Origin of the sequence: Bacillus sp. FSL W8-0629 (genome assembly GCF_038593225.1) — a bacterium.
GTDB classification, from domain to species: domain Bacteria; phylum Bacillota; class Bacilli; order Bacillales; family Bacillaceae; genus Bacillus; species Bacillus altitudinis.
Window position 1 is genome coordinate 2,956,295 of sequence record NZ_CP151975.1, and the last position, 115,343, is coordinate 3,071,637.

At 41.9% G+C, this 115,343-nt stretch carries 117 protein-coding genes, 1 pseudogene and 2 riboswitches (2 of these 120 running past the window's edge); of the genes and pseudogenes, 27 read left to right on the plus strand and 91 right to left on the minus strand.

Translation table 11 applies throughout. The features are described 5' to 3' along the window. Nucleotides 1-57, plus strand: a pseudogene (locus NSQ17_RS15435) (NifU family protein); it begins 243 nt to the left of the window's first position. 232 nt (nucleotides 58-289) lie between these two features. Here the strand turns inward: NSQ17_RS15435 and NSQ17_RS15440 are convergent. The 6 genes from NSQ17_RS15440 to yutH all read right to left on the minus strand — a co-directional run bounded on the left by NSQ17_RS15440 (nucleotide 290) and on the right by yutH (nucleotide 7,960). After that, nucleotides 290-2,260: a S9 family peptidase gene (locus NSQ17_RS15440; protein WP_342467572.1), complete on the minus strand. Its 1,971-nt coding sequence runs from the start codon at nucleotides 2,258-2,260 to the stop codon at nucleotides 290-292. A gap of 102 nt (nucleotides 2,261-2,362) precedes the next feature. After that, nucleotides 2,363-3,295, minus strand: a complete 933-nt coding sequence (gene thrB / locus NSQ17_RS15445; protein WP_047945360.1) for a homoserine kinase — start codon at nucleotides 3,293-3,295, stop codon at nucleotides 2,363-2,365. Further along, a complete protein-coding gene (gene thrC / locus NSQ17_RS15450) occupies nucleotides 3,292-4,353 on the minus strand; it encodes a threonine synthase (protein WP_048002236.1) in 1,062 nt (353 codons plus the stop codon). The genes thrB and thrC overlap by 4 nt, the downstream gene beginning before the upstream one ends. Next, the gene (locus NSQ17_RS15455; RefSeq protein ID WP_342467573.1) at nucleotides 4,353-5,654 is read right to left on the minus strand and encodes a homoserine dehydrogenase; all 1,302 of its coding nucleotides are present in this window, start codon (nucleotides 5,652-5,654) and stop codon (nucleotides 4,353-4,355) included. Before NSQ17_RS15455 ends, thrC begins: the two co-directional genes overlap by 1 nt. A 222-nt stretch (nucleotides 5,655-5,876) precedes the next feature. Beyond that, complete coding sequence (locus NSQ17_RS15460) at nucleotides 5,877-6,845, minus strand: D-glycerate dehydrogenase (protein ID WP_017367983.1); 969 nt, start codon at nucleotides 6,843-6,845, stop codon at nucleotides 5,877-5,879. A gap of 74 nt (nucleotides 6,846-6,919) precedes the next feature. Beyond that, complete coding sequence (gene yutH / locus NSQ17_RS15465; RefSeq protein ID WP_035389301.1) at nucleotides 6,920-7,960, minus strand: spore coat putative kinase YutH; 1,041 nt, start codon at nucleotides 7,958-7,960, stop codon at nucleotides 6,920-6,922. 113 nt (nucleotides 7,961-8,073) lie between these two features. On the opposite strand from yutH, the gene NSQ17_RS15470 reads away from it, so the two are divergent. Further along, a complete protein-coding gene (locus NSQ17_RS15470; protein ID WP_024719755.1) occupies nucleotides 8,074-8,574 on the plus strand; it encodes a phosphatidylglycerophosphatase A in 501 nt (166 codons plus the stop codon). Between the two features lie 42 nt (nucleotides 8,575-8,616). Here NSQ17_RS15470 and NSQ17_RS15475 read toward each other — a convergent pair whose 3' ends face one another. The 3 genes from NSQ17_RS15475 to NSQ17_RS15485 are packed head-to-tail and all read right to left on the minus strand — an operon-like array spanning nucleotide 8,617 to nucleotide 10,138. After that, nucleotides 8,617-9,387: a TIGR01457 family HAD-type hydrolase gene (locus tag NSQ17_RS15475; protein ID WP_072368431.1), complete on the minus strand. Its 771-nt coding sequence runs from the start codon at nucleotides 9,385-9,387 to the stop codon at nucleotides 8,617-8,619. 21 nt (nucleotides 9,388-9,408) lie between these two features. Beyond that, nucleotides 9,409-9,843: a DUF86 domain-containing protein gene (locus tag NSQ17_RS15480; RefSeq protein ID WP_017367989.1), complete on the minus strand. Its 435-nt coding sequence runs from the start codon at nucleotides 9,841-9,843 to the stop codon at nucleotides 9,409-9,411. 19 nt (nucleotides 9,844-9,862) lie between these two features. Continuing rightward, complete coding sequence (locus tag NSQ17_RS15485) at nucleotides 9,863-10,138, minus strand: YutD-like domain-containing protein (protein WP_008346837.1); 276 nt, start codon at nucleotides 10,136-10,138, stop codon at nucleotides 9,863-9,865. 120 nt (nucleotides 10,139-10,258) lie between these two features. On the opposite strand from NSQ17_RS15485, the gene NSQ17_RS15490 reads away from it, so the two are divergent. Next, entirely contained in the window at nucleotides 10,259-10,894 is a 636-nt protein-coding gene (locus NSQ17_RS15490; RefSeq protein WP_007500413.1) for a YhcN/YlaJ family sporulation lipoprotein, read from the plus strand. A 39-nt stretch (nucleotides 10,895-10,933) separates the two neighbouring features. On the opposite strand, the gene lipA is transcribed toward NSQ17_RS15490, so the two are convergent. Continuing rightward, a complete protein-coding gene (lipA, locus tag NSQ17_RS15495) occupies nucleotides 10,934-11,830 on the minus strand; it encodes a lipoyl synthase (protein ID WP_008360456.1) in 897 nt (298 codons plus the stop codon). A gap of 323 nt (nucleotides 11,831-12,153) precedes the next feature. Here lipA and NSQ17_RS15500 point away from each other — a divergent pair, with 323 nt between their 5' ends. Beyond that, nucleotides 12,154-13,098: a M23 family metallopeptidase gene (locus tag NSQ17_RS15500; protein WP_226650614.1), complete on the plus strand. Its 945-nt coding sequence runs from the start codon at nucleotides 12,154-12,156 to the stop codon at nucleotides 13,096-13,098. Between the two features lie 81 nt (nucleotides 13,099-13,179). On the opposite strand, the gene NSQ17_RS15505 is transcribed toward NSQ17_RS15500, so the two are convergent. Further along, complete coding sequence (locus NSQ17_RS15505; RefSeq protein ID WP_008346846.1) at nucleotides 13,180-13,410, minus strand: hypothetical protein; 231 nt, start codon at nucleotides 13,408-13,410, stop codon at nucleotides 13,180-13,182. A gap of 223 nt (nucleotides 13,411-13,633) precedes the next feature. Between NSQ17_RS15505 and NSQ17_RS15510 the strand changes: the two genes are divergently transcribed. Further along, nucleotides 13,634-14,098, plus strand: a complete 465-nt coding sequence (locus NSQ17_RS15510) for a DUF2691 family protein (RefSeq protein WP_342467574.1) — start codon at nucleotides 13,634-13,636, stop codon at nucleotides 14,096-14,098. Nucleotides 14,099-14,175: 77 nt separating this feature from the next. Here NSQ17_RS15510 and yunB read toward each other — a convergent pair whose 3' ends face one another. The 4 genes from yunB to NSQ17_RS15530 all read right to left on the minus strand — a co-directional run bounded on the left by yunB (nucleotide 14,176) and on the right by NSQ17_RS15530 (nucleotide 17,677). After that, nucleotides 14,176-14,946: a sporulation protein YunB gene (yunB, locus tag NSQ17_RS15515; RefSeq protein WP_007500406.1), complete on the minus strand. Its 771-nt coding sequence runs from the start codon at nucleotides 14,944-14,946 to the stop codon at nucleotides 14,176-14,178. A gap of 69 nt (nucleotides 14,947-15,015) precedes the next feature. Continuing rightward, nucleotides 15,016-15,321 carry a DUF1805 domain-containing protein gene (locus NSQ17_RS15520; protein WP_007500404.1) on the minus strand — a complete coding sequence of 102 codons (306 nt, stop codon included), beginning with the start codon at nucleotides 15,319-15,321 and terminating at the stop codon, nucleotides 15,016-15,018. Between the two features lie 67 nt (nucleotides 15,322-15,388). Beyond that, complete coding sequence (locus NSQ17_RS15525; protein ID WP_056702661.1) at nucleotides 15,389-16,762, minus strand: bifunctional UDP-sugar hydrolase/5'-nucleotidase; 1,374 nt, start codon at nucleotides 16,760-16,762, stop codon at nucleotides 15,389-15,391. A 63-nt stretch (nucleotides 16,763-16,825) separates the two neighbouring features. Beyond that, on the minus strand, nucleotides 16,826-17,677 hold the full coding sequence (locus NSQ17_RS15530) for a DUF72 domain-containing protein (protein WP_335352259.1): 852 nt from the start codon (nucleotides 17,675-17,677) through the stop codon (nucleotides 16,826-16,828). Between the two features lie 317 nt (nucleotides 17,678-17,994). Here NSQ17_RS15530 and NSQ17_RS15535 point away from each other — a divergent pair, with 317 nt between their 5' ends. Both NSQ17_RS15535 and NSQ17_RS15540 read left to right on the plus strand, forming a co-directional pair. Continuing rightward, entirely contained in the window at nucleotides 17,995-19,167 is a 1,173-nt protein-coding gene (locus NSQ17_RS15535; protein WP_342467575.1) for a helix-turn-helix domain-containing protein, read from the plus strand. A gap of 64 nt (nucleotides 19,168-19,231) precedes the next feature. Beyond that, complete coding sequence (locus tag NSQ17_RS15540) at nucleotides 19,232-20,389, plus strand: oxalate decarboxylase family bicupin (RefSeq protein ID WP_342467576.1); 1,158 nt, start codon at nucleotides 19,232-19,234, stop codon at nucleotides 20,387-20,389. Between the two features lie 48 nt (nucleotides 20,390-20,437). Here the strand turns inward: NSQ17_RS15540 and NSQ17_RS15545 are convergent, their stop codons facing one another. Together NSQ17_RS15545 and NSQ17_RS15550 are read right to left on the minus strand one after the other, a co-directional pair. Continuing rightward, the gene (locus NSQ17_RS15545) at nucleotides 20,438-21,631 is read right to left on the minus strand and encodes a tetracycline resistance MFS efflux pump (protein ID WP_008346860.1); all 1,194 of its coding nucleotides are present in this window, start codon (nucleotides 21,629-21,631) and stop codon (nucleotides 20,438-20,440) included. 163 nt (nucleotides 21,632-21,794) lie between these two features. After that, nucleotides 21,795-23,030: an alanine--glyoxylate aminotransferase family protein gene (locus NSQ17_RS15550; RefSeq protein WP_326378148.1), complete on the minus strand. Its 1,236-nt coding sequence runs from the start codon at nucleotides 23,028-23,030 to the stop codon at nucleotides 21,795-21,797. 173 nt (nucleotides 23,031-23,203) lie between these two features. On the opposite strand from NSQ17_RS15550, the gene NSQ17_RS15555 reads away from it, so the two are divergent. Further along, nucleotides 23,204-24,082 (plus strand): endonuclease, encoded by an 879-nt coding sequence (locus tag NSQ17_RS15555; RefSeq protein WP_017367997.1) that lies wholly within the window; start codon nucleotides 23,204-23,206, stop codon nucleotides 24,080-24,082. A 120-nt stretch (nucleotides 24,083-24,202) separates the two neighbouring features. On the opposite strand, the gene NSQ17_RS15560 is transcribed toward NSQ17_RS15555, so the two are convergent. From NSQ17_RS15560 to NSQ17_RS15605, 10 genes are all read right to left on the minus strand, one after another. Beyond that, a complete protein-coding gene (locus tag NSQ17_RS15560; protein WP_249116284.1) occupies nucleotides 24,203-24,661 on the minus strand; it encodes a hypothetical protein in 459 nt (152 codons plus the stop codon). Between the two features lie 126 nt (nucleotides 24,662-24,787). Continuing rightward, nucleotides 24,788-25,507: an IucA/IucC family C-terminal-domain containing protein gene (locus NSQ17_RS15565; protein ID WP_173408254.1), complete on the minus strand. Its 720-nt coding sequence runs from the start codon at nucleotides 25,505-25,507 to the stop codon at nucleotides 24,788-24,790. 21 nt (nucleotides 25,508-25,528) lie between these two features. Continuing rightward, nucleotides 25,529-26,566: an iron ABC transporter permease gene (locus tag NSQ17_RS15570; RefSeq protein ID WP_039168968.1), complete on the minus strand. Its 1,038-nt coding sequence runs from the start codon at nucleotides 26,564-26,566 to the stop codon at nucleotides 25,529-25,531. Further along, nucleotides 26,559-27,575 carry an iron ABC transporter permease gene (locus NSQ17_RS15575; RefSeq protein WP_178897294.1) on the minus strand — a complete coding sequence of 339 codons (1,017 nt, stop codon included), beginning with the start codon at nucleotides 27,573-27,575 and terminating at the stop codon, nucleotides 26,559-26,561. Before NSQ17_RS15575 ends, NSQ17_RS15570 begins: the two co-directional genes overlap by 8 nt. 70 nt (nucleotides 27,576-27,645) lie before the next feature. After that, on the minus strand, nucleotides 27,646-28,599 hold the full coding sequence (locus NSQ17_RS15580) for an iron-siderophore ABC transporter substrate-binding protein (RefSeq protein ID WP_007500381.1): 954 nt from the start codon (nucleotides 28,597-28,599) through the stop codon (nucleotides 27,646-27,648). 139 nt (nucleotides 28,600-28,738) lie between these two features. Further along, entirely contained in the window at nucleotides 28,739-29,641 is a 903-nt protein-coding gene (locus NSQ17_RS15585; protein ID WP_342467577.1) for an alpha/beta fold hydrolase, read from the minus strand. 70 nt (nucleotides 29,642-29,711) lie between these two features. Next, nucleotides 29,712-30,623 carry an alpha/beta hydrolase gene (locus NSQ17_RS15590; protein ID WP_327862256.1) on the minus strand — a complete coding sequence of 304 codons (912 nt, stop codon included), beginning with the start codon at nucleotides 30,621-30,623 and terminating at the stop codon, nucleotides 29,712-29,714. 291 nt (nucleotides 30,624-30,914) lie between these two features. Further along, complete coding sequence (psiE, locus tag NSQ17_RS15595; protein ID WP_073412652.1) at nucleotides 30,915-31,343, minus strand: phosphate-starvation-inducible protein PsiE; 429 nt, start codon at nucleotides 31,341-31,343, stop codon at nucleotides 30,915-30,917. Nucleotides 31,344-31,380: 37 nt separating this feature from the next. Next, a complete protein-coding gene (locus NSQ17_RS15600) occupies nucleotides 31,381-32,688 on the minus strand; it encodes a HAMP domain-containing sensor histidine kinase (RefSeq protein ID WP_342467578.1) in 1,308 nt (435 codons plus the stop codon). Further along, complete coding sequence (locus NSQ17_RS15605) at nucleotides 32,675-33,370, minus strand: response regulator transcription factor (RefSeq protein ID WP_024719771.1); 696 nt, start codon at nucleotides 33,368-33,370, stop codon at nucleotides 32,675-32,677. Before NSQ17_RS15605 ends, NSQ17_RS15600 begins: the two co-directional genes overlap by 14 nt. 237 nt (nucleotides 33,371-33,607) lie before the next feature. On the opposite strand from NSQ17_RS15605, the gene NSQ17_RS15610 reads away from it, so the two are divergent. Continuing rightward, nucleotides 33,608-34,813 (plus strand): DUF418 domain-containing protein, encoded by a 1,206-nt coding sequence (locus NSQ17_RS15610; protein WP_342467579.1) that lies wholly within the window; start codon nucleotides 33,608-33,610, stop codon nucleotides 34,811-34,813. A 78-nt stretch (nucleotides 34,814-34,891) separates the two neighbouring features. Here the strand turns inward: NSQ17_RS15610 and NSQ17_RS15615 are convergent, their stop codons facing one another. Further along, on the minus strand, nucleotides 34,892-35,830 hold the full coding sequence (locus tag NSQ17_RS15615; protein ID WP_342467580.1) for a WYL domain-containing protein: 939 nt from the start codon (nucleotides 35,828-35,830) through the stop codon (nucleotides 34,892-34,894). 83 nt (nucleotides 35,831-35,913) lie between these two features. On the opposite strand from NSQ17_RS15615, the gene NSQ17_RS15620 reads away from it, so the two are divergent. Continuing rightward, the gene (locus NSQ17_RS15620; RefSeq protein ID WP_342467581.1) at nucleotides 35,914-36,558 is read left to right on the plus strand and encodes an NAD(P)H-dependent oxidoreductase; all 645 of its coding nucleotides are present in this window, start codon (nucleotides 35,914-35,916) and stop codon (nucleotides 36,556-36,558) included. A gap of 78 nt (nucleotides 36,559-36,636) precedes the next feature. Here NSQ17_RS15620 and NSQ17_RS15625 read toward each other — a convergent pair whose 3' ends face one another. The 23 genes from NSQ17_RS15625 to NSQ17_RS15735 form a co-directional block, all read right to left on the minus strand. Beyond that, entirely contained in the window at nucleotides 36,637-38,493 is a 1,857-nt protein-coding gene (locus tag NSQ17_RS15625) for an alpha/beta fold hydrolase (RefSeq protein ID WP_342467582.1), read from the minus strand. Nucleotides 38,494-38,552: 59 nt separating this feature from the next. Next, complete coding sequence (locus tag NSQ17_RS15630; RefSeq protein ID WP_046526624.1) at nucleotides 38,553-39,119, minus strand: TetR/AcrR family transcriptional regulator; 567 nt, start codon at nucleotides 39,117-39,119, stop codon at nucleotides 38,553-38,555. 276 nt (nucleotides 39,120-39,395) lie between these two features. After that, nucleotides 39,396-39,704 carry a hypothetical protein gene (locus NSQ17_RS15635; protein ID WP_073412669.1) on the minus strand — a complete coding sequence of 103 codons (309 nt, stop codon included), beginning with the start codon at nucleotides 39,702-39,704 and terminating at the stop codon, nucleotides 39,396-39,398. A gap of 165 nt (nucleotides 39,705-39,869) precedes the next feature. Further along, on the minus strand, nucleotides 39,870-40,472 hold the full coding sequence (locus tag NSQ17_RS15640) for a hypothetical protein (protein ID WP_096881824.1): 603 nt from the start codon (nucleotides 40,470-40,472) through the stop codon (nucleotides 39,870-39,872). 397 nt (nucleotides 40,473-40,869) lie between these two features. Beyond that, a complete protein-coding gene (gene sufB / locus NSQ17_RS15645) occupies nucleotides 40,870-42,267 on the minus strand; it encodes a Fe-S cluster assembly protein SufB (RefSeq protein ID WP_007500362.1) in 1,398 nt (465 codons plus the stop codon). Between the two features lie 17 nt (nucleotides 42,268-42,284). After that, complete coding sequence (gene sufU / locus NSQ17_RS15650) at nucleotides 42,285-42,731, minus strand: Fe-S cluster assembly sulfur transfer protein SufU (protein WP_008347017.1); 447 nt, start codon at nucleotides 42,729-42,731, stop codon at nucleotides 42,285-42,287. After that, nucleotides 42,721-43,941 (minus strand): cysteine desulfurase, encoded by a 1,221-nt coding sequence (locus NSQ17_RS15655; protein WP_008347019.1) that lies wholly within the window; start codon nucleotides 43,939-43,941, stop codon nucleotides 42,721-42,723. Before NSQ17_RS15655 ends, sufU begins: the two co-directional genes overlap by 11 nt. Further along, a complete protein-coding gene (sufD, locus tag NSQ17_RS15660; protein ID WP_342467583.1) occupies nucleotides 43,941-45,254 on the minus strand; it encodes a Fe-S cluster assembly protein SufD in 1,314 nt (437 codons plus the stop codon). The genes NSQ17_RS15655 and sufD overlap by 1 nt, the downstream gene beginning before the upstream one ends. An 18-nt stretch (nucleotides 45,255-45,272) precedes the next feature. Beyond that, nucleotides 45,273-46,058 carry a Fe-S cluster assembly ATPase SufC gene (sufC, locus tag NSQ17_RS15665; RefSeq protein WP_007500355.1) on the minus strand — a complete coding sequence of 262 codons (786 nt, stop codon included), beginning with the start codon at nucleotides 46,056-46,058 and terminating at the stop codon, nucleotides 45,273-45,275. A gap of 211 nt (nucleotides 46,059-46,269) precedes the next feature. After that, a complete protein-coding gene (locus tag NSQ17_RS15670; RefSeq protein WP_162835676.1) occupies nucleotides 46,270-46,407 on the minus strand; it encodes a hypothetical protein in 138 nt (45 codons plus the stop codon). A gap of 215 nt (nucleotides 46,408-46,622) precedes the next feature. Next, entirely contained in the window at nucleotides 46,623-46,991 is a 369-nt protein-coding gene (locus NSQ17_RS15675) for a carboxymuconolactone decarboxylase family protein (RefSeq protein WP_024719777.1), read from the minus strand. Nucleotides 46,992-47,300: 309 nt separating this feature from the next. Continuing rightward, nucleotides 47,301-48,122 carry a methionine ABC transporter substrate-binding lipoprotein MetQ gene (gene metQ, locus NSQ17_RS15680; protein WP_342467584.1) on the minus strand — a complete coding sequence of 274 codons (822 nt, stop codon included), beginning with the start codon at nucleotides 48,120-48,122 and terminating at the stop codon, nucleotides 47,301-47,303. Between the two features lie 14 nt (nucleotides 48,123-48,136). Continuing rightward, nucleotides 48,137-48,805 carry a methionine ABC transporter permease gene (locus tag NSQ17_RS15685; protein ID WP_017368014.1) on the minus strand — a complete coding sequence of 223 codons (669 nt, stop codon included), beginning with the start codon at nucleotides 48,803-48,805 and terminating at the stop codon, nucleotides 48,137-48,139. Further along, on the minus strand, nucleotides 48,798-49,823 hold the full coding sequence (locus tag NSQ17_RS15690; RefSeq protein ID WP_024719778.1) for a methionine ABC transporter ATP-binding protein: 1,026 nt from the start codon (nucleotides 49,821-49,823) through the stop codon (nucleotides 48,798-48,800). Before NSQ17_RS15690 ends, NSQ17_RS15685 begins: the two co-directional genes overlap by 8 nt. Before the next feature lie 155 nt (nucleotides 49,824-49,978). Beyond that, nucleotides 49,979-50,087: riboswitch (SAM riboswitch) on the minus strand. Between the two features lie 102 nt (nucleotides 50,088-50,189). Continuing rightward, nucleotides 50,190-50,531 carry an SCP2 sterol-binding domain-containing protein gene (locus NSQ17_RS15695; protein WP_008347033.1) on the minus strand — a complete coding sequence of 114 codons (342 nt, stop codon included), beginning with the start codon at nucleotides 50,529-50,531 and terminating at the stop codon, nucleotides 50,190-50,192. 120 nt (nucleotides 50,532-50,651) lie between these two features. After that, complete coding sequence (locus tag NSQ17_RS15700) at nucleotides 50,652-50,954, minus strand: thioredoxin family protein (protein ID WP_007500346.1); 303 nt, start codon at nucleotides 50,952-50,954, stop codon at nucleotides 50,652-50,654. An 11-nt stretch (nucleotides 50,955-50,965) separates the two neighbouring features. Then, entirely contained in the window at nucleotides 50,966-51,310 is a 345-nt protein-coding gene (locus NSQ17_RS15705; protein ID WP_008347035.1) for a toprim domain-containing protein, read from the minus strand. 127 nt (nucleotides 51,311-51,437) lie between these two features. Further along, nucleotides 51,438-51,674 (minus strand): YusG family protein, encoded by a 237-nt coding sequence (locus NSQ17_RS15710; protein WP_008347037.1) that lies wholly within the window; start codon nucleotides 51,672-51,674, stop codon nucleotides 51,438-51,440. Nucleotides 51,675-51,718: 44 nt separating this feature from the next. After that, entirely contained in the window at nucleotides 51,719-52,102 is a 384-nt protein-coding gene (gene gcvH / locus NSQ17_RS15715) for a glycine cleavage system protein GcvH (RefSeq protein WP_008347039.1), read from the minus strand. A gap of 66 nt (nucleotides 52,103-52,168) precedes the next feature. Next, nucleotides 52,169-52,525, minus strand: a complete 357-nt coding sequence (locus tag NSQ17_RS15720; protein WP_008356673.1) for an arsenate reductase family protein — start codon at nucleotides 52,523-52,525, stop codon at nucleotides 52,169-52,171. Between the two features lie 110 nt (nucleotides 52,526-52,635). Then, nucleotides 52,636-54,417, minus strand: coding sequence for an acyl-CoA dehydrogenase family protein (locus NSQ17_RS15725; protein ID WP_046344434.1), 1,782 nt, complete (start codon nucleotides 54,415-54,417; stop codon nucleotides 52,636-52,638). A 14-nt stretch (nucleotides 54,418-54,431) separates the two neighbouring features. Then, nucleotides 54,432-55,607, minus strand: a complete 1,176-nt coding sequence (locus NSQ17_RS15730) for an acetyl-CoA C-acetyltransferase (protein WP_098680603.1) — start codon at nucleotides 55,605-55,607, stop codon at nucleotides 54,432-54,434. Between the two features lie 12 nt (nucleotides 55,608-55,619). After that, nucleotides 55,620-58,007 (minus strand): 3-hydroxyacyl-CoA dehydrogenase NAD-binding domain-containing protein, encoded by a 2,388-nt coding sequence (locus NSQ17_RS15735; RefSeq protein ID WP_342467585.1) that lies wholly within the window; start codon nucleotides 58,005-58,007, stop codon nucleotides 55,620-55,622. Nucleotides 58,008-58,206: 199 nt separating this feature from the next. Here NSQ17_RS15735 and NSQ17_RS15740 point away from each other — a divergent pair, with 199 nt between their 5' ends. Genes NSQ17_RS15740 through NSQ17_RS15750 form a run of 3 tightly spaced genes read left to right on the plus strand, consistent with a single transcriptional unit; the run spans nucleotide 58,207 to nucleotide 58,966 of the window. After that, complete coding sequence (locus NSQ17_RS15740) at nucleotides 58,207-58,344, plus strand: YuzL family protein (protein WP_008347049.1); 138 nt, start codon at nucleotides 58,207-58,209, stop codon at nucleotides 58,342-58,344. Nucleotides 58,345-58,354: 10 nt separating this feature from the next. Continuing rightward, the gene (locus tag NSQ17_RS15745) at nucleotides 58,355-58,606 is read left to right on the plus strand and encodes a hypothetical protein (RefSeq protein ID WP_060698253.1); all 252 of its coding nucleotides are present in this window, start codon (nucleotides 58,355-58,357) and stop codon (nucleotides 58,604-58,606) included. Between the two features lie 12 nt (nucleotides 58,607-58,618). Beyond that, nucleotides 58,619-58,966, plus strand: a complete 348-nt coding sequence (locus NSQ17_RS15750; RefSeq protein ID WP_007500333.1) for a spore coat protein — start codon at nucleotides 58,619-58,621, stop codon at nucleotides 58,964-58,966. A gap of 232 nt (nucleotides 58,967-59,198) precedes the next feature. Here the strand turns inward: NSQ17_RS15750 and NSQ17_RS15755 are convergent, their stop codons facing one another. The 3 genes from NSQ17_RS15755 to NSQ17_RS15765 all read right to left on the minus strand — a co-directional run bounded on the left by NSQ17_RS15755 (nucleotide 59,199) and on the right by NSQ17_RS15765 (nucleotide 60,945). Next, complete coding sequence (locus tag NSQ17_RS15755; RefSeq protein WP_017359282.1) at nucleotides 59,199-59,450, minus strand: YusU family protein; 252 nt, start codon at nucleotides 59,448-59,450, stop codon at nucleotides 59,199-59,201. A 72-nt stretch (nucleotides 59,451-59,522) separates the two neighbouring features. Next, entirely contained in the window at nucleotides 59,523-60,353 is an 831-nt protein-coding gene (locus tag NSQ17_RS15760) for an ABC transporter ATP-binding protein (protein WP_008347057.1), read from the minus strand. 145 nt (nucleotides 60,354-60,498) lie between these two features. Beyond that, nucleotides 60,499-60,945: a YusW family protein gene (locus NSQ17_RS15765; RefSeq protein WP_208755855.1), complete on the minus strand. Its 447-nt coding sequence runs from the start codon at nucleotides 60,943-60,945 to the stop codon at nucleotides 60,499-60,501. A 113-nt stretch (nucleotides 60,946-61,058) separates the two neighbouring features. Between NSQ17_RS15765 and NSQ17_RS15770 the strand changes: the two genes are divergently transcribed. Beyond that, on the plus strand, nucleotides 61,059-61,901 hold the full coding sequence (locus NSQ17_RS15770) for an oxidoreductase (protein ID WP_144665985.1): 843 nt from the start codon (nucleotides 61,059-61,061) through the stop codon (nucleotides 61,899-61,901). Between the two features lie 244 nt (nucleotides 61,902-62,145). Here the strand turns inward: NSQ17_RS15770 and NSQ17_RS15775 are convergent, their stop codons facing one another. Continuing rightward, the gene (locus NSQ17_RS15775; RefSeq protein ID WP_046344439.1) at nucleotides 62,146-63,516 is read right to left on the minus strand and encodes a trypsin-like peptidase domain-containing protein; all 1,371 of its coding nucleotides are present in this window, start codon (nucleotides 63,514-63,516) and stop codon (nucleotides 62,146-62,148) included. 337 nt (nucleotides 63,517-63,853) lie between these two features. On the opposite strand from NSQ17_RS15775, the gene NSQ17_RS15780 reads away from it, so the two are divergent. After that, entirely contained in the window at nucleotides 63,854-64,528 is a 675-nt protein-coding gene (locus NSQ17_RS15780) for a response regulator transcription factor (protein WP_342467586.1), read from the plus strand. Further along, entirely contained in the window at nucleotides 64,525-65,856 is a 1,332-nt protein-coding gene (locus NSQ17_RS15785) for a HAMP domain-containing sensor histidine kinase (RefSeq protein WP_017359277.1), read from the plus strand. Before NSQ17_RS15780 ends, NSQ17_RS15785 begins: the two co-directional genes overlap by 4 nt. Before the next feature lie 20 nt (nucleotides 65,857-65,876). On the opposite strand, the gene spxO is transcribed toward NSQ17_RS15785, so the two are convergent. After that, nucleotides 65,877-66,041: an anti-adapter protein SpxO gene (gene spxO, locus NSQ17_RS15790; protein ID WP_096881830.1), complete on the minus strand. Its 165-nt coding sequence runs from the start codon at nucleotides 66,039-66,041 to the stop codon at nucleotides 65,877-65,879. A gap of 192 nt (nucleotides 66,042-66,233) precedes the next feature. Between spxO and NSQ17_RS15795 the strand changes: the two genes are divergently transcribed. Then, nucleotides 66,234-67,112: a TetR/AcrR family transcriptional regulator gene (locus NSQ17_RS15795; RefSeq protein WP_017359276.1), complete on the plus strand. Its 879-nt coding sequence runs from the start codon at nucleotides 66,234-66,236 to the stop codon at nucleotides 67,110-67,112. A 112-nt stretch (nucleotides 67,113-67,224) separates the two neighbouring features. Here the strand turns inward: NSQ17_RS15795 and fumC are convergent, their stop codons facing one another. Together fumC and NSQ17_RS15805 are read right to left on the minus strand one after the other, a co-directional pair. Further along, nucleotides 67,225-68,619 carry a class II fumarate hydratase gene (fumC, locus tag NSQ17_RS15800; protein ID WP_008347076.1) on the minus strand — a complete coding sequence of 465 codons (1,395 nt, stop codon included), beginning with the start codon at nucleotides 68,617-68,619 and terminating at the stop codon, nucleotides 67,225-67,227. A gap of 87 nt (nucleotides 68,620-68,706) precedes the next feature. Then, entirely contained in the window at nucleotides 68,707-68,874 is a 168-nt protein-coding gene (locus tag NSQ17_RS15805) for a YvzF family protein (RefSeq protein WP_017359274.1), read from the minus strand. Between the two features lie 113 nt (nucleotides 68,875-68,987). Here NSQ17_RS15805 and NSQ17_RS15810 point away from each other — a divergent pair, with 113 nt between their 5' ends. From NSQ17_RS15810 to NSQ17_RS15825, 4 genes are read left to right on the plus strand one after another with little or no spacing between them, the layout of a single operon-like run. Next, nucleotides 68,988-70,412 (plus strand): spore germination protein, encoded by a 1,425-nt coding sequence (locus NSQ17_RS15810; protein WP_342467587.1) that lies wholly within the window; start codon nucleotides 68,988-68,990, stop codon nucleotides 70,410-70,412. Beyond that, complete coding sequence (locus tag NSQ17_RS15815; protein WP_096881832.1) at nucleotides 70,399-71,493, plus strand: endospore germination permease; 1,095 nt, start codon at nucleotides 70,399-70,401, stop codon at nucleotides 71,491-71,493. Before NSQ17_RS15810 ends, NSQ17_RS15815 begins: the two co-directional genes overlap by 14 nt. Next, the gene (locus NSQ17_RS15820; RefSeq protein ID WP_135009696.1) at nucleotides 71,490-72,611 is read left to right on the plus strand and encodes a Ger(x)C family spore germination protein; all 1,122 of its coding nucleotides are present in this window, start codon (nucleotides 71,490-71,492) and stop codon (nucleotides 72,609-72,611) included. The genes NSQ17_RS15815 and NSQ17_RS15820 overlap by 4 nt, the downstream gene beginning before the upstream one ends. Nucleotides 72,612-72,648: 37 nt before the next feature. Next, a complete protein-coding gene (locus tag NSQ17_RS15825; RefSeq protein ID WP_007500307.1) occupies nucleotides 72,649-73,017 on the plus strand; it encodes a hypothetical protein in 369 nt (122 codons plus the stop codon). Nucleotides 73,018-73,059: 42 nt separating this feature from the next. Here NSQ17_RS15825 and NSQ17_RS15830 read toward each other — a convergent pair whose 3' ends face one another. The 7 genes from NSQ17_RS15830 to NSQ17_RS15860 all read right to left on the minus strand — a co-directional run bounded on the left by NSQ17_RS15830 (nucleotide 73,060) and on the right by NSQ17_RS15860 (nucleotide 78,534). Beyond that, nucleotides 73,060-73,695 carry a response regulator transcription factor gene (locus NSQ17_RS15830; protein WP_007500305.1) on the minus strand — a complete coding sequence of 212 codons (636 nt, stop codon included), beginning with the start codon at nucleotides 73,693-73,695 and terminating at the stop codon, nucleotides 73,060-73,062. After that, nucleotides 73,692-74,756 carry a two-component system sensor histidine kinase LiaS gene (gene liaS, locus NSQ17_RS15835; protein WP_342467588.1) on the minus strand — a complete coding sequence of 355 codons (1,065 nt, stop codon included), beginning with the start codon at nucleotides 74,754-74,756 and terminating at the stop codon, nucleotides 73,692-73,694. Before liaS ends, NSQ17_RS15830 begins: the two co-directional genes overlap by 4 nt. Beyond that, nucleotides 74,753-75,517, minus strand: coding sequence for a cell wall-active antibiotics response protein LiaF (gene liaF, locus NSQ17_RS15840; RefSeq protein WP_034647740.1), 765 nt, complete (start codon nucleotides 75,515-75,517; stop codon nucleotides 74,753-74,755). Before liaF ends, liaS begins: the two co-directional genes overlap by 4 nt. A 30-nt stretch (nucleotides 75,518-75,547) precedes the next feature. Continuing rightward, complete coding sequence (locus NSQ17_RS15845; RefSeq protein WP_017359270.1) at nucleotides 75,548-76,417, minus strand: DUF4097 domain-containing protein; 870 nt, start codon at nucleotides 76,415-76,417, stop codon at nucleotides 75,548-75,550. A 111-nt stretch (nucleotides 76,418-76,528) separates the two neighbouring features. Further along, nucleotides 76,529-77,194, minus strand: a complete 666-nt coding sequence (locus tag NSQ17_RS15850; RefSeq protein WP_039168185.1) for a PspA/IM30 family protein — start codon at nucleotides 77,192-77,194, stop codon at nucleotides 76,529-76,531. 15 nt (nucleotides 77,195-77,209) lie between these two features. Next, nucleotides 77,210-77,605: a hypothetical protein gene (locus tag NSQ17_RS15855; protein WP_024719792.1), complete on the minus strand. Its 396-nt coding sequence runs from the start codon at nucleotides 77,603-77,605 to the stop codon at nucleotides 77,210-77,212. A gap of 362 nt (nucleotides 77,606-77,967) precedes the next feature. Next, nucleotides 77,968-78,534, minus strand: coding sequence for a cob(I)yrinic acid a,c-diamide adenosyltransferase (locus NSQ17_RS15860; RefSeq protein ID WP_024719793.1), 567 nt, complete (start codon nucleotides 78,532-78,534; stop codon nucleotides 77,968-77,970). A gap of 189 nt (nucleotides 78,535-78,723) precedes the next feature. Between NSQ17_RS15860 and NSQ17_RS15865 the strand changes: the two genes are divergently transcribed. Further along, complete coding sequence (locus NSQ17_RS15865; RefSeq protein ID WP_017368030.1) at nucleotides 78,724-79,470, plus strand: 3-oxoacyl-ACP reductase family protein; 747 nt, start codon at nucleotides 78,724-78,726, stop codon at nucleotides 79,468-79,470. A 233-nt stretch (nucleotides 79,471-79,703) separates the two neighbouring features. Here NSQ17_RS15865 and pdxA read toward each other — a convergent pair whose 3' ends face one another. The 20 genes from pdxA to NSQ17_RS15965 form a co-directional block, all read right to left on the minus strand. Then, nucleotides 79,704-80,708 (minus strand): 4-hydroxythreonine-4-phosphate dehydrogenase PdxA, encoded by a 1,005-nt coding sequence (gene pdxA / locus NSQ17_RS15870; RefSeq protein WP_019743886.1) that lies wholly within the window; start codon nucleotides 80,706-80,708, stop codon nucleotides 79,704-79,706. Next, complete coding sequence (locus NSQ17_RS15875) at nucleotides 80,684-82,030, minus strand: four-carbon acid sugar kinase family protein (RefSeq protein ID WP_342467589.1); 1,347 nt, start codon at nucleotides 82,028-82,030, stop codon at nucleotides 80,684-80,686. The genes pdxA and NSQ17_RS15875 overlap by 25 nt, the downstream gene beginning before the upstream one ends. 25 nt (nucleotides 82,031-82,055) lie before the next feature. Then, nucleotides 82,056-83,840, minus strand: coding sequence for a PrpR N-terminal domain-containing protein (locus NSQ17_RS15880; RefSeq protein ID WP_342467590.1), 1,785 nt, complete (start codon nucleotides 83,838-83,840; stop codon nucleotides 82,056-82,058). Nucleotides 83,841-83,987: 147 nt separating this feature from the next. Next, the gene (locus NSQ17_RS15885) at nucleotides 83,988-85,163 is read right to left on the minus strand and encodes an exo-alpha-sialidase (RefSeq protein ID WP_342468110.1); all 1,176 of its coding nucleotides are present in this window, start codon (nucleotides 85,161-85,163) and stop codon (nucleotides 83,988-83,990) included. After that, a complete protein-coding gene (locus NSQ17_RS15890) occupies nucleotides 85,163-86,566 on the minus strand; it encodes a sodium:solute symporter family protein (RefSeq protein WP_144679190.1) in 1,404 nt (467 codons plus the stop codon). Before NSQ17_RS15890 ends, NSQ17_RS15885 begins: the two co-directional genes overlap by 1 nt. 71 nt (nucleotides 86,567-86,637) lie before the next feature. Continuing rightward, nucleotides 86,638-87,810, minus strand: coding sequence for an iron-containing alcohol dehydrogenase (locus NSQ17_RS15895; protein ID WP_058336913.1), 1,173 nt, complete (start codon nucleotides 87,808-87,810; stop codon nucleotides 86,638-86,640). Between the two features lie 4 nt (nucleotides 87,811-87,814). Next, nucleotides 87,815-88,717, minus strand: coding sequence for a 4-hydroxy-tetrahydrodipicolinate synthase (gene dapA / locus NSQ17_RS15900; protein WP_082181658.1), 903 nt, complete (start codon nucleotides 88,715-88,717; stop codon nucleotides 87,815-87,817). A 179-nt stretch (nucleotides 88,718-88,896) separates the two neighbouring features. After that, nucleotides 88,897-90,183: a heme ABC transporter ATP-binding protein gene (locus NSQ17_RS15905; protein WP_342467591.1), complete on the minus strand. Its 1,287-nt coding sequence runs from the start codon at nucleotides 90,181-90,183 to the stop codon at nucleotides 88,897-88,899. Continuing rightward, nucleotides 90,180-91,238: an iron ABC transporter permease gene (locus NSQ17_RS15910; protein ID WP_193803837.1), complete on the minus strand. Its 1,059-nt coding sequence runs from the start codon at nucleotides 91,236-91,238 to the stop codon at nucleotides 90,180-90,182. The genes NSQ17_RS15905 and NSQ17_RS15910 overlap by 4 nt, the downstream gene beginning before the upstream one ends. Then, nucleotides 91,204-92,154 (minus strand): ABC transporter substrate-binding protein, encoded by a 951-nt coding sequence (locus NSQ17_RS15915; RefSeq protein WP_342467592.1) that lies wholly within the window; start codon nucleotides 92,152-92,154, stop codon nucleotides 91,204-91,206. The genes NSQ17_RS15910 and NSQ17_RS15915 overlap by 35 nt, the downstream gene beginning before the upstream one ends. Nucleotides 92,155-92,325: 171 nt before the next feature. Next, nucleotides 92,326-93,717: a glycoside hydrolase family 28 protein gene (locus tag NSQ17_RS15920; protein ID WP_342467593.1), complete on the minus strand. Its 1,392-nt coding sequence runs from the start codon at nucleotides 93,715-93,717 to the stop codon at nucleotides 92,326-92,328. Nucleotides 93,718-93,737: 20 nt separating this feature from the next. Then, nucleotides 93,738-95,231, minus strand: coding sequence for an altronate dehydratase family protein (locus NSQ17_RS15925; RefSeq protein WP_008347107.1), 1,494 nt, complete (start codon nucleotides 95,229-95,231; stop codon nucleotides 93,738-93,740). Then, nucleotides 95,228-96,679, minus strand: a complete 1,452-nt coding sequence (locus NSQ17_RS15930) for a tagaturonate reductase (protein WP_342467594.1) — start codon at nucleotides 96,677-96,679, stop codon at nucleotides 95,228-95,230. Before NSQ17_RS15930 ends, NSQ17_RS15925 begins: the two co-directional genes overlap by 4 nt. Nucleotides 96,680-96,737: 58 nt before the next feature. Beyond that, nucleotides 96,738-97,748, minus strand: a complete 1,011-nt coding sequence (locus tag NSQ17_RS15935; RefSeq protein WP_017359253.1) for a LacI family DNA-binding transcriptional regulator — start codon at nucleotides 97,746-97,748, stop codon at nucleotides 96,738-96,740. Between the two features lie 67 nt (nucleotides 97,749-97,815). Continuing rightward, on the minus strand, nucleotides 97,816-99,252 hold the full coding sequence (gene uxaC, locus NSQ17_RS15940) for a glucuronate isomerase (RefSeq protein ID WP_342467595.1): 1,437 nt from the start codon (nucleotides 99,250-99,252) through the stop codon (nucleotides 97,816-97,818). A 136-nt stretch (nucleotides 99,253-99,388) separates the two neighbouring features. Then, nucleotides 99,389-101,143, minus strand: a complete 1,755-nt coding sequence (locus NSQ17_RS15945; protein WP_024719802.1) for a HAMP domain-containing sensor histidine kinase — start codon at nucleotides 101,141-101,143, stop codon at nucleotides 99,389-99,391. A 3-nt stretch (nucleotides 101,144-101,146) separates the two neighbouring features. Then, nucleotides 101,147-101,869: a response regulator transcription factor gene (locus NSQ17_RS15950; RefSeq protein WP_017359250.1), complete on the minus strand. Its 723-nt coding sequence runs from the start codon at nucleotides 101,867-101,869 to the stop codon at nucleotides 101,147-101,149. A 179-nt stretch (nucleotides 101,870-102,048) separates the two neighbouring features. Continuing rightward, nucleotides 102,049-102,864, minus strand: coding sequence for an ABC transporter ATP-binding protein (locus NSQ17_RS15955; protein WP_017368048.1), 816 nt, complete (start codon nucleotides 102,862-102,864; stop codon nucleotides 102,049-102,051). A gap of 21 nt (nucleotides 102,865-102,885) precedes the next feature. Next, nucleotides 102,886-103,908: an iron ABC transporter permease gene (locus tag NSQ17_RS15960; protein ID WP_206115737.1), complete on the minus strand. Its 1,023-nt coding sequence runs from the start codon at nucleotides 103,906-103,908 to the stop codon at nucleotides 102,886-102,888. After that, nucleotides 103,909-104,961 carry an iron ABC transporter permease gene (locus tag NSQ17_RS15965; protein WP_008347113.1) on the minus strand — a complete coding sequence of 351 codons (1,053 nt, stop codon included), beginning with the start codon at nucleotides 104,959-104,961 and terminating at the stop codon, nucleotides 103,909-103,911. It abuts the gene before it with no gap. A 259-nt stretch (nucleotides 104,962-105,220) separates the two neighbouring features. Between NSQ17_RS15965 and NSQ17_RS15970 the strand changes: the two genes are divergently transcribed. Continuing rightward, nucleotides 105,221-106,159 (plus strand): iron-hydroxamate ABC transporter substrate-binding protein, encoded by a 939-nt coding sequence (locus NSQ17_RS15970; RefSeq protein WP_047945408.1) that lies wholly within the window; start codon nucleotides 105,221-105,223, stop codon nucleotides 106,157-106,159. A gap of 37 nt (nucleotides 106,160-106,196) precedes the next feature. Here the strand turns inward: NSQ17_RS15970 and NSQ17_RS15975 are convergent, their stop codons facing one another. From NSQ17_RS15975 to NSQ17_RS15985, 3 genes are all read right to left on the minus strand, one after another. Next, entirely contained in the window at nucleotides 106,197-107,606 is a 1,410-nt protein-coding gene (locus NSQ17_RS15975) for an amino acid permease (RefSeq protein WP_342467596.1), read from the minus strand. A 192-nt stretch (nucleotides 107,607-107,798) separates the two neighbouring features. Beyond that, a riboswitch (Lysine riboswitch) is annotated at nucleotides 107,799-107,977 on the minus strand. A 122-nt stretch (nucleotides 107,978-108,099) separates the two neighbouring features. Continuing rightward, nucleotides 108,100-108,243, minus strand: coding sequence for a small acid-soluble spore protein SspJ (gene sspJ, locus NSQ17_RS15980; RefSeq protein WP_008347117.1), 144 nt, complete (start codon nucleotides 108,241-108,243; stop codon nucleotides 108,100-108,102). A gap of 82 nt (nucleotides 108,244-108,325) precedes the next feature. After that, on the minus strand, nucleotides 108,326-108,754 hold the full coding sequence (locus NSQ17_RS15985) for a MarR family transcriptional regulator (protein ID WP_007500254.1): 429 nt from the start codon (nucleotides 108,752-108,754) through the stop codon (nucleotides 108,326-108,328). Nucleotides 108,755-108,924: 170 nt separating this feature from the next. Between NSQ17_RS15985 and NSQ17_RS15990 the strand changes: the two genes are divergently transcribed. The 4 genes from NSQ17_RS15990 to modB all read left to right on the plus strand — a co-directional run bounded on the left by NSQ17_RS15990 (nucleotide 108,925) and on the right by modB (nucleotide 112,947). Next, nucleotides 108,925-109,416, plus strand: coding sequence for a metal-dependent hydrolase (locus NSQ17_RS15990; protein ID WP_039168236.1), 492 nt, complete (start codon nucleotides 108,925-108,927; stop codon nucleotides 109,414-109,416). A gap of 123 nt (nucleotides 109,417-109,539) precedes the next feature. Then, entirely contained in the window at nucleotides 109,540-111,390 is a 1,851-nt protein-coding gene (locus tag NSQ17_RS15995; protein ID WP_058336922.1) for an LTA synthase family protein, read from the plus strand. A 115-nt stretch (nucleotides 111,391-111,505) separates the two neighbouring features. After that, complete coding sequence (gene modA / locus NSQ17_RS16000) at nucleotides 111,506-112,282, plus strand: molybdate ABC transporter substrate-binding protein (protein ID WP_135009686.1); 777 nt, start codon at nucleotides 111,506-111,508, stop codon at nucleotides 112,280-112,282. Continuing rightward, on the plus strand, nucleotides 112,282-112,947 hold the full coding sequence (gene modB / locus NSQ17_RS16005) for a molybdate ABC transporter permease subunit (protein ID WP_041507764.1): 666 nt from the start codon (nucleotides 112,282-112,284) through the stop codon (nucleotides 112,945-112,947). Before modA ends, modB begins: the two co-directional genes overlap by 1 nt. A gap of 203 nt (nucleotides 112,948-113,150) precedes the next feature. Here modB and NSQ17_RS16010 read toward each other — a convergent pair whose 3' ends face one another. From NSQ17_RS16010 to NSQ17_RS16020, 3 genes are all read right to left on the minus strand, one after another. Then, nucleotides 113,151-113,996: an aldo/keto reductase gene (locus NSQ17_RS16010; RefSeq protein ID WP_024719811.1), complete on the minus strand. Its 846-nt coding sequence runs from the start codon at nucleotides 113,994-113,996 to the stop codon at nucleotides 113,151-113,153. 68 nt (nucleotides 113,997-114,064) lie between these two features. Beyond that, complete coding sequence (locus NSQ17_RS16015; RefSeq protein ID WP_045034590.1) at nucleotides 114,065-114,934, minus strand: ROK family protein; 870 nt, start codon at nucleotides 114,932-114,934, stop codon at nucleotides 114,065-114,067. 63 nt (nucleotides 114,935-114,997) lie between these two features. Then, a protein-coding gene (locus NSQ17_RS16020; protein WP_058336924.1) for a Na+/H+ antiporter crosses the window boundary here: on the minus strand, nucleotides 114,998-115,343 show its 3' end. Its footprint extends 1,670 nt past the window's final position; only the last 346 of its 2,016 coding nucleotides appear in the window; its start codon lies beyond the right edge, outside the window; it ends in the stop codon at nucleotides 114,998-115,000.

The window sequence follows — 115,343 nt, forward strand, 5'->3', positions numbered from 1 at the left end:
GAGCGCGCATTATTAGAAGAAGTACCTGGCGTTGTAGAAGTTGAACAGGTTTTCTAATTCATATATGACATGAAAACGGCCCTTACTGGGCCGTTTTTTAATTGTTGACAAAGGGCTAATTTTAGCCCTTTGTCTTGTTTTCAGTGTGATAGAAAACCTTTGCAGTCTAGGAAGGACGAGTACTGGCGCGGAGCGAATTTGACATTCGTGAGCACCGGAACGCAGGACTGACACCGAATGCGAGGGTTTGTCTACACGCTGAAACGACCCAATCAGGGCCGTTTTTTAATTAGGATAACTTCTCTCTAAACCATTCTTGAATAAAGGTCAGTCTTTGAATACGCTGCCCAGGGTGGCCGCTTCTCGATAAATCATGAGAAGCCTTCGGGAATTTGACTAATCTCGTGTCTTTTCCAAGCTCCTTTAATGCCACAAAAAGCTGTTCTCCTTGATCGACTGGACAGCGGTAGTCTTCATCACTGTGCAGGATGAGAAGCGGTGTCTTCACCTGTTTTACATACTTTAGCGGCGAACGATCCCATAGCTTATCAACAGAGTCATAAATATCCCCATCAATCTGCCATTTTGTAAAGAAATAACCGATATCACTGATGCCATAAAAGCTAATCCAGTTCGAAATGGAACGCTGTGTAACAGCTGCACGGAAACGGTCTGTCTGTCCGACAATCCAGTTGGTCATAAAACCGCCATAGCTGCCGCCTGTTACGCCAAGCCTTGTTTCATCAAGGAAGTCATAAGCTTCGAGCACATGATCAACAGCCAGCATGACATCCTCATAATCAACGTCACCATAGCTGCCTCTTACACGGTCCGTAAACATCTGTCCGTACCCATGACTGCCATGAGGATTGATGTACACAATCGCATACCCTTCAGCGGCGAGCATTTGAAATTCATGAAAATACGTATGACCGTACATCGCATGCGGCCCGCCATGAATTTCTAAGATTAGTGGATATGTCTTCCCCTCTTCCATCTGAGCAGGCTTCATCAACCAGCCATGTACAACGTCTCCTTCTTTTGACTGGAAAGAAATTGGTTCAGGTTCGGATATGACATGTTCCTTTAGAAAGTCATCATGCTCAAACGTGATTTGCTTGAGCGAGGATTCCCCTAAAGTCAGCTCATACAGCTCACTAGGCGAGACAGGTGAAAGACGGCTGATCAGCATTTTTGATTCGTCTGGATGAAGACTGAAATTCGTCACATGTTCTGCCTCTAAACGAACGGGATAGGCTAAGCCTTCAATAGAGAAATAATAAATTCCGGTACTCCCTTGATCAGAAACAAGCGCATAAAACCCCTGACTATCCTTTGTCCATTGTGGAAGCTGATTGGCCTCACCCATAGCACTATCCCCTGCCATACAGTTTCCTACATACATATCGAGCATTTCTGACAATTGAACGGTCTTTTTCTCCTTCAGGTCATGCAGCCACAATGACAGGAAGGTCGCATTTTCAAATTCACGTTCGTGTCCAATGTACAAAAGGCTTTCTCCATTTGGAGAAAATGATACAGTCGTGTAAGCGCCTGTTGATTGGGTGATTTTCTTGGATGTACCGTCCTCTAAGGAAAGGAGACAGATATCACTTATGTAAAACGTCTGAGGATTTGACTGAATATACGCAAGCCACTTCCCGCAAGGAGAGATGACATGATTCACATGATGATGCGGCTCACTCGTAAGCATCTCTACCTCGCCGGAACGGACATCGATTTTTACAATTTGCGTCAGACGCCCGTCTAAAAAGCCTCTGCCATCTGCTTTATAAGTCAAATCATCATATACGGCCGGAGCAAAGTCATCACGCTCTTCTTTTTTTTCATCATGAACAGATTCTTCTTGTTTTAATGAGACCGCTGCATAAATGAACGCTCCATCCGGTGAAAATACAGGTTGAGAGACGCCGTAAGGAATATTCGTTAAGGTACGAATTCCGCCGCCATCGCTCTGAATGAGTGCGAGCTGAGGGACTTCCTTTGGCTTCTGCAAAATAAACGCAAGCTGCTTTCCGTCTTTTGACCATGCTGGTTGATGATGCTTTCCATCATCAAATGTCCATTGAGACAGCTCCCCTGTCTCTTCATCTCGAACCCATAAATGAATATTGTAATCATCCTTTTTTTCATTCACCGATACTTTTGTAAAAACAGCCTTTTTTCCATCTGGTGAATAAACTGGATGAGAAACAGACACGATTTGTGTTAAATCCTCTGCTGCTATCAATTTCTTCATCAATTGATCTCCTCCTTTTATGTATCAAAAATAGTTCGCTTCTCTAAATAATAATCCCTGCTTTTGTTATGAAAAACAAGGATAAAAAAAGAACGTGCGTCTTCACAGCACGTTCTTCATTTGATTCACAGAATGATGCTCGACGACGACACCTTCTACCGGCACCGTCAGTACATCCACTTCACAATGCGGGAAATTTTGGGCAAGCTGCTTTTTCAGCGCTTCTCCCTTCCCTTTTTCCACTAAGGTCAAAATAGTCGGCCCAGCACCGCTTAATGCCGTTCCATACGCGCCTTTTAATGAAGCAACGTGCTCCACCTTGGACAGCTCTGGGACAAGCATCGTGCGGTATGGCTGATGAAATAAATCTTTATTCATCATTTCCCCTACAAGCGGCCAGTTCTGCGTCATTAAGGCGGCGACAAGGACGTTACTCACTGCACTCGCGTTCACGGCCTGTTTATAGGAAAAATCCTCTGGCAGGACATCACGGGCATCCTTTGTGAGCACTTCATAAAAAGGAATTACGACGACGACATCTACATCCACATGCTGTACTTTAACGGCATGTGTCTTGTCTTCTTCATGAAGACCGATGAGTAAACCACCGAATAAAGAGGCACCCGCATTATCTGGATGACCTTCTACCTCACTTGCAAAAAAGAGCTTCTGATCATCGGTCATCTTTAATTCAAGCAACTGATTGGCGAGCTCAATAGCGGCGACAATAGCAGCAGCGCTGCTGCCCAGCCCCCTTGCTAATGGAATATCACTCCACACTTTGACATGAACAGGCGGGAGTGTTTTTCCAAAGTCATCTGCGACCTTTTTAGCTGTTTGGTAGATCAGGTTATCGGTGCCTGATGGAATACCAGACACGACATCTGTTTCTGCTTCAAACAGCCAGCTATCATGGTCATAGACCGATAGCTTTAAATAGCGGCTGAGCGCCATTCCGACTGAGTCAAAGCCTGGTCCTAAGTTGGCAGTGCTTCCCGGTACTGTGATTGAAAAAAGCATGGAGGCGTTACTCATACGCGTGCGGCCTTTTCTAAATGTTCCAGAATTTGATCTTCATCTGCATCCAGTGTGACCGGTTTGATATGTGAAATATCAATCGCCGTATTCGGATCTTTTAATCCGTTTCCTGTTAGTACAGCGACGACTTTACTGCCTGGCTTAATTTCTCCAGATTTCACTTGTTTGAGTACACCTGCAATTGATGCACAAGAGCCTGGCTCTGCAAACACACCTTCTTCACGTGCGATCAATTGATAGGCATGAAGAATTTCTTCATCTGTCACTTCATCAATTTTCCCGTTTGATTCATCTGCCGCTGCTACAGCTTGCTTCCAGCTTGCAGGGTTTCCGATGCGAATGGCTGTTGCGACTGTTTCTGGCTGCTCAATGACTTCATTTCTAACGATGGCTGCAGCTCCTTCTGCTTCAAAACCACGCATGACTGGCAGTCCCGTGCCTTTTTTCTCATGATATTCTTTGAAGCCTTTCCAGTACGCTGTAATATTCCCCGCATTTCCAACAGGAATCGCCAGTACGTCCGGTGCGGAGCCTAGCTGCTCACAGATTTCAAATGCCGCTGTTTTTTGTCCTTCAATTCGGTATGGATTGACGGAGTTAACAAGTGCAATCGGAGCTTTTTCACAGATGCTGCGGACAATTTTCAGCGCATCATCAAAGTTGCCGTCAATGGCAATAATCTCTGCTCCGTACATGACAGCCTGCGCCAGCTTACCGAAGGCGATTTTTCCATCTGGAATGATGACAATACATTTCATATCAGCGCGCGCCGCATAAGCTGCTGCTGCCGCAGACGTATTCCCTGTCGATGCACACATGATCGTATCATTGCCTTCTTCTTTTGCCTTTGCGACGGCCATGACCATCCCGCGATCCTTAAAAGAACCTGTAGGGTTGACGCCTTCTGTTTTCACATGAAGTTCAATCCCAAGCTTTTCAGATAGCTTTGCGAGATGAATCAGCGGTGTGTTTCCTTCATTTAATGTTAGTTTAGGTGTGTGTTCGTTTACTGGTAAGAATTCTTGAAATTCTTCAATGAGTCCATTCCACTTCATCAGCTTAAACCGTTCCCTTCTACTCGGTACGTGCTCTTCACTTGAACCACCACGTCGAGATCGTTTAATGTTTGCAGGATATTTGAGAAATCTTCTTCTGATGTTTGATGTGTAATAATCACAATTTCAGCAAGCTCATCATGCCCTTTGACAGGAAGCTGAAGGATCTTTTCAAAGCTGATGCCTCTTTCAGAAAAAATCGATGTAATGCGGGAGAAAGCTCCGACTTGATCTCTCACATGTATTCTTAAAAATTGCTGAGCAAATACTTCGGATGATGATTTGATTTTCTTCTCAAATTGCGGTGCAATAAATCCACTGCCATTCACACCAAGACGCATGTTTTTCATAACAGCGACTAAATCAGAGACTACAGCTGTTGCTGTTGGCAGGCTGCCTGCTCCAGGTCCGTAAAACATCGTTTCTCCGACAGCACTTCCGTAAACATAGACAGCATTAAATTCATTGTTGACGGAAGATAACGGGTGATGATCAGGAAGTAAAGTTGGCTGTACGCTGACCTCCACTTTCTCTCCATCCCTTTGAGCAATTCCGATCAGCTTCATTGTGTAGCCAAAACGTTTACTGAAATTAATGTCCTCATCCGAGATGTCCGAGATGCCTTTCACTTTCACATCCTCTAAGTCTACATTCATGGAAAAGCCGAGTCTTGCCAGGATGGCCATCTTTCTTGCCGCATCTAGCCCTTCTACGTCCGCCGTCGGATCTGCTTCTGCAAAGCCAAGATTCTGTGCTTCTTTTAATACATCTTCATACGCACTTTTATCGACATTCATTTTTGTTAAAATAAAGTTCGTTGTCCCGTTCACGATTCCCATCATTTTTGTGATGCGGTCAGAGGCTAAACCTTCCTCTAGTGTACGCAAAATCGGAATCCCACCTGCGACACTCGCTTCATAGTAAAGGTCACAGCCGTTTTCTTTTGCTACATGTAAAAGCTCTGTGCCATATAGCGCCATTAAATCCTTATTGGCTGTAATGACATGCTTCTTCTCATTTAGTGCATCTATTAAATATTGTTTTGTCTCTTCAATGCCGCCCATCACTTCAATAATGACGTCGATCTCTGGATCTCGAATCACATCGTATACTTCAGTTGTGAAGACCTCTCTTGCCACATCCACATCTCTTTTTTTATCGGGATTGCTCACAAGCACTTTTTGTATTATTACCGGACAGCCGATCTGGTGCATTAATTTATCCTGATGATCTTGAATAATCTTAACGACACCGCTCCCCACTGTTCCTAATCCTAGTAGTCCAACTCGAATTGCCTTCACCTGAAATTCCACCTTTCTCCGTAAATGTCCTCTCTAAAAAGACATTTGTTAACCTAACACAGACATTCAATGTACACACATTATAAAGGGGTATCCTCATTTTGACAAGGTAATAAAATAAGAGAATATGAGAATGAAACCGCTTAACAGCTATTTATATCAAGATTCTATATTTTCAAAATATTTTTGTGAGAAAAGCTCCCGAAGCCGGGAAGCTTGAGATTACGCCTGAACTGGCGTTTTGGCTTGCTGATCTTGCAGGACAAGCGCAATATTTTCAGCACATAAATGCATCATGTTTTTTCTCGTTTCAACACTTGCACTTCCGATATGAGGAAGCACTGTCACATTTGGTAATGTCGTTAACGGGTGATCTGGGCTGACTGGCTCCTTGCTAAATACATCCAGACCTGCTCCTGCAATTTTTCCTGTCGTGACAGCATCATATAAAGCATCTTCGTCTACCGTCTGCCCTCTGGAAACGTTGATGAAGTAAGCCGTGTTCTTCATCTGCTCAAATGCTTTCTTATTAAACATTTCTTTCGTTTCAGGCGTTAAAGGCGTCAAACAAACGATGAAATCAGACTGCGTAAGCAGCTCATCAAATGCGGCATAGGTCACACCTAGTTGCGCTTCTGCTTCTGGCTTTCTTGAACGATTATGATAAAGAACATTCATATCAAAACCTTTTGCCCGCTTGGCCAGTGCGGTTCCAATACTGCCCATTCCGACAATCCCTAACGTTTTATGATGAACATCAGCACCAGCTAGAAGAAGCGGCCCCCAGCCTGTCCAGTTCCCATCCTTAATCCAATCACTCGCTTCGACAATTCGTCTTGCTGACGCCATCAAAAGCGCAAAGGCTAAATCAGCCGTCGATTCTGTTAAGACGTCCGGTGTATGACATACCGTGATCCCGTGCTTTTTAGCTGCCTTTAGATCAATATTGTCATAGCCGACCGCGAGATTCGCGACCACTTTTAGATTTGGAGCATTTGATAAAAGTGCCTCATCTACTTGATCTGACAGCATCGTGAGCAGCCCATCTGCTTGAGCCGCTTGTTTTTCTAACTCTTCTCTTGGACACGGCTCATCCTCGCTCGTCCACATATCAATATGAGCGACTTCTTTTAATGGTGTAAGTGTTGTTTCATCAAGCTTTCTTGTGATATAAACATAAGGTTTCGTCAAGAAGAACACTCCTTTGGTTGATTTCTTTAAGCATAACGAAAAACGCCTCAAGAGAAAAGAGACGTTTCGTCTGTTCACTGAAACTTCAAATCAGCGGATTGATGAATCCATCCAACAGGAGGAATGAGATGCCCACCGCTGCGCATGGCACTCAATTCTTGAAACACCTTGAGAAAATATTCGTAGCGGTTCGCATCATTTAAAACGTAATCTAATCGTTCTTCATAATAAGATTTTTCATTTTCTCCTGACATATAATAACCTTCGACAATTTCAAAATAATGAAGCGGAAACAGAAGACGGCTGTACAGCAGTCGCTTTGAAAATGATGAAAGAGGCGTAACCTGCTCATATTGCTGCAAAAAGGAAAATCCCTCTTCAATTAAATCCTCCTTATGCTGGACAAAGGTTTCTCTTAAATATTCCGCGATATCTCTTGTTGGATGGTCAAATACCCAGTCAACAGGTAAACGAAGCGGCTGCTCATGTGGCCAGGTCATACGTGAAAAGCGCTGATGACAAACAGTTCCTGAATCACATTCTTTTGGTTCATCATCAAGCTCTGTATCCACTAAATATTGAATGGCATTTTCCGTTAATCCGAGATAATACGGAAAGGATTCAATGAATTTCTTTTCAAATCGTTCAAGTGGTTTTTGATGCATTTGCTGCATCCAAAAGCCTTCCAGCTGGTCTAACCGTTTTGCCCATAATTCCTTCCAAGCTCCGACACGTTTTGTTTCAGACACCTCATAAGGAAATCCTCTCCCCCTGACATGAAAGGCCGCCAGCTCTGATGCGTGCTGAAATGAGCGGCTTGTAACACGCGGTGCTGCCTTTAATAGAGCGTACAGTTCTTTTCCATGGGTAAAAGTCGGTTTCTCTTCGTTTGTTAATTCAAACACGGCAACGTATGGGTCACCGTCATTCAGTAAATACTGACTGATATGATAAAGCTCTGTGAGTTCTTCTTCTCGCAAATGAGACACGGGAACAATGATGAAGAGAGCTTTCGCCGTTTGAAAGCTCTGATAACTGCCATATGGCATAAATTGACGCACATCAATACCAAATGTGTGATAAATGGTTTCTTTCATGATTTCACCTGCGTTCATAAAATCAGTCTCTTATCATATCGTAGTCGCAGGTTGAGGGATTTATGAATACTATTTACTATCCGAAGCTATTTCACACGTTGTGGACAAATTACGAGGATTGGGTGAGGAACATGCCGCATCATCATGAGATGAACGAAGTAGAAAAAACAGCAAGACGCCGTTTACAAGAACGAGGCGTAACCATTCAAGATATAGCAGACCTTGTCTTCTTTTTACAGGAAAAATATCATCCTGGCTTAGACATGACAGAGTGCATCCACAATGTGGAACGTGTCATCGCAAAACGTGAAGTCCAAAATGCCATCTTAACAGGCGTTGAACTAGATGTTCTCGCTGAGCAAAAAAAGCTGACAGAACCGCTGCAATCCATTCTTGAAACAGATGAAAGTTTATATGGTGTGGATGAAATTTTATCCTTTGCCATCGTTAATATTTATGGCTCCATCGGCTTTACGAATTACGGATATATCGACAAAGAAAAACCAGGGATTCTTGGAAAACTCAACGATAAATCCTCAGGCGAATGCCACACCTTTTTAGATGACATTGTCGGTGCTATTGCTGCGGCAGCATCAAGCAGACTTGCACATAGTGCGAGAAATGCAGAATAAAACACAAAAGAGGACGTGCGTCTGACGCTTGTCCTCTTTTCATTAAGATAATCGTTCAATCCACTCAGATAATGAATCAATGACATAGGTTGGCTGTTTGTCATATTTCTGAAGCAGCTCTTTTGTCGTGACGCCTGTATGGACAAGCAGTGTATCCATCCCTGCATTCATCCCTGCCATAATATCGGTATCATAGTTATCGCCCACCATGAGCGTCTCTGACACATCTGTCCCGAGCACCCGCATGGCCTGTTCCATAATGATAGACTCTGGCTTCCCGATAAATGTTGGCTCCACTGTTGTCGTAACCGTCAGCACAGATGTTAACGATCCATTTCCAGGTAACAGCCCTCTTTCTGTCGGAATGGCAATATCTCCATTTGTTGAAACAAATTGTGCACCTTGACGGATCGCAATGGCTCCTACCGCTAGTTTTTCATATGTAATACTGCGGTCTATTCCAACGACAACGAAATCAGCGTCTTCTTGACCAAACGACAGTCCTTTTTCTTCGATGGCCTGCTGAATGCCTTCTTCTCCGATCACATACACCGAGGCATCTTTCTTTTGTTCTGCGATATAGTTTGCCGTCGCCATACTGGTTGTAAAGACTTGTTCTTCCGTTGCTGGAATATCGAATGAAACCAGTTTTTCTGCTACTTGCTTCGGCGTGCGTGAAGAGTTATTCGTGACAAACAAATAAGGGATGTTCAACTCATTTAACTTGTGAACAAATTGCCCCGCCTCTTCGATCTTTTCTGTTCCTTTATACATCGTCCCGTCTAAATCAATTAAATAGCCTTTGTATTTCATGCTGCATACAACTCCAATGGTTTATTTAAACGCTGATACTGGTCCAAGCTCCTGCTCCAAGTAAGTGCGAATTCGATTCGGGAAGACTTGCAGCGCCTGTTCTACCTCACTGATGACCTGCAACAAATCGTGATGAACCACTTCTTGGTATTGCTGAACAAGTGTTTTACGGCACGAGACCAGTTTTTTCAGGTGAGTGCCTTCTTCTGTTGGTACAACTTTTTCGTCCACAAGAATATCCATGATGTCGTCATAGCTTCCTGGGTCCCGCATGATAAAGCCGTCAATCATATCATTTCCTGTATCAAGAATACATTCGACGAGCAAATGAACAATTCGTTCCAGCGCTTTTTTTTCTAAAGGGCTTGACCATGTTTGATGACTGCGCATCAAATTATATTGCTCCTCAAAAAAACGTAATGTCTCTTCAATCTTCTTTCTGTCTACGAAATACATCATGACGCTCCCCTTTGCGTTATTTTCTAATCCGCTTTAAGACAAAATAGGCACAGCCAAAATTACAGTATTCATAAATGTATTCATCGAGTGTACTGATTTTTGTATCGAATGTGGCCTTTTGGTTTTGGTCATCAAAGAACCCCTTCAGCCTAAGCTGGTTATAGCCCCAATCCCCCACAATATAATCATACTTATTTAAAATATCTGAGTACCTTGCTTTAAACGCTTCCTCATCAAAGCCGTCTTTGATTTCTCTGACAAGATCAAAGGTAGCATTCTGAATGACGATCATCTTCTCACCTCTTTTTAAACGATCCACCTTTAATGATAATTCATTGGAACAACTCCATCAATTGCTAAAGCATGTTTTTTCCGATTTAGCCGAAGCTAAAGAAAAAAGGAGGTCACATTTATGATGAAACAACTGACAGCCACTATTCTCCTATGCATGCTTTTAGGCGGGTGCGGCTTTCAATCCGGCATGAACCGGCAAGTGGATGAAGATTCTTCCAGTAAGACAATTCGCCTGTCTGATCGTCATGAAGGAAATAATTCCAACATGCCAGAAGCAGATACGAATCGAGCAGGCTATGTTCGTTATCAGCGCCAGCAAGTAACCGATCAGAAGGAAAGAACCCCTGCTTTAAATCGTGAGCATCTTGCCCACGTGATTACAAGTTTAGCCATTCAGCTGCCAAATATAAAGGATGCAGCAACACTTGTCACAGACGAGGATGCCCTCATTGTGTATCGAACAGGCAACAAAAACCGAGATGAATCAGCCGATCAAGTGAAAAAAACAGCGGTTTCTGTTCTCCCTCGTTATTATCATGTGTACGTCTCTGATAACCCAGAGCACTTTCAATCCATTGCCAATTTTTCACGTCTTCAAACCAACTCACGTGATTTTGATCAAATTTTAACGAAAACGATTCAACAAATGAAATACTCTCCTCAAGGCGGAGATATTTCAACGAAAGAAGATGCCAATGGCATGACGAATTCCGATCGGACCATGAGACGAAACGCACCTTACGGCCAAAATTAATACGAGAAAAAACGCCAGAGAGCTCTGGCGTTTTCTTTGTTATGCTTGCGCTTGACGCTTCTTAGACGCTTCGTTTACTTGTTCGTCTGCATGATAAGAAGAACGGACAAGCGGTCCAGCTTCACAGTGGCTAAAGCCTTTTGACATGGCAATTTCCTTCAGCTCTGCAAACTCATCTGGATGGTAGTATTTTTGCACTTTCAAATGCTTTTTCGAAGGTTGTAAATACTGACCAATTGCCATGATGTCGACGTTATTAGCAAGAAGATCATCCATAACTTCAATGATTTCTTCCTTCGTTTCACCGAGCCCAATCATAATGCTTGATTTCGTTGGAATGTCAGGCTGCATTTCTTTTGCACGACGCAAGAATTCCAATGAACGATCGTATGTAGCCCGTGCACGAACTCTTGGTGTTAACCTGCGTACTGTTTCAATATTGTGATTTAAAATATCAGGGCGTGTATCCATTAACGTTTTCAAATTATCATAATTGCCACCCATGTCTGAAGGGAGAACTTCAATTGTTGTGAATGGACTTTTTCTTCTAATGGCACGAACAGTTTCAGCAAATACGCCTGCTCCGCCATCTTTTTGGTCATCCCTTGCAACCGCTGTTATAACAGCGTGCTTTAAATTCATCAAAGCCACTGAATCTGCCACGCGTTCTGGCTCTTGCAAGTCTAACTCAGTAGGAAGTCCGGTTTTCACCGCACAGAAACGGCATGCGCGCGTACAAACAGATCCGAGGATCATAAATGTAGCAGTTCTTCTCACTGCCCAGCATTCGTGAATATTCGGACATTTCGCTTCCTCACAAACGGTATGCAGGTTGTTTTCCCGCATCATTTTTTTCAAACCGGTATAGTTTTCATTCGTATTCAGCTTAATTTTAAGCCAGTCCGGTTTTCTTACGTGCTCTTCCTTCTTTGCCAATTCCATCATCTCCATATGAATTCGTTAAAGGTGCATATACAATCATCTTCCTGCTATATACGATGGATGCAGCTGTTGCCGCAAAAAATTGAATCTTCGGCCTAAGGCCTTTTCTTTAGACACTTTAACATAGTACAGATTGAACAACAAGGGAATGAGCTGCAAAAATACCCAAAAGACTCCTAAAATAACAGAAGAAAATTACTAACATTTTCTTCTTATGAAATAACGTGATCAAACCACACTAAACGGTAGAAGGTATGTTCGAAGAAAGGAGATGGACGTTTGTGAAAGTGGTTTTAGCGATCATCATCGCTCTTTCAATGATTCCCGCATCAGTCCATGCACAAGGGGCAAACAAACAGCCCGATGAATTAAAACAGCGAATGGCACTGTATGAAAAGATCGCCATCACCACACAGGTCCCGTGGTATGTACTTGCTGCGGTTGATCAGTATGAACACAATATACGCAAAAGCAGAAGAGATTTACCAAAACAAACAGGTGTGATTGGCATCTACATTCCCCGGGAAATGTGGATGGGACCAGAAAATCCCAATAAGCAGGATACCTCTCCATTAAGCATTAAAGTGTTTGACGGTATTGGACTTGATGGTAATGGGGATGGAAAAGCGGAAATCGATAACGATGAAGATGTCCTGTTCACGTTTGCTCAATACTTGCTCCATTACGGCAGCAGCATCGATCAATTAAAAATTGCGCTGTGGGATTATTACGGACGTGATCAAACCGTTGGAATCATTTCATCTTTTATGAAGCTCTATAAGCATTACGGCCATCTTGACCTTGGAAAGCATGCGTTTCCTCTTCCGGTTGGCGCTGACTACAGCTACAGGAGTACATGGGGTGATGCGAGAGGCTTTGGAGGCAGAAGAATTCATGAGGGCACTGATCTGTTTGCTCATTACGGTCTTCCTGTTCGTGCGACATCGTACGGCGTAATTGAAATGAAAGGCTGGAACCGCTTTGGCGGTTGGCGGATCGGCATTCGAGATATTCATAATCATTATCATTATTTTGCCCACTTAAATGGCTTTGCAAAAGGACTCAAAGCTGGGCAGATTGTAGAACCTGGTCAAGTCATCGGATCAGTCGGAAGCTCCGGTTACGGTCCACCTGGCACAGCAGGAAAATTCCCGCCACACCTTCATTACGGCATGTATAAAGACAATGGACGAACTGAATGGTCGTTTGATCCTTACCCTCATTTAAGGGCATGGGAAAGAGCCGAGCGGAAACGTCGATAAATAAAAGGAGAAGTTTAGCGATACCGCTTGCTTCTCCTTTTGATATGTATCAACATTTCCCCGGTCATCACTTGTCTACAGTTACTGCTTATGCTTCTCTTTCAATCCTAAAACTAAAAAAAGAATACCCATGATGAAAAAAAGGAGATACACAACTGTTACTTCGAGTGGAATCATGTCAAACATCCCTCTAAATAAGTCGACACTCAAACTGTCACTCCCAGCTAATAATATCGATGCTGACATATACTTAGCACTAAATACAATGGCAAATACTAAAAAACAAAACCCGCTTACATGAATTTTCTTCATATCAATCAAATCCTCCTCTCACCTTCATAACAGACGATCGTGAAAAACAGCCTTCAGGATAGCTACACTATTCAGAAAAGGAAAACAATGAACATTTATCATGGCACGTGATCCGTATGGAATCAAGTGGTTAATTAGGATAAGATGAACAGATCACATAAAAAAAAGTCTAAGCATCACAGCCAATGAAAGATTACTTCACAAAGAGTTAGGAGGTTGTTTTTTGAAAAGAGGAATGACTTTTACCATTCCAAATGAATACGGAGTCTTCCTTGGAGAAGTGCTAAAACCGATCGACATCACCAAATTCAGCTGGCGAATCGATACCGAAGACTCGAATATACTAGTTGATGGCCAAAAAGATGAAGAACTTTTTCCTGAAGGTAAAACAGAAATGGACGGTATAGAACTCAAACACCTCATTGAAAACAAGACGCATTATATGATTTTCGCCGATTTACAAGCATATCCAAAAGGGACATTGTCTCATATTAAGACCTATGAAGAATTTATTGAAAGCCAATGCGAGCTTGTTCTTTTAGTGGCCGATTGCTCCTATGTCACGATCTATTGCAAAAATAAGGGAACACTCGAATGGCTATACAAGAATGCAGTTGAATGTGGATTTGAAGACGTGACCTATATCACCGATGAAAATGATGCAAGGACAAGACTGTCTGTTTCGTAACAACAAAACGTTCATCACAAAAACACTATATGCAATCACAGTGTATGAAAAAACAGCCCAATCCGTCCATTGGGCTGTTATTCTTTCTTCTCCTTTTTTTCTGGCAGAACAATCGATGGAGCGCCTGAATTTGTTCCGCTGCCATTATAATAATCTGGGACATCTCCTTGAACGGCTTGAATGGAGACAGGCACGGAGTTTTTGACGACGATGGTTTCTGAGGCGAATGGGATGATGACTCTCACCTTCACCTCAATGAGTACACTAATATCAATCAAGGCATTGTTGATGCCATAAGGCTTAATGTTTTTTTCAACGTCCGTATGCGGGTCACCAATGACACTGAATCGTACAGGCACTTTTGGTCCTAGGTTGGCGATAAGTGCATTTCCGGACGCTTGCCCAAGCGGAATGTTATATATAATGCCGTCATGTCCATCTGTTTGATCCTTTAATGCTTCTTTTGCCTCTTTTTGAAAATTCCCCTTTTCAATGTCCTCTAGATTTTTTTGAAGGTGACGTGACAGGTCAGCCATTGCTTTCGATGTTGCTTGCGCATTGAAGTCGATAGTTGTCACTTTTCCGTTCTCACTTGTATTCATCACAACCATATCCTTCATATTCTCCTGATCATCTGCAAAATCCTGAACAGAATATTGGATGAGATGATTGGCGATTCGTTCTGTTTCTAGTTCAGCAATGTGAATCAACGTTGGTTTAATGGAACGATTGATGAAGAATAGGCTAATGACAGTTGAGAGCACAAAAAATAATATGGCAAGCAGCATGACATAACGAAATGGCAGAGGGCCCTTTTTATAGGGGCGATAACGGCGGTTCAATCTCAATAAAAAATCCCCCCTTCTCCATTACAAGTGTATGCAGACAGGCGGGGGGATAGGAATCATCTGTTCATTTTATTTCACCATTTTTAATAATGCATCTCTTCCAATTGTGCCAGCATGAATGCCGAGCGACTCAGCGGCATATGTCACAGATTCTAAAGGTGCATCCAGCAATTGCTCGATGGTTCTTACACCGACTGCTCTTCCTGCGATGATTCCTCTATCTGCAAGCTTTTCATTTAGGAGCCCGACATCAAGTGCACCGCACATAATATAACCATGCTCATTTGTCACTGCCATGAAATTGGTCTTTGGCAGTTTGACGGTGACGGCTGTAAAGGAATGGCCATCAATTGTAATAGGTGTTAAATTCACCATATCCCTTCACTCCCTTCAACACAATCTATGTGAAGGGAGGGCAAGTGTTGTTAGGCTGGAGCGGATTTCACTTTGCGTCCTTCAATCGCCAGCTCAGGACATCACGTAAAAATTCCGGCATGAAATATTCAATGTGTTCATGGTCACGTATATGGGGAAAAAGAGAACCAAGTGTATACATATCTACTGTGCCAACTGTATAGGACACGTCCTCTTGGATCAGCTCGCCGTTTACATAGACCTCTTTTACTCGTTTGGCTTCGCCCTCTTCTAATGAATAAGTCAAACCGCTGTATAGCATTTTCCCCATCAGTTCGCCTCTAAAGCCAAAGCCTTTGATGCGTAGCTGTTCCATTTTTTCTTCACAGCCACGAGACACTGTTTCGACCAATTGCTTCCCAGTAAGTGTCACCCTGATTGGATTAATGGGATGCGGGCATATCCGGTGAATGTCTTCTCTTGTGACGATGCCAGCCTCTAATGAATCAAGCACCATCCCAGCATTCATCATGCCGATATCTGCCTCGCACCATTCTTTAATGGCATCTGTTAAAAGTTGCGGAAGCTGAGAGTCATCAAACCACTTTGTTTCGAGCTTTGATTTAATGGATGTCACTTTTTCCTGCATGAGTGACTTCGCTCGTCTTTCTGCTTTCTGTAAAGTCGTGATCGCTTCATCGGATTCACTGATCAGCTGGTCCACTGATTGCACCGTCGCTTTTTTCTCGATGAGCTCGCTACTCGCTGTGTCAATGGTCAGCTCGACACAGCCAATATAATGCCCATACTTTTCAGCACATGCAAGAAGAACGCCATTATCCATCTCGCCCTGTTCTAAAAGATGATGCGTATGTGAGCCTAAGATGATGTCGATTTCCGGGAAGTCATGGGCTACCTCTCGATCATGGATGATGCCTAGATGGGAAAGAAGAACAATGACATCGGCTTGTCCTTTCACTTCTTGTAGCATCTCCCGTATGCTCTCAAATGGGTCTGTAATGTCCCAGCCCAGCTTTTCATAGACAGGTGTATACGCAATGGTCACCCCTAAGACGGCGATCTTCAGTCCATTTTTCAACGTGATCACTTCATAAGGCTTTGCCCACGATGGTCTTTTGCCTTTTTCAAATAAATTAGATAAAATCACCGGGAATTGCGCGTCTTTGTACAATTGGTCGAGCTGCTCATGAGGCAACGTAATGCCTTCATTATTACCAATTGTGACTCCATCATAGCCAAGCTGATTGAGAAGTTTGACATTCACTTTTCCATAATCCGCTTCTGATACAAGGTTTACTCGATCCATATGATCGCCAATATCAAATAAGAGCATCTGATCGTGAACTTGACGCTTTTCTTCAATATAAGCTGCGATTTTTGGCCAGTTTTCAAAGTGGCTGTGCAAGTCGTTTGTATGATATAACCATAGCTTCTGCAGCATGTTGATCTCTCCCTCAAGTTGTCACTGAACCGTCTCGTTCAAATTGAAAGCCACAGCTCTCGTTTAACTAAATAAATCTAACTGCTTCGGGGATAAGCTTGAATACGTCAAATCCAGCAAATCAATCATTTGCTGGCCATTCGCTGCCGCATCTCCGCCTGAGTTATTATTAAATACGACATATACATCTTTCGATTGTTGATGCAGGATGTCGAGGTTCTTTTTCCATTCCTTTAGTTCAGCTTCATTATATAAATATAAGTAACGAACTTCACGCCAGTTCTCATGATCTGCCGGGTGAAGCCAGCCTTGTTTATTTCTTCCGTGGAAACGGACCAATGTTTTGTCACGGTGTGTGGCTTTTATGACTGGCGGTATAGACCCTTCTCCGACTTGCGGTTCATCACAGACGGAATGAATCCACCCTTCTTTCTCCATAAAAGATAAGGTTTGTTCATAAAACTCGTCTGAAAACCAAGTTCGGTTTCGGAATTCGAGTGCACAAGGAATCTCCCCCATCTTCTCCTTACACCATCTTAAATAGTGGACGTGCTCCTTTTTGCAATCAAACCATGGTGGAAATTGAAACAGAACCATCGCCAGTTTCCCTGCTCGAATGAGAGGAGTCAGTGAAAGAATAAAGGCGTCAAACATTTCTTCCTTTGAAGCAAACGGGATCTCGCCTCTTTGATGCCCGGTCATTCCTTGATATGCTTTCACAACAAATTGAAAGGCGTCTGGCGTATCTTTTATCCATTTTTCATGGTTCCGCTCAGGCTGAACAGCATAAAAGCTTGCATCCAGTTCCACAATGGGAAACGTTGATGCGTAGTGAAACAGCTTTTGAGAGCTGCCAATTCTCGGCGGGTACAGACTGTCATGATCTCCCCAGCCAGTTAATCCGATATAAATCATCTATCTCACCTCTTGCCACTTGCTTGTCTAAACGGATTTTCCCATTGAAAGTCTTTGTTTCTTGGGATACCCATCTTTCTGAAAGAAATTCTTCTGTCTACAACATATCATATTTACCCATTTTTCTGAATGAAGATGACTGATGTGAGGTGATTTTGCCCTGCCATCTTTTTTGTGATATTACATCACAACTTTCTATCTAAATTGAATGGAGCTGATAACATAAAATTGATATCAGAGACTTTGACAGCGATTGTCCATTTTTTTATTCATCTTCACCAAAGGCTTCAGCTCTAAAAAAAGGAGAATGAGTGGATATGAACATTGTCGATCATCATGTTGAAGCATTGCAAAAAGTGGCCCAAAGAATTCATCAGCCTGTCTATTTGATCAATCAGTATGGACGTATTCTTTTCACCTCACCCCAAGGTATGACAAATCCAGATTGGATACAAATGCTCCGCTTGTTTCACAGTACGCAGCAGCATTATTTTTCTATGGTTCATTCAAAAGAAAGCGTTTCTGTTTTTCCTATCTATATAAACGAACAAGCTTATGATTATTTAGTCGTTCCAGCCTTCATTCATCCTCAAGACGACATGGGGCTGCATTTGATAATTGAACAAGCTGTACATGCCATGTCCATTTCACGCATCAAACAACATGCCAGCAAGCAATCGACAGAGCGAGCCAAAAATGAATGGTTTCGCAAATGGATGGAGGGGACGATTTCCTCAGAGCAAGATGTTGCCTGTCTGGCACGCATGTTTGGATTAAACACAACGATTCCCTATTTATGTATCGTCTCTCAACTTGATCAGAACAGTCATTTCAGTTGTTTCCTTAAGCAGCAAACCCTTGTAGATGATGTGTTTGCTTTACTTGAAAGCACCCTTTCGCACTGTCCATATCCCGCCTTTCTTTTTGTCAAAGGTGATATCGGCATCTTCCTTATAGAAGAGACTGGCGGCTGGCTGGCAATGAACAAATCGATCTGCTCTTTTTTAAAACAAATGCAGATCCTTATTAAACAGCATGTGAATACCACCATTTCCTTTGGTGTAAGCTTAAGCGGTTATCTTATCACCGATCTGCCAAAAGGATTCAGTGAAGCTGCCCATGCTCTGCAATCAGGCCAGCTCTCATTACGAGCTGAATATATTCAGTTCTATCAAGCAAAAGATGTGTCAGATTTACTGAAGCTCATCCCACCAAAAGATTTAACAACATTCTATGAGCGGTATCTCCACCCATTATATGAACAATCACAAGTCGATCCAAACCTTCTCCACACCTTATCTGTTTATGTCGAAACACATTGCCATATTTCAGAAACAGCCAAACGTTTATCTGTTCATCGCAACACCGTGATATATCGACTGGAGAAATGTGAAGAACTGCTCCAGATCAGCCTAAAAGATCCTGATGCAACATTGCGCTTGCGATTAGCTTTGCGGATTCAAAAGCACCTTTCATCCGGTTCCAATTGAATCTTTTTTTCTTACGCCTCATATATTTTGGAGGAGAAATGTGAATGACAAGGAGTGGTGTCAAATGGATGAGAAGATTCGTCACATCCCGCAACCGATTCGAGACGATGGGGCCGGCGCAACCGATTTAGGCCCGCGAGACGTTCTGCGCGATATGGAGAACCCAGATATGTTCGTTCCCCCTAAAACGGATGCGGGGACGATTCCTAATTTAAAATTTTCATATTCTGATACACATATGCACTTGAATCATGGCGGCTGGTCGAGGGAAATTACCGAGCGAGAGCTGCCTGTTTCAACAACGATTGCTGGTGTAAACATGCGGCTTACGCGCGGAGGTGTTCGTGAGCTTCATTGGCATAAGCAGGCGGAATGGGCATATATGATTTTAGGCAAAGCCCGGATCACATCTGTAGATGCAGAAGGACGGAATATGATCGCTGATGTAGAAGAAGGAGACTTGTGGTATTTCCCGCCCGGTATTCCGCACTCCATTCAAGGTCTTGAGGATGGCTGTGAGTTTCTCCTTGTGTTTGATGACGGTGCTTTTTCTGAATTTGATACGTTTACCATCACAGACTGGTTTGCTCATACACCAAAAGACATTCTTTCTGCTAATTTCGGCGTGCCAATCAAGCTGTTTGACCGCATTCCACATAAACAACGCTATATGTTTCAAGGCTCTTCACCGGCATCCATTGAAAGCCAAACAGTCTCTGATCCATACGGCGGCATCAAACCGCCATTTACCCACCAGCTCCTTCGTCAAAAACCAATCGTGACCTCTGGGGGAACCGTGCGAATCGTCGACTCACGCAATTTTCCAGTATCTAAAACCATTGCTGCTGCACTTGTGGAGGTAAAACCTGGCGGGATGAGAGAAATGCACTGGCACCCGAATAATGATGAGTGGCAATACTATTTAACCGGTACAGCCAAAATGACGGTTTTTGGAGCAGGCGGGACAGCTCGCACCTTTAATTACAGAGCAGGTGATGTTGGTTATGTTCCTTTCGGGATGGGGCATTACATACAAAATATTGGGCAAACGAGCCTTTGGTTTCTAGAAATGTTTAAAAGCGATCGATTTGCTGATATTTCATTGAACCAATGGATGGCCTTAACCCCTCCTCAATTAGTGAAGGAGCATTTGCATGTGGACGATGCATTGATTCATGCGCTGCATAAAGAAAAATCACCAGTCGTGAAGTATGAGCAATGACGAAAAAAACCGATCCATTTGTGCTGATCGGTTTTTTCTATGCTGTCTTTACGATACGGCATGGGAATGTTGCTGCGCTTTTTTCGCCCATAAAATAGAAGCAATGAAACTCATACAAAGCACCAGCGTTCCAAACATAAATGGCAGCTCAATATTCACATCAAATAAAATACCCGCAAGACTTGGCCCGACGATATTCGCAAGGCTCATAAAGGAGGTATTGAGGCCGCCTGCTACCCCCTGCTGATTCCCTGCCATTTTAGATAGTAATGTATTGAGGGCTGGACGAACAAACGAGGTGGCCGATAAAAACAAAATGGAACCCGTAAAAATTAGCCAAAAGGAAGGGGCAAAGCGGCAGGCGATCAGCATAAACGCCGCAGCTAAAAGGGCATACCGGACGACACGCATTTCGCCAAATCGTTTCACAAAGGTATTTACTAAAGCACCTTGAACGATGACACCCGCAAGTCCAGCTACCGTAATGACAAATGCAATATCCTTCGGTGTAAAGCCATGTTTTTGGTCCACATATAAGCCAAAAATCGATTCAAAATGAATGATTCCGAAATTCAAAACAAAGGCCAAGATAAACAAAAAACCATATGGTGTTTTTAAAGCCTGAATCATCTGCGTAAAAGGATTGAAATGAAGCTCTTTATTCAATCGTGCTTCTTCCTGCTTTTCCTTTGTTAAAGTTTCAGGTAAGAACAAGAAAGACAACAGCGTCGACAGAGCTGCAAAGGAACCAGCGATGAGGAAAGGAAAAGCAATCCCAAACTCAACCAAATAGCCGCCTACGCCTGGTCCAATGACAAAGCCTAACGTCATTGCTGCACTAAATAGCCCCATTCCTTTCCCTCGATCCTTCTCACTTGTGATATCAGCGATGTATGCAAACATGGCGGGCATGAGTAAAGCTCCGGCAGCACCACCAAAAAACCGAGACACAAACAGCATCCAAAGCTGATCCGCAAATGCAAAAATAAACTGGGCAATCGTAAAGCCGGCAATCCCGGCAATAATCAATTTTCTGCGTCCAAATCGATCAGTCAGCGCTCCAGCGACGGGTGATAAAGCAAATTGTGTGAGGCCAGTTGCAGCAACGAGGAAACCAAGTGTTTTCCCAGTTGCGCCAAAGGCTTCAATATAACTTGGCATGACAGGAACGATCAGACCAAATCCAAGCATGGCAATAAAAATATTGAGCATTAAAATGTACAATCTGCCCATTTTTTTCATATTAAAACCTCTTTCTTCAAAATAAATGAAAATGATGACAAAAATGATAAGAACTTCTTCAGTATAGCGATATCGCTCTCTATAAGTCTAGTTTTTCAAAAAACAGCGTTTTTTCCCAAATAAAAAATACCCGCTGGTGGCGAGTATTTTGAGAATCCCTTTTTTATTCAGCTTGTTCATAGATGGAAAGAGCCGCCTGTAACCCGGCACCACAATTGATGGCTGCGCCGTATTTCATCAAGATGGCTTCAAGGCCTGCTAAAACAAATAGAATATTTTCCTTTCGGCAGCTATAGCCCATTGAGCCAATTCTCCATATCCGTCCTGCAAGAGGCCCAAATGAACTCGCAATTTCAATTCCAAAATGATGAAGAAGATCAGCCCGGACCGCTTCTCCGTCGATATCACTTGGAATGACGATACACGTCACGACCGGCATTTTGCAGTCTTGATCACCAAATAATTCAAGCCCCATCGCTTCAAGTCCTGCCATTAAAGCCTTTTCATGAAACAAGTGGCGCTGAAAACGTTCCTCCAGACCTTCCTCTAGCACAAGTCGAACCCCTTCTCTCAGTGCATAAAGCATCGTTGTCGCTTCTGTATGATGATTTAACCGCCTCGGGCTCCAATAATCTTGCAGCTGGCTTAGATCAAAGTAATTGCTTTTGATTGGAGAAATGTCTACCTGTTTTTGCAGTTCGTCCTGTGTTGCAATCCCTTTTTCTACTTTCTTTCTCGATTGTACGACGTCTGCCACTCGTTCATTATATGTGATCGGTGACATCCCTGATGGAACAGACAAGCATTTCTGCGAGCCCCCAATTGCCGCATCGATTTTCCATTCGTCTACCTTGACCTCGACACCACCAATTGTCGCCACAGCGTCTACAATAAAAAGCGCATCAAGCGCTCGGCATGCTTCACCAATTTTCTCAAGCGGCTGTATTCTTCCGGTAGATGTTTCACCATGAACCATCGCAACAATTTTCGGCTTGACTTGATGCATCTCTGCGATGATGTCGTCTTGCTTAAAAACCGTTCCCCATTCACATTCCATTGTATGTACCTCAGCACCATAGCGCTGTCCAATTTCAATCAGCAAATGACCGAAGCGTCCAAAGACCGGAACAAGCATCACATCTCCGGGCTCGATCACACTGGCAAGCACAGCTTCAAGTCCTGAGCGGGACGTCCCATCAATTGGATAAGCCCATTCATTTTCTGTTTGAAAAAGTGATCGTAATAAGGTCATCGTTTCATTCATGATCTCTGTAAATGCAGGATCAAATTGACCAAGAATTGGTGTACTCATCACTCGAAGGACTCTCGGATCTACTTCGACAGGTCCTGGTGTCATAATGGTTCTAGTAGGTGTGTGTAGTTCTTTCACGTTATCCATCCTCTCCCTTGCTGTGTCCATCCTTATATGCCCACTTATACAGCAATGCTGATAAAATAGCAATCTCTTTTCTTACGAATTGGTTACATAAAATTTACGATAAATCCATTTATTTCTTTATGGCAATATGATAGAACTAAAGAGTATACATTCCCTATGAAGGAGGAAATAGAATGAAAAGATCTTTATTTGGAACTGTGGCCGCCGGAATCATGATTTTCGGTACATTTGCCGCTCCGCTGCCTCCCGCTGCAAATGCTCAAGGCTTTACTCTGAATGAACCGAGTCAAACCATCACCTTTTCCCCGTTACAGCTACAAACCGAAACATCTGCTCAACATGCGAAAACAACCGCTTCAAGTCAAATTGATTCCTATTACCAATCTGCTGCTGGCAAATCTGGGCCTGCTCTTAAGAAAGCATTACACGATATTATTGATGATCATACGCAGCTATCCTACAGCCAGGTTTGGGATGCATTAAAGAAAACGGATGAAGATCCAAAAAATCCAAGCAATGTGCTTTTGCTCTATAGCGGTATCTCCAGGTCAAAGCAAGCAAATGGAGGAAACGTGGGACAGTGGAACCGGGAGCATGTGTGGGCTAAATCTCACGGCAATTTTGGGACGAGCCAGGGACCTGGTACAGATCTCCATCACCTTCGGGCAACAGACGTACAAACGAATAGCACACGAGGAAATTTAGATTTTGATATAGGCGGAAATGAATACAAGGGAGCGCCGGGCAACTTCTACGACAGCGACTCATTTGAACCTCATAGCCGGGTGAAAGGAGATGTAGCAAGAATGCTCTTTTATATGGCTGTCCGATATGAAGGTGATGACCGTTTCCCAGATTTAGAATTGAACAACAAAGTGAATAATGGAAGCGCCCCTCTTCACGGCAAAATGTCTGTCCTATTGAAATGGCACAAGCAAGATCCAGTCGATCAAATCGAACGGAATCGTAACGAAATCATCTATCAAACGTACCAGCACAATCGCAATCCTTTTATTGATCACCCTGAATGGGTAAGCGATATTTGGGAATAAAAAAGAGAGGCACTGCTATGAACAAGCAGTGCCTCTTTCCATTACTATCTCTATAAAAGATGATCATACAACATCAAACACACTTCTTATCTTATAAAGATTCTGATCATTATGTTATGTTTATTCCCCCAATTTACTAATAATAATTCTTTCTACATTGCGATCTAAACAGAAAAATTCTATTTTGATATCATGCTTTGAATCCTTATAGCCTAAAATTTCATATCCCTGATCGTCATTTCTACGATAATAGTTTTCACCTAGATAATTATAGATATCTTTTTTAGTTGAATGAATATTTATTGTGTTGTTTATATTACTTTGATTATTTTCTAAAGAGATTGCCACTATTTCTTTTCTATTATTCACTTTGAAATAATTTGAATTTGAAGTTTTAATCCACTCGTTTTCACTATAGTTTCTCTTTATTAATCCCAACTTCAATTCTCCCACCTTTAATTCAGTAAGATTTGTACTTTTTACTTTAAGAAAAGAGATGTGGTTTTTAAGTGGTTGAATGAAGAACAAGCCAATGATGATGATGAAAATAAAGATGATATATATGATAATTTTTTTCATATCAGTTCCTTCCATAAATGATTATATAATGAAACAATATAACATAAATATCATATTTAAATTTACTGTATAAATATTTAAGAAAAATCTAATCTAATAAAAAAACACCTTGCATAAGGTGTTTTTTTACTTTAGCGGACAGACGAGACAATAATCAAGGCTCTCTGATTTTTTCTCAAGCTTATAATACATACAGCAAGTCTTTCGATTTGATGTGTCTAGCAAACTTTCATCTAAATTTAAGCTGTGCTGAAAAGGATTTTGCTTCGCTCCGAAAAGATCACCCGATGCCTTCTTCAGAAACAAATAATCCTCCCGTACGCGCTCTTTCATTTTAGGCTCTTCCGTTTCTCGCATCATGCTACGGTAAAGAGAATTGATACGTACCGCTACATTTTCCCATAAAATCGAATACGGAAGTCTTGAAGTACGTTTCAATACATCTAAAAGAGGTGTGACACACTGCGTAAATAGCATGCGGACGACCTGTTCTCTCCACTCATGACGATCTCCTTCTAACTGAACAAATGAACAGAGCGTTTCATCTAGCTCAATTTTACGATCTTCTCTAAAGACACACGCCTCTGGTGAAAACCGGTAGACAGCATCATACATTGTCATCAAGTACAAAGTAGAACTAACAGCTAAATAGGCATAGCGTTTTGAAAACATGGACGCCGCCACTGCTATATTCGGTGCATGCATCGCTTCCTTTTCAGCTTCTAATAAACGTCTGATAGATGCTTCTGAAAAAAGCGCAGCCAGTGTGCGATCAGATGTCATTGGTCCATTTGTGATGTGTACCCCGAAATCAAGTAATTCTCTCTCAACCCACTCTGGCTTCATATCAAAACCCCCATCTTTCGTTTAACGATTTCGCTGTTGATATAACAAATAAATAAAGAACGGTGCACCAATTGCCGCCGTAAAAACACCTGCCGGGACATCTAACGGGAGAAAAGCCGTTCTCGCAACTAAGTCTGCCAGCATCACGAGAATACTTCCAACAAGCGCAGATGCTGGAACAAGCGCAATAAAGGAACGACCGATGATCATCCGTGCCACATGTGGCGCCATCAGTCCGACAAATTCAATACCACCTGCGAATGCAACGGCAATACCGGCTAATGTCACACTCATCAGTAGAAAGAATAACCGCTTCGCCTGAACCTTGACCCCGAGACCTGTTGCAAGATCATCTCCAAGCTCCTTCACATTCATCGTTCTTGCCAGCACCATGACAATCGGTAAAATAATCAATACCCAAGGAAGCATTGCGATGACGTCCTTCATTGTAGAACCATATAAACTGCCCGTCAGCCAGATGTATGACTTGGTCGTGGTCATCGTATCGCTGAGCACAAGAGTAAACGTCACACACGCCTTCATAATGGCGGAAATCCCAATCCCCATCAAGACGAGCGTGATCGGCTTGACGCCTTTTTTCCATGAAAGCAAATAAATGAGGCATGATACCGCAAAAGCGCCTGCAATGGCCCACAACGACTGATAAGCAATAGGCACAGTGCCCATCCAAAAGACGATGAACATAATGGCGCCAAACGACGCACCGCTCGTAATTCCTATGATGTCAGGCGATGCAAGCGGATTTCGAATGAGACCTTGTAAAATAAGCCCCGATACCGCAAGTGCCGCTCCCACTAAAACCGCAAGCAGGGTCCTTGGAATCCTCAACGTATTTAATACAAACGTATTTCCCTCGCCTTGTCCGAAGATATGCAGCAGCACATCAGTAGGCGGAATAAAGCGGCTACCCATACAAAGGCTCAGAATAAATAAACCAAAGGCAACGCCTGTCAATAATAGTAAAATCAAAAACGTCCGCTTTGAAAATTGAAATGAAATGCGCCCGCCCTTTGAACGCACTGTATATGTTTTAGCCACCTGTCTTCAACCCCTTGCGCACGAGATAAACAAATAGAGGCGCTCCTGCAATTGCCGTCATGACACCAATCGGTACTTCCTGCGGCATGATCAGAAAACGAGCGGCAAGATCTGCGACAAGTAAAAGCGACGCCCCTACAACGGCACAATACGGCAGTACCCAGCGGTGGTCAGGTCCAACAAGCTTTTTCACAATATGCGGCACAAGAAAACCAACAAATCCAATGGATCCTGCGACAGCGACGGAACCTCCTGCTAAAAAGACGACAAGTACCCCCATCGTGATTTTCAGCAGCAGTGTACGCTGGCCAAGCCCTTTTGCAATATCATCACCCGATAAAAGGACATTGATCGAGCGGCCAAGAAGCAGCGCCACAATAGTCGCACCTAGAATATAAGGCAAAACAGGAATTAACATATCAATGCTTCTTCCAGACACTGAACCAGCCATCCAAAACAGGATACTTTGAATCGACTGTTCATTCACGATTAAAAGACCTTGTGTAAAGGACGCAAATAGGGCAGATATCGCCGCACCTGCGAGGACAATTTTGACCGGCGTTAATCCATCTCTTCCAATAGAGCCCAATAGAAAAACTAGCATCCCTGCAATCGCTGCCCCTAGAAAAGCTGTCCACATATAACCTGTTAACGACTCGGTAGAAAAGAAAACAATCGAAATCACAATAAAAAAGAGTCCACCTGCATTAATACCTAAAAGATCTGGTGCAGCCAGCGGATTTCTCGTCAATGCCTGCATGAGTGCACCTGAAATCGCTAGACTTGATCCAACAACTGTCGCAATTAAAGCTCTTGATAATCTGGATGTCATGACAATCACACTGTTTGGATCTGACTCATCAAACTGAAGAAACGCATGGATGGTGGCTTTGAGGGAAATTGAGGTTTGCCCAAGAGAAATACTGAGCATAAAAAAGACCAACATCAACACGATGAATCCAGCAAATAGCAGTGCCTTGCTCGAATCCTTTTTTAATAAACTTCTCATCTGATTCCCGCTTTCAATCTGTTATGGAAAAAGGAGAAAATGGTTTTTCACATTTTCTCCTCTGCTACACTTATTTATCAAGCCCTAGACGATCATAAATATCATCAAGCATCATGTTTGCAGCGGTGATACCGCCAGCCATGTTCCAAGTGATTTCATCGACTTTATGCACTTGTTTCGCTTTCACTGCGTCAAGCTGCTTCCATAAAGGATGACTTGTCCACTCTTTATATGCTTTTTCAACTGCTTTATCCTGATCATCCATGAAGTAATAGATCACATCTGCATCCATTTGTGGAATGCTCTCTTTGTCTGTAAGTGTAATGATATCTTGCTTTTTATCTTTGACATTTTTAGGACCTTCAAAGCCTAGCTCTGTTAAAATTGAACCTGCAAACCCAGTTTGATAGATTCTTGCATGATCTGCACGGAAGTTCACCACAGACACACTCATTGGCCAGTTTTTAATGTCTTTCTTTGCTTTTTCTTTGAAGTCAGCGACACGGTCATCCCACTTCGTCAGCAATTCTTTTGATTTGTCTTGCTTGTTTAACGCTTCACCCATTAAATTCACTGTGTCTTTAAAAGTGAACACTGTTTCTGTTGCAACAGTTGGAGCGATTTCTTTCAGCTGATCAAAAATTTGCTCGTGACGGATTTTCGATGCAATGATCAAATCTGGCTTCAGCTTTTCAATTTCTTCTAAGTTTGGTTGTGTTTCCTGCCCAACAATTTTGACACCCTTTAAATCATCTCTTAAATATTTATACGTAGGTGCTTCAAGCCAAGATTCTACAACACCCACTGGTTTAATGCCCATAGCGACGGCTGCATCTGTTGCTCCTTGATACAACGTCACCACACGTTTAGGCGATCCTTTAATTTCAGTTGAACCGATAGCGCTTTCAACGGTTCTTGTTTTCTCATTACTATCTGACTTGCCTTCGCTGCTATTACTGCCACAAGCCGCAAGTAATACGATGGAGAGCACAACTAATAGCGACCAAAAAGATTTTTTGAACATGTACCTCACCTATCCATTCTATATGTAGTCATATCGTTTGATAACGATTCTCATTATCACACTATGATTTTATCATAGAAAAGGATGGTGTCAATGTAAATTTTTAAGAAAAAGGTAGAGTGTTGACTAGTTGTTCAGGTTAAATGGAACTTTTCCACATTTGGATGGTACGCCCAATCTTTTTTCCCGATTCTAGTAAAATGGACAAATGAGTATGGTTTTCTATCACTTGGTAAACAGATTGATTTTTCACCTGCTGATTTGGAAGCGCCAGATATGGATGAAATTTGTCTACGTCGTATAACTCATCCTCGCTTCCAACAAACATGCCATAAGGCTGGTCCAGCCTTGCAAATTGTTTTTGAGGTGCAGATGGCGTTAAGGCAAGAGACATATTGATGGTGATGCCTGTTAAAAGAAGTGGATCTTGTGCAATTACCCATGCTGGGTAGTGAAATCGTACAGCTTCTGAATGCCCCATCAGCCTTCCTTTTGTCATCGCAGATAGCACGAATTTCCAAACTTGAACTGTGGCAAAAGGGACTTGATTAGACTTCGCTGTGTCAGATTTGTAGCCAAATTCAGGAGCAATAAAAAAGTAACCGTCTACTTTTCTTTTTTCATCCCAAGATAGATATTGAAGCAGCAATCCAGCTCCAGAGGAATGACCACAAAGATAAATTGCTCCTTCGTGCTGCTGTTTGATGACATCCACAACTTGCGAAATATCTTGCCACACGTCAGTGACTTTGGGTGTATCCCCCTTCTTTCCTTCAGAATATCCGTGGCCTCTCAAATCCAGCAAAAACACATTCACGTGAAAATCATGTTGCAATGTATAGGCGATATGCTCATAACCAGCCAAGCTGTGAGCGCCTCCGCCATGAATGATGATCACATTGGTCTGCGTGTTTGTTTCTGATAAAAACGGATAATAAGCAAGTCGGATGCCGTCATGTGATTGAATGAACTGTCTTTCTGGAATAGCTACAGGAGCTGCTTCCTGCATACTTGTAAATGAGAACGGTTCTGTTTCGTTCATAATTAACTTTTGACCCCCAACTAGACACGAGAATGGCTAGAGCATTGCTGGCCATCCTCATGTTCGCATCCTATTTTGTCATATCCCTCAAAGGGAACGTCTTACTCTCAATAATGGCGACAATTTGTTTTAACGCTTGGTTCGCTTCGGGAATAGGGAAGACAGGAAAGACGTGATTCATTTTTGGGTATTCGATATAGTTGATGGGAACACCCTGCTTGTCTGCCATCTCTTTGAATTTCCGGGCATCTGGGAGAAAGAATTCATGAGTGCCAATAAAAACAGAAATTCGCCCTAACGATTTGATTTCTCCATAGATTGGGCTGATCAAATGATGTGTTTCATCTGTATCACCTGCATAGGCTTTGCCCGATTCGATTAGTAAATCTAGGTTGAGCATTGGCTCTTTTGGAACCATTTTAGCGATATCAGGATTACTTAATGTCACATCAAGCCATGGTGATAATAGAATCATGTTTCCAGGCTGCGGAAGACCTTTTTTTGCTAAGTATTGAGCAAAGGCGAGCGATAAACCGCCGCCAGCAGAATCACCCATGATGACGATTTTTTCTGGTGTTCCTTTTTCTAAAAGAGCTTGGTAAACTGGGAGAACACTCTCGATTGCATCCATATATTGATGATTCGGTGCTTTTGGATAAACTGGCACATACACCGTACTATTTAATTGCTTCGTCAATCGATCCAAGAAACGCCAATGCCATACGAGCGGCTGCTCAATATAGCCTCCTCCATGTAAAAATAGCACCTGATGATCATCTGGCTGCACATCTGATTTCAACATGTACGTATCGACTGAAAACGCGCTGCTTTTGGTGATGTGATATTTCTTTTTCAACTTCTCAGGCAGCACATAAGGTAATTGATTCGCCATTCTTCGTTCTTCTAAATACCCCTCAACATTCAGTTTCTTCTTTGTAAGTACAAGTAACCATTCAACAAACAAACTTTGAATACTTCGCATACGATCGACCCCTATAGATAGAATGATGACAATCAATGTCTAGGAAAAGAATGGTTTCTCTTTTTCTAAAGCATAACATAAGAACTTGTGAATCCGTTAACTGCTTTGGACAGAATACTTTTTCTATACACCTATTCATTTATGAACAACTGTCTATTTATATTATATTTTCTAGATCCATCATCATCAATTGTCAATCTTTCAATCAATGTTCATTAATAAACACATATTCAAAAACTGTTCATTTAAACACAAAAAAGACGGGTGTTGACCACTCGTCCTTCTTCTTCCTCACTTCACTTCCTCATGCTCCTGAGCAGTATCTCTTTTGCTCGCGATAAAGAGTGCACAGGTCATCGCAAGAATGGCCAGTGCCCACCAGAATGTCGATACGGCCTGTTCATGATCAATGATAATCAAACGGATGACAGCTGTGATGCCAATATAAATAAAATAGCGCAGCGGAAAATGAAAGTTGGATTTAAAGTATTTAATAATTAAGGCGATAAACTCAAAATACATAAAGAAGATCAGCAGCTCGCCAAGCATTCCATAATAGCTTTCTCCTTTGTTAAACACTGTTTTATAGACGAATTGTACGATGTACCATGTTTCACTAATTAAGAGTACGCTTAGCGCAATCGCTAGAAAGAACAGGCAGATATTCAGAAGGGCTTGCAGAAGATCAGGTACCTTTTGGAAATTGTTGAATCGTTTCATCAGATTGTTCCCCATTCCATGATGTTGTTTTTGCTCTCTACATTTTGGTATTCCAAAATCGCAGCACGATGTAGTAGGTATCGTTCTTTTCTCCACTTTCAAACTGTCCATGCATTCGGGACATCATCCGCTTGATGCTTCGTTCTCCGAGTCCATTGCTTTCCGGGATGATGTCTGTCTTTTTTATCGCATTGCTCACATGGATTTCAAAGACATCTAGGTCGGATAAAAAAGTGATCTGAATGTCCTTTTCAGGATCTGCGTATTTACGTAAATTTGACATCACATTATCAAACACTCTGCCAAGTTCCTCGACGTTTACGTTAATATAGCTATCCGGCATTTCGCCTACAATATGGACCGTGAAATTCTCCTGATGCAGCAGGGCGACCTGATCTGATAGAAGATCATAAATCACTTCTTTCACTGCAACGGTTTCAAGCTCTGACTCGTGCTCTTTATCTAGCAGGAAATAGGCAAATAGATTGTCAGACAGATTCTTTAATTGCAGGGCTTTTCCATACGCACTCGTTATATATTGCTCCTTGCGGGTATCCGCTAGAGCCTCCTCTTTTTTCGCAAATTCCAGATTCATGATGAGTGATGTCAGCGGGGTCCTCATATCATGCGACATTTCGGTCACTAAACTGCGGCTCTCTTCCTGCAGATCATCAATGGCCTGAAGCTTGTCCAAAAAGGCTGTTCTTAAATCCTCAATGCTCTTTGCAATCATGGCCAATTCATCATGCCCCTTCACTGTCATCTCATAATCGAGCTCACCGCCTTCAAGAATATGAATCTCTTCACGGATCGTTTGCAAGTAACGCAGGCTTCGGCGAATGCCAACAAGCACAATCAGGAGAAAAATGAGTGTTGCACCAAGCAGTTCTAGTGTAAAGGCGAGATCGTGATATCGAGAGGAGTAAAACCCGTCTACCATAACCCTACCTTCTCCGTCGCTAAATTGAACCGGGTAAGAATGACGCTTTGCGTAGTCGGTCACCTTTTCTTTCCCATAGGCCGATTCGTCAGCGGCAGAATAAATCGAGTCATATTGAAGTACTTCATCCTTGTAAACAGTGAGATTAATATAATCTTCTTTTTTCACCCACTCACCGAATGCTTTTCGATCCGTTGAAGTCAGCTCATGTTCTGAAACGTAGCGGCTGAATGTTTGAATGTATCTGGCGGATTCTTCCTTATAGTACTCATCCGAACCTAAATATCCTTCAATCAGGTGATCGGTGATCTTTTGCAGTGTCAAAAAGACAACACCACTTACGATAGCAGCGACCAAAATGAGCAGTGACAGCTTTTTGGTCAGCGTATATTTACGATGTGCCAAACCGGTATCCTCTCCCCCATTCTGTTTTGATATACACGGGACGAGCCGGGTCATCTTCAATTTTGGCACGCAGCTTTCGGATATGCACCATGACCGTATTGTTTGAACAATAAAAATAAGGCTGGCCCCACACGCTTTCATAAATATTTTGAGCAGAAAATATTTTGTTTCGTTTGTTCATGAGCAGTTTTAATATCCGATATTCTAAATCAGATAACTTGATTTGCTGCCCATTTTTCCACACTTCATTAAATTCTTCACTCACCTTCAGGCTACCGCCAACTAAATAGGTTTCTTCCTGTTCCTTTTTTTCCTGATAGATGGTATATCTGCGCAATTGCGCCATGACCCTAGCGTGAAGCTCCTCTTCTGAAAAAGGTTTTGTCATATAATCATCTCCGCCAGCGAGTAGTCCTTCGGTTTTATCCCATGTACTAGATCTGGCGGTCAAAAATAAAATTGGCACATTTGAGGTGGCTCTTATTTGCTGGCACGTTTCGATCCCAGAGATACCTGGCATCATAACATCCAAAATCACCAAATCAAGCGAATCATCTACAACATACAATGCCTGCTTGCCATTCATGGCTCTCAGCACCTCATACCCTGCACGTGTCAGAGATTCCTGCAAAAGATCACCGATCTCCTGATCATCCTCTACAACTAATATTCGATGGGTCATGTCTCAATCACCTCATCCTTCATGATGTTCATTCTTATATGTTATTACTATATATCATCTAGCTATGTGAAAAGATACACCATAAATCTTAAGTGTTTATGAATATGATCAATTGCCATCAAGTTGTCACATTTATTTTCAAAAAATTGGATCTTCATAAATGATTAAGAATTGACCTGTATATTGATTCATTGAAGGATTTATCTTTAGATCCAATACAAGAAAAGGAGCATAGATATGAATGTAAACAAGGTAGAACACGGACAACCAATGAGTCTCAAAGAACGGGTGCATTTCTTGGACATCGTACGAGGATTCGCCTTAATGGGGATTATTTTGGTCAACTATTTTTTGATTGTGGATTCGGTCAAGGGATTTGAGATGGAGTCTAATGATGTATTTCACCACATTGTGAATTGGTTTGCCTCGGGGAAATTCATTACGTTATTTTCTTTTCTATTCGGGGTTGGTTTTATGATATTTATGGATCGAGCCGCTCAAAAGGTGGACAGCCCGAACAAGTTGTTTGCTCGCAGATTAACCATTCTCTTAGGGATTGGTCTTCTGCATGTCACGTTTGTATGGATTGGAGATATTTTAACCTATTATGCTATCGCGGGCTTTTTACTGCTTTTCTTTTACAAACGCACAGCCAAAACCATCCAGTACTGGCTCATCACACTCTTTGTGATTCAATTGCTCACGCCTCTTTTCACCATGCTGCTCAATACCATCAGTACAGGATCATCAGGCAAGCCGGATTTTGCCGATTTTGAATTGACCAGTCACAACAGTCTGACTTATTTAGCATCGATAGGTGACCGGTGGACGGATATGTTCACGATGGCTTCGAGCTCATTTTCCACCGTCTATTCCATGTTCTTCATGTTTTTACTTGGTGTGTATTTTGTGAAAATGTCGTTTTTCAAAAACATGGAGACGAAAAAAGCGCTTTGGAATCGTATTTGGATGATTTGTACAATTGCTTTTCTTATCACACTAGCCAGTTCGATTATGACAGCGGTCACCCCTTTTGAACATACGCCATGGATGAACATTGTCTCTGCACTTGAGCAAAATGGGGGATTGACTGGCAGTATGTTTTATATGAGTTCACTTGCGATGCTGTTTCTGCACATTCCTCAGCTGCGAGGTGCTTTAATGGTGTTCACCAAAGTCGGACGAATGTCCCTGACCTGTTATTTGCTTCACTCCATTATTGGAACAATGCTATTTCTCAAGTACGGAGCTGGACTTGCCGATCATCTTTCACCGGCTGGCATGTTCTTCATGGCTATTGGCGTGTATGCCTTCCTTGTCCTTTTCAGTACGTTATGGTTAAAGCGATTTAAGTCTGGACCGATGGAATTTATCTGGCGTCAGCTGACGTATGGGAAGGTCAATGACCAATCGAAAACAAATACATTTCAGGCGGCGAAGTAGAAGTAATAGAAAAAGGGCGAATTACGACAGTTCGCCTTTTTTCATGTGTTGAGTTTTTGTGATTCAGATACAATCCGTTCATTTTATATATTGATCCATCATTTCTTGCAATTGAGTCAAATAACTCTCTTTTAATTCATCGGGGTATTCAATTTTCACATGTTTCCCAAATGAGATCAAATAGTGAGTCATATACGATAATTCTTCTTGGTTGTATCCCCCTACAATATAAGGCGTATCATCAATGGTCTCCAATCTCATATTCGGATAATGATTCTTCAAAAACTTCTCTTTCCCTTGTTCCGTTAATCGACATTTAAAAGAGATATCATGATAGGTTTTTTCGTACTCGAGCTGCAGTGCTTTTAATTCTTCCTTCGTAAAAGTGTCTTTCGTTTCTTCTTCGATCATCATGTCCGTCATACAATCACATCTGTAGATGCCCCACTTTTTATTCTGAACATCATATGCTTCGGTGAACCAAATCCCATTTCGATAAAACAACTCAAGAAATTGTAGCCTGATCCTTTTATGTTCATATTGAGTGTATGTCATCTTCACGATTTGATCTTCCATCATTGCCTGCAATATCAAATCCAAATGATTTTGTTCACTCACTGGCGCGACATGATAGTAATGAATCACATCCAAAATCTCCGTGATCCGATGTTTTCTCTCATCAGACATTGTAGCAAACAGTTTTTGGCGAATTTGTGAGTAAGACTTTTTAAACGGTGTTGCTGACAACAGATCTAAGGCTTTAAGAGCGAAAAAAATGGCTTGAACTTCATCTATTTGAAAATAGATCGGAACCAATGGAGATTGATTCACGAGCCGATATCCTCCATGTCTGCCATTTTCAACATAAAAAGCTAAGCCCATGGACTCTAGCTCTTCCATATCTCTTAAAGCCGTACGTTTAGAAATGCCGAATTCCGATTCTAAATCCTTTAACTGAAATGAATATTTATCACTTAAAAATATAAGCTCTTGGTTTAAGCGTTCTGATTTTTTCATTTGATTTTCCTTCTGAAAAAGGTGACATGTTTTGTCATCTTTATATTTTATACTCAGTTTATCAAAAGAAAAGGAGCATGCATATGAAAACATTCATTATTAACGCGCACCCTGATTTCACTCATCAAGAAAGTTATTCAAGCAAACTGCAAACACTATTTTTAGAACAGTTTAAAAAAAGATTCCCTCATGAGGAGCCAACAATTTTACATTTATATGGAACTGAAATTCCCCGTATCGAAAAAGAACAGCTACTAGGTATTTGGGATAAGCAAGCATCCGAACAAGCATTAACGGCTACCGAAGAAAAAATCGCCGCTTCTTCTGCTGCTTTATTGGCTCAATTCAAAGCACATCATCGAATCGTGATTGTATCACCTGTTCATAATTTCAATGTGACGTCACGTATGAAAGATTATATAGATAATATCTTCATTGCTAGAGAAACGTTCAAGTATACAGAAAATGGTTCAGTTGGTCTGATGACTGACGATTTTCGTGTACTTTTGCTTCAAGCAAGCGGCTCAATTTTCACAAATAACGATCGGTACACACCACTGGAATTTTCATATTATTATCTAAAGGAAATATTCCAAAACTTGATGGGCTTTCATCAATTTCATATTGTCCGGGCACAAGGAACAGCGATTTTAGATCAAAAAACTATCTTACAATCTGCATCTGATGATATGACGAAAACCTTTGATGCGTTTTATGCACCTCGTTAACCTCTATTTTTTCAAGACCCAGAACGAAAAATTTTGCTCACTTGTCATCAATCTTATTTTTTTGTTTTGGGGTGATTCCTATCTGCTAGTACAAATATTATTGATGACTAATGCTGCCGTTTCACTCGGATGGCTAAGAGGGAAATGGTGGCCATACGGAACAAAATCAACCTTCCCAAGATGCGATGGCGCAGAATAGCCTCTGTCATACTCCCCCCAAATCATGTGAAGATGATCCTTTGTGACTTCTTTAAAGTCACCTCGATCGGTTTTCAGTAATAAATGGTTAAGCTGAACCGTCGTATTTAAAATTCTAGGAGAAGTAAAGCTGTTTCTGATTTTTTCAATATAATGTTTAGGGATGCTCTCCGTGCTTTCAAACAAACCATTTCTTAATACATAACGCTCTATCAAATGAGTCGTTGCCAATCTTAATGTCCATTTGTTCAGAAATTGAGGAACATGTAGTGTTTTTGCCTTTTGTTTAGCAACAGGCGGCTGAAGTAAAGTGATGGAATACTTCTTATCGATGTATTCTTGTCCCAATGCTTCCAAAAGAATATACGCACCGAATGAATGACCGATTAGATGTGCACCATTCGTCGCTTTTTCTATTACTTTTTTCACTACATTTAAATAGATATCTAGAAGATGTTTCTCTCGTTTAAAGGGAGAACGCCCCAAACCAGGAAGGTCCAAAATCCATACAGGTTGACCTGTTTCCTCATGAAGCTCCTGTGCTAAAGGAAATAAATCTTCTCCATCACTCAATAAACCATGTAATAAAATAAACGGCTTCCCTTCTCCTTGTAATTGGTAAAGGGTGTTATTATCGCATAATGTTCGTTTAAATAAATGTTGGTGCTCACCATTTTGAGCCATCATTCGATAATCTAGATCAGCTACTACAGCAGGGAAAAATGTCATGACACTCGTCTTCTTAAACCAATCTTCTCCCATTATTTTTTTCACTGAAACATTTGAGAACATTCGTTTTGTCATAAAATTCAATCCGTCAGAAGGAATGTTTGTGAGTTTACTTACACCACTCTTCATGATAGCTTTCATCAGTGGCATAGGAACAGAGATGCTAGGTGCCTTCATATTCATACTTTCTGACATAATACTTAATAGTCCAGCAACGTTCTGATCGTGCTCTTTGTCTTCAACAAGTGTATATGTTTGAATAGCCGGCTGCTCCAACTTGAAAACCTGTACAATAAACTTCGCAAACTCATCGTTTGAAATAAGTGGTAACCGATAGTCCTTACCTCCAGGAATCACCGGCATGAGCCCTCTTCGCATACTCTTTACAAGCAAACCCAATCCTGCAATTTGCTCTGTACTCCCTGTTTGACTACTACCAACAACAGTTGGCGGATTAATGACAGAAAGCGGATAACCTACTGCTGATGCCTGTTGACGAATATAAAGATCTGCTAAAAACTTTGTTCTCTCATAAGGATTTTTTATTTTCAAGTAATCGTTTCCTTCTTCAAACACGTCGATGGCAATCTTGCTATTTTGATCATCAAAGGGGCTCATATAACCGACAACATGAATAAATTGCTGCAAGCCCTTCAATTGATGAATACTTTTAGCTAACTCACTAATGTGTTTGGCGCCATTCAAAAAGACAGAAGCTGCCTCTTTACTTGTCGCTTGAATATCCATAGGGCCTCCTGCGTGAATCATCACATCCGTCTTCAATACCCTCTCTTTATCTTCAGGACTTAGACCTAAATCTATTTTCGTCAAATCACCTTCAACAAAGTGCATCACTGACTCTTTTAAAATACCTCTTTCTTGAAAAATGCGTGTTGCTTTACTTTTTGACCTTACTAAAAGAAGAATGTTCACATCCTCTTTCGCTAATTCCTCGACTAATTGCTTCCCAATAAAGCCCGTTCCACCAATTAAAAATACTGTTTTCATCTGAGGTCTCCTTTTTAGTACTAATTAGTACTAATTTGATGTAAAAAAAAATGCTTCTTTTATCGAAGCAAGTTAAATAAATGATCTGCTGTTTTTGTGATGACAGTGGCATCTTTCAATGTTTCTGAAATAAATAACGCTCCTTCAAGATTTGTCATAAAAAGTGATGCCACCTCATCAATCTGAATCGAATCTCTGAATTCCCCATTCTCTACCCCTTGTTTCAGTAATAGAGAAACTTTCTCTTGTAATCCTGTGAAAAAAAGTCCTATTTTTTCTTTTATTTGTGTGGCCTTTGCAGGACTTTGAATATAAAGAGTAATAAATGGACAGCCACCCTTATACTCTCTCGACTGAACGCCTTGTGATAATTGCTTTAAAAACAGTTGAATACGATCTTCAACTGAAAATTGGGTCTGAGACAGTACGTCATCCATTGCGGATTGATACATGTCAATCCAATAATCAACGACCCCTTCTAATAATTCTTCCTTATTAGAAAAGTGATAATACACATTAGACTTTGATACTTTGCTTACACGTACCAATTCATCCATACTTGTATAAGCAAACCCTTTTTCCAAAAATAATGTTGCAGCTACTTCAAGTACACGTTTTTGATTCATTAATTTTGCCTTTGTCATAATTAGAACTATACAGTACTAAATTATATGTTGCAAGTATTTATGATCATTTAGAAAAGAGTTTGATGAAAAAGTTTTCTCGATACAGTCAAACGCAAATGAGGAAACAAACCCTATATCCCATTCCATGGCTTTAATGATAATCATGATGTGGTTTATTTAAATAATGGCTCTGTTAAACTTTAGTGTTGGTAATGAATGAAATTAAGAGGGAACCTTTATTGTCAAGGTTCCCTCTACTTTTGAATCAGCACATATTTAGTAAAACTCGGATACATTTTTACAATGTTCCTCCAATTCAACTATTGTAAGCAACTGTGTTTTTGGATATGGGTTTGAGTTTTCTACGGAATACGTTAGATGAACCAATGCGAATTTTTTTAGTTCACTTATCCAATAAACGACATCATCGGTATCTTCCCTTTTCGCAACTGCGATAGCCTTTTTTCCGTAGAGAATGTGATGTGGATGAACTTCTTTCTTTAATTCATCATTTAAAAACTCCGACATACTTTCATTGATTATCCACCAAGGTTCATCCATAAATGTTTCAAGAACACTTATCATATCATTAATCACTTCCCTAAATTAAGAGACTATCTATGAGCCTCCGAAAATTAAACATTAAATTTCGAAAGACGTAAGCTATCATAAGAGTTGTTTTCGTCAGCAAAATATCTAACAAGATGAATTATTAATAGTGAGAGGAAACTAATAATAAGAGAGTTTCTTTTAATTATAATCTTCTCCTACCATTAAAGTACTATACTTTGTTTTAAATTTTTCATACTTTCTCTCATCCTTAAATAATAAAAATGCCCCTCTGTCATCATAAATATGATAAATAAAATCTTTATTTATAAAGAATATTTCAGGATAACTACAATATTTGTCATTGAACCTCGGAGCCATACTTTTAAAATCTTGATTACATATAGCCTTGATTATTTTCTTGTACTCTATATGCTGTTTTTTTGTTTCTAAAGAATACTGAATGACTTTTCCATTCTCATCTTTAGAATTTTTTACATTGAGTCTATATTTATTAATTTTTTTTGAATATTTACTATATACTCCTATCGGCCTCTGTAATGAATGCTCGCTTCGAACAATTGTGACGACGAACAATAAATCGTTCTCCCCAAAAAGTTCATCAAATATACTTATTGCAACATTATAAACCTTATTAAAATATTGAGGATTTAAATGGCCTTGATCATTAAACTGATACATGTCTTTTTCGAGTTGAATATGAAGGCTTAGAGGTAACTCGTTAAAGGAATCATTAATTAAATCAATATTGAATTCACTTTGTAAATAATCTAGGTGAACCATATCTCATTCTCCATTCATTCTTTTATGTACAATTCTTATTTTATTCATACTCGACCACTTTTATTTAGTGTAGCTATACGCTCTCCGGATTTATTCATTAATTTGTAGTAACTTCCTCCATGAGAATTCCCTTTCCCAAAATCTCTTGAAATGGACCAACCAGATGTAGGATCTTTCCACTTTTGTCTACCTTTAACCTTCTTAGTGAAAAGAGAAATCTTAATCCAGTATCATTCAATAAAGATTTTTACATTTTTTAGTCAACTTAGATGTAACCAATGAAATAGAAAAAGACGAACTTAAAAAGTTCGTCTCCTACACTAAAAGGTCATCTTGATGGGCACAAATTCGGCACGCTTCATCAACCTCTTATATCAATCATTTTCAATCCTCTGTATTAACCAATCGAACCTTCCATCTCAAACTTAATCAAACGGTTCATTTCAACGGCGTATTCCATTGGCAGTTCTTTTGTGAATGGCTCGATGAAGCCCATGACGATCATTTCTGTTGCTTCTTCTTCAGAAATTCCGCGGCTCATCAAGTAGAATAGCTGTTCTTCTGATACTTTTGATACCTTCGCTTCGTGCTCTAATGAAATGTTGTCGTTTAAGATTTCATTATAAGGGATCGTATCAGATGTTGATTTGTTATCCATGATGAGTGTATCACACTCGATGTTTGAGCGTGCACCCTCTGCTTTGCGTCCGAAGTGAACGATTCCGCGGTATGTGACTTTACCGCCTTGTTTGGAAATCGATTTCGATACGATCGTTGAAGATGTGTTTGGTGCAAGGTGAATCATTTTTGCACCTGCATCTTGGTGCTGACCTTTACCTGCTAGGGCAATACTTAATGTCATACCACGAGCGCCTTCACCTTTTAGGATAACCGCTGGGTATTTCATTGTCAGCTTAGAACCGATGTTTCCATCAATCCATTCCATTGTTGCATTTTCTTCACATACTGTACGTTTTGTCACAAGGTTGAAGACGTTGTTTGCCCAGTTTTGAATCGTTGTATAACGGCAGTAGCCGCCTTTTTTCACGATGATTTCAACAACCGCACTATGAAGTGAGTTTGTTGTGTAAACTGGAGCTGTACAACCTTCTACGTAATGCACATGTGCGCCTTCATCAACGATGATCAGTGTACGTTCGAACTGACCCATGTTCTCAGAGTTGATTCGGAAGTATGCTTGAAGTGGTGTATCTACTTTTACGCCTTTTGGTACGTAGATGAATGAACCACCAGACCATACAGCCGAGTTAAGCGCAGCAAATTTGTTGTCAGTCGGAGGAATGACTTTTGCCCAGTGCTCACGGAAGATGTCTTCGTTCTCTTTTAATGCACTGTCTGTATCTTTAAACACAATGCCTAGATCTTCAAGATCTTGCTTCATGTTGTGATACACAACTTCAGATTCATACTGAGCAGATACACCTGCTAAGTACTTTTGCTCTGCTTCAGGGATTCCAAGCTTATCAAAGGTTTGTTTGATTTCTTCTGGCACTTCATCCCAAGAACGCTCAGAGCGTTCTGATGGTTTTACGTAGTACGTAATTTCATCAAAGTTTAATGCATTTAAATCTCCGCCCCATTGTGGCATCGGCATGTTGTAAAAGTGCTCAAGAGATTTCAAACGGAAGTCGAGCATCCACTGAGGCTCTTCTTTCATACGAGAAATTTCTTCAACGATCTCTTTTGTCAGTCCGCGCTCTGAACGGAAAATGGAAACGTCTTTATCAGAAAAGCCGTATTTATATTCACCAACATCTGGCATTTTTTTAGCCATCCATTTTCACTCCAATCTTATGATTTGCCGTTATCTTCGGCAGATGCGCCTTTTTCAAGCGCCTTCCAGGATAATGTTGCACATTTGATGCGCGCTGGGAATTTTGCCACTCCCTGCAGCGCCTCAATGTCACCAAGATCAATGGAATCGTCGTATTCTTTTCCTAGCATCATATCGGAGAAAATCTGAGACATTTTCAAAGCTGTTTCAATATCTTTCCCTTTAATCGCCTGCGTCATCATAGAGGCAGATGCCATCGAAATCGAGCATCCTTCTCCTTCAAATTTCGCATCGATGACTTTTTCGTCTTCGATTTTCATCGTGAGACGAATGCGGTCACCACACGTAGGGTTGTTCATATCGACGACAATGCTGTCGTTTAACACACCTTTGTTTCTCGGATTTTTATAATGATCCATAATCACTTGTCTGTACAGTGTGTCTAAGTTTACATTAAAAGACATTCGTAAAATACTCCTTTGTCTTACGGAGCGCTGCCATGAGCTCGTCAATCTCCTCTTCTGTATTGTACAGATAGAAGCTTGCTCTTGCAGTCGCTGATACACCAAGCCATTTCATGAGCGGCTGTGCACAGTGATGTCCAGCACGAATGGCGACACCTTCCGTATCTAGAACAGTTGAGGCATCATGAGGATGGACGTCGTCTAAGTTAAACGTCACAAGTCCAGCTCGGTGCTGCGGTCCGTAAACCGTGGCACCTTCAAGCTCCTTAAAGCGCTCAAGTGCATAAGTCGCAAGCTGATGCTCGTAACGGCTGACTTCCTCCATTCCGATGTCATTTAAGAAATCAATCGCTTTTCCGAGCCCAATTGCTCCTGCAATAATCGGTGTTCCCGCTTCAAATTTCCACGGCAGCTCTTTCCATGTAGAATCATATAGATCCACAAAGTCGATCATTTCACCGCCAAACTCAGCAGGCTCCATATTATTCAAAAGGTCCTTCTTCCCGTAAAGAACACCAATGCCAGTCGGTCCACACATTTTATGCCCAGAGAAGGCGAAAAAGTCGCAATCCAAGTCCTGAACATCAATTTGCATGTGAGGGGTGCTCTGGGCACCATCGACGACGATAATTGCACCGTGATCGTGAGCAATCTTTGCGATGTCTTTAATTGGGTTGATGGTTCCTAATACGTTTGAGACATGTGTGACAGCAACGATTTTCGTTTGATGTGTGATGGTTTGCTTCACATCTTCAAGCGACAGCGTGCCGTCTTCCTGTAACGGAATATATTTCAATGTGGCGCCAGTTGCTTTTGCTGCCTGCTGCCAAGGGATGATATTCGCATGATGTTCCATATGCGTAATGACGATCTCATCGCCTTCTTTAAGGTTTGCTCTAGCATAGCTGATTGCCACTGTGTTCAGTGCTGTTGTTGTACCTCTAGTAAAAATAATCTCCTGGACAGAAGAAGCGCCAATGAATGCTCGAACTTTCTCTCTTGCACCCTCGTATGCGTCCGTTGCTTTTGTGCCAAGGGTATGAACACCCCGGTGGACGTTCGAGTTGTAAGACCGGTAATACTCATTCATTGCATCAATGACAACTCGTGGTTTTTGAGATGTCGCTGCACTGTCCAAATACACCAAATCATGTCCGTTCACTTGCTGATGAAGGATTGGAAACTGCTCACGAACGTCTTTGATATTCATTATTTTACTTTCCTTTCAATCACAGAAACGAGCTGCTTTTTAACTCCTTCAATCGGCAGTTCTTTGACGACTGGATTTAAGAAGCCATAAATGACAAGTCTTTCTGCATCTTCTTTGGAAATCCCACGGCTCATGAGGTAATAAAGTTGAATTGGATCAACACGCCCAACAGAAGCAGCGTGCCCTGCTGTTACATCATCTTCATCGATTAAAAGAATTGGGTTAGCGTCACCGCGTGCTTTCTCACTCAGCATGAGAACACGAGATTCTTGCTCTGCATTTGACTTCGTTGCGCCATGCTCGATTTTACCAATCCCGTTAAAGATAGAAGATGCTTGATCCTTCATGACACCATGCTTCAAGATATACCCTTCAGAGTTTTTACCAAAGTGGATGATGCTTGTTGTGAAGTTTTCCGTTTGATTCCCGCGGCCAACAACAACTGATTTTGTATCACCGAATGTACCGTCGCCCATAAGCTTCGTGATGTTTTCAGACACGACATCTCCATCATTCATCAGACCAAGCGCCCATTCGATTTTACTGTCACGGCCATTTGCCATACCACGTCTATTCACATAGACTGTCACACCTTCTGCAAGGTTATCCACTGCACCGTAAGTGACGCGGGCATTTGCACCCGTGAAGACTTCTGACACGATATTGAAGATCGCTTCTTCTGGTGTTGCCGTACTGATGTAGTTTTCGACATATGTCACAGCACTATGATCGTCTGCTACAACGATGACATGATTGAACAACGTTGTTTCGTCATTTTCATGAAGATAAACGGATTGAATGGGTGCTTCAAGCTCTACGTTTTTCGGTACATAGAGGAAAGCTCCGCCATTCACTAAAGCAGCATGTAGAGCTGTTAGTTTGTGCTCATCCACTTTCACTGCATCTGTCATGAAATATTTCTTCACTAGGTCTCCATGTTCGCGAATCGCTGTATGGATATCAGTGAAGATCACGCCTTTGTCTTTTGCTTCCGTAGAAAGAGACAAGTATGCTGGCGTTTGATCACGCTGAATGTAGACTGTCTTATCTGTGTCCTCTAAATCAATAAGAGACTTCACTTCTTCAGGAAGCTCTTCTAAAGATCCAAATGGCGCACTTTCGACTGTATGCTGTTTGAAATTGGTTAAATTCCATTTAGAAATATTCGTTTTGTCAGGCTTTGGCATTGGAAGGTCTTCTGCTTTTTCAAGAGCCTGTAAGCGAAGGGAACTCATCCATGCCGGTTCCTGATGCTTCTCGGAGAAGCTTTTGACATAATCTTGATCTACTGATAATTTCGTTTCTAATGTCATCAATAATCCTCCTAACGCTTACGCTTCTTGACCAACAGTTTCGTCTTCAATTCCTAACTCTTTTTTAATCCAGTCATAACCTTCTGCTTCTAGACGCTGCGCGAGTTCTGGTCCGCCAGATTTCACAATACGTCCTTGCATCATGACATGAACGTGATCTGGTGTGATGTAGTTCAATAAACGCTGATAGTGAGTGATCATTAAGCAGCCGAAGCTTTCGCCGCGCATTTTATTAATTCCTTTAGAAACAACTTTCAGCGCATCGATATCAAGACCAGAATCGATTTCGTCAAGAATGGCGATTTTTGGTTCAATCATCATTAATTGAAGAATTTCGTTGCGTTTTTTCTCCCCGCCTGAGAAACCTTCGTTTAGGTAGCGCTGTGCCATATCTGGGTCCATTTCAAGGAATTCCATGTTTTCGTCCATTTTGCGGATGAATTTCATGAGAGAGATTTCATCGCCTTCTTCTCTGCGTGCGTTAATAGCCGAACGAAGGAAGTCTGCATTTGTCACACCACTAATTTCAGATGGATATTGCATTGCAAGGAAAAGACCCGCTTGAGCGCGCTCATCTACTTCCATTTCAAGAACATCTTCGCCATCAAGCAAGATGCTGCCTTTTGTCACTTCATACTTAGGGTGGCCCATGATAGCAGCAGATAAAGTAGATTTACCTGTTCCGTTTGGTCCCATTACTGCGTGGAATTCTCCACCTTTTATTTCTAGGTTTACACCTTTTAAGATTTCTTTCCCTTCAATCTCAACGTGCAAGTCCTTAATTGTTAATGTCGAAGCAGTCATATATCGATACCTCCAAAATAATCATTATTCTCAATTTATTCTCATTCTAATTTTATAACAAATTAAAAGTGAATACAACACATTCACGACAAGCGTGAGAGGATGCTCTCAAAATTCTAACAAAAAATACAGGTAGATAAAAGGATTTATGTCGAAAAGACAGTTTTCATAAAGAAAGGACGGGAAACTATTCTCCCCGTCCCTTAGCTATTTAATAGCCTTGTATATTCATTTTTGCGAGCTGCCTTTTCTCATCTCGATAGGACTGCTCTCGTTTATATTCCACTTTCATCCTTAAGTCATGGTCTCTTTCGTACTCTGCATAGCTCATGCCATGAGCTTTATGCATGGCCTTTTCCATCTCGGCGGTATAATCCAATCCCAGTGTACTATGGTCCGAACAAATAATAAACCATTCCCTTCTTTGAGTGTAGCTTCATTGTATCAAAGGCACGCTGCTTCACTCAAAAGGGATATAACACGCTATGCTGGCATATTTTCTCACACAACCGGCTGAGAACGACTCAACTCCCTGAGATGGAAAAATACCATCTTATCCTTCCCTTAATGCGTCTGTCCTCCAAATTCATCGATACATTGCTGAACAACTGTGATGCCTTGACTTAGCGCAGCACCGCCACCAAACGCTGTCGCCACACTGACGACCTCCAGCAAATTCTCTTCTGTTGCGCCTTGATCGAGTGCTCCCTTTGTATGATAGATCATGCAATATTCATCCTGTGCATGAATGCTGATGCCGAGGGCAATCATTTGTTTTTCTTTTTGTGTTAAGGAATCACTCTGAAAGCACTGCTCCGTAAATTCATTGAATTTCTTGCCAAACACCGGCATTTTCTTCTGAAATTCACCCATTGCCGTTTTATAATCCGTCAGTGATTGCTGCATCGATCCGCTCATATGTTGTTCATTCATCTTCATTCCATCCCTTCAGGTCATTTGTTCGTTTTTATTATGAGCGAGATTTGAAAAAATACACAAAAAAACCTCGCTTTCATGAAAGCGAGGTTGCAGATGATTGACAAAGGGCTAAAATGATCTTTATTTTAGCCCTTTGTCTTCTTTTTTCAGCGTGATAGAAAACCTTTGCAGTCTAGGAAGGGCGAGTACCGGAGCAGAGCGAATTTGACATTCGTGAGCACCGGAGCGCAGACCTGACAACGAATGCGAGGGTTTGTCTACACGTTGAAACCTCGCTTTGATGAAAGCGAGGTTTACAAGTTGTTATTCAGATACAGGCAATACTGCACCATCATACTTTTTGTCGATGAATTCTTTGATTTTTTCAGAGTGAAGAACTTCCATTAATACCTTGATCTTCTCTGATTTTTCGTCACCTTTGCGAACAGCGACGATGTTTGCATACGGGTTGTTTTTCGTTTGCTCAAGTTCAATTGAATCTTTTTTCGGATTCAATTTATTTTGGATCGCATAGTTAACGTTAATAAATACTGCATCGCCTTCACTGTTTTCATAAGCTTTCGCTGTTAGTTCAGGAGCGATTTTTTTGAATTTTAGGTTCTTCGGGTTTTCTTTGATGTTTTTGACTGTTGCGTTGATTGTATCTACTTTTGGATCAAGCTTGATCACACCAGCATTTTGTAATAGGGCAAGCATACGTCCTTGCTCAGCTACGTTGTTTGTCATGATGATCGTGCCGCCGTTTGGAATATCTTTTACTGATTTGTATTTCTTAGAGTAGATACCGAAAGGCTCAAGGTGAACGGCACCAGCACTCACTAAGTTGTAATCTTTGTTTGATTTATTTTCTTCGTTTAAGTAAGGGATATGTTGGAAAAAGTTTGCATCCACTTCTTTTTCAGCTAATGCTTTGTTGTACATTTTATAATCGCTCAGTACTTTCACTTTTAGATCGTAGCCTTTTTCTTTTAGAAGTGGTTTTGCTTCTTCAAGAATCTCGGCATGTGGTGTTTTTGAAGCGGCAACCGTGATGGTTTTGTTATCGCTTGCGTTATTTGATGAACCGCACGCAGCTAAAATGCCTGCAAATGCTAGAAATAGTGCACTTAAAATCAATTTCTTCATGAATAATTCCTCCCTTAACGTTTATCAATTTTATTTGTAATCAAATCACCGATTATTTGAATGATAAAGACGATGATCAGAATAAACACTGTGGCTACAAGTGTGACATCTGTATTACCAGATTGGTATCCTTCCACATAAGCAAGGTCACCCAGTCCGCCTGCTCCAATTGCACCTGCAATCGCAGTAGAGCCAATCAGAGCAATCGCTGTTACAGTAATTCCTGAAATAAGGGCTGGCAGTGATTCTGGCAGCAATACTTTGAAAATAATGGTCGACGTTTTTGCTCCCATAGATCGTGCTGCTTCAATGACTCCTTTGTCTACTTCACGCAGTGCAATTTCAACAAGACGTGCGTAGAAAGGAGCTGAGCCAATGACAAGGGCTGGTAATGCTGCATTTGGGCCTAAAATTGTATGCATTAAAAATTTCGTAAACCCTAGTAAAAGAATAATTAAAATGATAAAAGGAATCGATCTGAAAATGTTGACGACTGCGCCGATGACAGCATTGATCGGTTTATTTTCCCAAAGACCGCCTTTTCCTGTAAGGAAGAGCAGTAGGCCAAGAATAATACCGATCACAAAGGCAAATGCCAATGAAATGAGTGTCATATACACTGTTTCACCCGTCGCGTCCCAAATGACATCTAGATCAACGTTCGGAAACCATTTCTCAAACATGTGTCATCACCTCGATTTCAACCTGTTTGCTTTGGATATAGGCGATGGCTTTTTCAACTTCGTTCTCGTCTCCATTAATATGGATAAAGAGTGTTCCAAACGCGCCTTCCTGCGTTTGAGAAATCTTTCCTTGCAGGATGTTCACATCGACCTTGAAGGATCGAATGATTTCCGTGATCAGCGGCTGTTCGGCAGAATCTCCGATAAAGGACAACCGGACGACCTGACCTTCTTTTACTCTCTCTAGGACGTGCTCGATCGTTTCTTTTGCTTCTTCTGGTTCAGCAAGCTGTTTCACGAATCGTTTCGTCATTTCTTCTTTCGGCTGTCTGAAGACACGTAATACTTCGCCTTCTTCGACAATACGGCCATTCTCCATCACCGCCACACGGTGACAAATTTTGCGAATGACATGCATTTCATGTGTGATCAATACAATGGTGAGTCCTAGTCGTTTATTAATATCGGCTAAAAGCTCAAGGATGGAATCTGTTGTTTGTGGATCAAGAGCAGATGTCGCTTCGTCACATAGCAGAACTTTTGGGTCATTCGCTAATGCTCTCGCAATCCCTACACGCTGCTTTTGCCCGCCGCTGAGCTGAGAAGGATAGGCATTTTCTTTTCCTTCTAAACCGACCAATTTAATCAGTTCGTTTGCACGAGCTCTCCGTTTTGATGTTGGTACACCTGCGATCTCGAGCGGGAACATAATATTTTGTCTCACTGTTCTTGACCAGAGCAAGTTAAAGTGCTGGAAAATCATGCTGATTTCTTGTCTTGCTTTCCGAAGTTTCGCATTCGATACTTCATTGATTCGGTTGCCTGCCACTTCAACGATTCCTTCTGTTGGCAGCTCCAGACCGTTTAATAGGCGAATCAGGGAGCTTTTCCCTGCGCCGCTATACCCGATAATTCCGAATATTTCACCTTTATCGATATCCAAGTTGACGTCTTTCACGGCATCAACATTTCCGCTTTTTGAATGATACGTTTTTGATACATTCTGTAAATGGATCACAGTCTGTTCACCTGCTTTCTTGCTGAATCTATAGGTTGCCATCACATACGTTCAATTATTCTTCCGACTGTTATGACGCTAGCCTGACGCCAGGTCAGTAAAAAAGACCTAACTGCAACGCAAGCAGAAAGGCCTTTTATATCAAATACGCCTTTCTCTCATCTTTCAAAGCATTGCGGCTTTGAGTGAATTGGCACCAATTTCAGCTATGCTGACGGTTGCCGGGTTTCATAGGGCACGTCCCTCCACCTCTCTTAATAAGAGAAAATATGTTGTTTTATGTGATGTTCATGTTTTTACTAACGTAGAATATCATGCTATCTGAGATATGTCAACGCTGTAAATCGCTAATTTCCAAGTAAACGACTACGTTATCATTTTTCGAAAAAAACCGTTCGTCAGCCAAAGTACTGCTTCTAGTCGAAGAAGTGCTCGAAATGAGCCTTTCACTTTCACTTGTCCTCTGCTGATCAGCTGCTGTAAGGACATGTCTCCATCTAATAATTGCAAAATCTCTTTTCGCTCACCATAAAAGATGAGATCCGATAACTCAATTGCAGGTAGTTTCTTCACTTCACCACGTTCATCCACAATCAATGTACAAGAGTCCGTTTCCGCCTCAAATGTAATCTTCAAGGATGATGATGAGAGCAACGGCTTTAACAATAATCGCTGCCCTGCACTTCCATGGGCTTTCACATTTTCCACATGTATAACCTCCCTGTCATTTGGTTATACATAACATTTCTCTACAAACATCGGCTTGTCCTTTATAAATAGCTCGACAAATTTTCAAATGAATTGCTTGAAATATGACAAAAAACCGCTTTATTTAGCGGTTTCAATCATTTCGTGAAGATATGGAACGGAGTGAAAGGCATAGCCTTTTTGCACGATTTCACCCTTTTTAAACAGGAGAAAGCAAGGGACACTTTCGATCTCAAATGCTTTCGCAAAACTTGGCGAGTAATTTAAGTTATTCTCATAAAAAGGAACTTCCGGCTGCATGGCATCAACCACTGCCAGCATCTTCTTTGCCAGCTGGCATGTTCCGCAAAATGGTGTATATAAGTACAAAAGAAATAAATCGTCCTCTATCTCCTTGAATTCATGCTCTTCAATCTCTTTCATATACGTCACCCTTATAAATATTTCGAATGAACATCAATGTTTGCAGCTAATAGAATAGATGCAATATGGGCTGACGGTGAAGCGGCCACTTCGCGGTACGTTCTGTCGACAAAAAGATGCAGTGCTTCAGGGAATTCTTTTCGAAATTGCTTCCGCAGTTTGTCGCCAGCATCGTCACTGTCTGCTAATATGTAAACGTCTTTCCCGAATAAATCGTCCACAAGCTGATCCAGCTTCGATGTACTGATCGTGCCATTGGTGCAAATGATGGTAACAGGTTCACTTATGACTTCTTTTAGCTTCTGTTTATCTGATTTACCTTCTACAATGATGACCTTTTCTATCTCGACATTCATCACGATCACCCGGCCCTTTTGACGTTGATTCACTTCTTCCTTAGATTACAATCTTTCATTCAGGTTGTAAAGAATGGGCAATTGATCAACAAAAAGACTGCAGCACTTACTGCAGCCTTATCTGTGATCAGCACCAGCCATTTTCATCGTCACAGTCTACATATTTTTCAGTCCCATGGGTCAATGTATCTGACAGACGATAAAAACGGTTTTGATCATAGGAATAACCTGATTTTAATTCATATTGATTTTCACTAATCATTGTACCAATCTCTTCGTTTTGATGGTAAAGCACCATGCCACTCTCTTTGAATCGTCCAGTGACATGCTCTGTTATATCCACCTGTTCTTTTTGAAAAGACAAATTGGACACCCCCCATAAAGGTAGAGTGTCCAATTTCACATGAATTAGTCTTCTTTTGTCATTTCTTCATATTGCTCAGCAGTCATTAAGTTCTCGATTTCAGATGCATCCGCTGGCTCTACTACAATCATCCAAGCTTTTTCGTATGGAGAGTCGTTGACGAACTCTGGGCTGTCATCAAGCTCATCGTTTACTTCAACGATTGTGCCGTTAATCGGTGCGTATAGTTCAGAAACTGTTTTGACTGATTCTACACTTCCGAAAGGCTCGTCCGCTGTAATTTTGTCTCCTACTTCAGGAAGCTCAACGAACACGATATCGCCTAGCTCAGATTGAGCAAAATGCGTAATACCGATACGCACCTTATCTCCTTCTACTTTGACCCATTCGTGTTCTTCTGAATAACGTAAATCTTTTGGTGTGCTCATTTCATACCCCTCCAGTCTTTTCTTACAATCTATATTGAAGATACCACAATCTGAATGAAAGTTACATCATTTCCAGACGCTTTTAAATGTATCTTCATTAAATCCAACTGTCACTCGTTTGCCGTCTGTTGTAATTGGACGCTTGATCAGCATTCCGTTAGACGCAAGTAATTCAAGCTGCTCGTCCTCTGACATTGCAGGAAGTTTATCTTTCAGTTGCAGCTCTCTGTATTTCTGACCGCTCGTATTAAAAAATTTCTTCAGCTCTAAACCGCTTTTTTCGTAAAGGGCTTTTAATGTTTCTTTATCAGGCGTCTCTTCGACGATATGTATGCTGTTGATGTCTTTATTGTGTTCTTCCAGCCATTTCTTTGCTTTTCGGCATGTACCGCAAGATGGATATTCGTAAAAATCTAAAGCCACCATTTTCACCTCCTGCAAATAGTGACAACATTTTATCACAAAACATATGAAAAACCTAAATGTATGCTTACAAAAAGGTGCGACATGATATCCGCACCTTTTCAGCCGTCTTATACGATATATTTCTCTGCTTCAAAGATTCGTTTCGCCACCTCACGCTTTTTCGCGATGACATTCATTGGCGTGAATCTTGTCAGCTTGCGAAGGGCTGACAGACTCATACGGAGTGAATCTCCTTCTTCCATGGCAATCAATGATTCTTTCGCATGAGCTTCAATCTTTAAAAAGGCTTCCTGCGTGAAAATTTGTGTATACGCCAGCTTTTGTGCATTTTTTTCTGTGCCTGATGCTGCGATTGCTTTTTCCGTACGCAAGACCGCCGACTCAGCAGCAAAGAGTTCATTGACGATATCTGCTATATTCACAAGGATTTCTTGCTCTTTGTCTAATGCTTTCCCATATTTCATCGCCGCCATACCTGCCACCATCAAGGCGATCTTTTTCGCATGGGCAAGTAAGTATTTCTCTTGATCAAGCGGCTGATCACCCGGCTCTTCCGGCATCATCATCATTAGCTCTTCCTGTAGGGTTTGCGCTTTTTGAAGAAGCGGAAGCTCTCCTTTCATCGCTTTCTTCAAGAAGGTGCCTGGCACAAGCAATCGGTTAATTTCATTCGTTCCTTCAAAAATACGGTTAATTCGTGAGTCGCGATAGGCTCTTTCGACTTCGTATTCTTGCATGAAACCATATCCGCCGTGAATCTGCACACCTTCATCCACAATATAATCGAGCGTTTCAGAGCCAAGCACTTTACAAAGAGAGCATTCAATCGCATATTCTGCAATGGATTGCGCAATTTGTTTCCCATCCTTTTGCTCCTCGTCACTTAACAGACCCATTCTTTGTTCAAATAACCCGACTGTGCGGTATACAGCACTTTCCATGGCATAAAGCTTTGCCGACATGTTGGCTGCTTTTTCGCCAATTAAGCTAAATTGAGAAATTGGTGTTTTAAACTGCTTGCGCTGATTGGCATACTCTGCCGATAATTGAATGACTCGTTTTGATGCACCGATTGTCCCTACAGCCAGTTTATAGCGTCCAATGTTCAAAATGTTAAAGGCAATGACATGACCTCTGCCTGCTTCACCAAGCAAATTCTCCTTTGGCACTTCGGCATCTTCAAGGATTAACGTTCTCGTCGAGGACCCTTTAATGCCCATCTTTTTCTCTTCAGGTCCTGTTTTGACTCCAGGAAAATCCTTTTCTACGATGAAAGCAGAGAAGTGTTCACCATCAATCTTCGCATACACGACAAACACATCGGCAAATGCGGAGTTTGTGATCCATTGTTTTTCCCCATTGAGGACATAATGTGTTCCAGCTTCATTCAGGACTGCCGTTGTTTTCGCACCTAGCGCATCAGAACCTGACCCTGGCTCTGTTAGGGCATAGGCCGCAATTGTTTCTCCAGAGGCGAGTCCTGGCAGGTACTTTTCCTTTTGCGCTTGATTGCCGAACAGCACGATCGGCAAAGAACCGATCCCGACATGGGCGCCGTAAGAAAGAGAGAAGCTGCCTGCTCTTGCAAATTTTTCAGTAATGATGGCTGAGCTGATTTTATCTAGCCCAAGCCCGCCAAATTCCTCAGGAACATCCGCACCAAGCAGGCCAAGCTCTCCAGCCTTTTTCAAGAGACGAACAGAATGCTCGAATTCATGATTTTCAATTTGATCGATGTGCGGAACGACATCTTGTAAAATGTAATCTTCTGTTGTTTTCCCGATCATTTGATGTTCATCTGAGAAATCCTCTGGTGTAAAGATATGCTCATAATTCGTCTCATCAATTAAGAAACTGCCACCCTTTTTTACATCTTCCATTGCTTTCATCCTGTTTTCCCCCTTTAGATCAATTCAAAAATGCCTGCTGCTCCCATGCCCCCGCCGATACACATCGTCACAATACCAAATTGTTCATTTCGCCGTTTCATTTCATGAATGAGGGACAGCGTGAGTTTCGTTCCTGTACAGCCTAGCGGATGTCCTAATGCAATGGCGCCGCCGTTGACATTTACCTTCTCTTCATCGATCCCTAAATGACGAATGACTTGAATCGCCTGAGAAGCAAATGCTTCATTTAATTCAAACAGCCCGATGTCCTTCAGCTCTAGACCAGCGATTTTCAGCGCACGCGGAATGGCTTCAACCGGCCCAATTCCCATGACTTCAGGTGGTACACCGCCAACAGCAAACGCCCTGAACTTGGCGAGTGGCTGAAGAGAAAGAGAAGATGCTTTTTCGCGATCCATCATCATGACACATGCCGCTCCATCACTCGTCTGCGAAGAATTTCCCGCAGTCACTGTGCCTTTTGTTGAGAAGGCAGGTCGTAACGTTGAGAGAACCTCCTCTGTTGTGCCGGCTCTTACACCTTCATCTTGTGAGAACGTAAATTGGCGTTCTTCTAGTTGATGCTGCTCTCCTACCCGTCTTTCTGTCACATCAACGGGAACAATTTCATCTGAAAATTTCCCTTCTTGAAGTGCCTTTGCTGCCTTTTGATGGCTCCTCACCGCAAAAGCATCTTGATCTTGCCTTGTGACCTGATACTTTTGCGCCACTTGCTCCGCTGTGTGGCCCATGCTCATATAGTATTCAGGCGCTTGCTCTGCCAAAAGAGCGTTTGGACGAATGGAGTGACCCATCATTGGGACTTGCGACATCGATTCGACGCCTCCGGCCAAAATGGTTTCTGCCTGCCCAAGCATAATTCGTTCACCTGCATAAGCAATTGACTGCAGACCAGAAGAGCAATAGCGGTTAATGGTAATAGCAGGTACTGTATATGGCAAACCTGCTAATGCCCCAATATTCCGGGCCACATTCAGCCCTTGCTCTGCTTCTGGTGTCGCACATCCGATGATTAAATCATCGATTGTTCCATCATAATCACCGGCACGCTTTAGCGTTTCTTTTACACACAATGCGCCCATATCATCAGGTCTGACATGTTTTAATGATCCCTTTTTGGCTTTCCCTACTGGTGTTCTTGCGCCAGCTACAATCACTGCTTCTCTCATTTTGACTCCCCCCTAGTTACGTAAAGGTTTTCCTTTAACGAGCATGTGCTGCATGCGTGCCTGAGATTTGACTTCCCCTACAAGACTTAAAAAGGCTTCTCTTTCAAGCTCTAATAAGTATTGTTCATCCACCTCTGTACCAAATGGCAATTTGCCGCCAGAAATGACATGCGCTAGTTTTTTCGCAATGGTCATGTCATGGTCTGAAATGTATCCAGACAATCTCATGTTTTCAGCAGCCAGCACCATTGCTGCGTAGCCTGTTTCCCCCATCACGGGCACCTTTCGCTTCAGCGGTGCACGATAACCCGCTTCATCAAGAGAAAGAACGAGTTGTTTCGCATCATGGATTAAATGATCACCATTCATGCTGATCCGGTCATTCACTCGGAGCATCTTCATATCACGCGCTTCCTCTGCTGATGTAGATACCTTTGCCATCGCAATGGCTTCAAAGGTTTGTAGCGTAGCATCTTGGATCGCAGTTGCTGATGGCTTTTCCGCACCTTGCAGATGGCGAATATAGAGTTCCTTGTTTCCGCCCCCGCCCGGTATGAGTCCGACCCCCGCTTCGACAAGCCCCATATACGTTTCACTGGACGCTTGGATAGCGGCTGCTGGTAGACAAAGCTCCGTCCCTCCGCCAAGTGTCATACCAAATGGTGCAGCCACAACTGGACGGTCACTATACTTCACCTTCATCATCGCCTGCTGGAACCTGCGAATGACAAAATCAATTTCAAAGAAGTTGTCGTCCTGTGCTTCCATTAAAATTAAGGCGAGATTCGCACCAACACAGAAGTTCTTTCCTTGGTTACCGATGACCAGCCCTTTATAATTCTTTTCCGTTTCATCTACAGCACGATTGATCATATCAATGACATCAAGCCCAATGGCATTACTTTTCGAATGAAATTCAAGCAAGACAACATCATCCCCGATATCGATCAAGCTTGCACCTGTATTTTTAAAAATGACATCGTGTTTCTTTTTCAATCTAGCTAACGACATATTCTTGTCGTTTCCCTTTTCCTGTTCATAAGCACCATTCTGATAAAATGCACGGTCTCCTTCGGCATTTTCTTGATAGAATGTGTCATGTCCTTGTGAAAGCATATCTCGCACCCAGGTCGGGATGCTGTGCCCTTCCGCTTCCATTCGACTGACGGCTTTTTTCACGCCAATCGCATCCCACAGCTCGAACGGACCATGCTGCCAGCCAAATCCCCATTTCATGGCGTTATCGATGGACTGAATATCATCCGCAATGTCGCCTTTTAAATGAGCTGAATAAAGAAGAACAGGTGCGGTCATATTCCAAAGCAATTGCCCAGCACGGCCATCTTGATAAATAAGCGCTTTCAATTTCGCTTTTGTCCCCTTTTGCTGCTTGGCAATGTCAATGCCCGGATCCTTTAGCTTTGTCCGTTCTCCGTATGTGAGTGTGACAGGATCAAGCTCTAAAATGGTCTTTCCGTTTTTTTGATAAAATCCTTGCCCTGCTTTGCTGCCGATCCACCCTTTTTCGAGCATTCTTTCCATAAACTCAGGCAGCTGAAAAATATCTTTTTCCTTTCCTTCTACCTGTTCATACACATTGCGGGCTACATGAGAAAATGTGTCGAGCCCCACCACATCAAGTGTGCGGAAGGTCGCACTTTTCGGTCTGCCAATAAGAGGACCTGTAACAGAATCGACCTCTCCGATCGTGTATTTGTTCTCAAGCATTTCACGCACTGTGACAAGAAGCCCATAAGTGCCAATTCGGTTGGCAATAAAGTTCGGTGTATCTTTTGCTTCGACCACACCCTTGCCAAGTACATCTTCACCAAATGTTTTCATATATGAGAGTACTTCTGGATCTGTTTCTTGAATAGGAATTACTTCTAACAGCTTTAAATAACGAGCTGGGTTAAAAAAGTGAGTGCCTAAAAAGTGGCGTTTAAAATCAGCTGATCGGCCTTCTGCCATTTTTTCAACAGAAATACCGGATGTATTGCTGGATACGATGCTGCCTTCTTTGCGGTGTTCGTCGATGAGAGAGAATACGTGTTGTTTAATGCTGAGCTTTTCAGTGACGACTTCAATGATCCAGTCAGCATCGTGTAATAAGGAAAGGTGATCTGTGAGATTTCCGGGTGTGATGTATGATAGGTTTTTGGCTGAAGTAAGAGGTGCTGGCTTTTGCTTTAACAATTTTTTCATTGCGTCTTGGCTTAATCTATTCCGAACACTAGGGTGATCAAGCGTTAGCTTTTTTGCCGTTTCTTCCTTTGTCAGTTCATGTGGCACAATATCTAGCAATGTTACTGGTATCCCGATATTGGCTAGATGTGCAGCAATGCCTGAGCCCATGACACCTGAACCAATGACAGCCGCCTTGCGAATATGTTTGCCCATAAATATCCCCCTAAACATTTTGAATGAACAGTCATTCATTTTTTGTCCAAAAAAAAGCAATGCCTCTTTCTTTATCTTAAAAGATTTTCCGAAACAGTTCAATAGCAGATTTCAAAAATTTACACATTCTCATGCGTCTTTCTTTACAGCGTATGAATTAAAGACGAGGGGGAATTGTAAGAATGGAGGTGATGTCCACATGTCTCGTTTGCAAAAGAACCCATCAAAAGCAGGCGTAAGTGCTGCAAGTGTGAAAGGAAACGCAGGTCCATCACAAGAAGCAGACCTAGGTGGTAAAAAGACCAGTCAAAATCAGCAATATAAAAAGAAATCGTAAGGAGGAACACATCTTGAACAACCAGCAAATGAATATGCCCCCACAGGTGATTTCAGTAAAGGATTCCTTGTACCTAGAGGATATGCTCAACTGGAATTTGATCGCGATGAAAAAGGCCCACTTTATGGCCGAGCATTGTCAGGATCAAACATTGAAACAAGAACTCAATCAAGTTGGTCAAATGCACCATCAGCATTACACACAAATACTTCAACATTTAGGCAGCTCAGGGCAAGGCCAGTCTTCTGGCTTTATGCAATAGGAGGTAACAGACATGGAACAGCAAAACCAACAAAAAATCGGGAATCCACAAACGCCGGTTCCAACAACGACAAACATGAACGATCGCGACTTTGTCACAGACCTTTTGTCGACTGAAAAATATATGACAAGCGGATATAACACAGCGCTCAATGAATTCAGCCATGAATCTCTTTACCAAGATATTCAGCGAATTGCGCTAGAAACACAAAAAACGCAAAGACATTTATATGATGTCATGTTCAAATATGGCTGGTACTCTGTCGAAGCCGCTGACCAGCAGAAGCTCCAGCAGGCACATCAGAAGTTCCAGCAAACACTGACAGATCAATCACCGTACGGATCATCACCCATGTCATAAAGAAAAATTGCCAGCTCATACTGGCAGTTTCAGCGTGTAGACAAACCCTCGCATTCGGTGTCAGTCCTGCGCGCTGGTGCTCACGAATGTCGAATTCGCTCCGCTCCGGTGCTCGTCCTTCCTAGACTGCAAAGGTTTTCTATCACGCTGAAAAGAAGACAAAGGGCTAAAATAAAGTTCATTTTAGCCCTTTGTCAACAATCTGAAACTGCCAGCTCGTACTGGCAGTTTTTTAACGGTCTTTATTGGCACGATGAGCTTCATTTAATTGCTTGATCCGCTGAATCGTTTCTTTGATGTCTTCTTTTGCCTCTGGATACGTGTCATTAAAATGCTTGGCTAAAGGCGGCATGCTTTTGGCAATATGAGAATAGATGATCCACTGCGAGACATCTCTTTTCAGTTCCTCATTCGTTTCACCAAGCAGCAGCTCTGTATATTTATCAAGCAGGCCTTCGAGCTTTTCATCTAATTCATTTCCCATTTGTATTCCGCTCCTTTTTTCAGAAAAAAGCCTGACTCTGCGTGTAACAGATGTCAGGCTTTTCACATACGATTATCTTGCAGCAAGAAATGTCTCAGCTTGTGCCTGTTGGACAATACAGCGTCCTCTGCCGTGCGGAATACATAACGGTGTTCCGAATAAAGGATCTGTTGTTACTTGGCAGTTCATATCAAAGACATTTTTCACAAGATCACAGTTAATGACAGTTTCCGGTCTTCCTTCTGCATAAATTGACTTGTCTTTAATGGCCACAAGGTGATGCGCATATCTGCAAGCGAGATTGAGGTCATGCAGAACCATGACAATCGTGCGCTGCTCTTTTTCATTTAAATCAAAAAGAAGATCCAGGATTTCAATTTGGTGCGTCATGTCTAAATACGTTGTTGGCTCATCTAATAGAATAATATCCGTCTCCTGTGCCAATGTCATCGCAATCCATGCACGCTGCCTTTGTCCACCTGATAATGAATCAACCGTTCGATCAGCAAGGTCTTCCATCTTCGTTGACTTCAGTGCACGATTTACCGCTTCTTCATCTTGCTTTGACCATTGCTTCAGCCAATTTTGATAAGGATATCGCCCTTGCTTGACGAGTTGATGTACCGTTAATCCTTCTGGCGCTTCTGGCCCTTGCGGAAGAATGGCGAGCTGTTTCGCCACTTCCTTTGTTGGTAATTTGGCAATGGAATGACCTTCAAGCAGGACAGAACCACCCATTGGCTTCATGAGACGGGCCAAAGAGCGAAGTAGCGTGGATTTACCGCATCCATTGCTGCCAATAAATACTGTGATTTCACCCTTAGGGATTGACACATTTAGTTCGTCTATGATCATTGTTTCTCCGTAGCCTAAGCTTAAACCTTCAGTAGAAATGGCACTCATTCCGCTCAAACGCTCCTTTTCTCATCCAAATTTTTTATATTGAATATCGTCTATGTAGACGTCAAAGATCACTTATCTCAATTTAGTGTATCAGATTTAAGTGATCTTGAAAATCATTTTCAATTAAAAAATGAGAAAGTCTCGTTTACTTTTTCTTTTCGAATGCACGTTTTGTCCCATCTTCGAGCTTGATATCGACTCGTATCCGCTGATAATCATCATCTAAATTAAAAGCAGATAATAATTCATTGACATATGTTTCGTTCAGCTTTGCACTAGGAATCGACATATCATTGAGCTTCATCTTCATTTCACGTAAAGCTTCTTCCCCTTCATAGCGTACACCATTCATATGATCTCGAATTAGTGCTTCTTCTCTTCCACCAGCTTGACGATAGGTAGCTTCATATAATTCGCTTTTTTGTCCATATTGTACATGCAATTGCAAATGCTGAAATGGCAGTTCCTTCATTTGAATAGCTGACAGACTTTCAGCTTCTGCTTCATGCGGATGTTGTATTGGTTCGATTGAACGACAGCCAGACAGCATAAAGAACAGCACTCCTAGCAGTCCCGCCTTCTTCCAGCACATCATGTATTTCCTCCTATTTCATAGCATCGTTTTTTATTCTTCTCCAAGCCCCTTTTCGTTATTCAATAAAACAGCAGACTATGGTAGATTAAAACAAAAAGGAGAACCGGATGATGAATAAAACAGCCATTGTGACTGGTGCCAACAGCGGATTTGGAAAGCTCATCACATTGCGTCTTGCTCAGCAAGGGTACACTGTGATTGCTGGCGTAAGACAGGAAACCAATGCGAAAAAGCTTGCCGAAGAAGTAAAGAACGCCGCTTTATCCGAATCGATACATATTGAAGCATTAGATGTGACAGATACACAGTCCATTCAAGCATTTCAGAAAAGGCTTAATGCCTATGCTCCCATTCACCTGCTTGTGAACAATGCGGGAACGGCCTATGCTGGTTTTGCTGAAGAGGTGCCTGTTGATCAGTACCGTGAGCAATTTGAAGTGAATGTCTTTGGTGTGATGGAAATGACACAAGCAGTCCTTCCGTTGATGACGAGCGGTGCAAAAATATTGAATATGAGCAGTATCAGCGGACTCATGGGAATGCCCGCACTCTCTCCATATGTATCGTCAAAGTTTGCGCTAGAGGGCTATACAGAGAGTTTGCGAATTGAGCTGGCTGCGTTTGGCATTCAGGCCGCTTTGATTGAGCCGGGTTCTTTCCAAACGAACATTTGGAACACCTCCATGAATGAGCAAATGACACCACCCGCAGCAGGTTCTAAATACACAACTATTTATGAAAACATGATGTCCTATATAGAGGCGCAAAAAAACAACTATGGAGATCCCGGCGAAGTTGCAGAGCTTGTGGTTTCGCTTGCAGAGAAGAAGCGGCTAAAGAAGCTAAGGTATCTTGTCGGGAAAGGTGTTCGGCTTTCATTCATAGCAAAGCAGCTCCTGCCTTGGAATGTATGGGAAAACATTATTTTACGGACACTATCTTCAAAAAAATAGACACAAAAAAACAGGTGGATCGATTATCCACCTGTCAGCGTGTAGACAAACCCTCGCATTCTTTGTCAGTCCTGCGTGCTGGTGCTCACGAATGTCAAATTCGCTCCGCGCCAGTACTCGTCCTTCCTAGACTGCAAAGGCTTTCTATCACGCTGAAAAAAAGAAGACAAAGGGCTAAAATAAAGTTCATTTTAGCCCTTTGTCAACAATCTAACAGGTGGATCGATTATCCACCTGTTTTCTTTTATTCGTTATCAGACTGCCCAAGAGTAATATCAAGATTTTTGTTCTTTCCATCACGAATGACAGTCATTGTCGTTTTATCGCCAATTTTTGTTTCTTTATAAAGGATTTCTTTCAGTTGTGAGCTGTTCGCTACATCTTTTCCTTTGAACTTGATGATGACATCTCCAGACTTCAGGCCTGCTTTTTGTGCAGGAGATCCTTTTGAAACATCTTTTACATAAATGCCTTTACCGATTTGTTTATCAAATAGGCCAAGTGTATTTTCCTGATACGTTTCAGGCACTTGCTCAAGGTCAATCATTTGTACGCCAAGATAAGGACGTTCGACTTTTCCATTTTTCAACAGCTGATCTACGATCGGTTTTACATCGTTACTTGGGATCGCAAATCCGAGTGATTCTACTCCGCTTTCGCTAATTTTCAAACTGTTGATGCCGATGACTTGACCGTCTGTATTGATCAGCGGACCGCCACTGTTTCCAGGGTTAATGGCTGCATCTGTTTGAAGCACATTCATCTCAACGGTTCCAGATGATGTATTGGCTTCAACGGTACGATCGAGACCACTAATAATCCCTTCTGTTACTGTACCAGAGAACTGCGCACCGAGCGGGTTCCCGATTGCGATGACTTTGTCTCCAGCACGAAGCTTAGAAGAATCTCCAAAGCTTGCAACTTTATCAATGCCGTCAGCATTTATTTCCACGACAGCTAAATCTGTCATTACGTCACTGCCGACAAGCTTCGCATCTTTTGTTTTTCCATCGTATAGTGTGACCTTTAATTTATTGGCACCCTCGACTACATGGTTATTTGTGATAATGTATGCTTTTTTGCCATCTTTTTTGAAGATGACACCAGAACCCGTTCCAGCTTCTGCTTCAGTTGAATCACCGCTAAGACCGAACGAGTTTTGTGTAGATTGATAGTTTGAGACCCCTACAATCGTCGGCTCTAAATCTTCTACCATATCAGCAACATTCGTCGCATTGGTGATTTGTTTTGTTGAGAAATTTTCAGATGAAGCCGGTTCGCTTGATGCTGTTTGGGTTTGAGTGTTTGCCGCTGTATTTTGTGACTGCGGTAAAAGCGGTGTAATGCCAAGCACAAGACCGCCTCCAATAATCCCTCCAAGAATAGGACTCAGCCATGCAGCCTTCCGTTTTTTCTCCTTTTTAGACGAACGGTCATCAATCACTTGAGGAGATTCGTTTGTCACCCTCTCCTGAGAGGCAGATGCTTCGTTTTCATGATGGTGAAAAACGAGTTCTTTCTCTTTTTCTGGTTCTTCTATTTGTTTCTCATTCTCTTGATGTGCGTGTTCTTGATCATTCATCTTTTTCTCTTCATCTTCTCTTCGGAAATCCATCGCTTGCACTCCTTTGCATCATTTTCATGAAATGCTTCATTCATATGTCTAGACAGGACTCATGTCCTCTTAATGGCAATATCATTGAAAAATTCTTTATGACAATATGTCAAATTATATAATACTTATTCATAGAAAAAAAGCAAGGTGTGCACATTGGTGAAAAGCACCTATTCATTAGCCTTTTGTCTATGCCCTTTTTTCCCTTGAGCTTATCATAAACAAACATTATGGGATAATGATGAGAAGAATATGTGAAATTGTGAAAAAAGCGTGTGATTGTTGACATGCCGCCTTTGTATCCCGTTATAATGACGTTGAGAGGATGTGGAAGACTTTGTCGTACACCATTTATTTAGTTGAAGATGAGCAGAATTTAAATGAACTGTTAACCAAATATTTAGAGAGTGAAAATTGGAATGTGTCCTCTTTTTTAACCGGAGAAGCGGCACGCGAAGCAATGAACAAGCCCCCGCATCTATGGATTTTAGATATTATGCTGCCTGATACAGACGGCTACACACTCATTAAAGAAATCAAAGCAGACTCGCCTGACGTACCGGTCATTTTTATTTCGGCACGTGATGCCGATATTGATCGTGTGCTTGGCTTAGAACTCGGGAGCAGTGATTATATTGCGAAACCCTTTCTTCCGCGCGAGCTGATCATCCGCGTGCAAAAGCTGCTGGAGCTTGTATATAAAAACAGTGACACACCGCAGCAAAGCGTCACACCCGTTTCTTCCTATATCATTCATGAGGACGTAAGAGAGGTGTATGAAGGAGATCAGCTGATTAACTTAACGTCTAAGGAATTTGATTTGCTGCTCTTATTTACCCATCATCAAGGACATGCCTTTTCCCGGGAAGATATCCTCGTCAAGATCTGGGGGCACGATTACTTCGGGACAGATCGTGTGGTCGATGATCTTGTCAGACGGCTGCGCAAAAAAATGCCTGTCTTAAAAGTCGAGACCATTTATGGATTTGGCTATAGGATGCTAAAAGGATGAAGAATAAACCACTCGCTTTTCAAATTTGGGTTGTCATCTCTGGCATTTTACTCACCATCTCGATTGTCCTGATCATTTTATTTTCAAATACATTACGCAGCTTCTTTACGAATGAAATTTATAAAAACATCGAAAACGAGCAGCAAGTGTTAACAGAATACCCTCTGAATCGAGACGGCTCACCAAAGTCGACACCAGAAAACCGCTCGGTTCAGCACATTCTGATTCCGTCAGATGAATTAAATCAAATGGCTCAGTTTTTCCCGCATGCCTTTATTGAAAAAGTGCAGTCCTTTGTTAAAAAACAAAAAAGCGCAACAAAACGCTATTCTGAAGAAGTGAATGGTCAGCATATCTTTTTTGTGATCAAAAAAGTCTCAACAGGCAATACACAATATATTCTCTTGTCATATGCACCCGATTCTTATCGAGATGACTTGTCCTTTACACTGTTTAAACAGCTGATTTTCATCTTAGGAACGGTTATTTTACTAAGCTGGATTCCATCGATTTGGCTCGCCCGCTACTTATCACGTCCAATCGTCGCGTTTGAAAAGCACGTTAAGCGCATTGCACAAGAAGACTGGGACGATCCTGTGATTGTTGACCGGCAAGATGAAATTGGCAAACTGGGGCATACGATTGAAGAAATGAGACAAAAGCTCATTCAAAAGGATGAAACAGAACGAACGCTTTTGCAAAATATATCACACGACTTAAAAACACCTGTGATGGTCATCCGCGGTTATACGCAGTCTATTAAAGATGGAATTTTCCCTAAAGGAGATCTTGAACAAACGGTGGAAGTGATTGAAGGCGAAGCGGAAAAGCTTGAGAAGAAAATCAAAGATTTGCTGTATTTAACAAAGCTTGATTATTTATCAAAACAACATCCGGCGCATTCTCCCTTCCTTGTGAGTAATACAATGCTGGAAGTGGTTGACCGTTTACGCTGGTCGAAAAATGAATTGCAGTGGAACGTGGACTTAGATGATGAGGCTGCACTTGAAGGCGATCCAGAACAATGGAGCAAACTATTTGAAAATGTATTAGAAAATCAACTTCGCTACGCAAAAAGTAAAATTGATATTCATATGAAGCAGGAAGAGGATCAAATTCGCATCGTCATTCGTAATGATGGCCCTCCAATTGAAGAACACATGCTATCCAGCCTATACGAACCTTTTAGTAAGGGAAAAAAGGGCGAATTCGGCATTGGATTAAGCATTGTCAAACGAATTCTTTCAATGCATCAAGCGTCCATATCAATTGAAAATGATGAACTAGGTGTACGCTATACGATCACTGTTCCAAAGAAGAGGCTGTAGGTTTTACACCGCAGTCTTTTTTAGATGAATGAATACCCATTGAAATCACGGTATGTGGCTTTGATTTTCTTGCCAGCTTGATACATCCATTTCTTTTCAATGGTTGTCTCTTTCGGCATTTTGACTTTTTCTACTTGAATTCCTTTTGTTTTCAAGCGTCTAATCATATCATCAATTTCTCTCATGGAACATCATCCTTTCACATTTTTTGACCGGTTGGTCACCTTACTTTATAATATAAAGAATTACACTGTAAAAAACAAGTTACAATCTGATTAATTTTTGAAAAGTTTTGTCGTTTATGACCGATAAGTCACATCTCTTTGCGCACGTTTCCTAAGACATTTGTCTCTCGGTAAGAAAGGATGACATTCATATTGAAAAAGAAAGAAAAAATGATTATTGAGGCTGGTATGAAGTTATTTGCCAGCAAAGGCTATAATACAACGTCTGTTCAGGAAATTGCAGATGAATGCCACATGTCAAAGGGTGCGTTTTACCTTTATTTCAAATCGAAAGAAGCACTGCTTATTTCGATCTTGCATTACTATTACGATAAGGTATTTACCCGGATTCACGAGGTTCAAACAGAGGGCGGCACACCTAAAGAGGCCTACCGGAAACAGCTCACTGTCTATTACGATAATATTTTGCAGCAAAAAGATTTTATTAAAATGCAGCTAAGCGACAGGGCGCTCCCATTGAACGAAGAAACACAGCAGCTCGCAAAGCAAATTCGACTTGCGACGATTCAGTTGCACATTGATAACATTAAGCAAGTGTATGGAGATGCAGCCATTCCTTATATGGCTGATCTATGTTTAACGATTGAGGGTATGAGTCACGTTTACTTTGAGCTTGCCATTTTATATGATTTTCAGCTCGAAGCAGAGGAGCTTGCCGCAACAATGATTCACCGTATCGATGATCTAATGGGCGGTATGATGAAGCGAAATGACCATCCGCTCATTTCTGTGGACCAAGCAAGCGACTGGTTCGGCCCGATTTATGAACGATCATTTGACCCGCTCACAGAATCACTATTAAAAGAATTAAGAGAACTGGCAGAAGCACATTATGAAGTGAAAGACGAGCCAGATTTATTTGAAGCGCTTGGCATTTTAGAAAATGAGTTAAACAAACAAAAACCAAGACAAGTCATCGTCAAAGGCATGCTTTACCAATTGAAATTATACACACCACTTCAGCCGGTCTCAGGCTCCTTATTACGCATTCTAAAAGAAGATCATTTATAAAACCCAGGGCTTGGTTGCCCTGGGTTTATGATTGTGACAAACAGTCAAACTTCTTTTCTGTGATTTCAGGAAGTTTCCATAAAAAACCAGAGGCACAGAGGCCTCTGGTGTCTTATTTTGCTTTCGGTGTCACCATTTCTTCTGGTTTCACAAACTCTTCAAACTGCTCTTCTGTTAATAGCTCTAATTGAAGGGCAGCTTCTTTTAGTGTTAATCCTTCTTTGTGCGCAAGCTTCGCAATTTTCGCTGCATTTTCATATCCGATGTGCGGGTTGAGTGCCGTCACAAGCATCAATGAATTGTTTAGGTTTTTCTCGATCGTTTCTAGGTTTGGTTCAATTCCAATAGCACACTTGTCATGGAATGAGTTCATACCGTCAGCAAGCAATTCAACTGACTGCAAGAAGTTATAGATGATGACCGGCTTAAATACGTTCAGCTCGAAGTTTCCTTGGCTTGCGGCAAAACCGATTGTTGCATCATTCCCCATGATTTGTGCTGCAATCATTGTTAAAGCTTCACTTTGAGTTGGGTTGACTTTTCCTGGCATAATGGAGCTGCCTGGCTCATTTTCAGGAATGATCAATTCACCAATTCCGCAGCGAGGACCACTTGCAAGCCATCTCACATCATTGGCAATTTTCATTAAGTCAGCTGCAAGTGCTTTAAGCGCACCGTGTGCATATGTGATTTCATCATGGCTTGTCAGCGCATGGAATTTGTTTGGTGAAGAATTGAACGTTTGACCTGTTAACTGGCTGATTTCTTCTGCCACGTATTTACCAAACTCAGGATGTGCGTTAATTCCCGTACCAACAGCTGTTCCGCCAATGGCAAGTTCTCTCATTTTTTCAGTAGATTCTAAAATCATTTCTTTTGAACGATCAAGCATGTACACCCAGCCGCTAATCTCTTGGCCCACTGTAAGAGGTGTTGCATCTTGCAAATGCGTACGGCCAATTTTCACGATCTCTTGGTATGCTTTTGCTTTCTCATCAAGCGTCGCTCTTAACTGGTCAATCGCAGGCAATAGCTTTTTGTACACAGCTAATACAGCTGCCACGTGCATAGCCGTTGGGAATGTATCATTTGAGCTTTGGCTGCGGTTGACATCGTCATTCGGGTGAATGCTGAATTCACTATTTTTATCTTTCAAGTAAGCAGTTGCTCTATTTGCAACGACTTCGTTCATGTTCATGTTACTTTGTGTTCCACTTCCTGTTTGCCATACAACAAGCGGGAAATGCTCGTCATACTTTCCACTGATGATGTCATCACATACAGCAGCAATCGCTTCTGCTTTTTCACTTTCTAAGTTGCCTAGACGTTCGTTCGCAATCGCTGTGCTACGTTTCAAAATTGCAAACGCATTCACAACTTCCTTTGGCATTTTCTCAGAACCGATTTTGAAATTTTCTTTGCTTCGTTGTGTTTGTGCACCCCAGAACTTGTCCTGTGGCACCTTGATTTCGCCCATTGTATCTTTTTCGATTCTAAATTCTGTCATTATGTATCCCTCCATAGCTTCATCACTCAACTCTATTCTATACAAAAAACGAAAATCCTTTAAGCGTTTTCAATTAAAATTTTATCTTTATTTTAATTTTAGTTCAATATAAACACGAACATCTTTGGAATATTTGTATTTTGGATTTGTTTTTCCGTAATCTTTTGACGTATAAGTCACCTCATAATGCTTGTCAAACGACTGTAGAATAAGGTCGATCTCCTCTTTTGTTCCTGCTAAACGAATTTGCGCCATCTTCTTTCCTCCAACACCGTGATTCTTTCATAAACCACAAAATAATGTAACACAGAATATTGTTTTTTCAAGCAGGTAATGCTAAGAAAAAGAAATTGAGGCGGGTGATCCATTTGAATCAAACTCCATTGAAAGAGCACTTATACGATAATCTCTCTGTCATTCTCCCTCAGTTAAAGGACATGGATGATTTGATCCATGAGAAAAAAACATTGCCTCATGGACAGGTTGTCTACTATTTATACATTAAAGAAATGAACGAAGCGATGCAGATTCAAACCTTCTTAAAGCTGCTATTGCAAGATCATGCCTCTCTAACAAAAGAGAAGCTAGAATCCAATTTATCGATGATGACTACCCGTACGGTAAAAACCTCTGAAGAACTAGTAGATGCTATTTTTCAAGGACATTGTATCGTACTGATTAATGGATTTCAGCACGCTTATATTTTAGAAACGCACGGAACGAAGAAACGCAGTTTAGGAGATGCTACGTCTGAAACCGTCGCAAGGGGGCCAAAAATTGGCTTCATTGAAGATTTAAACACGAACTTAGCTCTCGTCAGACAACGTTTGAAAAACCCTGATCTCAAAACAGTTGACATGAAGATCGGCGAAAAGAAATACACCCAAGTATCGATCATGTACATTGACGGTATCGTTGAGCCCTCTGTTTTAAAAGAGGTAAAAAAGCGTCTCAAACAAGTCACCATTGATGATATTCAAGACTCAGGCGTTCTTGAGGAGCTCATTGAAGACAATGTGTATTCTCCTTTTCCGCAAATTCAAAACACAGAACGGCCTGATAAAGTCGCATCTGCTTTAAACAATGGGCGCGTCGCCATCTTTGTCGATCATTCGCCTTTTATCTTAATTGTGCCTGCTTCCCTCGCGACGATTATGCAGTCACCTGATGATTATTATGAAAGATGGATCGCCGCCTCTCTTATTCGTTTGCTACGTTTTACGTCCATCTTTCTCACATTGTTTTTATCAGCCATTTATATTGCCCTTGTGTCCTTCCATCAAGGTCTTTTGCCCACAACTTTAGCTATTTCCATCTCAAGCACACGAGAGAATGTCCCATTTCCTCCTATTGTGGAAGCACTCATCATGGAAATGACCATTGAGCTGCTGCGAGAGGCTGGGTTAAGGCTGCCTAATCCACTTGGACAAACAATCGGACTTGTGGGCGGAGTTGTCATTGGACAGGCAGCCGTACAAGCACATATTGTCAGCTCCATTATGGTCATTATTGTCAGCGTCATTGCACTTGCATCCTTTACCTTTCCTCAATATGGGATGGGGATGTCATTTCGTGTCCTTCGCTTTGTGTCCATGTTTACTGCAGCTACATTCGGTTTATATGGACTTGTCCTGTTTATGCTCGTCTTACTCACTCATTTGACAAGACAAAAAAGCTTTGGCACCCCATATTTTTCACCAGATTTTGTGTTCAGTTATAAAAATGAGGACAATTCCATCATCAGATTGCCTTTGAAAAATCAAAAGAAAGGGGAACGACATGGTCAATCATAAAGAGTCGATCACAAGCTATCAGGCAAGTGCCATTATCGCCAATACCACGCTAGGCGCAAGTATGATGATTCTGCCAAGATCAATGGCTCAAGCTGCGCCTACACCTGACGGCTGGATTGCACTCTTACTCATGAGTGTGATATACATTGTGTTCATTTTTGTCAATGTGCTCATGATGAAAAAGGTCTCCTTTTCTTCCTACTATGACTATACAAAAGAAGGACTTGGGAAATGGATTGGCTCACTTGCCAACCTGTTGATTATTATTTACTTTCTCGGCGTTGCCAGCTATGAAGTACGAGCCATGTCTGAGATGGTGAAATTCTTTCTACTTCAAAACACACCTGTAGCCGTGACGATGATCAGCTTTATTTTGGTTGGTTTTTATCTTGTGATTGGGGGGATTGGTGATTTTGCCCGGCTATGTCCTTTTTTTCTGATTGTCACACTCATCATCTTATTTGTGGCCTTCGGACTTAGTGTACAAGAGTTTGAGCTGGATAACCTCCGACCAGTTTTAGGAGAGGGCTTCTCCCCTGTCTTCAATTCCTTTAATGCTTCGGCCATTTCGTTTGTCGGTATTGAAATGATGCTCTTTATGCCTGCCTATATGAAGACGCAAAAACACACCTTTGCATACGGAACCATCGGCTTTTTGATTCCTGCGATCATCTATATTTTCACCTATATTCTTGTAGTTGGTGCGCTCACGGTGAAAGAAACGGCGACTCTGACGTGGCCGACCATTGCCTTATTTCAATCATTTGATATTCAGGGGATTTTTATTGAACGGATTGAATCCTTTTTGCTGATTGTTTGGCTTGTCCAGCTTTATACGAGCTTTGTAGGATATACGTTTTTTGCTACGATAGGAGTCATCAAATTGACTAAATTCCCTAAAAAAATCGCGCTCGCCTTGATGGGCATTGTGATCTTCTTTGCCGCTCTTTTCCCAAAAGATGTTGATACGGTCCGAGACTATTTAACCTACGTAAACAACTTGTTCTTTCTTCTATTTGGTATACTCCCGTTTCTTTTATTTATCATCGTATTTTTCAAAAGGAGGCGTAAAACAGCATGAAAAAGAAAGCAGTTCTTGCGCTCTTCTCACTGATTCTATTATGCGGGTGTTGGGATAGTACAAATATCGAGGAGCTCAACATGGCAATTGGATTTGCTGTAGATAAAGGAGATGACGGACATAAATTGAAGCTGTCTATGCAGGTGCTCGTTCCGCAAAAAATTGAGCAAGAATCAAGCGTGAAAGATCCGACGAAGATTATTGAAACAAGCGGTGATTCTATACACCAAATTTTTCGTACGACGGCCCTAAAAACACACCGCATTTTTGCTCAGCAGCTGAGGGTTTATTTGTTTTCTCAAGACCTTATCAATGAAAATAATTTCGATTTGGTCATCAATCAATTCATTCGGGACAATGAAACACGAAGAGGAAGCCTTGTCTTTATGGCTTCTGAGAAGCCTGGAGATATGTTGAAAATCAATGACGACGGCCAGCCTGCCGCTTCCACCTTATACGATATTTCTTCGAATACAAAAACGACCATTCGTATGTTCAAGCCCGTTTCCTTAGGAGATATTTCTTCTGCTATGCAAAACAACGTATCCTTTGCCATTCCGAAAGTCACTGTCAGTCAGGGAAAATTAATGCTGGACGGCGCCTCGATTATTCAGAACAAACGATTTCTCACCAACATTTCTCCTTTAGCAGTGCAGTCTTACAACCTGTTGACTGGAGACGCTAAAGGCGGAGTGATTGAATTCCAATATGAACATAGCATTTATTCTTTTGAGATCTTTAAAATCAAACACAACATCGACACCCATAAAGCAGCCAGTGGCAAATATGAATTTGATGTGTCAGTTGAACTCGATGGAAGATTGTCTGAGGATTGGAATGAACGAGAAAACGCATTTAATGAAAAATATCTCCAAGAAATTGAGAAAGTCGTGGCACATCGACTTGAGGAAAATGTAAAAGATTTTATCGGGGAATTACAGCATGAGATCAAAGCAGATATTTGTGGATTTTATCAAAAAGCGAGTATTGCCTATCCGAAGGAATTCCGAAAAGAAGCAAAACATTGGGATGACATTTTTAGTGAATCCGATATTCGTTACAAGGTAAATGTGAAAATCCGTGACTTCGGGACTAAGGGCGCAACACAATCCTTATAGAGTATGTTAAAATGGTAAGAAAAAAAGGGTGTCAATCATGAAACGAGCTTTACTTTCGGCCGGCATTCTATTTTTGATTCTAGGAATACTTCTGTTAGTCGTGGTATTCATGCAATCAAAAGAAGATTTCTTCATTGAAGCCGACAGCTTTTCAAGCACATTTTTGATCGTGATTTATTATGGACAAACCCCTGCGCTCCTTCTGATTGGAGGCGGTTTATTTGTTGGACTTTCACAGATCATTGATTTGCAAGAGAAAAAAGCGGCAGTGGCAAAGGAAAGCGTCAAACTGCTTTCCGAGATGAAGAAAACCCTGGAAGACAAATCGGCCGAGGAGCAGGAGGCTTTTCCAGTTCCTGAGCTCCATCAACTATCCGAACGTCCAATCACAGGACAGAAGGACTAATTTTGCGCATGTTCCAGCAGCTTTCATTTGAAAGCTGTTTTTTTATTGAATCAGCTTATGGCGATGTGCATACACGGCTGCTTGTGTGCGGTCTTCTACATCAAGCTTGGAAAGAATGTTGGTAATATGCGTCTTGACTGTTTTGATGGTAATAAACAATTCCTCAGCAATGACCTTATTCGATTTCCCATCGGCAATCAGCTTTAATATTTCCATCTCTCTTGCGGTTAACGAATCGTGCAGAATGGACCCATTTGATGAATGGCGGAGTTTGTTCATGACCTTTCCAGCTACTTTTGATTCAAGTCTTGGTTCGCCGATACTCGCAGACCTGATGGCATCAGCAATTTCTCCTGCTTTCGATGTTTTTAAAAGATAGCTTAATGCACCAGCCTCAATAACTGGATACACTTTATCATCATCAATAAAGCTCGTCAGTACAATAATCCGAGCATCCTCTATTTCTTGACAAATTCTTTTCGTTGCTTCGATGCCATCCATGCCTTCCATAACAAGGTCCATTAAAATCACGTCTGGCTTTAATTCAACCGCTAGTTCTACACCTTTTTGTCCATCTGACGCTTCACCGATGACTTCAATATCCGCCTGTGCCTCTAAAAAAGCAGCAAGACCCATTCTCACCATTTCGTGATCGTCAATTAAAAGCACTCGAATCATCGAACGTTCTCTCCTTTTCCTTCATCAAAAATGGGAACCTTCACATCAATTTGTGTGCCTTTTCCCTCAAATGACATAATCTCTGCGACACCGCCTACTTCACTTGTTCTTTCTCGTATCGATTCAAGTCCGTAGGAAGCAGTCTTCACATGATCTGTTTGAAAACCAATCCCGTTGTCGATAATTTTCAACTGAACTTGACGGTTCCGAATAAGCAGACGTACTGTCACCTTTGTCGCCTTTGCATGCCTAAACACATTGGAAAGGGCTTCTTGCACAATTCGGAACAGATGGTCCTCCAGCCCTTTAGACAGCGGAGCATCATCTTCTATTTCCCAATCAATATCAATTGGCTGCTTTGCCTGAAATTCATTGAGTAGCTCAATCAAGCCTTTTTTCAAGTCTTTTCCTTCAAGGGTGATCGGTCTTAAATGCAGGAGGAGTGCACGCATCTCATTTTGTGCATCGCCAGCCATTCGTTCCACAAGACGCATTTGCTTTAAAATCTTTTCATCCTTTTCCTTCATCCCTTCAAGAATCGCAGACGTCATCATCGAAATGGCGAATAGCTGCTGGCTGACTGCATCATGCAGCTCACGCGCTAGACGCTGACGCTCTTCTGAGACAACCGATTTTTTCATTTGAACCTGCCATTCAGCTCGCTCATTTGAAAGCTTTTGTAAGGAGGCTACTTGCCCTTCCACTCGTTTCGCCATTTCATTTAATTGATCTGCCGCCAAACCAATTTCATCATCACCTAGAGAAGGCAGTCTATAGGCAAAATTCCCATTTTCAAACTTCAAAATCGACTCTACAAGCTGATCCAGCCGCTTCTTATGCTGATAGCCAAACACATGCCCCGCTGATACACCAATGGCGAGACTAATAATGAGTAAAATACAAAAAAACGGGATGCCGAACCACCGCGTAGACAGCAAAATCATAGGATCAAGCTGGTAATAAAAAAACATCGGGAGTGTCGTCATGATGACAACACCAAGCGAGATACCGACTGCAAGACGAACAGATTGCCACTGGATGCCTAAATGCAGTTTCCTCATAAGTACCTCACATCCACATCCCCAATCAGGAGAGAAATGGAGATTTTCACTTTTCGCTTGCTCTCATCATAATCATTTGTCATGACATACACTTTACTGCCGAACCCGCTTCTTTTTTCATCAATGATTTTCATATCACCAATTGCAGCCGAAGCACTCACACACACTTCAATATCCTGCGGTACATAAATATCGACATCTCCGATGAGCCCACTAATGACGATCGTGCTCTCTTCCTCAGCAATAATCGCCTTGGATAAGTCGATTTTGACATCGCCAATAAAACCTGAAATGGTCAAATCACTTAATTGAAATGGTTTTTTCATCAGCCTGACTTCACCGATGAAGAAATCATGTTCTTTGCGCGGCTTTGCCTGGCTTTTTGTTTTCTTCTGATCGCCCTCTTTTTCAAGATTGACTTTCAGTGAAGGCTTTCCATCGTCTGATGATTCCTTTTTATCGACATCAAAAACAGGTTTGTTTTTCAATAAACGATAGCCCGCATAGATCAAAAAGGCAGCAAATAAATACCCAGTCAAACTAAACGTGATATTTAGTAGAAACTTCAAGAAGAGAAAGCCTGCAAAAATATAGGAAACCGAACCGAGCCAACGTTTAGATCGAGAGTGCAGCCAATAACCAGCTAGAGCAAAAAACACTGGCCAAAATAAGTCTGCCCCAATCCCAATAATTTTGAGAAAAAGATTTATACCGAAAATCACCACAATGATGCCTAAAATTTGATTTCTAGAAAAACGCAGTTGACTCGCCTCCTTCCTTTTTACGTTTGTTTACCGCAATTTTAAGTTTCCGCTTGTCATCTCAATATCGACTAAGTGTGTCCCTTTCCCATGCGTACCTGTAAAACCTCGGCCTTCACTATCCGCTTGGTCAAAATCATACGAATGATCAATACGTCCACTCGTTTTTTTCACTTGGACTTTGAAATCTCCCTCATCTGGCAAGTTAAATTTCGCACTGCCTGATGTCATGTGAAAGTCGACTGGTGAATCAATTGTATCAAAGCTTGCTGTCAGCCTGCCGCTTGTCATGCCTAATTGCAGCTTTCCTTTTACATCTTGAATATCAGCACGACCAGAAGTGGCACCAATATCACTTTCCTTCGCATCAATATGAGACACTGAAAGTCTGCCAGAAGTCGCTTTGATTTCCACACGATTTGCTGAGAAGTTCTCAGCTGTGAGGTTTCCGCTCGTTGATTTGAGCGTCACATCTTGAAGAGACAGCTTTCCTTCGCCATTTACTTCGCTCACGCCGATTCCACCTGTTATTTTCACATCTTTATGATAATCTGTTGGAATTTTGACTAAGAGTTCTCCTTTTTCAAATGCAGAGAAAAACAAAAATCCTTTATTTTCAGCACGGACTTTGAATGTTCCGCCTGTTTGTTCCGCATACATTTTCCCTTTTCCATTCACAACCATCACAGAAATATCCGAACGATCTTCCGGCTCCACCTTGATGCGAAATCCAGAAAGAGAGATATCTAATTGTTCAACCTCATCCTTTTTCGCTGAAGCTGTTGTGACCGCTTTATCACGAGAAAAGCTCAAATGAAAGAGATCTCCATTTTTGAAAAGCATCCCAATCATCAAAAAAACACCAACAAGTATACAAATTAGACCAATGAACCGTTTCATTTATATCATCCCTTTATCCTTTGACCTTTTTATTATAAGGAAAAGCGAAACAGAAAGAAATCAAATAACGGAAGAAAAATCCTGTTTTTCTTCCGTTTTGACACATTTCCATTAGTTTGCCGGCTGTTTCTCAAGCTGCTTTGATCGCTTAAGCTTTTGCCATTCCTTTTCAACCTCATCAGCGTAATCAAGATGAGCATAAGCACCCTGATCGGCAAATTGTGCATAACTACCCGCTTTTGTCTCCATTTCCTCTATACGGTTCTCCATGCGTAGAAATTCTTTATAAGCACTTTCACTATCAACCTTATTCATAGATTCATTCATATGCTGCTTTGCCTGTGCGGCATTGGCTCTTGCAATCAGCGCTTGCTTCTTGTCTTTAACATCACGCAGCTTTGTTTCTAGATGCTGCAACTGTTCTTTCAGCTCTTTCAGCTGTTTAACAGATTGCTGATAGGCTTCTTGATATTCGTTGTGCTTTTCTTCAAAATACTTCATTTCAGTCAGTGCTTTCCGTGCAAGTTCTTCTTCTCCTGCATGAAACGCCAGCTCCGCCTGTTTCTTTCGCTTATCAGCAAATTCTTCTGTTTCTTCTGCTTTTCTCAAGAAACCTTGCTGAATGGTTTGCTGTTTAATGATCGCATGCTTCGCTTTGGCAATATCGTCCTCCATATCACGAACATATTGATTCAGCATGACACGCGGATTCTCCAATTTATCTAAGCCTTCATTGACTGTTGCAACAAACATATCACGTACTCTTCTTAATACCATTTCATATTCCTCCCTTTATTTTTTCTTTAAAAAGTCTTCCCATTCTTGATCAAATGACGTGTGCATAGATTCTTCCATGTTCGGTGCCGTGTTTGGCTCCATATATGTTGTTCTGCCGGATGATTCCTTTGCAGATTCACCATTGATCATCTTCCAACCAAAGTAGAGAAGTACTCCAGCAAATGCGATTCCGAGTAAAAATGGCAGTGACTGTGCGACGAGCAATACACCGATAATAGAGAGTATGACCCCTGTTGTTTTACTGCCTTTATCATATTTTTTGACACCTACATAAATGAGCCACGCCCCAATCAAAGTCGGGATCAGCCCGCCCAATGAACCACCAAAGAAGATGGATAAACCGATAAACATCAGGATTGAACCGATGATGGTTTTACTTGTGATTTTCATCTTCATGCCTCCTTTCTTGCTCCTTGCTTTAACTATAGTCAAAAAAGGAAGCCGACAAAACGTGTCGTAGATTGATCTTTGATTGCGACCAGAGTCGTAACATGGCTCAGACTGAACGGTTGAATCTATAGAAAAAGCACTCTTCGACTAGAAGAGTGCTCAGATTATTGACAAAGGGCTAAAATGAACTTGATTTTAGCCCTTTGTCTTCTTTTCAGCGTGATAGAAAACCGTCTAGGAAGAACGAGTACTGGCGCGGAGCGAATTGGACATTCGTGAGCACCGGCACGCAGGACTGACAAAGAATGCGAGGGTTTGCCTACACGCTGAACACTCTTCGACTAGAAGAGTGCTTTTCCTCATTAAGAACGAAACACGTCTGCACTTCGTTCATATTCAACATCTGCTTCACCGAGCCGATGATTCACAATACGGGCGGCAGCAAATAAATAGTCGGATAGACGGTTCACATATGTGAGCGTAACTGCTGAAATTTCCTCCTGCTTTGCGAGTGTCACAATATGCCGCTCGGCTCTCCTGACGACTGTTCGCGCTACATGTAAGAGGGCAGCACCTTCCTGGCCCCCAGGTAAAATAAATTTAGTCAGCGGTGCGGCTTCTTCTACATACACGTCCATTCGCTCTTCAAGGACTGTGACAGATTCTTCTTTTAACTTGCCTTCTTTCGGTGGTTTCACCGCTGCTAAATCACCGCCGCAGTCAAACAGTTCATGCTGAATGACCATCAGCTCAGATAGAATATCTTGAAACAATTCGCCATGCTGCCTTAAGTTTGCATGGGCTAGTCCAATCAAACTATTCGCCTCATCTAATGTACCGTACGCTTCTACCCTTGCGTCATCTTTATCAGCCCGCCCGCCAATCAAGCCTGTTTGACCTTGATCTCCGGTTTTTGTATAAAGTTTCATTGAGGTTCCCCCTTATCCATTGCTTGTTCCTTTTAGTATACCCTGAAGTGGAAAAGATGTATTTGTTTTATTATGAAACACTTTTATTCAAAACCTCTTCATTTCCACTTTATATGTTGAATGATGAAACATCACATTTTATAATAAATGAAAGCGCTTTTTAATTATGACAGATGGGTGGGATGATAGATGACTTTACAAAACAAAGTAGCAATCATTACAGGTGCAAGCAGAGGGATTGGCCGCGCCATTGCGGAGGCATTTGTCTCTGAAGGAGCTAAAGTGGTGCTGAACGGAACGAATGAAGTGCTATTGCAAGACGTTTGCTCCTCTCTGAATAAGGAAGAGACACGCGCTGTTTCTGTCGCTGGTGATGCTAGTTTACCAGCGACAGCTGCCTCCCTCGTTGAGAAGGCAAAAAACCATTTCGGACAGATTGATATATTGGTCAACAATGCTGGGATCAATTTGCGGAAATCAACAGTCGATACATCTGTTGATGAATGGAAAAGACTAATTGATATTAATTTGACGGGTACGTTTCTCATGTGTCAAGCAGTCATTCCTGACATGATCAAACAGCAAGGCGGGAAGATTGTCAACATGAGTTCAACTACTGGCAAAACCCCTCATCACAATGCATCACCCGCTTACGGCGTTTCAAAGGCAGGGATCAATTACTTAACGATGCATCTTGCCAAAGAATTAGCAGCACATCACATTCATGTAAATGCTGTCTGTCCTGGGCCAATTGAGACAGACATGAGCAAACAATGGAGTGATGAATACCGTAGATCTGTTTTAGAAAGAATTCCTCTGAAAACAATTGGAACACCGCAGCAAGTCGCAAACGCCGTTACCTTTTTAGCCTCTGATCAGTCAGATTTCATCACAGGGGAAACCATCAATATGAATGGCGGAACGTATATGAACTAAAGAAAGAGCCCCATTGGAAGGCTCTCAGATTGTTGACAAAGGGTTAAAATGAACTTTATTTTAACCCTTTGTCTTCTTTTCAGCGTGATAGAAAACCTTTGCAGCCCTAGGAAGGACGAGCATCGGCGCGGAGCGAATTTGACATTCGTGAGCACCGAAGCGCAGGACTGACACCGAATGCGAGGGTTTGTCTACACGCTGAGAGCCTCCATTTGAAGGCTCTTTCTCTTTTACTATCGGTTCTCTCTCGTACCAGAAAGCATGATTGCCTGCCGAATGGCTTCTTCCATACTCGCAGAATCAGCCTTTCCTGTTCCTGCAATATCAAATGCCGTCCCATGATCGACACTTGTACGGATTATAGGCAATCCAACTGTAATGTTCACGCCTGATTCTAAGCCAAGCACCTTGATTGGCCCATGCCCTTGATCATGATACATCGCCACAACGATATCAAAGTCGCCTCTTGTCGCCCTAAAGAACAGTGTATCAGCTGGTAGCGGGCCAAATACTTGAACCCCTTCATCCTGTGCTCGTTCTACCGCTGGAATGATCTTCTCCTCTTCTTCTCCGTTTCCAAACAGACCATTCTCCCCGGCATGCGGATTAATCCCGCACACAGCAATTCTAGGTGCAGGGATACCAGATCGAACGAGGGTATCATGAGCCAGTTTAATCGTTGTGTATACACGCTCAGGATTGATTTTTAAGATGGCATCCATTAATCCGATATGTGTCGTCACATGCACCACTTTTAAATTAGGAGCTGCCAGCATCATGGCATAATCGTCCGTACCTGTCAGGTCAGCTAAAATTTCTGTATGCCCTGGATACATATGACCAGCCTTATGAAGTGCTTCCTTGTTTAACGGTGCTGTACAAATGCCGTCAATTCTACGGTCATTCGCAAGTGTAATGGCTTTTTCAAGATATCGAAAAGCGGCATTCCCTGCTTCTTTTGAAATCTCTCCTACTGGAATATCGCTTGTTAATAGATGAAGATCAAGACAAGGAACGGCACCAGCTTTTACTTGTTCCGCTTCTTCCGGTTCTTTAATACTGACAATCTCCACATCTGTATTCACAAAATCTTTCGCCCTATTTAATATATGGGTGTCTCCAATGACAAATAGAACGGCTTCTTCATGTAAACGGCTTTGCTGGAAGGCTTTTAAAATAATTTCAGGACCAACCCCAGAAGCATCTCCCATTGTTACAGCAATGATTGGTTTTGCCATTCGTCTACCCCCTCTATGTTTTTCAACACTTCAACCGCATGGAGCACAGAATCTTTTTGACCATATGCCCCTGCTTTTGTGACCGCATATACACTCGTATCAACGAGCCGCCCAAGCGGGATGCCGGGTTCAATTTCTTTCAACAGCTGAATCCCGCCTGCTCCAAGCTCATGGCATATCGCACGCGCCGTATCTCCACCAGTTAAAAAAAGGCGTTTTACCCCTGTTAATTCAACAATGTCTTTTGTGATTTTACCAAGACAGACAGATAAGGTACTTCCTACTTCTTGTCTTGTCATACCATTCGCTTCACCGTATGCCAACATCTGTTCAACCATTTCTGGCCTTGCGTCTGTATAAAGGAGAATATCTTCATCCTGACGCATGAGCAGCTGATCCATGACTGATTTCCTTTCCCATGCTTCACGGCCGTTTAATACATTCAACGGGTTCACTTTCACCTCGAGACAATCGTGTTTTTCTCTTAAAAAAGCAAACTGCTCATTTGTTTTTTGAGAAGCACTTCCTGAAACGATGAGAACAGATTCATGCTTTTTTGCATGAGAAAGATTGCGGTATTTCGCGATATAGGATGATAATGCGCCAGCGAGTCCGGCTGACCCGACCCAAAGCACTCTTTGATTGATCTTCATAAACAAATCAACGATCTGTGTTAAATCATGGTTCGTTTCTGCATCACACACAAACCATTGATGACCATGTTTTAATAAAGATGAAACGTCATGACTCGTTTCGTTTAGCTCTGAATAGACCGCTTGCTGCGAAAGTTGTTTTGGCTTGATGTTTGTCTGCTCGTCAATTAAGTCTGAAATACTGGATGTCAGGACAGGCGTTTTTGGGTCCTTCGCTGCTTCTGATAGATGAACAGGCACACCCTCCACATAATGAATGCCATAGGCCGTAGATCTATTCGCATCGGGGTAAGCGGGGGCAATGACTGCCGCATCAAACCGGCCAAGATCCATTAGTGCCTGAAGCTCTACTCCTATATTTCCTCTTAACGTTGAATCTATTTTTTTAAAGAAAAGGTGCGAATCCCCTTGTAGAAACGGCTGAACCACTTGACTGACCTCATTATACGCTCTTTCAGAAGACATACTTCGTGAATCTGTATCAACAATCAGTACATCTTCCTCCTTGTACCGGCTCATATCCTCAAATGTCGGCTGGAACAGCACAGAGGCTTTTAAACCGGCCTTCACAAACTGAACACCTGTATCACTTGCGCCTGTTAAATCATCAGCCACAATGATCACCTTTTGCTCTAAGTTCGCTCCTTTTTTTAATAGATCGTTTGTCATTTAGACACCTCGGTCTCATTGCATATTATTCCTTTAGCTTTCTCCACAGCGTCGTGCGGTTAATATTTAGCCGCTTTGCTGCTTTTGATTGATTCATATTTTCTTCTTCCAGCACCGTCCGAATGATTCGTCTTTCAATCTCGTCAAGCGTGCCATGTAAATAGCTGGACAGCTGTTTTTCTTCATTCTCAGAAGCAAGTTGCTCAATTGCCGGCTTTGCTTTACTCAACGTGATATATCCACTTTTTGTTGTCAGCACCAGTTCTTCCATAATCCGCTTGAACTGCCGGACATTTTCTCTAAATCGCTCGTTTTGAAAGGCGGCAATCACATCTGCTGACAGCCCAACAACCTGCGTCCCATAAAGAGAATTTAATTCAGCTATAAATAACCGGCTCATATCCTCAATATCTTCTGCCCGTTCAGATAACGGCGGGACATGAATGACGAGCTCCTGCAAACACGTATATAGGTCTTCATGAAACGCCCCAGATTGCATCAATTTGAACAAATCAACTGTAGATGCAGCCATCCAGCGAATGTTCTGCTGATGATGAATAAGCTGCTCGGCCATGAGGGGCTGCATAGCCATTGGGACACGATCAATATCCTTCAGAAAGATCGTCCCTTTTTGATGCACCGGAATTATGTTTACATCATCTAATTCAGCCAAACGGCTGCAATGCACCGTCATAAAGCTCTCATTTTTCCTCTCGCTCATTTGGTGAATAGCAAAAGCAAGGCTTGATTTACCAGTTCCTTGTTCACCATAGAGACAAATCGATCGATCTGTTTGGCTGAACGCCTTTGCCCTTTTAATCACATCTTTCATATTTGAACTCTGCTCAGTAAAAAGAGCAAATGGATGTGCTGAATGAACAGGTGCAGCCAGCGTCCATATACGCTGCCCCTCCCTATTAATCACAGCAGAAGGTTTCTCAATCGTCAAAAGCAGCTCACCTTTAGATAATAAGCTTCCTTTGACATGCCACACTTGCTGCTGAAAGGAGATTTGAGAATATCCATTTTGTTTTCCTTCTCGAACCGCTTTTACTGCTGGTTCAAGCGCCGGGCACCAAGCCATCACATCAATATGAGACGTAAACGGTGCAAATAACCCTTTTTCTGTCCATTCTTTCATTTGTTGATTGATAAAATAAAGCTGATTGTGCTGATCAATGATCAGCATCCCTTTTGACTCTTGGTCAATCATTTCACGAAAGAGGCGCTGCTCAGCTGTCGCCTCTTTATATAAACGGCACATTTGTTTTGCTTGATGAAACGCTTCTTTGACAGATTCACGTCCTGAGGTAATGAGCATGCTTTGCATCCCCAGCTCCTTGGCCGCTTTATCTGTAATCACATCACCCAGTACAACCTGTGTCCCTTGCTCCTGTAACTGCTGTAAAAGATCCCACACTTCTTCCTCTTGCTGTATCGTATAAATATCAATTTTGATCCCGTATAACTCTCCGATGGTGCGTACACCTTGTGTAATATTTTCAAATCCAACTACTGCTTTTTTCCCTTGGTAATCTTTAATCAGCGTGAGGGCACGAAGCAAGTCGTAGCCTGACACAGGGATATCCACCACTGGAATGTTGACGTGTTTTTGAATAAGCGCAGCTGTCCCCCCGCGGCTCATAATAATATCCATTCCTTGAGCCTCGGCCTGTTCTGCCAGTGCAACACCAGACCTAAGATCTCCGACTTCAAGCTGGAATGTGATGCTTTTTTCGTCTTTGGCAAGGTCGATTAATACATCGCCTAATCCTTTATACGGCGCAATACCTAATACTTTTATATTCATGAAAAGGACCCCCCATTTTTTATCTCTTCATCGTGAGACATGCGTTGAGGGAGTCCAAATGTTAGCAAATTGAGACAACCCTCCAAACATCAATTATAAATGAAGAAAATGAGGGTTACAATTCACGGAAACACTGATCCCTTGCGGTTAAGACGTGTGATGAGTCCATTCTTCTTTCACACACACATACTTGATGGCCTGCCGGTAAAAAGTAAACGCAATGTGCAGACTACCATCTTTTCCTTCTGTGATGGATGGATAGGAATACTCTCGATTCAATTTGTCCTTTGAGTTGTTTGTCATGGCATATCCATCGCCAATTTCAAGGTTACGTCTGACGGGCCATGTCGCACCGTCATCCGTCGAGATGGCAAGTGTCATTGGCGCACGCGGTGTTCCCCAAAAGGCTGGACGCGCCTCTGTATCAACAGCCGTTCGTGTATCGCCTTCATCCTCAATCTCATCATACAAGGACGCTCTTCTTTCTGTTTGATCATCCGCATTGATATGGTTATAAACGAGGGCAAGATGACCATTATGGAGCACCGTAAATTGAATGGATGAGTTATTGTTTGGCAGCTCTGTTGCTCTTGGCTCAGACCATGTCCGTCCATGATCCACTGAACGGCTCATATAAATCGAATCAGCAAACCGGCTTCTAAAGAGGGCAAGCAGGGAACCATCCGCACATTTTCCGATATTCATATGAACACAGCCAGTACTGTTTGGCACAGTGACCTCTTCCCAGGTCTTCCCTTGATCTGAGGAAATCTTCACAGCACTGACATCACGGTTTCCTGTCCATTTTACGCCAGGAATCGTTTTACAATAGAACACCGGAAGGAGCCAATCATCATTATCCAATACAACAATAGGCTGTCGTATAAACGTCCCCGGCTGATCAAATAAAGTACCAATCTCTCCCCAAGTCTCTCCTCTATCCTCCGATAAACGATATCTCACAAGAGCTGTATCTTGATTGCCAGAAAGTTGTGCTGTATAAAGCAGCCACAGCCTGCCATCTTTCTCTTGAAAAAGAACTGGATTTTGTTCAGATCGTGTAGAATCATCAGACAGCTTCACAGCCTTCGTCCATTGATTACTTCCTTGCTTGAGCCTTGACATATAGATAGAGATATCAGGAATTCCTTCTTGCGTACCGCCAAACCATACACACAGCACATCTCCATTATCCAGCTCGATGAGATTAGCCGCATGGTTTTGCACGCAATCTGTTGGTAGAAAGGCTTCTTTTCTTGCTGCGTCTTGTTCATTTTGTCGCAATTTTCCATCTACTTTGATCATGATGTCTTCATTTGTCATCATAATTCTCCTTTCAGTGATTGATCCTTTTTAGCTGGCGGGCTGATCCATCGATCCATCACCAGAACTAGGAAAGGAATGATAATGGCCACATACATATTATCGATTCCAAATGGATTATCGAGTAAATACCACACCGTCGTGGCGATGCCTGAAGCGGCAAGACCAATGGTTGCTCCTCTATTTGAATTAAAGTATGGCAAGTAAAAGCCCATTGCTGCTACAACTGCAATCGATGTTCGAAGTGCTCGTGTAAAAAAGGAAAGTGACAGCAACTCTGGTGCAAGTGCGACCCCCACAAGCGGCACAATCCCAACCATGACAGCTACATACCGAGTCACCTTCATACGCTGCTCTGGTGATGGTTTCTTTTTCGGTACATAAAAGTCATCAATAATTAACGTGGTTGTAGCAAGTGCAACCGTCGAGACACCAACAAAAATGGATGCGACAAGCGACGTTGCCACAATAGCGCTCAAAATCGGATTCATATGCTGTAAAAAGACAGGGAAAGCATAAATAGGGTCAATGTCTGGATACAAATAACGGGCTGAGATACCGATGATCCCGATCGCAATGGCAAGCGGCAAACAAAGGAGTGCTGCATACAGGGTCGATTTTTTCGCTTCTCGCTCACTTTTCGACGAGGTGATCGCTTGAATGATAAACTGCGTCGCAAAAATGGCCCCCATATTTCCTATAAACCAAGCTCCAATCGTTCCCCAACCGATGGTCCCATCCCATGTAAAGAAATGGTCGGGTAATGTTTGTTTCATTGGCTCAAAGCCTTTTGTTAAATAAAGGGCTACCCCTAGTGTAATTAAAATCCCCGCATACTTCACAATTGAATGAAGGATCGTGACCCATGCAACCCCCTTCATTCCTCCGAAAGTAAAATAAAATGTACTCACAACCGCCGTGATGATGGCACAGGTCATTAAAGGAAGGCCAAGAATAGATGCAATGGCAGCTGAACCACTTAAATAGTTTCCTAGATTCACTAAGAGCAGGGCTGCAATCATAATGACAGAGACAACAAGCTTTGTTGATTTTCCAAATTTTTGATCAATAATACCTGAAATCGTGTATTGTCCTGTTCGATAAAACTTTCCCACTAAGAAAAAGGAAAAAATAAAAAAGGCAATAGCAACTGTGATAACAGACCATGAAGCGGAAAGCCCGTGTGTAAAAGCAGATTCAGCTGTTCCGACAGTTGACTTCGTTCCAATGAATTCACTCATTAACAAAATACCGACCACAATAGCTGGAAGTGACTTAGCGGCATTGTTAAATTCTGAGTTAGACTTACTGCGGAAACGCATCGTCAGCCAGGTCGTAAACAGAATATAGAGAATAATGACGATTAAAATAAATGTGATGACAGAACTGCTTAAGACATTCACTTAAAATCCCCCTTTGTGTGCAAGCCGTATGAAGCAACTTCTCATGTCCCATCCCAGTGACGTATGAAGTGTTAAACGTGGAGCAGTTTCATGTAGACCTGTTCAATATCAGAGACAGACATCGGCTTCGGGTTGTTATCCATTAATCTCTTCACCTCCGAAGCAGCTTCAGCAAGTGCCGGCACATCTTCTTTTGACACACCGAAGGATTTGAGTTGTTGAGGAATGTGTAAATCCGCTGTCCACTCTTCAATTTGACGAATCACTTGCTCTGCAAGCGTATGCTTTGAGCCTTTCTCTTCGATCCCTATCACTCTAGCAATATCTTCAAGACGATCTTTGATATGGTCTGCATTAAACGCCGTAACATGAGGAAGCAGCATGGAATTGGCGACACCGTGTGAAATCTTGTATTTCCCCCCTAACGGATAAGCCATTGCATGAACAGCAGCGGTTCCAGCACTTGTGAGCGCCATCCCGCCATACATGGCACCAACCAGCATATCTTCCCTTGCTGTCATGTTATCCCCGTGATGATAGGCCTCCTGAATACTTCCTGAAATGAGCCTCATCGATTCGAGTGCAAACATATCACTAAATGGATTGGCTTTATTTGAAATATACGATTCAAGCGCATGCGTAAACGCATCCATCCCTGTAGCTGCGGTAATGGCTTTTGGCAATTTGAGTGTCAGTGCGGGATCTAAGATCACAAGATCAGGCAAAAGGTATGGGCTGACCATGCCAATTTTTAATTCTTTTTCCGGAAAGGTAACAATCGCGTTTGGTGTCACTTCTGATCCCGTACCTGAGGTTGTTGGAATGAGAATGGTTGGAACTCCTCTTTTTTTAACAAGGTTCGTGCCAACGAGATCAGAAATTGGCTGATCATTCGTCTTTAGAACAGCTAATATTTTGGCCGCATCCAGCACACTCCCGCCACCAATCCCAATAATGGCTTCATGCTCCCCTTTTAAAAATGTCTGGAATACGTCCTCGATATTTTCTTCCGTTGGTTCAGGCTTAATCTCTGTGCTGATCTCACTCGCAATCCCTTTTTTCGCAAGTTCTGTTTTGATTTGATCTGCGTAACCAAGAGACACGATGGATGGCTGCGTTAAAATAAAAATCGATCTCAACTTACTAAGTCCTAATAGCTCTAGTTTCTCCCCAAGGAGCTCTAGAGAGTGGGCGCCAGAAACAATGTGTGATGCCGTTTGAAAGTGATAATGTGATATTGTCATCTCTTCACGACTCCTTTGCTGCTTTTGCTTGTATCCGATAATTCTCCATCATGTTCATCACAGCTTCTAAAGCCTCGCCGGATAATGCTTTGACCGGGCTTTTTGGCGGACCTACAGGAATCCCTGAAAGTTCAGCTGCTTTTTTCAAAGGTGCTGGTAACGTTCCTAATGTGAATGTCGCTCTTAACGGCTGCAGCTGCTGCTGACATTGCTCACTTTGGTCAAGATTTCCTTGCTGAAACGATTCATAAATGCCAACGACGGTTTTGGGAAGCACATTTGCCGTTGCCGCCACTGCACCTGTTCCGCCTAACTTCAATGTCTCTAAAATGAGGGAATCCGTTCCTGCAAGCACGACAAACTCTTCATCCTTTGTGACATCGAGATACGCTTTGATATTGGCAATATCTCCACTACTGTCTTTAATACCTAACACATTCGGTAGGACGCTGAGCCTTGCAACCGTCTCTGGCGCAAGTGACACACCTGTTCTTGATGGAATGTTATAAAGTAAGATGGGGATGGTCACATTTTCTGAAATATGACGAAAATGCTCATACAGCTCCTCTTGTGATGGCGCAACAAAATAAGGGGTGATAACCGACAAGACATCTACGCCTAATTCTGCGAACTTGTTTGACAGCTTAATGGTTGCATCAGTGCTATTCTCACCTGCTCCCATGTATACAGGCACCCTGCCGCCCGCAGCCTTTACAACAGTTTCAGCAATTTGAAGCTTTTCTTCCTCTGAAAACAAATGAAATTCGCCGTTTGTCCCTAAAGCAAAGATTCCGTGCACACCTGAGTCGATTAAATGATCAATGAGTTGCTTTGTCACTTCTGGATGAAAATGCTCTTCTTCTGTAAGCGGTGTCAAAATGGCTGGAATGATTCCCTGAATGTTCAAATGATCCTCCCCTTCCGATTGTTGCATTTTTAAACAACTAATTATTAAAACGCTTTCATGATTCTTATTATAAAAGCAATATGATTTATTTAGCAACATATTTTTCGTTTTTTTCAAATATTCAGTGGGTGACATAAGTAGATGTTGATGTTTTCAACAAAAAAAGTGAACCAACCGGTTCACTTTTTCATGGCATTCAATGTATGAAGAAGATGCTTCACTTTCAGTCTGACTCTTTCATGTAAATGAGCAGTATGCTCCTTTTCTTCTGCATTGGCAGCAGCGATACAAAGATGATGTACCTGGATACTTGTCTCTTGTTTAATGAAGTGCATCAGCTCGCCCATTAGCTGGACAGACGCACCATCTGATATCGTTCCTTTCAGCACAAGCCAAACGGACAGCTCTCCTTCTTGATGCATCCCGTAAAGAAGGACATCTTCATCATCATCTTCAGCGGCGTATTGCTTTGGCCCATCAGATTGACCAAGAAATAAGTACCCTTCCTCATCATCCAGCATGTCATGGAGTGCTTCAGTTCCCGTTCCAAGGGACCGCGTCCAAAAGAAACCCCCGCTTTTCTCATGTGATGAAAGGATGCGCAATGGCTGATGAGTAGAAAATGTCATTCCGTTTGCGCCATATGTTTTCCACCCATCCGCTAAGTTCAGCCTTGAATGTTCAGAGATGGACGCAGGTTCAATTACCAGCTGAGGGTTTGCCCGCAGTGGATGTTGGAGAGGTGTTACATCTGTTTCATACACCCGGTTCACCCGTTCGGTGGTCAACACATGATGCGGTTCTCCCAGCATGTCCAACTTTCCTTCATTCAGCAAAAGCAGACGGTCACAATACAAACTGGCAATGTTCACATCATGAAACACACCGATCACCGTTAAGTTAGAGGAAACCGTCTCTTGTTTAATCAAATCGAGTAACTCTTTTTGATAGGCTAAATCAAGAAAACTGGTTGGTTCATCCAGCAATAAATAGTCAGGGCACTGAGCCAGCGCTTGGGCTAAGTAAACCCGCTGCTGTTCTCCACCGCTTAACTCGTGGATGGATTGATCCTTAAATTGAGCAATATCTGTTTGGTCCATCACCTTGCTGACAATCTCGATATCTTCTTTTGTAACAGATTGTAGCCACCCTTTCTGATAAGGATGACGCCCAAACTGGACCGTTTCTTCCACTGTAAATGAAAAGGCTTGATCGGTCTTCTGGGGGAGAACCGCCAATTTTTGCGCAAGTGCCTTTGGCCGGTAGGATTGAACTGGATGACCACTTAGTGTTACTTGGCCGCTCTCAGGTGCTAAAATACCTGCGATCATTTTAAGTAGCGTCGTCTTACCGCTCCCATTCGGACCAAGGATGCCGAGGAACTCCCCTCGCTCCACTTCAAAACTCACGCCGTGAATGACCTCTTTTTCACCATATCCTCCTCTAACTTCCTTCACTTGAATCATAGATGCGTCCCTCCTCTATATCTGCGGATGAGGATGATGCCAAAGACAGGAGCACCAATTAACGCCGTAATGATGCCAATAGGCAATTCAGTCGGTTCAATGATCGTACGGGAGAGCACATCTGCTAAAACGAGAAAGGAAGCACCATTCAGCATCGACAAAGGCAGCAAATGACGATGATCCGTAATGGATAAAAGACGGATAAAATGCGGAATCACCAGTCCTACAAATCCGATCGTTCCTGACACAGCCACCGCACTTCCAGTCAGAATCGAACCAGCAAGCAGCACCACATATTTGCTCCGTTTCACATGCACCCCTAACAGTTTTGCCTTTTCTTCGCCATATGTCATCACATTTAAATCTCTTCCCATCAAGATCAGTGCAAATGTACCAATGAGGAAAAAAGGAAGGAAAAGAGCAATATATCGCCAGCCTCTCATAGACACACTGCCTAGAAGCCAATGAATAATCTCTTTTAAATCATCACCTGTTAACGCAATCATTAATGAAATGAGGGCTCCTAAAAAAGAGCTAAAGATGACCCCCGTCAAAATTAAAGAAGAAATGCTCATTCCTCGGTGAACCATACGGGCAAAAAAGAGGACGAGACATAGTGTGACAAGCGCTGTTGTCATACTCAAAAAAGGCAGTGTAAAACTGCCAAGCAAAGGAAACTGCAAACTGAAAAACAGTGTGGCTACAGCCCCCACAGATGCCCCTTGAGATACCCCAAGTGTATAAGGGTCAGCGAGAGGATTTTTTAATAAACCTTGAAAGGCTGCACCAGATAACGCCAGAGCTGCTCCGACTAACGCCGCTAATATCACTCTCGGCAGCCGGATATTCATCATAATATTGCGGTCAATTGTATCAATGGTTCCTGCCTCGATTCCAAATACTTCATGAACAAAGATCCGAAGTATAGAAGGAATGGGAATCCCTAAACTGCCAAATGAGATTCCCATTCCAATGCTCACGACAAGAAGTAAAGCACTTGCTGTGTATGCGATGATGATTTTATTTGAACGTGTCAGGATAGATGCTTTTCGCAAGAGCCTCCACTCCTTCAACCAATCGCGGTCCCGGTCGTGATGCCAGATCCGTATTCAATTGAAAGACTTGTTTTTCTTTGACTGCTTTGATCGCCTTCCAGCCGTCTCTTTTTTTCAGATCAGCTAAACTTGCGCCATCAATCGTAACGATAGCATCAGGATTTCGTTTAATAATTGATTCTTCCGTCATTTGCACCCAGCCTGTTTGGTCGCCAGCAGCATTTTTTGCATGAATGACAGACAACATTTCGTCCATAAACGTTTGTTTACCTGTTGTATAAATTTCAGGCGCACCCGATACTTCGACAAAAACTGTTTTTTGTTTGTCTTTGGAGATGGATTCTGCTTGCTTTTTGATGTCATTCAGTTTTGATTTCATCTCATCTACAAGATTCGTTGATGCCTCTTTTACGCCAGCTGCTTCACCAATCATATTAATAGACTTATACACATCTTTGAAGGAAGCTGCATCATTAACAGTCAGCACTTGAATACCTGCATCTTCAAGCTGTTTAAATCCGTCTTTTGAACTCATTTGTGATGCATGTGCTAAGACAAGATCAGGCTTTAAGGAAATAACCTTCTCTACATTGAAATCAAGACCGCCAATCTTCTCCACCTTTTCTACTTCCTTTGGATAGTTGTCAAAGTCTGATCTACCAACGATTTTATTTCCAAGGCCAAGGGCATAGGCAACCTCTGTATTACTTGGAATTAACGAAACAATTCGTTTAGGCTGTTCTTTGATTTCAACGGTTTTACCAGCTGCATCTTTGATGGATACAGGAAATGCCGCAGCCTCTGTCTCTTTAGGCTTTGAACTGTTTGTTTTTTGGTCCGTTTCCGCATCTGCACACCCTGCTAAAACACCGATCACAAGTAACAATGATAGCCAAATACCAGTTAACTTCTTCATCAATAAACCCCCTGCTTTATGTACTGCTTGACGTCATCTCTTTCGTCAATTCTTTTCTAATTTCGGGAATATTATACTACAGTGCAGATAGGTTGTATATGTGATTCCGAATACGTCTTGTCTGTCCTTATAAAAGAAAAACAGCCTTTGACGTGGCTGTTTTCACTTCCGCTATTGGTTGATATGTTCACCATTAATGACAACTTTCTGAAATGAAGGAGATACTGCATGTTCCAATGAAAGAGGGTACGTGACATCGTCAATGACACAGTCTTTCATTTTAAAGTGTGTGACCGGGGAATGTGAGTATGCGGCGATCTTCACGCCATATCGTCCCCCGCTGCTTTTTAACCCTTCTACTTCAATATGACGGACTACAGGCCTATGCGGACCGGCATCCCCTTCCTCATACATCATGTCGATACAGACCACCTCATGCTTTAAGCTTTTCACTAGATTGTTTTTAAAATAGATGTGTTCAATGGTACCGCCCCTGACAGAGTTGGTCTTAATGCGCAATGCCCTGTCGAGGTTCGGACTGTCCATGACATTATCCTCTGCATATACATACTTGACGCCTCCAGAGATTTCACTCCCGATCGTTACTCCGCCATGACCATCACGCATCGTATTTCTACGAATGACGATGTTTTCAGATGGAACACCGATTCTCCGGCCGTCCTCATTTCTGCCCGATTTAATGGCAATACAATCATCGCCATTATCAAAATAACAATCCTCAATGAGCACATTTCGGCACGACTCTGGATTCACACCATCTGTATTTGGGCCATGACCGATGATATTCACCCCACGGACGATGACGTTTTCACTTAACACCGGATGGACTTGCCACATCGGTGAATCCTTTACTGTTACTCCTTCAATGAGAATGTTTTGGCAATTGTATGGCTGGATAAAGCTTGATCTTAAATAATGGCCTTCGCCAAACACTCTTTCTTCCACTGGTATTCTTTTTTCAGCCATTTCAAAAAGAAGCTGACGATCCCGATCTTGAGAGGGTTGACCATTTGTTCCATACTTCCAAGGCCACCAGTGGTGTTCATCCCCCCTCCCGTCCAGCGTGCCTGCTCCTGTAATCGCGATGTTTTCTGCATGATGGGCATAAATAAGTGGTGAATAATTATAAAGCTCAATTCCTTCATATCTTGTTAGAACAAGCGGGAGATAATCACGTGTATCTTGGCTGAAGGTCACATAGGCGTTTTCATGAAGATGAAGCTCTACATTGCTTTTCAATTCTAGAGCGCCTGTCAAAAATGTCCCTTCAGGAATCAGCACACGCCCTCCTTTCAAACGATGTGCATCATCGATGGCAGACTGAATAGCATTTGTCGAAAGCTCTATCCCTTTGTTATCTGCACCATAATGAATGACATTGAATTCACGATCTGGGAACTTTGGTGCTTTTATCTGCTTTAACACCTGATCTATGCCATTTGTTTCTTTGTCTTTTTTCCCTTGCTTTGCTAAACGTGCGAGTCCAATTCCTGTTAGTACTGTTCCTGCTGTCACATACATCAAATTCCGTTTTTTAGACATTTCCTCATCCCCCAGACGTCTTAAAGTGTAACACCTGTTTTAAAAATGGCCAGCTCTCTAAAATTGTTTTTTTCATGATTTAACAGCTTTCCACTCGCCACATCAATCACCGTGGCAATGAATTTCTCTAGCACCACATCTTCTGGTACATCTTCAAGCAATTCCCCCGCATTAAAGTCGATCCAATGTTTTTTTGTTTCATATAAAGCGGTATTGGTCGATACCTTCATCGTTGGAACAAATGTGCCAAACGGTGTGCCTCTGCCTGTTGTAAAGAGGACGAGCTGACAGCCAGACGCTGCGAGAGCAGATGAAGCAACCAAATCATTCCCGGGCGCACTTAATAAATTCAATCCTTTTCGTTTTAGCAGCTCCCCGTATGTTAAAACATCCTTTATAACGGAAGTACCCGCTTTTTGTGTGCAGCCGAGAGATTTATCTTCTAATGTCGAAATTCCTCCTGCTTTATTTCCCGGGGAAGGATTTTCATATACTGGCTGTCGATGATCCATAAAGTATTGTTTAAAATCATTGATCATCTGCACAATATTGTCGAATGTCGCTTTTGATTCCGCTCTCTCCATTAAGATCGTTTCAGCCCCGAACATTTCCGGTACTTCTGTTAAGACGGTGGTCCCTCCTTGAGCCACAATGAAATCGGACAGTCTACCTAAAAGTGGATTTGCGGTAATGCCTGAAAACCCATCTGATCCTCCGCATTTCAAGCCAATTTTCAGCTCAGATAACGGAATGTCTTCACGCTGATCTTCTTTCGCTGCGTCATAAATTTCCTTGAGCAAAGCGACACCCGTCTCAATCTCATCCCCTACTTCTTGGCTTCTTAAAAATTTCACCCTCGTCTGGTCATACTCCCCTAATGTAGCTTTAAAATCCTCAATATCATTGTTTTCACAGCCAAGCCCTAGAACGAGAACCCCTCCAGCATTTGGGTGTTTTACGGCATTTTGAAGTATTGTTTTTGTGTTTTCATGATCATCCCCAAGTTGTGAGCATCCATAATTGTGTTTTAATACTAACGCCGTTTCAAAAGGATGAATGCTTCCCCCCATTTCAGCGGTAAATATTTGAATGATTTGATCGGCAATGCCATTGACACACCCAACTGTTGGGACAATCCAAAGCTCATTTCGTATACCACTTGCGCCATTTTTTCTTTTATACCCTTTGAATGTCAGATTCGTTTTTTCATAGGGGTTTTCTGTTAAAGAAGGGCGGTATTCGTAATCGAGCTTACCTGATAGATTCGTTTTGATATTGTGCGTATGCACCCATTCTCCAGTCGAAATCGCAGTGGATGCATGACCGATGGGGTAGCCATATTTGATGATATTCTCTTTTTCTTTGATCTCAGCCAATGCAAATTTATGACCTTTAGCAACGGTTTCTTTTAAAATGATTGTATGACCTTGGTGCTGAAGCTCTTCGCCTTGCTCAAGCACTTTTAAAGCGATGCCAACATTATCTGAAGGATGAATCACAACAAAGTCTCTCATGCCTTCTCCCCCTGACTTTCATATTGAAGTATTTGGTGAACAGCAGCTCTCATGCCATTTTCATGTATGCAGGTGAGCTGCTCGGCTACTGCATCCTTCAGCCCTGCGATCCTCGTCAAATCCATCCCCCATAAAACTTCGTTTGAAAGAAGTTGATCGACCATTAATTCATAGGAATGGTCCACTTCCTCCCATGCTTCCTTCATGAATGTCATCACAGACTCATCATCCTTTATTTGATCTGCATGGACTTGATAAAAATAAATCAAACTGCTCAGTGAGAACATAAGCTTCGTAGGCAACTGTTTTTTTAGCTCTATATAATCTAGAAGAGACGGGAGAATACGTGCCCGAAATTTAGATACACCATTTAAGGCAATATCGAGTAATTGATGTTTGACAAAAGGGTTGCAGAATCGATCCCAAACGGATTGTGTATAAAGAAGCAGCTCTTCTTCAGGAAGTGGCAAACTTGGCAACACTTCCTCCTCAAGCATGCGGCGAATGAACACACCAACATGCTCATCATCCACCGCTTTTTTGACAGTGTCCAAGCCACACGAATATGCAATCGGCACCATCGCTGTATGTGCACCGTTTAAAATGCGAACCTTGCTCATACGATAGGGAGCGATATCTTCCACAAAAAGTACGTTTAACCCTGCTTCTTGAAAAGGAAGCTCTTTTTGAACAAACGAAGGTGCTTCAATGACAAACAGGTGATAATATTCTGCCGTGACAAGCAATTCATCGATATACCCCTCTTCTCTTTGAACAGTCTCCGCTGCTTTCCGAGAAAATCCTGGGACAATCCGATCAACTAACGTATTACAGAACGTGTTGGCTTCCTTGACCCAAGCCACAAAATCAGGCGGAAGATTCCACTCAGCTGCCATAGTGATCACATATTCTCTTAATCGATCACCGTTTTGTTCAATCAATTCACAAGGTAAAATGATCAAGCCCTTTTTCTCATCCCCAGAAAAAGCTTTAAAGCGGTGATACAAGAAGGCTGTCAGCTTTCCTGGAAAACTTGCTTGCGGCCGATCTTCTAATCGGTCCTCTTTTCTTAACACAAGTCCTGCCTCTGTTGTATTAGAAAAGACAAAGCGCACATCAGGACTTTCCGCTACATGTAAAAAGGCTTCATAATCTGTATATGTGCTGATTCCCCTGCTGATGGATTGAATGACGATCCGTTCGTTCATTTCTTTTTGGTCATGAAATCCTTGAATACATAAAGTGTACAAACCATCTTGTTCATTTAGAGCGGTCACTGATCCTTTTCGAGGAGGAACAACCACTGCTCTTCCTTTAAAATCTGTACAGTCGTTTAGCTTCTGAATCTGCCAATTCATAAATCCCCGCATAAAGTTCCCTTCGCCAATTTGTAGAATGGTTTCAGGATATTCAGCCACTGGGTACACATCTTTGGATAATCGTCTCAAACGCTTTTCCTCCCCGCATTTTTTGCACACGTGAACATTTTTATTTAAAAGATGCTGATTACTGCACCTTTTTTACTGAATCTCTAATCATCAGCTCTGTGTGGACATACACTTTTTCCAGATGATCGTCTTCTTGCTTTTCACCGTTGATGACTGAAAGGATGGCTTCTGCTCCAAGCGCACACATTTTTTCAATTGGCTTTTTGACTGTTGTGAGGGCAGGCGTTGTATAAGATGAAAATGAAATATCATCAAAACCGATAATAGAGAGATCATCAGGACACCTTTTACCTTTTGCAAACAATGCATTCATCGCACCAATCGCCATGTCATCGTTTGAGCAAAAAAGGGCAGTTGGTGGATCATCAAGAGTGAGTAAGGCTTCCATTGATTCATAGCCGCTCTTCATATGATAGTCGCCTGTGATCATGTATTCTTTCTTCATGGGTACATGATGGTCAATGAGTGCTTGCAGAAAACCAGCTTTTCTTTCCTGTGTGGATTTAAACCCTTCTTTCCCTTCAATAATGGCAATTTGTTTATGCCCTTGCTGAATGAAATAGTGTGCAGCTTGGTATGCCCCTTCACCATCATCTGCTAATATATTCATCACTTGATTACTTTCTACACGGCGATTCAGTACAATAATGGGAATGCCCTGCTTTTTCACATGATGGATAAACGCTTCATCATGCTCGCTTTGGCTCATGAGCAAAATACCATCATACCGCTGTTTATGAATGGTTGTGTAATCGTGAAAATCGTCAATTCCTCTTACAACCAAATGATAGTTTTCTGTTATCACACTGTTGACGCCTTTTAACGCATCAACAAAAAAACTTGAGGATGTGCCTTCTGTTAAACTCGTAAAAAACAGACCAATTGTAAATGATTTTTGCGAGACAAGGCCTCTGGCATGGACATTCGGTGAGTAATTCAGCTGTTTTGCAATCGACAAGATGTTTTGTTTTGTTTTCTCTTTAATAAAAGGACTATTATTCAAAGCCCTTGATACTGTGGTATGAGAAACGTTTGCCAATTTTGCTATATCTTTGATTGTGACTGTCATGCTATTCCGCCTTTTATGATTTTTTATCATCTTATCATAAAAACGCTTTCATAATCTTGCTTTTTATTCATATCATCTTGCTTTTATGCGGAAGCTCATTTGCCCGTTCAAATTGAAAATACTGCTTTGCATTTTCATAGCTGATTCCTTTTACCATTCCCCCTAGCAAATTGAAATCATTAGGCGCTTCACCTTTTTCCACCCAATCTCCAATGATGTCACATAACAGTCTACGGAAATATTCATGTCTTGTGTAAGACAGGAAGCTTCGTGAATCTGTCAGCATCCCAATAAATCGGCTGATCAGTCCGATACTGGAAAGTGCCATCATCTGCTCTGTCATTCCTTGCTTTGTATCATTAAACCACCAAGCTGTTCCATGCTGCATTTTCCCAGGGGTCTTTCCATCTTGAAAACTTCCAGCTATCGTTGAAATCACCACATTGTCCCTTGGATTCAAGGAATAGAGGATGGTTTTTGGCAATGCATGTGCTTGTTCTAACCGATCTAATACGCGGCAAAGAGGTTTTGCAATGTCTTCATCATTCATTGCATCATATCCGGTATCTGGTCCAAGTCGCTTAAACATTTTCGAGTTGTTGTTTCTGAGCGCATTGATATGAAGCTGCATCGCCCATCCCCGCTGAGCATATGCCTGACCGAGTTCAATGAATGTGTGCGTTTTAAATTGAACCTTCTCCTTTTCCGTCAATGGATGTCCAGACATTCTTTTATGAAAAATGATCGTAGCTTCTTCTTCCGTCGTGTCTTCGTACGTCATTTCGTTGATGGCATGATCTGAAATCAAACAGCCCTGTTCATGAAAGAAATCGATTCGCATATGAAGTGCTTTTATGAAGTCTTGATAGGATTCGATCTTGATAGATGAAACCTCCGCCAGCTGCTGAACATACTCGATAAACAAGTCATTTGTGATATCTAATGCCTTATCTGGCCGAAACCCTGGCAGTACTTGCACAGAAAAGCCTTCTTCCCGCAGTTGTTGGTGATAAATCAGCGAATCAACCGGATCGTCTGTCGTCACAACCGTTTCAACATTTGATTTCACAATGAAATCTCTCGCACCAAATCCGTCTCCTTGCAACTTTTCATTTACTTTTTTCCAGATGATGTCTGCGCTTTCTTCATTCAACAGTTCTTCGACATCAAAATATCGTCTTAGCTCTAGATGGGTCCAGTGATAGAGAGGATTTCCAATCGTCATCGGAACGGTTTTCGCCCATGCTAAAAATTTCTCATAATCTGAGGCATCTCCTGTGATATGTGTTTCAGGTATCCCATTTGCTCTCATGGCGCGCCATTTGTAATGATCTCCGTAAAGCCATGCTTCGGTTATATTTTGGAACGTTTTATTTTCATAGATTTCTTTTGGACTTAAATGACAATGGTAATCAATAATCGGAAGGTTCTTTGCAAACTCATGGTATAGCTTTTCCGCCGTTTGACTGTTTAATAAAAACTGCTCATCTAAAAAGGCTTTCATCAAACTCCCCCATCTCTTATAATGATAAAAATGATTTTGTTCACGTTAACAATTTTATTGTAATCGTTTACAAAATCGATTTCAATCCTAAAACAAGAAAAAACGATCTCCTTTAGAAAAGAAAATCGTTTTTTGGCTATTTTACAGATGGTGTTTTCTTTAGGATAATCGCAATAGTTGTTCCTTGACCTAATTCACTTTCTACTTGAATATCGCCATCGTGTAGCAAGACAAGCTCTTTTGCAATCGCCAGTCCTAATCCTGTTCCATTTGTTGGATCATTCGTATTTGTCCCTCTATAGTAACGATTAAATAAATGATCCACCGTTTCTTGCGCCATTCCGCGTCCGTTATCTTTCATTTCGATCCGAACTTCATCATTTGTTTCAGATAGAACAGCTTGAATAAGAGTACCTTTCTGGTTATGCTTCACTGCGTTTGCCAGCAGGTTCTCAATGACTCGTCTAAACCAGGCTTTATCGATCTCAAACATGACACCCTCTGTTTGATCTTCAAAGGATGACATATAATCTTCAGAAAGCGTGCTTCTTGAAAACTCGTCCATAATGGAGGCTAAAAATTCCCCAAGCTCAACAGGTTTTCGATTAATAGGCAATGCACCATTTTTCAATCGATACGTGAGGTTTAAATCCTCAATCAAGGTCGACATGTATTCTGATTTCTCACGAATGACTTGTCCCATTTCCATGACTTCTTCTTTGGACCATTGGTATTGATCTGATTCTAGCATTAATCCATAGCCGTAAATCGTGCTAAGAGGCGTTTTTAGATCATGAGACAGCCCTGCGATCCATTCTTCCCTTGTGGTTTGAATTTTTCTTCGGTTTGCTTCATTCTCTTTTAACGTATTGGTGAGCTGATCCATTGTTTTGAGGATATCCTCAAACAGCCGGTACTCCCGCTTAATACGACCCTTTTTATTTTTACTTACTGGAATACCTTTTCTATTTGTTGGCTCCTGCAATTTATTTCTTGATAAGAAAATCAGCCAGCGGATAATGTGATAGATCGGTAGCCCATAGCGATACGAGTACCATAATGTCATAACGATAATAATCGTGAGCGCAAGACCTGCAATCAAAAGCGTTGTATATTGGTTTAAAGCCTCTGTCTCTTTATCATAAAGCTCGTCTGGGCTGTATACTTTGTTTGGCACCGAAACAATCATATACAGATCTTTATTCACTCTGATATAAGACAGGTCACTTCTAAACTCCCAAGGCTTTGATTGATACTTGAGCAGTTCAACATCCGTTACGTTATTTTTCAAATTATTTTTGGCTCGGATACCTTTTAAGTATTTTCCTTCTTCATTAAACAGATGCACCGATCCATTCATTCTTTTCAAAAATTCTTTTGTTTCAACTGAATATTGAGACAATGCAGCCAAGTTTTTTTCATGCTGCTTGAGATAATTGGCTACCTTTGTGCTGTTCGTTTTAAATCCATATAAGACGATAAAGCTTTCTTGATCAATCTCAATTGGCCAGAAGTACATCTTGTAATCTTTAAATTGTCTTTTTTCAAAGATCTTGATCATTTCATCCTTTTGATAGGATGTTGGAATGTTTTTAGGGAGTTGATAGCTATAGACGTTGCGTTTTTTGGAATCAATCACTTGTAGCCAGCCATCACGTTTTTCCACTGCTTGTTTGAGCTGATCATCGGCTTCCATTTTTCCATCCTCGTTAAAATAAAGCCAGCTCATGAGTGTATCTCCATCTGCCTTCGTTAAACCAGTTTCAGTCATATTCTCATAGCGCTTTTGAAAATAAAGATTTTCAGAGAATGTTTGCCCGATCGTTAGAATGACGATGACAATAAACATTTGTCCGACAAAGTGAAAGAAAAGTTTTGTTCGTAAATTCATAAACTATTGAAGAACCTTCACAGGTTGCGGAATGAACTTATAGCCCATACCACGGATCGTCACAATATATTCAGGCTGGCTTGGATCTAACTCTATTTTTTCTCTCAGCTTTCGGATATGAACCATGACGGTGTTGTTGTCACCATATGACGGAACACCCCATACTTTCTCATAGATTTGATCTTTTGAAAGTACCACATTCGGATGGTCACAAAAATACTTCAGCAAGGACAAAAGCTGAGCTGAGCAAGCCGTCACCTTTCCCCTTACTTTCAACTCGGCTGCATGAGGATGGTACGAGAAATGAGCATATTCATATTGACTGTGCGCTTCTTCCTGCTCCTCCTGTAAGGAGATATAAGTTCGGTTTAAGTGCGCCTTAATTCTAGCTACTAGCTCTAACGGATTAAATGGCTTTGTGATGTAATCGTCTGCACCTTGTGCAAATCCAGTCAATTTGTCTACATCAGACGTTCTTGCTGTTAAATAGAAAATCGGTGCCTTCGTCATTTTCCTGATGTCAGGTAGAACATCAAAGCCAGACTTACCGGGCATCATCACATCTAGAAGTAAGAGGTGGATGTCCTCGTTTTTGACAATATCTAATGCTTCATCTGCATGATAGGCTTTATAAATATGTTGAAACCCTTCTTTTTTTAATACGCGTTCAACCATTTTTACAATTGCTTCTTCGTCATCTGCAATCAATATTTTTGCTGTTTCCACGCATCTCTTTCCTTTCTAGCTATGATCTCTAACCGTATATTACCATTGTCCAAAGTAAAAAAGTACCTCTTTTCTGCATAAAAGCGAAAAAAGATCAACTGGAGAAAATGGCATAACAAGGTAATATCAAAAAATGCAAAAAAAACCCGGTCATACATACCGAGTTTTTTGTCCATCTATTATCCGTTCACAGCTTCAAGCTTTCTTTCATGATTCATTAAGTCATATGTTAAACAGATCGGCTTATTCGTTCTCGGATCAAGAACAATTTCTGCATCGATGTGGAACACCTGACTGAGCACCTCTTTTGTCATGACCTCATGAGGCGTACCATCTTTAATGACTTTCCCTTGATTGAGGGCAATCATGTAATGTGAAAAGCGTGCAGCATGATTCAGGTCATGAATCACCATCAGCACCGTTCTGCCCTGCTCTCTGTTTAAGCGTTCTAATAGCTGAAGGATCTCCAGCTGATGAGCAAGATCTAAATACGTCGTTGGTTCGTCTAATAAAAGCAGCTCTGTTTCCTGAGCGAGTGCCATCGCAATCCATACCCGCTGACGCTGTCCACCGGAGAGTGCTTCAATTGGCCGGTCATGAAATGCAATCATTCCCGTCTCCTCAAGTGCCCATCTGATGATTCGTTTGTCCTCATTTGATAAACGGCCAAATCCATTTTGATGCGGGAAACGTCCGTATGACACAAGCTCATAAACGGTCAGACCACTTGGTGCTTCAGGCGTCTGCGGTAAGATGGCCATTTGTTTTGAAATTTCTTTTGTTGGTGTTTGATGGATAGCCTGGCCATTTAAATAAACAGCACCTTGATGGGATTTCATAATACGAGACATTGTTTTTAAAATCGTTGACTTCCCGCACCCATTCGGCCCAATTAATGTCGTCACCTTGCCTTTTGGGATGCTGATATTTAAATCGTCTACAATCAAACGGTCATGATAGCCAATACAAAGCTTTTCTGTTTCAAGTGATTTCATCTGTTGTACTCTCCTTCCTCATTAGTTCGTTTTCATCAATAAGTAAATGAAGTAAGGTGCGCCTAAGGCAGAAACGACAAGTCCAACGGGCACCTCTGATGGAGCAAGTATGACACGCCCAAGTGTATCTGCAAGTAATAACAGCAGTGCACCAATCATAGCGGACGCCGGTATCATTCCTTGATGTTTCGGTCCAACTAGCTTTCTTGCGAGGTGTGGTGCCGCTAACCCTAGAAACGATATACTCCCTGCAACAGCGACACTCGCACCGGCTAATGCAACTGCAATCAGCATGAGAAAACTTCTTTCTTTATGAACTGAAATCCCTAAGCCATAAGATATCTGATCACCCAAATTCATGATATTTAAGTAGCGTGCCCTCACCATCGCTAATACAAGAAAAATCAGCATCCACGGCACGACTGATAAGACATATGTCCAGCTTGAGCCCCAAATACTTCCTGACAGCCACACAATGGCTTGGTTAAAATCATTTGGGCTCATCTTTAATTGAATGACCACAATTGCTGCCGAAAATGCAGCATTGATCCCAATACCAGTTAAAATCAATCGAACAGGCGTAATGCCCTTTTTCCACGCTAGCACATAGATGAGGAATGCAGCAAAGGCGGCACCTACGAAAGCGAAAAGCGGCAGTACAAATATCGTAAAATCACCTAAGTTCGACATCGAACCCTGAAAGGCAAAGATAAACAAAACAACCGCAAAACCTGCACCCGCATTTACACCTAGAATGCCGGGATCAGCTAAACCATTTTGAGAAACACCTTGCCAAATGGCTCCTGATACAGCGATAGAAGCGCCAACAAGTAAAGCGATGACCATCCTCGGAAGTCTGAACTCGAATAATACAAGCTCATCCATTTCACTTCCGAGTCCAAAAAATGTTTTGAATGTATCCATCGGAGAAATCCGTATCTCTCCGGTATTTAAACTTATTAGGAACACAGCCACGATCGCTAAAAAGATCATGACCATCGTTCGTTTGTATTTCTTTTTCTTTGCCTGCTGCACCATTTCCATTTAAATTCCGCTCCTTTCACGTCTCGCTAAATATAAGAAGAAAGGAACGCCTATAATGGCTGTAATGGCACCCACTGGCGTTTCAAACGGCGCATTGACAAGCCTTGCCGCAATGTCTGCATAAATGAGCAAAATAGCCCCTAAAATAGCTGAGCAAGGGATAATCCAGCGATAGTCAACGCCGACCAAGAAACGCGTAACATGAGGAATCACAAGCCCGATAAAGCCAATAGAACCTGCAACTGACACGGCTGCACCTGTTAAAAGGATCACGACCAATATGCCAAGTACCTTGACTGTTCGTGTATATTGTCCAAGCCCTTTTGCTAATTCATCACCTAAGCTTAAAACCGTGATGGAGCGGGCAAGAATCATTGCGATGATCAGTCCTACAGCCGCAACTGGAATGATGATCTTAATATTGCTCCAATTTACACCAGCCACACCGCCTGCGTACCAAAAACTCATATCTTGCGCGACGTCAAATCGAATGGCAATCGCTGAGGAAATTGAGCTTAAAAGTGCGCCAACAGCCGTACCGGCTAATGCGAGCTTCACAGGAGTAAGTCCCCCTTTTGAAAGGGTTCCAACCCCAAATACAATAGAGGCACCAAGTGCTGCACCCAAAAATGACCAAAGAATTAATGTAAAAGAAGATTGGCCTGGGAAAAAAGCAAACGCAATGGCAATCGCAAATGCAGAGCCATTTGTCACACCCATGATTTCAGGAGACGCAAGCGCATTTCTTGTCATGCCTTGCATGATGGCACCCGATACTGCTAAAAAGGCACCGACAAGTGCGGCACCAACTGTACGCGGCAGCCTTAGTTCCCTAATGATTTGATGTGAGGTTTGTTGTGAGTCAAAATGAAAGACGGCTTCCCATACCGTGTGTAAATGAATGTTTGCCGCTCCTAGCGATACTGATAAAAAAAGACCAAATGCTAAAGCAATGATTCCTATGATGACAACAGCTGCTGTACCAAAAGGCTTTGTCACAATATCTATCGCATCATCTTTAGCTGACAGCTGTTTATTCGATTGTGAGCCCAAAACCAGTCTCTTCCTTTCCGTTCATATCTATTCGTTATTAGTGATAATGATTATCAATCTCGGAGTCTAGTATATCACTTTCTTCACGTTTTGAAATCCTTGTTCTGATAAATTTCTTTATTTTCATCAAAAAACCGGGAGAATTTCACCATTTTCATTTTGGTCATAAAATAGCCGATGCATTTTTTCTTCTATCATGTTAAGATATAATCGCGAATGAGAATCATTATCATAAACAATTGAATAGGAGCGAACTTTTGTGAAAAAACGAACTGGACTTCTTTTGATTTCCTTCATGACCCTTATGATTTTTACTGCTGCTTGCGGCAGCACTTCCAATAAAGAATCGGGAGCCAAAAAAAATGACACGATCACCTATCAAGATGTAAAGGGTGAAGTGAAACTGCCTCAAAACCCAAAACGTATTGTGCTTCTGGCGGAAAGCTATTACGGGGATCTCGTCACACTCGGCAAAACCCCAATTGCTGCCACTGCGCCCATCTTTAAAAACCCTTTCTATAAAGGAAAAACAGATGGAGTGAAAAATATTGGAAAATCTCCCTCTGTTGAGAAAGTAGCCTCTTTGAAGCCGGATATGATCATTGCTTGGGGAGAAGATGAGAAATTTGATCAATACAAAAAAATTGCACCTACAGTTGCCATTCAATACAATCAATATTCGTTTAAAGACCAGCTAAAAGAATTCGGTAAAATGACAGGCACATCAAAAAAAGCAACGGATTGGATCACAAAATGGGATGCCAAAATTGCTGAAGTGAAACCAAAAGTAACAAAAGCTGTAGGAAACAAAACCGTTTCGATCGTATCACCATTCGATAAGGGCATTTACATTTTCGGTAACACTTTTGCACGCGGTGGTGAAATCATTTATGACGAGCTGAAATTAAAAGCTCCGAAGGCCGTCCAAAAAGAAGCCATCGACAGTGGTGTCGGTTATGCAAACATTTCTCTTGAAAAGCTTCCAGAATTTGCAGGTGATTATATTTTCACAAGCCCATGGAGTGGTTCAAAAAGTAATGGCGATCAAGTGTATAAAAGCAGCATCTGGGCATCACTTCCTGCTGTCCAAAACAAACGTGTATTTGAAACAGATACAGTCGGTTACTTCTTTAATGACCCTGTGTCACTAGAAGGTCAGCTCGAATTTATTGTGGATCGATTAACATCTGCCTCATAAAAAAATACGTTTCTCCAATGCTGGAGAAACGTATTTTTTAAACTGTACCTTTGGCAAATTTTTTGGACATGAATGGGTAGAGTAAAATGCCAACTAAGAACAATCCAATACCAAGACCAAATGTTTTTAAATCAGCTGTGCCTGAAATAATGACCCAAGCGGAATACCCCATGGCCACAAGCGCAATGATCCCGTCTCTTGTCCGGTTTCCTTTTTGGAGCTCATATGTGTCACCTTGCATGATGACCTTAAAGCTGTAGATCGACGACACGATATACGGAATGAGATACGCAAGTGTCGCTGATGTTGTTAAGAAAGTAAAGGCTTCATTAATCGTACGTGACATGACTGAGAAAATAAACAGCTGTGACATGATATTTGTGACAGTCAAAGCAAAAACAGGACTCCCTTTTTTGTTTGTTTTTGCAAACACTGCTGGGAAATCGCCAGCTTTTGCTGCTTGATAAGGGACTTCAGAACCAAGCAAAATCCAGCCAAGCATCGAACCAAATAAACAAATGATCGCAAGAAGTGCCATGACAATGCCGCCAGCCGGTCCGATAATGAGCTGAAGCACGTCTACGAATGGTTTATCAGAACCTTGCAATTGATCATGCGGCAGAACGCCCATTGTAATCAAGGTAATAATCATATAAATAGACAGTGCAATTAAAAGTCCTGTAATCGTCGCACGTTTGACATCACGCTGCGAGGAAGCTCTTCCTGATAAAATGACAGCAGATTCGATGCCGATAAATGCCCATAGTGTGGAAATGGCCGCATGATGAATTTGGCCTCCAAGTCCGAGCACTCCTTCACCACTTGTTGCTTCAACAGGGAAGTAATAATGTTCAAATAATGCGGTTTGGAATGCAAATAAGCCTGCGACAATAAAAAGGACGAATCCAAGCACCTTTGAAAAGGTCGTAATAAAGTTCAACTTACTTGCTGCGCTTAAGCTTGTAATTAAAATCGTATGAGTCCCCCATAGAAGGATTGTACATATGATAAACGTTGTGAGCTGACCAAGTGTGATCGCTTCTTTTCCAAAAGTAAAGATCTCCGTTTTCACGGTTAAAATTGGGAAAAAGGTTGTTAAATAACCAGCTAGGCTTGTGATAATGGCGACATTACTAATCCAGCTTGCCACCCAATATCCCCAAACCATTGTAAAACCGGCTGCTTTTCCTTTTTTCGGATCTTTAAAAAGCGCTCTTGCATAGCTTTGTGGTCCAGCTGTTAGCTGCGGTTTATGAATGGACAAATGTCCAAACACAAAGGCAATCATCAGTACGCCGCCACCTGTGACAAGCCATGCCATCGTCACACCTAAAGGACTTGCATGCTGGGCAAGTGTACTAGGCAGCATAAAGATGCCTGAACCTACCATATTTCCGACGACAAAAGCCGTCAATAACCAAAAACCCCATTTTTTTGTCTGTTCCATTTTCGTACCTCCGTTATATTCACTTTGGACCAGACCCGGCAGTATCTTCATTGATATATTTGTGAAGCAATGACTTGCATTCTTTATGTTCATGTTGGGTCACTTTCTTACCAGCATACCCTTTTCTTAGGCAATCAGAACATAAAAAAAAGCCTGAACAAAAGTCCATGCTTTTCAAAACATACACCTTGATCTCCGGATAGCCCTCCACGCTTCAAAGACGTGGCAGTCCTGCATTTGTTCAATGCAGACCCAGCATAAAGAAAGTTGGAGCTCTCTCTACACTTCGGCGCTGATGCCTTTTTTCTCATGATCAACGATTCCATCTCTCCCATGAGTGACTCATCATCCGCGCAACCTCTACCTCACTGAGACATAGCGTGAGGATTTCTATTCATTTTTACTACACGAAGGTTATCAAACATTCTCATATCTGTCAAAGGGAAAAACATAGAAAAAAGGCAGAGAAATGATTCTCCGCCTTTTTGTCAGCTTATTGATGGTTGTTTTTCTTCTTTTGGACAGCTTCTTGAAGCGGATCGCCTGCTAGTTCTTTACTTGCTTCTTCTAACAGCTGATCAACCTGCTGATGGTCTTTCTCGCTTTTCGCCTTTTTATCCTTTTGGAAAAATGACATCGCTATTTCCCCCCTTTTCATAAAATGCCTTTGCCTGTTTAATTTGTGCTACAGCGCTCAGCATTATACAAAGAGGAGCGGTTCATTCATCGTGAAAGGTCTGTCTCATTTTTTGCAAATACGTTAGAAAGGTCTTTAAGTCTTCCTCTGTGAAGTCTGACATCATATGCTGAATCACCTTTCCAAAAAGACGTGTATGTTTTTCGTAAATAGCCAGCCCTTTTTCCGTGGCTTCTAGCCGGACAAGGGAATGATCGTCCTTGTCCCGTTCTCTCTGAATGTAGCCTTGCTCACATAATTTATTGAGGGCTATGGAAGCGGCACCTGGGTTGAGAGAGAGTCTTTGTTTGAGCTCTTCAGCATGTGATACTTTTCCTTGTATCAATATAGAAAGAGCATATATCTGTGGAGGCGTGATGTCTTTTTCTAACTCAAGTAACTTGCGGTTTAATTTACGGCTGACTTCATAATGTACAAGAACAATTTCTTTTAAAATGTCTGCATTACTCATCCGAATCGCATCCTTATCGTTAGTGTCAACATGACTTCCTTCTTATTATAGAATGTTTTTCCAAACAGCCAACTATTTTATCCCATTTTCTTTAGAAATAAGCCTTGCTGAATGGATTCACCCTTGATATAGTGAGTACTTGAACAAAAAACAGAACAGGAGTACGCATCATGACAGGAAAAACACATATTATGGGCGGAATTGCCGCCTCCACAGCCGTCGCCTATTATTACGGATTCGAACCAGTGACGATGGCTGCTGCTGGATCAGTAGGTGCCCTCATCCCAGATCTATGTCATACGAAAAGCAAAATCGGCAGGAAATTCCCGCTCCTTTCCACACTGATCAGTAGTGTGTTCGGTCACCGCACCTTTACACATAGTTTATTATTTCTGCTGATCATTTATTTTATTGCGACAACATACATTCCAAATGACAGCCTCAGTACCGGGTTACTAGTTGGGATGGCAAGCCACCTCATCCTTGATGCAGGCACAGTGAACGGTATTAAATTTTTGTTCCCTGCATCCATGAAAGTACGTCTCCCCTTTTATGTCAAAACAGGCAGCACAGGAGAACAAGTCGTACTAGCTGCTCTGACCATTGTCACCTGCTATTACATGGCTGTCATTTGCGGAATATCCATCCCATTGCCGTTTTAGAAAAAGAAAAAAGAGTTTTGCAAAAAAGCAGGATATGAATTGATCATTCCTCATTTTTTTAGTAGTTTTAAGATAAGTGTTTTTGCCTTGCAGCTGAATACAGAATGGTGAGGAGTTACATAAATGAAAGCGTTTTTCAAAAATCACTGGTTTTTAGTGTACTCCATCCTCTTTATGTGGATGAAAACATACATCATTTATCAATTCGGATTTCATATACGAACGGCCAATCTGTTTCACGAATGGCTGCTTTTGATCAATCCACTTAGCTTTTTGCTCCCTTTGTTTGGGATTGCTCTTTTCTTAAATGAAACGAAACAAAAGGTCTTTTTATTGACCACAAATTTTATTTTGACAGCCATTTTGATATCGAATACGATCTTTTACGGTTTTTATATTGATTTCATTACCATTCCTGTCTTATTTCAAGCAAAGAACATGGGAGATATGGGCAGCAGTATGACTGAATTGTTTCATCCGCTATTTATACTCATGCTGATTGATTTTGTGGTGCTGGCATGGCTTTTAAAACGGAAACCGTTATCACCTAAAGCGTCTTTTAAGACAATCAAAACATACTATGTGGTTTGCTGCAGCTTGCTATTGTTCCATGTCAGCTCAGCTTTGATGGACCACCCTCGATTTTTGACAAGCTCATATGATCGAGAAGTCATTGTACGAAACCTTGGGCTGTTTCAATTCCATTTGTATGACGGTGCCGCTCAAACAGCACGAATTGGACAAAAAGCCTTTGCTGACGAAGATACACTTTCAACAGTGGCAAACTACACAAAAGCTGATTACAGTGCACCGAATGAAGACTACTTTGGACTTGCTAAAGGCAAAAATGTCGTGTTCATTTCACTTGAATCAACGCAGCAATTTGTCATGAATCAAAAGGTGAATGGACAATACATCACACCATTTTTAAATGAACTTGCCAAAAAAAGCTTCTATTTTGATGAATTTTATCAGCAGACAGAACAAGGCAAAACGTCGGACTCAGAGTTTATCGTCGCAAACTCCCTCTATCCATCTAGCAGTGGCGCTGTCTTTTTCACAGCGAGTGACAACGAATATGACACACTGTACAAGCAATTGAAAAAAGAGAATTATCAATCCGTCCAATTTCATGCGAATAATAAAACGTTCTGGAATCGTGATGTGATGTATGAATCTCTTGGGATTGACCGCTTTTATGATGTCGATTCATTTGATGTCAATGAACAGAATTCGACTGGCTGGGGCTTAAAGGATATCGACTTTTTTGATCAATCCATCGATTATTTAAAAAAGCTGAAGACGCCTTATTACAGCACATTTATTACCTTAACCAATCACTTCCCATTTGAAATTGATCCAAAGGATCAGTTCATTGATGAATACGATTCAACTAGCACCATTTTAAACCGCTATGTGACCACCGTCCGCTATCAAGATGAAGCCATCAAAAGGTTCTTTGAACGAATGAAAGAAGAAGGACTATATGAAAATACAATGTTTGTCCTGATGGGAGACCACTATGGCATTTCAGAAGCACATCATGAGGCAATGGCAGAGCTGCTGAAGCAGGATGAAATCACACCGTTTGATGCGGTTAAACTGCAGAGGGTCCCTTTTTTGATTTACATTCCTGGGGTGACAGACGAGGCCCCTCAAACCATTTCTGAAACAGCCGGTCAAATGGATGTCAAACCGACACTTCTTCATTTACTCGGCATTGAATCAAAAGATTCTATTCAATTTGGGAATGATCTTTTCTCCAATGAACGGACACCGTTCGCTGTGCTGAGAAATGGAAACTTTATTACGGATGATTATCTTTATACAAAGAACACGTGCTATGATCAAAAAACAAAACAACCTGTTGAAGAAGATGAAGTATGCCAGCCTTATATAGAAAAAGCCAATAAAGAGCTGTCTCTATCAGATAAAGTGATCAACGGGAACTTACTACGTTTTTATCAGCATTAAAAGCTGCCCTCTGGCGGCTTTTTCTTTTCTCTTTTCCTGAAAGCCTATGAATGGTCAAATAAGTTTGATTATAATAAAGGATACACATGATGTTGAATGATAAAGAGGTGTGATCATGAAATATTTATTCTTAACCTACGTCACCATCTGTTTGCTCCTGACTGGGTGTCAAACGGAGTCGACGTCATCAGATCAAAGCAAAAAAACAGAACTTGTAATTTCAGCGGCGGCAAGCCTGCAGGATGCTTTGAAAGAGATTGAATCTGCCTATGAAGATGATCATCCAAACGTGACACTCACGAATAATTTCGGGTCATCCGGCGCATTGAAACAGCAAATCGCTCAAGGAGCAAAAGCGGATCTCTTCTTCTCAGCAGCTGAAGAGCCTTTTGATGACCTTGTTCAATCTGGCGACATCGATCAGGATCATACAAAGGATGTCATACAAAATGAGCTAGTCCTCATCGTGCCAAAAGAAGGTTCCTCTTCTATCAAAACCTTTCGCGATGTTGAGCACATAAAAGGAAAGATAGCGCTTGGCTCACCTGAATCTGTTCCTGCTGGTACATATGCAAAAGAGATTTTCACAAAACTGAATATATGGGACCAAGTGAAACAGAACGCTGTCTATGGCAAGGATGTTCGTCAAGTATTAAACTATGTCGAAACAGGAAATGTGGAAGCTGGTGTCGTGTATAAGACGGACGCGCTCGTTTCTCGCAAAGTAAAGATAGTAGATGAGGCAAATCAAGACATGCATTCCCCCATCATTTATCCTGTTGGCATTGTTAAACAGACCGATCACATGAAAGAGGCGAAAGCATTTTTTCAATATCTCCAATCAGATCCAGCCGCAGCGATTTTTAAAAAGTACGGCTTTCAAGTGAAATAATGCCGATGCTGACCGAAGATTTTCTTTCACCTATCTGGCTGTCCGTACAAGTGGCTGCTTTCAGCGGGTTATTGGCTGTCGTTTTAGGAACGTCCATTGGTTTTTGGATGGCGCGTACATCTTTCAAAGGAAAAATGATCGTGGAAACGCTCCTCATGATGCCGCTTGTCCTTCCGCCAACGGTCGTAGGATTTCTGCTGCTCGTTGCGTTCGGGAAGAACAGCGTGATTGGACAAGCGATTGAATGGATCTTCCATCAGCCTGTCATCTTCACTTATTGGGCAGCGGTCATTGCATCGACAGTTGTCGCATTCCCGCTCATGTATCAATCAGCGAAAGCTGGATTTTCTACGATTGAGTCAGACATTGAAGGTGCTGCAAAAGTTGATGGTGCGCATTCTTTTCAGGTCTTTGCCTATATTACCGTCCCACTCGCACTGCCATCTCTTCTCTCTGGTGCGGTTTTAAGTTTCGCAAGGGCGTTAGGAGAATTTGGAGCGACTTTAATGTTCGCTGGCAACATTCCTGGGAAAACGCAAACCCTCCCAACAGCCATCTATGTGGCGATTGATTCTGGACGAATGGAACTTGCGTGGGCTTGGACGATTTGTATTGTGATCCTGTCTTTCCTCATGCTGTTGGCTGTGCGCCGAAGCAGGAATTAAAAAATCCCCTTCTCAAAAAGAGAAAGGGATTCAGATTGTTGACAAAGGGCTCAAATGAACTTAATTTGAGCCCTTTGTCTTCTTTTCAGCGTGATAGAAAACCTTTGCTGTACTAGTGCGTAGCGAATTTGACATTCGTGAGCACCAGCACGCCCTGACAAAATATGCGAGGGTTTGTCTACACGCTAAGGGGATAATTTTATTTATTCAAACCCAACCGTCATCGTTTCTGGATTAGACCCGACACGTTCGTTATTATTAAGTGCATTGATTTTTTCCATGTCTTCTTGTGAAAGCTCGAAGTCAAAAATGTCGGCATTTTGTTTAATGCGTTCTTCATTGATTGATTTTGGAATGGTGACAACGCCGCTTTGCAGATCCCAACGCAAGATCACTTGAGCCACAGATTTGTTGTATTGTGCTGCAATTTCCTTTAATACGTCATGATCCAAAAGCTTTCCTTGCATCAGCGGAGACCATGCTTCAATTTGAATGCCTTTTTCTTTCGCATATTGTCGTAATTCTACAAGTGTCAGTTTTGGATGAAACTCCACTTGGTTCACCGCTGGAACAACCTCCGCATCTTTTAACAGCTCTTCTAAATGCTGCACGTAGAAGTTGCTGACACCAATCGCTCTTACTTTTCCATCTTTATAAAGCTTCTCAAGCGCACGCCATGTCTCTTTAAATGTATCTGCATTTGGTCCAGGCCAATGAATCAAATAGAGGTCTAAGTAATCAAGACCGAGCCGGTTTAAGCTTGCGTCGCATGCAGCGAGTGCTTTGTCATATCCTTGATCTGTGTTCCATACTTTTGACGTAATGAACAATTCTTCTCTTTTTACGCCAGATTCTTTAATGGCTTTCCCTACGCCTGTCTCGTTTTTATAAACGGCAGCCGTATCAATGCTGCGATAACCGTTTCGTATGGCTGCTTTGACGGCATCAACCACTTGGTTGCCGTCCTCCACTTTGAATACACCTAAACCAAACCATGGCATTTCTACTCCGTTATTTAGTGTTACGGTATCATTCAAGCTTTTGACCATGTTAACAACCACCTTTTCATAGATTCCATCTTTTTCATTATCTCATGTTGCGTTTGAAAACTCTATTATCAGGCGTTTCTCTTCGCTTCAATCGCTAGCAGCAAAGCACCTGTCATACCTGCCTTGTCCTCAAGTCCAGGAGAGACAATGTATGTATCAAGCGGCGGCATGTCGACATAATCATTGACATACGCAGCCAGCTTCTCTCGAATGAGCGGAAATAGCTGTTTTTGCTTCATGACGCCTCCACCCATGATGATGCGTTCTGGGCTTAATATCAGCGTGTATTGCATTAATGCCTGTGCTAAATAATCTGCTTCAAGAGACCAAACTTCATCTTCTTCGGTAAGCTCTTTAGCCGGCTTTCCCCACCTTGCCTCAATAGATGGTCCTGCCGCCAGTCCTTCTAAGCAAGTACCATGCGCCGGGCAGACACCTGCAAACTGATCTGATTCATGCTGCCTGACCAGGATGTGTCCCATTTCTGGATGTGAGTGACCGTGGAGAAGCTCATTTTTCACAACAGCCCCGGCACCAATCCCCGTACCGACCGTGATATACAGACAGCTGCTTAGCCCTTTTGCGGCCCCTTTTGTCAGTTCACCTAATGCTGCGGCGTTGACATCTGTCGTAAAGGACACTGGTACACCTAATTGTTTCTCCAGCTCAGGTATCAACGGGTAATGCTTCCATTCCACTTTCGGCGTATTCATGATGTAACCGTAAGAAGGATCGTCTTTCTGGACACAAATCGGTCCAAAGGAACCGACCCCTAATGCTGCAATTTCATGTTGCTGAAAAAATGGAATAAGTGATTGGATGGTTTTTTCCGGGTGCTCTGTTGGAATGGTTAATTCCTCTATGATATCCCCATGCTCATTGCCAATGGCACAGCAGAACTTTGTCCCCCCAGCTTCAATCGCTCCGTAATATGTCATCCTGCCTCTCCCCCTGCTCGTCTCTTTTTTTCATCATAAAACAAAGGGGAGAAGATGACAACATCATGTATTGGTCAGTAAGACTGCTTCCATGTCATTGATATATTCCCTTAAATGATGGGCAATATCACGATTGATTTCGCCATTTTCATATAAAGTTTGGATTTCATTACGAATCGTCTGTACGGCTTGGAAGTTAAGCTCTTTCTTCTTCCGGTCAAACGTACGATCCTTTTGCTGGAAGAAAGAAGGACCATGTTCACAGCGGAAAATCACTTGATTGTAAAACCCAATGACTTGATGACACGTTTGTTGATTGTCTTCAGTCATATGGTGCTTAATAGAATTCACCGCAGCTTCAGCCGTTTTCTTGCGGATTTGTTTATACGATTCCTCGTTTTCTAATATG

Bases quoted from the DNA above. Each gene is read 5' to 3' on its own strand.
- NSQ17_RS15440 (WP_342467572.1), bottom strand. From the start codon at position 2,260: ATGAAGAAATTGATAGCAGCAGAGGATTTAACACAAATCGTGTCTGTT.
- thrB (WP_047945360.1), bottom strand. From the start codon at position 3,295: ATGAGTAACGCCTCCATGCTTTTTTCAATCACAGTACCGGGAAGCACT.
- thrC (WP_048002236.1), bottom strand. From the start codon at position 4,353: ATGAAGTGGAATGGACTCATTGAAGAATTTCAAGAATTCTTACCAGTA.
- yutH (WP_035389301.1), bottom strand. From the start codon at position 7,960: ATGAACGCAGGTGAAATCATGAAAGAAACCATTTATCACACATTTGGT.
- NSQ17_RS15470 (WP_024719755.1), top strand. From the start codon at position 8,074: ATGCCGCATCATCATGAGATGAACGAAGTAGAAAAAACAGCAAGACGC.
- NSQ17_RS15475 (WP_072368431.1), bottom strand. From the start codon at position 9,387: ATGAAATACAAAGGCTATTTAATTGATTTAGACGGGACGATGTATAAA.
- NSQ17_RS15480 (WP_017367989.1), bottom strand. From the start codon at position 9,843: ATGTATTTCGTAGACAGAAAGAAGATTGAAGAGACATTACGTTTTTTT.
- NSQ17_RS15485 (WP_008346837.1), bottom strand. From the start codon at position 10,138: ATGATCGTCATTCAGAATGCTACCTTTGATCTTGTCAGAGAAATCAAA.
- NSQ17_RS15490 (WP_007500413.1), top strand. From the start codon at position 10,259: ATGATGAAACAACTGACAGCCACTATTCTCCTATGCATGCTTTTAGGC.
- NSQ17_RS15500 (WP_226650614.1), top strand. From the start codon at position 12,154: ATGATTCCCGCATCAGTCCATGCACAAGGGGCAAACAAACAGCCCGAT.
- NSQ17_RS15505 (WP_008346846.1), bottom strand. From the start codon at position 13,410: ATGAAGAAAATTCATGTAAGCGGGTTTTGTTTTTTAGTATTTGCCATT.
- NSQ17_RS15520 (WP_007500404.1), bottom strand. From the start codon at position 15,321: ATGGTGAATTTAACACCTATTACAATTGATGGCCATTCCTTTACAGCC.
- NSQ17_RS15525 (WP_056702661.1), bottom strand. From the start codon at position 16,762: ATGCTGCAGAAGCTATGGTTATATCATACAAACGACTTGCACAGCCAC.
- NSQ17_RS15530 (WP_335352259.1), bottom strand. From the start codon at position 17,677: ATGATTTATATCGGATTAACTGGCTGGGGAGATCATGACAGTCTGTAC.
- NSQ17_RS15535 (WP_342467575.1), top strand. From the start codon at position 17,995: ATGAACATTGTCGATCATCATGTTGAAGCATTGCAAAAAGTGGCCCAA.
- NSQ17_RS15540 (WP_342467576.1), top strand. From the start codon at position 19,232: ATGGATGAGAAGATTCGTCACATCCCGCAACCGATTCGAGACGATGGG.
- NSQ17_RS15545 (WP_008346860.1), bottom strand. From the start codon at position 21,631: ATGAAAAAAATGGGCAGATTGTACATTTTAATGCTCAATATTTTTATT.
- NSQ17_RS15550 (WP_326378148.1), bottom strand. From the start codon at position 23,030: ATGGATAACGTGAAAGAACTACACACACCTACTAGAACCATTATGACA.
- NSQ17_RS15555 (WP_017367997.1), top strand. From the start codon at position 23,204: ATGAAAAGATCTTTATTTGGAACTGTGGCCGCCGGAATCATGATTTTC.
- NSQ17_RS15560 (WP_249116284.1), bottom strand. From the start codon at position 24,661: ATGAAAAAAATTATCATATATATCATCTTTATTTTCATCATCATCATT.
- NSQ17_RS15565 (WP_173408254.1), bottom strand. From the start codon at position 25,507: ATGAAGCCAGAGTGGGTTGAGAGAGAATTACTTGATTTCGGGGTACAC.
- NSQ17_RS15575 (WP_178897294.1), bottom strand. From the start codon at position 27,575: ATGAGAAGTTTATTAAAAAAGGATTCGAGCAAGGCACTGCTATTTGCT.
- NSQ17_RS15580 (WP_007500381.1), bottom strand. From the start codon at position 28,599: ATGTTCAAAAAATCTTTTTGGTCGCTATTAGTTGTGCTCTCCATCGTA.
- NSQ17_RS15585 (WP_342467577.1), bottom strand. From the start codon at position 29,641: ATGAACGAAACAGAACCGTTCTCATTTACAAGTATGCAGGAAGCAGCT.
- NSQ17_RS15590 (WP_327862256.1), bottom strand. From the start codon at position 30,623: ATGCGAAGTATTCAAAGTTTGTTTGTTGAATGGTTACTTGTACTTACA.
- psiE (WP_073412652.1), bottom strand. From the start codon at position 31,343: ATGAAACGATTCAACAATTTCCAAAAGGTACCTGATCTTCTGCAAGCC.
- NSQ17_RS15605 (WP_024719771.1), bottom strand. From the start codon at position 33,370: ATGACCCATCGAATATTAGTTGTAGAGGATGATCAGGAGATCGGTGAT.
- NSQ17_RS15610 (WP_342467579.1), top strand. From the start codon at position 33,608: ATGAATGTAAACAAGGTAGAACACGGACAACCAATGAGTCTCAAAGAA.
- NSQ17_RS15615 (WP_342467580.1), bottom strand. From the start codon at position 35,830: ATGAAAAAATCAGAACGCTTAAACCAAGAGCTTATATTTTTAAGTGAT.
- NSQ17_RS15620 (WP_342467581.1), top strand. From the start codon at position 35,914: ATGAAAACATTCATTATTAACGCGCACCCTGATTTCACTCATCAAGAA.
- NSQ17_RS15625 (WP_342467582.1), bottom strand. From the start codon at position 38,493: ATGAAAACAGTATTTTTAATTGGTGGAACGGGCTTTATTGGGAAGCAA.
- NSQ17_RS15630 (WP_046526624.1), bottom strand. From the start codon at position 39,119: ATGAATCAAAAACGTGTACTTGAAGTAGCTGCAACATTATTTTTGGAA.
- NSQ17_RS15635 (WP_073412669.1), bottom strand. From the start codon at position 39,704: ATGATAAGTGTTCTTGAAACATTTATGGATGAACCTTGGTGGATAATC.
- NSQ17_RS15640 (WP_096881824.1), bottom strand. From the start codon at position 40,472: ATGGTTCACCTAGATTATTTACAAAGTGAATTCAATATTGATTTAATT.
- sufB (WP_007500362.1), bottom strand. From the start codon at position 42,267: ATGGCTAAAAAAATGCCAGATGTTGGTGAATATAAATACGGCTTTTCT.
- sufU (WP_008347017.1), bottom strand. From the start codon at position 42,731: ATGTCTTTTAATGTAAACTTAGACACACTGTACAGACAAGTGATTATG.
- NSQ17_RS15655 (WP_008347019.1), bottom strand. From the start codon at position 43,941: ATGAATATCAAAGACGTTCGTGAGCAGTTTCCAATCCTTCATCAGCAA.
- sufD (WP_342467583.1), bottom strand. From the start codon at position 45,254: ATGACATTAGAAACGAAATTATCAGTAGATCAAGATTATGTCAAAAGC.
- sufC (WP_007500355.1), bottom strand. From the start codon at position 46,058: ATGACTGCTTCGACATTAACAATTAAGGACTTGCACGTTGAGATTGAA.
- NSQ17_RS15670 (WP_162835676.1), bottom strand. From the start codon at position 46,407: ATGCATAAAGCTCATGGCATGAGCTATGCAGAGTACGAAAGAGACCAT.
- NSQ17_RS15675 (WP_024719777.1), bottom strand. From the start codon at position 46,991: ATGAATGAACAACATATGAGCGGATCGATGCAGCAATCACTGACGGAT.
- metQ (WP_342467584.1), bottom strand. From the start codon at position 48,122: ATGAAGAAATTGATTTTAAGTGCACTATTTCTAGCATTTGCAGGCATT.
- NSQ17_RS15685 (WP_017368014.1), bottom strand. From the start codon at position 48,805: ATGTTTGAGAAATGGTTTCCGAACGTTGATCTAGATGTCATTTGGGAC.
- NSQ17_RS15700 (WP_007500346.1), bottom strand. From the start codon at position 50,954: ATGAAAGAGATTGAAGAGCATGAATTCAAGGAGATAGAGGACGATTTA.
- NSQ17_RS15705 (WP_008347035.1), bottom strand. From the start codon at position 51,310: ATGAATGTCGAGATAGAAAAGGTCATCATTGTAGAAGGTAAATCAGAT.
- gcvH (WP_008347039.1), bottom strand. From the start codon at position 52,102: ATGAGCACACCAAAAGATTTACGTTATTCAGAAGAACACGAATGGGTC.
- NSQ17_RS15725 (WP_046344434.1), bottom strand. From the start codon at position 54,417: ATGAAAGCAATGGAAGATGTAAAAAAGGGTGGCAGTTTCTTAATTGAT.
- NSQ17_RS15730 (WP_098680603.1), bottom strand. From the start codon at position 55,607: ATGAGAGAAGCAGTGATTGTAGCTGGCGCAAGAACACCAGTAGGGAAA.
- NSQ17_RS15735 (WP_342467585.1), bottom strand. From the start codon at position 58,007: ATGGGCAAACATATTCGCAAGGCGGCTGTCATTGGTTCAGGTGTCATG.
- NSQ17_RS15740 (WP_008347049.1), top strand. From the start codon at position 58,207: ATGTCTCGTTTGCAAAAGAACCCATCAAAAGCAGGCGTAAGTGCTGCA.
- NSQ17_RS15750 (WP_007500333.1), top strand. From the start codon at position 58,619: ATGGAACAGCAAAACCAACAAAAAATCGGGAATCCACAAACGCCGGTT.
- NSQ17_RS15755 (WP_017359282.1), bottom strand. From the start codon at position 59,450: ATGGGAAATGAATTAGATGAAAAGCTCGAAGGCCTGCTTGATAAATAT.
- NSQ17_RS15760 (WP_008347057.1), bottom strand. From the start codon at position 60,353: ATGAGTGCCATTTCTACTGAAGGTTTAAGCTTAGGCTACGGAGAAACA.
- NSQ17_RS15765 (WP_208755855.1), bottom strand. From the start codon at position 60,945: ATGTGCTGGAAGAAGGCGGGACTGCTAGGAGTGCTGTTCTTTATGCTG.
- NSQ17_RS15770 (WP_144665985.1), top strand. From the start codon at position 61,059: ATGAATAAAACAGCCATTGTGACTGGTGCCAACAGCGGATTTGGAAAG.
- NSQ17_RS15775 (WP_046344439.1), bottom strand. From the start codon at position 63,516: ATGGATTTCCGAAGAGAAGATGAAGAGAAAAAGATGAATGATCAAGAA.
- NSQ17_RS15785 (WP_017359277.1), top strand. From the start codon at position 64,525: ATGAAGAATAAACCACTCGCTTTTCAAATTTGGGTTGTCATCTCTGGC.
- spxO (WP_096881830.1), bottom strand. From the start codon at position 66,041: ATGAGAGAAATTGATGATATGATTAGACGCTTGAAAACAAAAGGAATT.
- fumC (WP_008347076.1), bottom strand. From the start codon at position 68,619: ATGACAGAATTTAGAATCGAAAAAGATACAATGGGCGAAATCAAGGTG.
- NSQ17_RS15805 (WP_017359274.1), bottom strand. From the start codon at position 68,874: ATGGCGCAAATTCGTTTAGCAGGAACAAAAGAGGAGATCGACCTTATT.
- NSQ17_RS15815 (WP_096881832.1), top strand. From the start codon at position 70,399: ATGGTCAATCATAAAGAGTCGATCACAAGCTATCAGGCAAGTGCCATT.
- NSQ17_RS15820 (WP_135009696.1), top strand. From the start codon at position 71,490: ATGAAAAAGAAAGCAGTTCTTGCGCTCTTCTCACTGATTCTATTATGC.
- NSQ17_RS15825 (WP_007500307.1), top strand. From the start codon at position 72,649: ATGAAACGAGCTTTACTTTCGGCCGGCATTCTATTTTTGATTCTAGGA.
- NSQ17_RS15830 (WP_007500305.1), bottom strand. From the start codon at position 73,695: ATGATTCGAGTGCTTTTAATTGACGATCACGAAATGGTGAGAATGGGT.
- liaS (WP_342467588.1), bottom strand. From the start codon at position 74,756: ATGAGGAAACTGCATTTAGGCATCCAGTGGCAATCTGTTCGTCTTGCA.
- NSQ17_RS15845 (WP_017359270.1), bottom strand. From the start codon at position 76,417: ATGAAACGGTTCATTGGTCTAATTTGTATACTTGTTGGTGTTTTTTTG.
- NSQ17_RS15850 (WP_039168185.1), bottom strand. From the start codon at position 77,194: ATGGTATTAAGAAGAGTACGTGATATGTTTGTTGCAACAGTCAATGAA.
- NSQ17_RS15855 (WP_024719792.1), bottom strand. From the start codon at position 77,605: ATGAAAATCACAAGTAAAACCATCATCGGTTCAATCCTGATGTTTATC.
- NSQ17_RS15860 (WP_024719793.1), bottom strand. From the start codon at position 78,534: ATGAAACTTTATACAAAAACCGGAGATCAAGGTCAAACAGGCTTGATT.
- NSQ17_RS15865 (WP_017368030.1), top strand. From the start codon at position 78,724: ATGACTTTACAAAACAAAGTAGCAATCATTACAGGTGCAAGCAGAGGG.
- pdxA (WP_019743886.1), bottom strand. From the start codon at position 80,708: ATGGCAAAACCAATCATTGCTGTAACAATGGGAGATGCTTCTGGGGTT.
- NSQ17_RS15875 (WP_342467589.1), bottom strand. From the start codon at position 82,030: ATGACAAACGATCTATTAAAAAAAGGAGCGAACTTAGAGCAAAAGGTG.
- NSQ17_RS15880 (WP_342467590.1), bottom strand. From the start codon at position 83,840: ATGAATATAAAAGTATTAGGTATTGCGCCGTATAAAGGATTAGGCGAT.
- NSQ17_RS15885 (WP_342468110.1), bottom strand. From the start codon at position 85,163: ATGACAAATGAAGACATCATGATCAAAGTAGATGGAAAATTGCGACAA.
- NSQ17_RS15895 (WP_058336913.1), bottom strand. From the start codon at position 87,810: ATGACAATATCACATTATCACTTTCAAACGGCATCACACATTGTTTCT.
- NSQ17_RS15905 (WP_342467591.1), bottom strand. From the start codon at position 90,183: ATGATTCAAGTGAAGGAAGTTAGAGGAGGATATGGTGAAAAAGAGGTC.
- NSQ17_RS15915 (WP_342467592.1), bottom strand. From the start codon at position 92,154: ATGAAGAAGTTAACTGGTATTTGGCTATCATTGTTACTTGTGATCGGT.
- NSQ17_RS15920 (WP_342467593.1), bottom strand. From the start codon at position 93,717: ATGTCTAAAAAACGGAATTTGATGTATGTGACAGCAGGAACAGTACTA.
- NSQ17_RS15925 (WP_008347107.1), bottom strand. From the start codon at position 95,231: ATGAGAGACTTTGTTGTGATTCATCCTTCAGATAATGTTGGCATCGCT.
- NSQ17_RS15935 (WP_017359253.1), bottom strand. From the start codon at position 97,748: ATGACAGTCACAATCAAAGATATAGCAAAATTGGCAAACGTTTCTCAT.
- uxaC (WP_342467595.1), bottom strand. From the start codon at position 99,252: ATGAAAGCCTTTTTAGATGAGCAGTTTTTATTAAACAGTCAAACGGCG.
- NSQ17_RS15945 (WP_024719802.1), bottom strand. From the start codon at position 101,143: ATGAATTTACGAACAAAACTTTTCTTTCACTTTGTCGGACAAATGTTT.
- NSQ17_RS15955 (WP_017368048.1), bottom strand. From the start codon at position 102,864: ATGAAATCACTTGAAACAGAAAAGCTTTGTATTGGCTATCATGACCGT.
- NSQ17_RS15960 (WP_206115737.1), bottom strand. From the start codon at position 103,908: ATGGAAATGGTGCAGCAGGCAAAGAAAAAGAAATACAAACGAACGATG.
- NSQ17_RS15975 (WP_342467596.1), bottom strand. From the start codon at position 107,606: ATGGAACAGACAAAAAAATGGGGTTTTTGGTTATTGACGGCTTTTGTC.
- sspJ (WP_008347117.1), bottom strand. From the start codon at position 108,243: ATGTCATTTTTCCAAAAGGATAAAAAGGCGAAAAGCGAGAAAGACCAT.
- NSQ17_RS15985 (WP_007500254.1), bottom strand. From the start codon at position 108,754: ATGAGTAATGCAGACATTTTAAAAGAAATTGTTCTTGTACATTATGAA.
- NSQ17_RS15990 (WP_039168236.1), top strand. From the start codon at position 108,925: ATGACAGGAAAAACACATATTATGGGCGGAATTGCCGCCTCCACAGCC.
- NSQ17_RS15995 (WP_058336922.1), top strand. From the start codon at position 109,540: ATGAAAGCGTTTTTCAAAAATCACTGGTTTTTAGTGTACTCCATCCTC.
- modA (WP_135009686.1), top strand. From the start codon at position 111,506: ATGAAATATTTATTCTTAACCTACGTCACCATCTGTTTGCTCCTGACT.
- modB (WP_041507764.1), top strand. From the start codon at position 112,282: ATGCCGATGCTGACCGAAGATTTTCTTTCACCTATCTGGCTGTCCGTA.
- NSQ17_RS16010 (WP_024719811.1), bottom strand. From the start codon at position 113,996: ATGGTCAAAAGCTTGAATGATACCGTAACACTAAATAACGGAGTAGAA.
- NSQ17_RS16015 (WP_045034590.1), bottom strand. From the start codon at position 114,934: ATGACATATTACGGAGCGATTGAAGCTGGGGGGACAAAGTTCTGCTGT.